A 101,048-nucleotide genomic window follows, 5' to 3' on the forward strand; every position below is an offset into this window, starting at 1 on the left:
CTGATCCACCCTAAAAGCCTTAAATCATTCAAATTTTGTCGATTGTCCACTTGCTCGCGCGCCTGAACATCCACTACGTCGTTGTGATCGCGTTTATTCATTGCAACTTACCCTCCAAATGGTTTGCGCTCTCTTGGGTTTGTTTTACTAAAAATGCTGCATTGCAGCAAATTCAATTATTGGAGCCATTGTGCCGCAATCCACAAACGAGATGTCCAGTCATGGTTTTGTTTACCATAAGCCGATCTGCATGCACAACACCACTCTTTCTAGCCGCCTCATGAAACAGCAAAGGCACATCCAACCCCATAGCTATCGCATACATATCCGATCACAGGCGCCCAGCAGCGCATGACGAAGTCGCTACAATACGCGGCTTAACTATTTGCTCTTTGTCATGACTCAAGCTACCTCTATCGCCCCTATTTCGCCAGTGGAAGAAATCATCGAAGAAATTCGAGCGGGCAGAATGGTGGTGCTGATTGATGAAGAAGACCGAGAAAACGAAGGCGATCTGGTGTTAGCGGCTGATCACGTCAGCCCCGAAGCCATCAATTTCATGGCCAAATATGCGCGAGGTCTTGTCTGTTTGACCTTGACACGCGAACGCTGCCAATTGCTGAACTTGCCCCCTATGGCCAAGAAAAACGGCACGCAGTTTGATACCGCGTTCACCGTCTCCATCGAAGCGGCCGAAGGAGTCACCACTGGCATTTCAGCAGCAGACCGTGCCCGCACCATTGCGGCAGCTGTTTCTGCACATGCAAAACCAACCGATCTGGTGCAGCCAGGCCACATTTTCCCCGTTCAAGCGGTAGATGGTGGCGTACTTATGCGCGCAGGCCACACTGAAGCGGGTTGCGACTTGACGCGCCTTGCGGGCTTGACACCGGCCAGCGTCATTTGCGAGATCATGAAGGACGACGGCACCATGGCTCGCCTGCCTGATTTGCAGATTTTCGCGGCTGAGCACGGGCTAAAAATCGGCACCATCGCCGATCTCATCCAATACCGCAGCAGCCATGAATCGCTGATTGAGCGTGTCAGCTCTCGAAAAATGGTCACGCACTGGGGAGAATTCACTGCGCATGCTTTTCAAGACAGCATGAGCAAAGCACTGCATTTGGCGCTAGTCAAAGGCCAGTGGAGCGACGACGAAGAAATTCCAGTGCGCGTGCACGAACCCCTCTCCGTGCTGGACGCGTTAGATGCCCAACGCGGCCTGCATTCGTGGAGCCTGCACGAAAGCCTCCAATACATCGACCGGACAGGCAAAGGAGCTGTTGTACTGCTCAATTGTGGAGAAACAGGCGAGCAACTGCTTGACCAATTGGAGGGCCGCGCACAACCGAGCCACGCCCCCACCCGTGGCCGCATGGATTTGCGCACATATGGCATTGGCGCACAAATTTTGCGTAATTTAGGCGTTGGCCGTATGCGTCTGTTAGGCCAACCACGTCGCTTGCCCAGCATGGCTGCGGGCTATAACCTCGAAGTCACCGGCTTCATTAACAAGGAATAACCATGTTTGGTGCAAACAAAGGTGCTGCCAATTTGCAAGATGGCAGCCCATTGCGCATTGCCGTTGTGCAAGCGCGCTTTAACGAAGACATTACAACCGCGCTTTGGCAGGCAACACACACAGAGCTACTCGCACTGGGTGTGCAGGAAGAACACATCACCCACGTCACCGTTCCGGGTGCGCTCGAAGTGGCCTCGGCCTTGCAGGTTTTGGCAGACACCGAGAACTTTGATGCCCTGATTGCTCTGGGCTGCATTATTCGCGGAGAAACCTACCATTTCGAACTGGTGGCCAATGAGTCTGGCGCAGGTGTCACGCGCATCAGCCTAGACTACGGCATTCCCATTGCCAACGCCATTCTCACTGTTGAAAACATGGAGCAAGCCGTTGCTCGCCAAACTGAAAAAGGCCGCGATGCCGCCCGCGTGGCCGTTGAAATGGCCAACCTGATTGAACAGATTGCATAAGCTGCCCATGAGTACCCCTGAAAACACCCCCGTTCCAAGCAGCAAAAAAAGTGCACGTAGCCGTGCGCGAGAGTTTGCACTGCAAGCGCTTTACCAGCGCCTGGTAGGCAAAAACGATCCTCGCGATATCGACATGTTTACGCGCAACCTCAGTGGTTTTCACAAAGCAGACTCTGCCCTGTATGACGCGCTACTGTACGGCTGCGCTGAAGAAGCGCAAACGTTGGACGAAGCCATTGCCCCCGTTCTGGATCGCCCGCTCGAAGAGCTCTCCCCTATCGAACATGCTGCGATGTGGATGGGTGTGTTCGAATTCAAACACGCGCTTGACGTGCCGTGGAAAGTCGTCATCAACGAGTACGTAGAATTGGCCAAATCGTTTGGCGGCACAGACGGCCATAAATACGTCAATGCGGTATTGAATGCACTAGCGCCGCAATTTCGCGCAGCCGAAGTGAACGCCAGCAAGGCTTAAAAAAATACAAGTGGCTCGTATGAGCCGCTTCACCGTTGAATGCGGCCACAACCCATTGCCATGTATTGGCAACATCAACCAATGTCTACACCATGCGCTTGCTAGCGCCCACCTGTTTGCCATGACCATTAAGCTCTCTGCTCGCGCCAGACGTACCGCTCCGTTTTATGTCATGGAGGTTGGCAAAGCAGCGGCGCAGCGTATGTCGGAGCGTGGTAATGATCCAGAAATGGTGTTCCTCAATATTGGTGAGCCTGATTTTGCAGCGCCAGAGCGGGTGCAACGCGCCGCCATGGCCGCCATTGAACAAGGTCAGACGCAATACACCGCAGCATTAGGCTTGGATGCACTGCGCCAATCCATCAGCCAATGGTATGCCAGCCGCTTTGGTGTGCAGATTGAAGCCGATCGCATCATCATTACCGCAGGCGCTTCGGCTGCGCTGCACTTGGCGTGCCTGGCCCTTCTGGATGCCGGCGATGAAGTGTTAATGCCTGACCCTGGCTACCCTTGCAACCAACAGTTTGTGCAAGTCGCTGGCGCAAGCGCCAAACGCATTGCAGTCGGAGCACAAAGCCGCTTTCAACTGACTGCCGAACATGTCTGCGCGCACTGGCAAGAGCACACTCGCGCAGTTTTGCTGGCCTCGCCCTCTAACCCGACCGGCACATCCACCTCAAGAGCAGAACTGCAGCGCATTCACGAAGCGGTACGCGCGCGAGGCGGAGTGACACTGGTAGACGAAATATATCTGGGTCTGTCGTATGACCAAGCCTATGGGCACACTGCTTTGGCGCTGGGTGATGACATCATCAGCATCAACAGCTTCAGTAAATACTTCAACATGACAGGCTGGCGCTTAGGCTGGTTAGTGGTGCCAACTGAGTTGGTAGCCCCAATTGAGCGGCTCGCGCAAAACCTGTTCATTTGTCCAAGCACCATTGCGCAACATGCAGCATTAGAGTGCTTTCATCCAGAAAGCCTGGCTGAATACGAACGCCGCCGCGACATCTTCCGCCAACGCAGAGATTTCTTTCTGCCGCAATTGGCCGAGCTGGGCCTGCACGTACCGGTTGAGCCCGATGGGGCCTTTTACATCTGGGCCGATTGCCGTGAAGCGGCCCAACGCTTACAAGTTGAAGGCAGCTGGGACTTCGCCTTCAGCCTACTGGACAAAGCCCATATTGCTGTTGCACCAGGTAAAGACTTTGGCAACCACGCCATGGAGCACTACATTCGCTTCTCAATCGCCAATTCAATGGACAACCTGCAAACAGCCCTCACGCGCATGCGTGCCTTGCTCACTTAAGGAGTTCTTAATGCCCTATTCGCCATGAACCGCTTCCGCGTCTTACGCGGCCATGAAGAAACCTTTCTGACCCACTGGCGCAATCGCGAAAGCCACCTCGACTCTGTTCCTGGCTTTGTGGCATTTCACCTTTTGCAAGGCACACAAACGCAAGAGTTCACGCTGTTTGCCTCACATACTGAATGGGAAAGCGAGCAGCACTTTATCGACTGGACGCATTCCGAAGCCTTCCGCAAAGCGCATGCCAATGCAGGCAAAGGCACACGCGAGATCTATGCGGGACCACCTCAACTGGAATTATTCAACAGCGTGTTGTGATCGCCGCGCCCAAACCGCCAGCGGCGCGTCGGTTGAAGCATGGCCTTCTGCTGCAGTATTCTGAGCACTGGCAACAGCAACCTGCGGTTTAGAGGCTAGCCCCACCGCAGCAGGCTCCCATGTTTGCAAAATGCTCCCACAGGCATTGGCCGCCTCTTCGCCTTTTTGGATGAAATGCGCCTCAAAAAACTGCTGGTGTGCTTCGTTCGCGTGGAAGTGGTGGGGCGTCAGCACTACCGAAAAAATGGGAACCGAGGTATCCAACTGCACCCGCATCAACCCGTCAATCACCGCAGCCGATACGAAGTCATGCCGGTAAATGCCGCCATCAACAACAAAGCCAAACGCCACGATGGCGTCATACTCCCCTGACTGGGCCAACAGCTTGGCCTGCAATGGAATTTCAAAAACACCAGGAACCTCCATCGACTGTATTTGACTCAATGGTTGCAATTGCGCAAACCGCTGGGCAAACGCCGTCGTGGCACGCTGCACAATATCGGCATGCCAAGCAGCAGCAACCATAGCCACGCGCGGGCCTTGATCGCTCAAAACGGCTCCATCACGGCAGGCCAATTGCGGTAATAACGAAATGGGAGACTGATTCATGATTTTCCTTATCAACATCATGGAAAGACAGAATCAGGGCTGAGCATGCACAAGCACAAGCGCAACCGGGCAAGCATCTGCACGATGCCCGTCAGAAATTGCACTGTTGCCGGCACGTTTCTCTTTCATCCGGACTATGACCGTCGGCTCTGGAATCACACCAGATCTGCTGACCTTGATGGGCATTGCACCCACCAAGCGCTCGCGGGCTCTCAGAAATCAATACACCAGTATTACCCCTGTTACCGCCGGTGGGGACTTGCACCCCGCCCTGAGAAACTAGCCTGCTCTTCAAGTTTGCTCAGTACTGTTCACACCAATCAACGCCCCAAGAGCAAAGCCGCTGCAATTATAAAGAGTGAGGCAGTGCCACGTTGACACAGCCTCAACGTGTTGAGGCCGTCAGGAGGACGTCACAGACGTCAACAGCGTTTGACGTGTGGGCTCAGGGACTGCGCAAAGAGGTGCCACATAGCCTCCTCGCGCTTAGCCATTTTGATGCGACCAGCATAAATCAACTCCACATACAAACTCTCGACGATCCCGGCATACGCAATAGCAAAACGCTCAGAAACTTGTGGCAGTAGAGGCGCCACTACGCATGCATCCAACTGAGTCGCAAAACAGTCCTGCAATTGACTCACAAAGCCCTCATAAGTAGGACCTACGGTTGCACGCAACTGCTCAGGAGGCAAAAATGCAGCGCGTAACAGAAAACGCAAATGCACAGAATCAGCATAGCGTTGGGCAATGGTGCTGACATACGCTTGACCAGGTAGTTCACCTTTACTCAAGGGCCCCAACACCTGGCGAACATAGCACTCCTCAACCTCAACGGCATCCTGCAGAATTTGCAAATACAAAGCTTCTTTGCTCGCCACATGGGAATACAGCGAGGCTTTCCTGATACCAACCAGCAGGGCAATCTCATTGAGTGAAGCGCCGTCATAACCGGCAACCGAAAAATGTGCCAATGCCGCGTCACACACGCGCTGAAATGCTTCTGTTCTATCGCCTCTGACCATCTCTACCTTTCATCAACCATGCTGCAGGTGCACTTGCACGCCCGATTTAGCAACTCTTCGCACACTCACCCAAGTCAAGCCTGAAGCGACAATACCAATCGCAACCAATGCGAGCAACCATTGCACAGCGCCGCGTTCGGCCACAATGGCCGCCAGAGGTGTCGCAGCAGCGCCCAGCAGCAGTGGAAAAGCCCCCAAGATAGCAGCACTGGCACCCAATGCGGTATTACGCGTTGCCAACGCAATGGCCATCAAGGTCGCCTCCCCAATGCCCAAGCCGCACAACGCAATAAACATACCTGCAGCAACACCTATTAAACCCACGCCAGTAAAAGCCGAAACCGTGCTAACTACAGCCCCAACAAGCAGGCCCAGCACACCAAGCAAAGCCAATTTTTCAATCTTGAACCGAGCGACCAGCTTTGCACTGCCCATAGCCCCTAACAGGACTGCTATACCTGTAGCACCAAAAATCAAGCCAAATGAACGTGGCGTAACACCATAATTGGCTTGGTAAGTGTATGAAGCCCCACCGATATAAAAAAACAAAAAGAAAAACACCAAAGACAATGACAGCGCGGGCAATACAAACGCCGCAGAAGAAAGAATGCTCACGTAAGTGCGTAGCACAGTGCCTAACTGAAGGTTGCTGCGTTTATGAACTGGCAATGTCTCGCGCATACGAAAAATTGTGTTCAACAACACAAGCAAGCCCAAAGCAGCCAACACATAAAAAACTGCACGCCAACCCCAAGCTGATCCAACCACTCCCCCGAAAGCTGGCGCCAACACAGGGCCAATCCCTTGAATGGTCATCAGTAGTGCAAACAACTGCGCAGCGATCACCCCTTCGGTCACATCACGCACACTGCTCATAGCCGTCACAATCGCCAAAGACGATGCGAGTCCTTGTATAAAGCGCGCGAAAATCAAACTCTCCACTGATGTAGCCATCGCCGCCCATGCAGAAGTCAATGCATAGACCACTAAAGCAATCAACAATGGCCAGCGCCGCCCGAATGCATCAATGACTGGGCCAAATAACAATTGCCCTGCTCCCATGGCCAGCAAAAAAACGGTCAATGTGAGTTGCATTGCCGAAAACTCTGTGCCGAATTGCTGTGCCATCTCTGGCATCGATGGCAAATACATATCGATGGATGCAGGGCCGAGCACCATGATCAATCCTAGAGATACGGCCAATCCTATTGGCACACGTTGTGAAGCATCCGTCATTTACGATCCATATCGATTTTTAACTACCTATCGGTAGCTAGTTGAAAATATGGGCGCCAATGTATAAAAAAAATTTCAGATCGTCAAACCTACGCACGGATTGCCGCATACAAAAAAAGGTTGTCCAGGCCAGCTAATGCATCTTCATGCAACCGCTGTCGCAACGCCTCTTTCCAAATAGTCAGAGATATCCATTTCATACGCAAAAAATTTATTATTCGATTTCCAATATATCAATATAGAAAAAATGAAGTTCACTCATTAATGGGACTAATTTAAGCTTCGTACCCTTGCAAACAGGCATAAAAAAATCGGAGTTCATAACCATGAGAAGAATTAAAACCTTTTTTTCTGCAGCATTGACTGCCTCGGTCTTCGCATTGGCACCAGCGATTAGCCATGCCGACAAGCTCGATGACATTCGCCAACGCGGTGAATTGGTAGTAGGGGTATTGGGCACAGACGAGCCTGCGACGTTTATTGATCCCAAAACACGTCAATTCATCGGATATGAAGTGGATTTGGCACAAGCCATTGCCGACAAAATCGGCGTCAAAGCCCGCTTCAAGCAAGTAGCCGTTGCTGCTCGCATCCCTGAGTTGCAGCAAAACCATGTGGATTTGATTGCCGCAGGTTTGACCCACAACAAGGAACGTGAAGAACAAATCGACTTTTCGCTGACCACTTTTGAAACGGGTCAGAAAGTGCTGGTGCGCAAAGACAGTGGCATCACCGACTTGAAGGGATTGGAAGGCAAAAAAGTGGTGACCTTACGCGGCGGTACCCAAGAGCCCAATGTTCGTAAAGCGGTGCCTGGCGTGGATGTTGTGACGTTTGATACCAGCCAGCAGGCCTTCCAAGCCTTGCAGCAAGGCAAAGGCGTTGGGTATGTAGATGACGAAGCCGCCCTTCTACGCGTATATGCCAAGCTTGGGCCTGCTCAAAAAGACTATGTGGTGCTGTCTGCGAACCTGAGTGTAGAACCCTTGGCGCTGGGTATCCGTAAAGGCGAGCCTGCATTCAAGAAAATTGTGGATGACACATTGCGTGGTCTGGAGTCCTCTGGCGAAGCAGAGAAAATCTTCTTCAAATGGTACGGACCAGAAACCAAATCAGGCTTTACCCAACGCAGTTTCAAGATTGAAACTGACCAAATCTGAAGCCCTTCTGCAGAGGTCTTGCACCCAAAAGTAAGGCATCTAGAAGCAGGCAAGAACGCACAGCGAAACATTGAACGCTGTGCGTTTTGCATTGGCAGCTTCTGCAAGGCTAAGACTCTCTGATAAAAACAATCGTTGATTGCAGCAACTCGCCAACACCGAGTATGCCTGCACACGCCCTCATTCTCATGACCAGCATGAACCCCATGAATTCACTACACAAATTCTTTTTGTCAACCATCACCACTTTGTCGCTTACAACCTTGGTGCAGCAGGTCCATGCCGACCAATTGGCAGACATCCAGCAAAAAGGCGAGATTGTCATTGGCGTACTTGGTACAGCAGAACCGTTTAGCTTCATCGACCCCAAAACACGCGAACTGGTCGGCTACGAGATAGATATTGGCAAAGACTTGGCCCAGGCTTTGGGCGTAAAGCCCGTATTCAAGCAACTGGCTGTAGCCGCACGGATCCCTGAATTGCAGCAAGGCCACGTCGACATTCTGGCTGCCGCATTGGCCATTACTCCTGATCGCCAAGAACAGATCGACTTTTCCATCCCAACGCTGATCACAGGCCAGAAAATACTGGTGTCTAAGCAGTCCGGCATCAGCGGCATTGCGCAACTGGAAGGAAAAAAACTTGTCACCATTAAAGGCGGCACACAAGAGGCCAACGCAAAAAAAGCTATTGCACAGGCTAATGTCGTGAGTTTCGACAATGCCCCCCAAGCCTTTCTCGCACTTCAGCAAGGCAAAGCAGAAGGCATGGTTGATGATGAATCCGGTTTAGTGGGCGTACTCAATAAAGCGGGTAGTAAAGCCGAGAATTTCACCATCCTGCCCGAACGCATCAGCACCACTCAAGTAGCCATCGGCATCAAAAAACATGAACCAGCACTATTGGCTGCAATCAATTCAGCCTTGCTGCAAGCAGAAACGCGCGGGGAGGCTGGCAAATGGTTTTTCCAATGGTATGGACCAACAACTCAGCACGGTTTTTCAGAACGCGACTTCACTTGGAGTGCACCAAACTGAGCGCAATGTACGCCACACGGGCAAGGCAAGCTGCACAATAGCGGGCCTCATTCCATGCACACCATAACAAGTGGCAGCATGGCAACCTATACCTTCTCATATGCCTGATTTCGATTGGTCCCTCCTTCTCACCGGCCCCTACCATGACATGCTCATGGCGGGCATGGTGCTGTCGCTGCAATTGCTGGCCATCTCTTTTGTGGGTGCGTTGGTGCTGGGCATTGTGATCGCCTTGGCACGCTTGTCCATCTGGCCCGCCTTGCGCTGGCTGGCGGCCAGTTATATCGAAGTGTTTCGCAATATTCCACTACTGGCGCACATGCTTTTTTGGTATTTTGGCGCGCCAGAATTGCTCCCGCAAAGCTGGAAACTCAAACTCTACGCAGGCAACATCGAAGCGACCTCTGCTGTGGTGGCACTGTCTTTGTACTTTGCCGCCTATATGGCCGAAGACATTCGCAGCGGAATCCGCGCTGTCAAAACCGTACAAGCAGAAGCCAGTCGCGCCTTGGGTTTCAGCTACCTGCAGACCATGCGCCTGGTTGTGCTGCCGCAAGCGTTGCGCATCACCATTCCGCCGCTGCTCTCGCAAACGCTCAACCTATGGAAAGGCACAAGTATCGCCACTGTGATTGGAGTTGCCGAACTGATGTACCAAGCCGGGCAAATCGAAAGCGCAACCTTTCGCAGCGCAGAAGCCTTTGCTTTTGCCTCCGTGGTGTATCTATCCATCTCGCTGTTGCTAACAGGCATCGCAACCCTTTACCAACGCATCTATCCAGCGAGGGCGCTATGAGTTTTTGGGAAGTCATCGACACCTACTGGGTGTATTTTCTGATTGGTCAATATCCCAATGGCCCATTGGGCGGTTTGGCCCTCACGGTGGTGCTGGCAAGTTTGGGTTTGCTACTGGCCATTCCATTGGGTTTTGTATTGGCACTGGCGCGCCTGAGCCCATGGCGCCTGCTGCGCTGGCCCGTCACGGCATTGATTTATGTGGTGCGCGGTACACCGCTATTAATGGTGGTTTTTTGGGCGTATTTCTTTCTTCCCAGCGTCACAGGCGTCAAAACAGACCAGTTCACCACCATGCTCATTGCATTAGTTGTCTTTGATGCGGCCTACCTGGCAGAGATCATCCGTGCAGGAATTCAAGCGTTACCCAAAGGGCAGATGGAAAGCGCGCGGGCGTTGGGTTTAGGCTACTTTCAAGCCATGCTGCTGGTGGTGCTGCCGCAGGCCATTTCCCACATGCTGCCGTCGCTGGTCAATCAGTTCGTTTCCACCATCAAAGAAACATCGCTGGGTTACATCATCGGACTCTCAGAAGTGTCATTCATCACCTCGCAAATCAACACCCAAGTGATGGTCTACCCCACTGAGGTTTACCTCATTTTGGGTCTGACCTATTTCATCATGTGCTTTAGCTTGTCGCGCTTTGCGTATGGGCTTGAAAAGCGCTTGAACCAAAAGAAGAACACTGCCGCCCATCGCGCGCAGGAGGCTGCTGCATGATTGAATTTAATGCTGTAAACAAGTGGTATGGCAATTACCATGCCCTCAATGACGTTACGGAAACCATTGCCACGGGAGAGGTCGTGGTCGTGTGCGGGCCATCCGGCTCTGGCAAATCCACTTTGATTCGCACCATCAATCGTCTAGAGCCCATTCAAAGCGGCACGATTCGCATCAATGGGCAAGACATATACGACAAAAAGCTCAACCTGAATGCTTTCCGCTCAGGCATTGGCTTCGTGTTTCAACAGTTCAACCTGTTCCCTCACCTGAGCGTTATAGGCAACATCATTCTGGCCCCGAAAAGACTGGCAGGTCTGAGTGATGCACAGGCACGCGCCAAAGCGATGCAGTTGCTTGAACGCGTCGGTTTGGCCCACAAAGCCGATGCCATGCCCGATGCACTTTCAGGAGGCCAACAGCAACGTGTGGCCATTGCCCGTGCCTTGGCGATGGAGCCCCCCATCATGCTGTTTGATGAACCCACCAGCGCGCTCGATCCCGAAATGATCAATGAAGTGCTGCTGGTCATTCGTGACTTAGCTAAAGATGGTATGACCATGGTCTGCGTCACCCATGAAATGGGTTTTGCGGCAGAAGCGGCAGACCGCATTCTCTTTATGGACCAAGGCCGTATTCTCGAACGCGCAACACCACAGGCATTCTTCAATAATCCACAACATCCGCGCACCATCCAGTTTCTTGCGGACATCAACACCCCATTTCGCCATCACCAGAAAGACCTTGCACCATGACCCATGCAGCCACATCTTTGCCCATCATTGATATTAGTGCGCTGGTGGCATCTGCCACTGCAAGCCAAGCCAACATCAACCATGACGCTGTAGCCAACGTCGCAAAGCAAATCAACCAAGCATGCCGTGAGCATGGTTTTTTCTATGTCTCCAACCATGGAATTGCGCAATCACTGATTGATGCCCTGGACAGCCAGAGTCGCGCTTTTTTTGCACTTGATGAAGCCACCAAAATGCAATGGCGCATGGAGCTGGCCGGCCGAGCCTGGCGGGGTTACTTTCCACTTGGAGGAGAGCTCACATCAGGCCGCCCCGACTGGAAAGAAGGCCTCTATCTGGGCACTGAACGGGCGGCCAACGACCCACTCGTGCTCGCCCACACCCCCGTGCATGGCGCCAATCTTTTCCCCAATATCGAAGGTTTCAAAACCACCATCCTTGATTACATGGCTGCCACCACTGCACTTGGGCACGCCATCATGAGCGGCATTGCCCTCAGCCTGGATTTGCCAGCCAACTATTTCGATGCGAGATACACCCATGATCCACTGATCCTCTTTCGCATCTTCAATTACCCATCCCAGCCCGTGCCGGATGGGCTGGATGTGCAATGGGGCGTCGGTGAGCACACCGATTACGGCTTACTGACGATCTTGCTGCAAGACCACATTGGCGGTTTGCAAGTGCGCACCCCACAAGGTTGGACAGAAGCGCCCCCTATTTCAGGCACATTCATCTGCAATATCGGTGACATGCTCGACCGGATGACTGGAGGCCTCTATCGCTCCACGCCGCACCGAGTTCGCCGCAACACCTCTGGGCATGATCGGCTGTCATTTCCTACTTTTTTTGATCCCAACTACTTTGCCCGCGTGCAACGTATTGAAGGCTTGCCCGAGGTCCCCGACTCAGACGACAGCGCCACACGCTGGGACCAAGCCAATGTGCACGCCTTTAATGGCATCTACGGTGACTACTTGCTCTCAAAAGTGGCAAAAGTATTTCCACAGCTTCGCAATGACGTTTTGGACCAATAACGGCACAGGTCCATCGTACCGTTAGCGTTCTTTTAAACCTCAACGCTTGTCGTGCAAACACACACAAGCTTTTGCCCACAAGCAGCACCAATGCGCAGTCTTCTTGCGCACTGGTGCTGCTTATTGCTTAATAGATGGAAAACATGCATGCCACGCACGATCTCCGTCTTTTAAAAATCGGCAGCATCCGCGATGGCAAGAGTTATTCCAAACGAAGAGAGGCCGATCATGACGAGCAAATCCATCAGTGCGTGGCTACTTACACTGACTGCTTGTGCAGGCACAGCCTTGTTTACCTTTTTCTTTGCCTTGACATTCAGCATACCGCACTGGGTGGAGGAATATGGAGCAGCCTATATCCAACAAGAGGCCAGCAAACGTATCAATCAACGCATTGATGGTATTGCATTGCCTCAGCCCACTGACGCCAATAACCCAGTGTCACGTGCCGCTGGTGCAATCTATGCTCGCAATGCAGAAAGCATCACACAATACAAAGAGATGTTGAAAGCGCGTGTTCACGCGAAAATGGCCGAATCCATCGCCCAAGTACGCAACCTAAACTGCGAATGCCGCAAGCGCTGGGAAGAATGGCTCAAAGACGGAGCAACAACGCAAATTACCCTGCTCGAACGCGCCAACCAAACCATTTCCACGGTCATTCACTCTACATACGCACAAGTGGTGGAAGGGCTTAAAAAAGATATCCGTATTTTTACTGGCGTGAATGCATGCATGTTTACATTGGTTCTGGCATTGTCGCTTTTCAAATCACGTGCAACACTGCAACTGATGATTCCCGCTGGCCTTTTGGTCGTTGCTACCCTAGTCTGCACCTACTTCTATATTTTTGAACAAAACTGGCTGCTGACCATCATTCACAACGATTATCTGGGCTTTGCCTATTTAGGTTACTTGTCTTTAGTGTTCGCTTTTCTTTGCGATATCGCACTCAACCGCGCCCGTATCACCACAGAAATCATCAACCAAATCCTCAGCGCGATTGGCTCAGCAGCTAACGCATTGCCTTGTTAGACACCGATGAAAAGTCACCCGTGAACCACTTGATAAGCCGCGCCATCCAAACAGGAAATCATCTGACAGACAAGCGCAACAAACCGCTTAAATCGTAAACGATTGGAAAAGGATCTTTTGCCGCATCTATAGATCAGATAAAAATACTCACATTAACGTGGCAAAGCCCTATGCACATACAACAGCCTATCTTCACCGCACCTTTAGCACAAAGTCTTATCGTCTTAAGTCTGACTCTTTTAGGTCTAGTGCCTCATAGTGCAGTCCATGCACAGGGGGCAAAAAGCACCATACCGACAGCAAGAGCAAACCAAGCCATTCAACCGCATAACGGCCTCTGGCACTGGAGCATGGGAACCATGCAGTCCAGCGCCACTTGCGTGCCCGGCATGGCCGAATCTCTGGCCCAACTGCTCCCTGCTCAACGCAGTGAGGACGTGCAGTTTTCCACCCCTTTTCACCCTGCCCAATTGGTGGATAACCCAGCCATTGCATGGGAACAACGCGGCCCCAATCATTTCGTGGCAACAGCCAACGGCTTGACCTTGCAAGGATTCCCACTGCCCATGAATGCACGCTATGAGCTGCATGTGCTCAGCCCTTCGCGCATGCGCGGTGAAGCAAAGGTGGAAATGAATGTTTGGCAGCCTTGCCAAGTCAGTGCTCCCTTTGAATTTAGCCATCAAGGCAAAGGGACATCAACTACGAAAGCAGCAACTACTTCGCGGTAAGCGTTTAACTGAGCAGGGCTAAAAATCAGCGAAAACCTGATGGGCCAGCAAACGGTTTTATAATCGTCATTTCCCACATCTTCTCGAGACATGACCAAATTTGTCTTCGTCACTGGCGGTGTTGTTTCCTCTTTAGGTAAAGGCATCGCCGCCGCATCACTGGCGGCACTTCTGGAATCACGCGGGCTTAAAGTTACGCTGATTAAGTTAGATCCCTATATCAACGTCGATCCGGGCACCATGAGCCCGTTTCAGCACGGTGAAGTTTTTGTGACCGATGACGGCGCAGAAACTGACTTGGATTTAGGCCACTATGAACGCTTCATTGAAACACGCATGAAGCAAGCCAATAACTTCACCACAGGCCGTATTTACCAGTCTGTGTTGGAGAAAGAGCGCCGTGGCGATTACTTGGGCAAGACCGTGCAGGTCATTCCCCACGTTACCAATGAAATCCAAGAATACATCAAACGCGGCGCAGGCATCGGCACGGCTGACGCGGTTGATGTGGCTATTGCTGAGGTTGGTGGCACGGTCGGTGATATTGAATCGCTGCCATTCCTAGAAGCCGTGCGCCAGTTCAGCCTGCGCGCAGGCCCGAACAACACGGCCTTTGTGCACCTAACTTATGTGCCATGGATTGGTGCTGCGGGCGAGTTGAAAACCAAGCCAACACAACACACAGTGCAGAAATTGCGCGAAATCGGTATTCAACCCGATGCGCTGCTTTGCCGTGCTGACCGCGACATTCCACAGGACGAACGCGAAAAAATCTCGCTATTCACCAATGTGGCTGAATGGGGCGTGATTTCCATGCCCGATGTCGACACGATTTACAAAGTACCACGCCTGCTTCACGAACAAGGCCTGGATGGACTAATCTGCGACAAGTTGCGCTTAAACACCCCGCCGGCGAACCTCAAACGCTGGGATGATCTAGTCTACAAAACCGCCCACCCAAAGGGTGAGGTCAAGATCGCCATGGTTGGCAAGTATGTGGATTTGTCCGACAGCTACAAGTCGGTCAACGAAGCATTACGCCACGCAGGTTTGGTCAACGACGTAAAAGTGGATATCACTTACGTTGACTCCGAAACACTCACCCCACAAACAGTAGCGGGATTAGCCATTTACGATGGCATTTTGGTGCCTGGTGGTTTTGGCTCGCGTGGTGTTGAAGGCAAGATCAGTGCCGCTCAATATGCCCGCGAACACCAAACGCCCTACCTCGGCATATGCCTTGGCATGCAAGTGGCAACCATTGAGTATGCCCGCCATAAGGCAGGCCTGACCAAAGCCAACAGCACCGAGTTTGACCCCAAAACGCCAGAGCCAGTGATCGCTCTCATTGATGAATGGGAAGACGCTGATGGCAGCATTCAAAAACGCGATGCCAATTCAGACTTAGGAGGCACCATGCGTTTGGGTGCGCAGACCTCTGACGTGCAACCTGGAACTTTGGCACACCAAATATACGGCGACACCGTCACCGAACGCCACCGCCACCGTTACGAAGCCAATACCAAATACCTCGACCAGTTGCGCCAATCAGGCCTGGTGATTTCGGCCCTCACGCAACGTGAACAGCTCACCGAGATTGTTGAGTTGCCGCAAAACGTGCACCCATGGTTCATTGGGGTGCAATTCCACCCGGAATTCAAGTCCACACCATGGGCAGGTCACCCGCTGTTCAATGCTTTTATTAAAGCGGCTATCAGCAACCATGCACAGCACACCAAGGGCAACACGAAGGAAAAAGCATGAAACTCTGCGGCTTTGAGGTTGGTCTGAATCAGCCCTTTTTCCTGATTGCAGGCCCGTGCGTGGTTGAGTCTGAGCAACTGCAGATGGATGTCGCCGGTCAGCTCAAAGAAATCACCAGTGCTTTGGGCATTCCCTTCATTTTCAAAAGCAGTTACGACAAGGCCAATCGCTCCTCAGGCAGCAGTTTTCGCGGCCCCGGTATGGCCAAAGGTCTCGAGATTCTGGCCAAAGTCAAACGCGAATTGCATGTTCCCATATTGACCGATGTTCACACTGAAAGTGAAATTACTGAAGTAGCCAACGTGGTCGATGTGCTGCAAACACCTGCGTTTTTGTGCCGTCAAACTGACTTCATTCGCGCGGTCGCCCAAAGCGGCAAACCAGCGAACATCAAAAAAGGCCAGTTCCTCGCCCCACATGACATGAAAAACGTCATTGATAAAGCGCGGGCAGCTGCCAAAGAAGTGGGTTTGCCTAAAGACAATTTCATGGCCTGCGAGCGTGGCGCCAGTTTTGGTTACAACAACTTGGTCAGCGATATGCGCAGTCTGGCCATCATGCGCGAAACCAACGCACCTGTAGTTTTTGATGCAACCCATTCTGTGCAATTACCCGGAGGGCAAGGCACCAGCAGCGGTGGGCAGCGTGAATTTGTCCCTGTGCTGGCTCGTGCAGCGATGGCAGTTGGTGTGGCTGGTGTGTTCATGGAAACCCACCCGGACCCAGCCAACGCCCTCTCAGATGGGCCAAATGCAGTACCGCTTAAACACATGAAAGCGCTACTGGAAACCATGCTCTCAATTGATCAGATCACGAAGAAAAACGGCTACTTAGAAGAGCACTTCAATCTTTAATACAGCCGCTGGCGGGCCAATACACACACTGTTCATATGTCCGCCATGCAGCCCCCCCTTCTTTACAGGAGACACCACCATGCCCAGCGCCTATGTCATTGCATCCGTCGATGTGACTCATCCAGATCAATACGACGAATACCGCAAGCTCAGCACCCACGCCATGCAAGTACATGGTGCAGAGGTTTGCATTCGCGGCGGTAACGTGGAGGTGCTTGAAGGCGACTGGAACCCAGGGCGTACGGTGGTACTTAAATTCAGTAGTGCAGAGGCTGCCAAAGCCTTCTACAGCTCCCCCGAATACACCAAAGCCCGCCATGCCCGTGAAGGTGCAGCCATCATGCGCATGGTGCTGGTTGAAGGCGTTTAACATTTTCGTATTCAACTATTCAAGGAACACAGCATGAGTGCAATCGTAGATATCGTTGGACGTGAAGTCCTGGACAGCCGCGGCAATCCCACCGTCGAGTGTGACGTGTTGCTCGAATCCGGCGTAATGGGTCGTGCAGCCGTGCCATCGGGCGCATCCACAGGTGCGCGCGAAGCCATTGAGCTGCGCGATGGCGATAAGAGCCGTTATTTGGGCAAAGGCGTGCTCAAAGCAGTCAACCACATCAACACCGAAATCTCCGAGGCTGTGCTGGGCCTGGACGCGGCAGAACAAGCCTTTCTCGACCGCACGATGATCGACCTGGACGGCACGGACAACAAATCCCGCCTGGGTGCAAACTCCTTGCTGGCCGTGTCCATGGCCGTAGCCCGCGCTGCAGCAGAAGAATCTGGCCTGCCGTTGTACCGCTACTTTGGCGGTATGGGCGGCGTGACTCTGCCTGTGCCCATGATGAACGTGATCAATGGCGGCGCCCACGCGAATAACAGCCTGGACCTGCAAGAATTCATGATCATCCCAAGCGGCGCACCCTCCTTCCGCGAAGCCATGCGTTGGGGTGCAGAAGTGTTCCACGCGCTGAAGAAAATCATCCACGACAAAGGCATGAGCACGGCCGTGGGCGATGAAGGCGGCTTTGCGCCTAGCGTGACCAACCACGAAGCAGCCATTGAGCTGATTTTGCAATCCATTGAAGCGGCCGGCTACAAACCAGGTGAGCAAATCGCTTTGGGCTTGGACTGCGCTTCCAGCGAATTCTTCAAAGATGGTATCTACACTTTGGAAGGCGAAGGCGGCTTGAAGCTGTCTGCAGGGGAATGGACTGACAAGCTCGCATCCTGGTGTGACAAGTACCCCATCATCAGCATTGAAGACGGCATGTCTGAAAACGACTGGGATGGCTGGAAGCTGCTGACAGATCGTCTGGGCAAAAAAGTGCAGTTGGTCGGTGATGACTTGTTTGTAACCAATCCAAAAATCTTCCGAGAAGGCATTGACAAAGGCATTGGCAATTCCATTCTGATCAAAATCAACCAGATTGGCACGTTGTCGGAAACCTTTGAAGCCATCGAAATGGCCAAACGTGCCCGCTACACCGCAGTGATTAGCCACCGCTCTGGCGAAACAGAGGACAGCACGATTGCCGATATTGCAGTGGGCACCAATGCAGGTCAAATCAAAACCGGCTCGCTCTCGCGTTCTGACCGCATGGCTAAGTACAACCAATTGTTGCGTATTGAAGAAGACTTGGGTGACATTGCAGTCTTCCCTGGTAAAGACGCGTTCTACAATCTGCGTTAATTTCCTTTAACCGCATAGCGGGGCTGGCGTCTTTTGGCGATTAATGCCCCGCACCACTTCTCACCAACAGCATGTTGCGTATTCGCTATCTCGCTACTTTGGGTCTGCTAGGACTGCTGGCTTGGTTCCAATGGCAAATCTGGACTGGGCGCGGCAGTTATCCCAATGTGGAGTTGATGCGAGAGGAAATTCGAGTACAAAAAACCTCGAACGAATTGATGCGCCAAGACAATGAGCGCTTGGCCAACGACATTGCCGACTTGCGCGATGGCCGTGAAAAAATGGAAGAAATTGCACGCCAAGAGTTGGGCATGATCAAGCCCAATGAGGTGTTTGTGCAATACACCAAACCCTAACACCTGCATTCAACGTGGCGTTGTGACTGGCATTTTCAAGCCCAAAGTCCATCCCGCATAACGCTCAAAGTGCATCTGGCCCTATAGCTTTGGCCATTTCTTGCTCAAACGCTTTGCCGTAAGCCAATCGCAATTGGCGTTCAACGGTCATTTGTACCTTGGTCAGCAGCGGGCTTTTCTGTAATGCTGGCTGGGCAATGCGTTCATGCTTGCGGATACTGCTTTCAACGCATTGCGCTTTCGCATAGTTTTGCAACAGTTGGTACAAGCGCAGGGCATGCAAACGCTCGCTTTCTTGTAGCTGGGTAACTACCATGCCACGGCGTGCTTGTGCCGTCAGTAAACCTTCTGAATGGAGCACTTTCAATGCTTCACGAATCGGTGTTCGACTCACACCGAAATGGCGCACCAACTCCATTTCATTGATGTCATGTCCGGGCTCTAACGTGTGGTCCAAAATCTGCTCCCGCAGACGGGCAGCAATCACATCGCACAAAGAATGGGGCTGTAACAGCGGGGCGTTTTCGGTTTCAAAGGCGTGCATATAGCTCCCCCGTATTGCTGCAGGGTTGAAGTGAAACGTTGAATGGGTCTGATGCGCTGCACTCAGGCGGTCAGGGCACACGGGCTAAGCCGCGCACGCATCACGGGCGCTCAGGCCGCGCTGTTATCGCTGTATTTCTGCTCCAGCGCATCCCAATAAGGCTTGTTGACCAGCCGTTGGCGCTCAGCAAATGGAGCGACCAAACCGCTGGATTCCAGAACTTGCTTTTCATCGCGCAGCAACGTTAAGGCCTTTTGCATGCCTGTCACCGCACCTTGCAGTGCGGCATTGGCGTACAACACGATGCCAAAGCCCAACTTCCCCAGTTCAGTGGCATTGAAAATAGGGGTTTTTCCGCCAATGACCATATTCATCAATTGCGGCGTTTGCAAGCGCTGGGGCAAAGCACGCACCTCTTCTTCTTTAGTCACTGCTTCAACAAACAAAATATCTGCACCTGCTTCCGAAAAACGCTGCGCCCGCTCAATTGCGGCTTCAAAACCGAACACGGCAGCCGCATCAGTGCGTGCCATGATCAGAAAATCTGGGTCGCGGCGCGCATCGACAGCAGCCTTGATTTTGTCCACCGCTTCTTGCGTAGAAATGACATCTTTGCCGTTGAAATGGCCACAGCGTTTAGGAGCCACCTGGTCTTCAAGCTGAATGCAGTCCGCCCCTGCCCTCTCCAACGTGCGCACCGTGTGGAACACATTGAGCGCATTGCCAAAGCCTGTATCGGCATCAACCAACAAAGGCACATCGACCGCATCGCGAATGCGCGCCGTATGGTCGGCAATTTCTGCCAAACCCATGAAACCTTGATCGGGCATTCCAAACCACATATTTGTGACGCCAGCGCCTGTAATGTAGATGGCCTCAAAGCCCAAATCAGCGACCACACGGGCCGACAAGGCATTGAATGCGCCGGGCACGATCACGCCGCGCTTGGCGTTGACGAGTTTTCTGAGTTGCTGACGCGTAGACAAGGTTGACATACTGGCTTTCTGTATTGTTAGGTATTGGTTTTCGGCAATGTACTGCGGCAAGCGTACTCAAATGGGCGTCTCTTCGGCAGGCACGTGCACCCAACCGCTCATCAAAATGCGGGCACTGCGGCTCATCACCGCCTTGGTCACTTGCCATTGCCCTTCTATGCATTGTGCTTGGGCGCCCACACGCAGAGTTCCCGAAGGATGGCCAAAGCGCACGGCATCGCGTGCCCCGCCACCGGCGGCAATGTTGACCAAGGTACCGGGAATGGCAGCGGCTGTTGCAATCGCCACCGAGGCCGTTCCCATCATGGCGTGGTGCAGCTTGCCCATTGACAGGGCACGCACACGCAAATCAATTGCATCAGCTTGCACGGTTTTCCCGCTGGAGGCTGTGTATGCAGCCGCTGGTGCAACAAACGCCACTTTTGGGGTGTGCTGGCGTTTAGCGGCCTCTTCAACGGTCTTGATCAGGCCCATTTTGACAGCGCCATGCGCACGAATAGCTTCGAACCGCATCAATGCTGCCGCATCGCCATTGATGGCTTCTTGCAACTCACTGCCGGTATAGCCAAGGTCTTGCGCATTCACAAAAATAGTAGGAATGCCCGAATTGATCATGGTGGCCTTCAACACCCCCACACCGGGCACGTCCAAATCATCGACTACATGGCCAGTGGGGAACAAGGCGCCGCCGTCCTCGCTCTCTTCTGCAGGATCAACAAACTCCAGCACGATCTCTGCGGCCGGGAAGGTCACGCCATCGAGCTCAAAGTCTCCCGTCTCCTGCACTTGGTAATGGGTGATGGGGACCCGTGCAATGATGGTTTTGCCAATATTGGCCTGCCAGATGCGTACCTCGCAAACACCGTGTTCAGGTATACGTTCTGGCGCCACATACCCGGCATGAATGGCAAAGGCTCCTGCCGCAGTGGTCAAATTACCGCAGTTGCCTGACCAGTCGACAAAATCGGTGTCGATGCTGACCTGCCCATACAAGTAATCCACATCATGATCGGCATGCTGACTCGCAGAACAAATGACACATTTGCTGGTACTAGAGGTGGCCCCGCCCATGCCATCGGTTTGTTTGCCATACGCATCCGGACTGCCGATTACGCGTTGAAGCAAGCGATCGCGGGCAGCACCCGGTTGCTGCGCCGAAAATGGTAAATCTTCCAAACGAAAGAATACGCCTTTGCTGGTGCCACCTCGCATATACATGGCGGGAACTTTGATCTGTGCGGCTTTAGTCATGGTGCTGTTCACTGGTGAATAGGTTGCCAATAGCATGGATGAATAAAACTAAAGAAGTCATGCCTGAGCGAGCTTATTGGACTCCAGAAAATCCTGAGCGAAGCGCTGCAGCACGCCGCCAGCTTCGTACACGCTCACCTCCTCATCGGAGTCGAGTCGGCATGTCACCGGCACGCGCAGCACTTGACCATTGCGACGATGAACCACCAAAATCAGCTCGGTACGGGGCTCGCGCGCACCTTCCACGTCGTAGGTTTCTGTGCCATCGAGTTGCAAACTCAAGCGTGTAGTGCCGGGTTTGAACTGTAGTGGCAACACCCCCATGCCAATCAAGTTGGTACGGTGGATTCGCTCAAAACCCTCAGCCACGATGGCTTGCACACCGGCCAAGCGCACGCCTTTGGCAGCCCAATCTCGGCTAGAACCTTGACCATAATCGGCCCCAGCAATGATGATGAGCGGCTGTGCTCGATCCATGTAAGTCTCAATGGCTTCCCACATACGCATGACCTTACCTTCAGGCTCCACCCGTGCCAAGGAGCCTTTCTGGACTTGGCCATTCACCACTGCCATTTCATTGACCAACTGCGGATTCGCAAACGTGGCACGCTGCGCGGTTAAATGGTCACCCCGATGGGTGGCGTAGGAGTTGAAGTCTTCCTCAGGCAATCCCATTTTGTGCAAATACTCACCAGCGGCAGAGTCCATCAAGATCGCATTCGATGGCGAGAGATGATCAGTGGTGATGTTGTCAGGCAAAATCGCCAGTGGGCGTAGCCCCTTGAGTGCGCGCTCTCCTGCCAAAGCGCCTTCCCAATATGGCGGGCGGCGAATATACGTCGATTGAGGACGCCAGTCATACAAGGGCGAATCGGCGCGCTCAGCCTCCTTTTTCTCGAACATCGGAATGTAGATGCGGTTGAACTGCTCAGGCTGCACCGCTTGCTTAACGATCGCATCTATCTCTGAATCCGAAGGCCAGAGGTCTTGCAAACGAATGGCCTCACCACCCACCACCCCCAGTACATCCTGCTCAATATCGAAACGGATGGTGCCCGCAATGGCATACGCAACGACCAAGGGTGGGCTAGCCAGAAAGGCCTGCTTGGCATAGGGATGGATGCGCCCGTCAAAGTTGCGGTTGCCCGAGAGCACGGCTGTCGCATACAAATCGCGCTCAATGATTTCCTGCTCAATGGCCGGATCCAACGCACCACTCATACCATTACAGGTCGTGCATGCAAAGGCAACAATACCAAAACCCAGCGCTTCCAAGTCTTCAAGCAAACCCGCTTCTTTCAGGTACAACTCCACGACTTTCGAGCCTGGCGCCAGCGATGTCTTGACCCATGGTTTGCGCACCAGGCCCAAACGACGTGCGTTGCGCGCCAACAAGCCCGCTGCGATCACATTGCGTGGATTGCTGGTATTGGTGCACGATGTAATGGCCGCAATAATGACGGCCCCGTCGGGGATCAAACCAATCGCCTCTTGCACTTTGGCCTGCGCCAACATGTCATCACCGGCAATGCCTCGCTCCTTCAAGGCAGACACCGGCAAACGCCGATGCGGGTTCGATGGCCCGGCCATATTGCGCACCACGGATGTCAAATCAAACCGCAGCACGCGCTCATATTCAGCCCCTTGCAAGCTGTCAGCCCACAACCCTGCCGTTTGCGCATAGGTTTGCACCAAATGCACTTGCTCTGCACTGCGGCCTGTCAAGCGCAAATAGTCCAAGGTTTGATCGTCGATGGCAAACATGGCGGCCGTCGCGCCATATTCAGGCGCCATGTTCGAGATGGTGGCGCGGTCTCCAATGGTCAAGCCCGCTACCCCTTGGCCATAAAACTCCAAATACGCACCCACCACTTTCTCTTTGCGCAAAAATTCGGTCAGCGCCAGCACCACGTCTGTAGCGGTGATGCCAGGTTGGCGTTTGCCAGTCAGCTCCACGCCCACCATTTCGGGTGTGCGCATCCACGAGGCACGGCCCAGCATGACGTTCTCAGCCTCCAGACCACCAACTCCCACAGAAATCACACCCAGTGCATCGACATGGGGTGTATGGCTGTCTGTACCCACACAAGTGTCAGGGTATGCGACGCCATTATCGTTATGGATGACAGGCGACATTTTTTCCAGATTGATCTGGTGCATGATGCCATTGCCCGCAGGGATCACATCAATGTTGTCAAACGCCGTTTTCGTCCAGTTGATAAAGTGAAAGCGATCCTCATTGCGGCGCTCTTCAATTGCACGGTTTTTCGCAAAGGCATCGGGATCAAACCCGCCACACTCGACTGCCAGCGAATGGTCCACAATCAGTTGCACCGGCACCACCGGGTTCACGGCGGCAGGGTCGCCGCCACCGTCTGCAATGGCATCGCGCAGCCCTGCTAAATCGACCAAGGCCGTTTGCCCCAGAATGTCATGGCAAACCACGCGGGCAGGAAACCATGGGAAATCGAGTTCGCGCTTGCGGGCAATCAATTGCCCCAGGTAATCGTTGGTATGCGCCACATCGGCTTTTCGCACAATGTTCTCAGCATGTATGCGAGCGGTATAAGGCAGCTTGGCCCAGGCGCCGGGCTCAATCGCTTCTACAGCGGCGCAGGCATCGTAATAGTCAAGCGCAGTGCCGGGCAGCGGCTTGCGAAAAGGGTTGCTCATCGTTGGGAATCCATGTTGTGGTGTACAGCCTGCGGTGCCAGCAAAGCCTTTAAGGCTTCGACCAGCGCCGCACGGCAAAGCAAAGCAAAGCACAGCCGACGCGCTGTGCCCAAGCCTTGGTTCAAGTGCGATCTGCCAAGGCGACAAAACGTTGGTTTTCCGGGCCGGTGTAGTGCGCACTGGGGCGAATGATCTTGCCGTCCAGACGCTGCTCAATCACATGGGCACTCCAACCAGCCGTACGTGCAATCACAAACAATGGCGTGAACTGCGCAGTTGGCACCCCCATCATGTGGTAACTCACCGCACTGAACCAGTCTAGGTTGGGGAACATCTTCTTGACCTCCCACATCACTGATTCCAAACGCTCAGCAATATCGTAGAGCTTGGTAGAGCCTGCCTCATCCGAGAGTTGTTTGGCTACTTTTTTAATCACCACGTTGCGCGGATCGCTGATGGTATAGACCGGGTGACCAAAACCAATCACGACCTCCTTGTTCTCCACACGACGGCGAATATCTGCTTCTGCTTCTTGCGGATTGGCGTAACGGCTTTGAATATCAAATGCCACCTCATTAGCGCCCCCATGTTTGGGGCCACGCAATGCACCAATGCCTCCGGCTATGGCCGAATAGATGTCAGATCCCGTTCCAGTGATCACACGGCTGGTGAAGGTGGACGCATTGAACTCATGCTCTGCATACAAAATCAAGCTGATGTGCATCGCACGCACCCAAGACTGGGGAGGCTTTTTGCCATGCAACAAATGCAGGTAGTGCCCGCCAATGGAGTCGTCATCGGTTTCCACCTCAACACGGCGGCCGTTGTTGGCAAAGTGGTACCAATACAGCAGCGCAGAGCCCAACGAAGCCATCAGCTTGTCGGCAATATCGCGTGCGCCAGCCAGGTTATGGTCTTCCTTTTCGGGTTGAACCGTGCCGAGGATGGATACATAGGTACGCATCACATCCATCGGATGCGCCGACGCAGGAATCGCCTCCAGCACAGCACGTGTTTGCAGTGGTAAGCCACGCAAATTCTTCAGCTTGTTCTTATACGCCTTGAGCTCAGCAGGTGTGGGAAGAGCGCCATGCACCAGCAAATAAGCGATTTCCTCAAACTCACATTGCTCAGCAATGTCCAGGATGTCATAGCCACGGTAGTGCAAATCGTTGCCCGACTTGCCCACTGTACACAACCCTGTATTGCCCGCAGCAACGCCGGATAGCGCCACGGATTTTTTGGGTTTGAATGCACTGGCTTGGTCTGTAGGTGCAGCGCTTGTCGCAATCGATGTCATGGGGTCTCCTCAATGGGTCAAGTGGGGCTAAGGCATACGCCTTCACAAATACAAACAGGTCGCATACGTGCTTAAGAAAGCAGAACCTCGACTCTTTTGCGTGATTGGCGTTGTCATAATTCGCAATTTACGCAAAAATAGATTCTTTATGAAGGCCTAAAAAAGCGAGGTTTTGCGAATGTTTTTCGGCGAATTTGCAAATTTTGCAAATAATTTTCCTTACCACATTGCCCTGCAAACCAAGTGGCCAGAGCACCACGATGAAGAAAACATTCATGGGCGTGCGGCTGCGCAAATTGCGCGCCGACCAAGGTTTGACACAGGTCGCCATGGCGCAAGCAATTGGCCTGTCACCGAGCTACCTCAACCAGCTGGAGCAAAACCAGCGGCCACTGACTGTCGGGGTACTACTCAAGATCAATCGCGCATTTGGCGTAGATATTCAGCAATTTTCTGAAGACGAAGAAATGCGCCTGATGGCCGCACTGCGCGATGCCCTCACCACAGCGCCAGAGCCTGTTGACACGACGGAGTTACAAGAAGTCGTCACCCAAATGCCCGGCATTGCCAAAGCATTGCTAAGCCTGCATCAACGCAACGCCACGCTGGAGCAGCAACTCGAACGCTTTGCAGCCAACGTTGACGACAGCCGCTCCGGCAGCGCCAGCGTATCGGTGGTCCGCGCAATGCCTTACGAAGTTGTACGTGACTTTTTCTTTCAACACCAAAATTACTTCGACACGCTGGATACCCAAGCAGAAGCACTGGCCAATGCCTCAGGCGTGCAAGCCGCCGCGCTGGTGCAATGGCTCACACAGCGCCTCCTCAGTCTGCACCACATCCATGTGTATTTCAGCCATGAAGCACAGCACGAGGCCAAGCGCCACTTTGACCCCAATACCCGCACACTGCGTATCTCTGCCACGCTGGAAGCAACGCAGCAAGTTTTTCAACTGGCCACGCAACTGGCGCTAGTGGAACAACGCGATGCGATTGACGCGCTGGTTGCGCATCCCTCGCTGCAAAACGACAGCAGCGCCGCACATTTGGCGCGTATTGGTTTAGCCAACTACTTTGCTGGTGCGGTCTTATTGCCCTACCGCAGTTTCTTGGAAGCAGCCGAACAACTGCACTATGACATTGACCTGCTGAGCCAACGATTCGGCGTGGGGTTTGAAACCGTCTGCCACCGCCTGAGCACCATGCAAAGGCCAGGAAGGCCCGGTGTGCCTTTCTTTTTTGTGCGGGTTGACCGCGCAGGCAACATCTCTAAACGCCAATCGGCCACGCATTTTCACTTCAGTAAAACTGGCGGCACCTGCCCGCTCTGGAATGTCTATGAAGCATTCAGCCAGCCAGGACGCATTCTGGCGCAGCGCGCAGCCATGCCAGACGGGCAGTCCTACCTGTGGATCGCCCGGACGGTCTCGCACGCCTCACATGGTTGGGGGGCCCCCATCAAAACGTTTTCGATTGGATTGGGTTGCGATATGCGCCACGCCCATCGTTTGGTCTATTCGCGCGGCCTGGACCTGCAAGACAAACACACAGCCACCCCCATTGGTATGGGCTGCAAAGTGTGCGAACGCCCTGCCTGCAACCAGCGCGCCTTTCCTTTCATGGGCAAGGCCTTAGTGGTGGACGAAAACCAAAGCAGCCGCACGCCTTACGGTTTTGGTGATTGAAGCGTAGACAGTTTTTGAATGAACGCAACAAGCGCCCTCAATCCCCATTTAATAGAGTACTGAGGATAAGCCAATCCATACCCGCACAGCGTTACCTGCACGTACTGGCTGCACCCACGGTAACGCTGGCATAGAATGCGCCGTTGCATCAAGCAATTGCTTCCGCAATAGGAGTTGGGCGAACGGCGACTGCGCCAGCAAAGCGAAACATCTTCTGCCTTGCCCCAAGGTAGGCCAAAGCATTGGTCTGCGCCCTACTCATTGTTGCGATCAACACACTGATGCCTACCGTATCGCAAGGCTGCGATACGGGCTCCATTTGTTGTCACCAGACTCTCTAGTTGCCCCGACATGACCCAACGCACGATTTTCGTCACCACCGCCCTGCCTTACGCCAATGGCACTTTCCACATTGGCCACATCATGGAATACATCCAAGCCGACACTTGGGTGCGTTTTCAACGCATGCAGGGCCACCGTGTCGATTTCGTTGGGGCTGATGATGCCCATGGTGCCCCCATCATGATTGCGGCTGAGAAAGCAGGAAAAACACCGGAACAGTTTGTGGCCGATATTGCTGCTGGCCGCAAACAATACCTCGATGGTTTCTACATCAGTCACGACAACTGGCATTCCACACACAGTCCAGAAAACACCGTTCTGGCGCAATCCATCTACAAAGACCTCAAAGCGGCTGGTTTGATTGAAACCCGCACAATTGAGCAATTCTTTGATCCAGAAAAAGGCATGTTCCTGCCTGATCGCTACATCAAAGGCGAATGCCCCAAGTGCCACGCCAAAGACCAGTATGGCGATAACTGCGAAGTCTGCGGATCCGTCTACGCGCCGACGGATTTAATTGACCCCTACTCTTCGCTGTCTGGAGCCAAGCCGGTATTGAAAGAATCTGAGCACTTCTTCTTCCAACTTTCAGATCCCCGCTGTGTGGAGTTTTTGCAAGAATGGACACAAAACGGCCTGCATGTACAACCAGAAGTGGCCAACAAAGTCAAAGAATGGTTCACGGTACGCACCAACCCCGATGGCAGCACCAGCGAAGGCTTGGGCGATTGGGACATCAGCCGCGATGCCCCCTACTTCGGCATTGAAATCCCCGATGCTCCGGGAAAATACTTCTACGTGTGGCTGGATGCGCCTGTGGGTTACTTGGCTTCATTGAAAAACCTGCTGGAGCGGCGTCAGGAAAATTACGATGCCTACATGGCCAATCCGAATCTGGAGCAATACCACTTCATTGGCAAAGACATCGTCACCTTCCACACGTTGTTTTGGCCAGCCATGCTCAAGTTCAGCGGGCGCAAAACACCAAACCAAATTTGTGTACACGGCTTCCTAACGGTCAACAACGGCGAGAAAATGAGCAAAAGCCGTGGCACCGGATTAGACCCACTCAAATATCTCAAACTCGACATGAACCCAGAGTGGCTGCGCTATTACCTCGCAGCCAAACTCAACGGTCGCAATGAAGACATCGACTTCAATGCAGAAGACTTCATGGCCCGCGTAAACTCTGATTTGGTCGGGAAATACGTCAACATTGCAAGCCGCGCTGTAGGCTTTATCACCAAACGGTTCGATAGCCGCTTGGGCCTGAGTTCAGGCGAAGGACACACACTGCTCGAAGCGATGCGTGAGCGTGCCGATGAGATCAAGGACGCATATGAACGCCGCGACACCTCGCGTGCCGTACGCGAAATCATGCAGCTGGCAGACCGTGTAAACGAATTTGTCGATGCCAATAAGCCTTGGGAATTGGCCAAGGATTCGGCACAAGGCGAGCGCCTACAAGATGTATGCACCACCTGCATTGAAGCGTTCCGCATCCTCACCATCTACCTCAAGCCCGTACTGCCACAATTGGCAGCACAAGTCGAAGGTTTCCTGCAAGTCAAACAGCCCTTTACATTCAACGATGTACACACCCCGCTGGGTGCTGGCCACCACATCGCAGGCTTCAAGCACTTGATTCAACGGGTGGAAGACAAGCAGCTTGACGCCTTGTTTGAAGCCCCTGCAAGCGCCGCAGCGCCAACGCCTGCCCCTGCAGCCCAAAAAGACAGCAAATCCAAGAAAGCCGAGCCAGTGATTGACCCCAACGCCCCTGGTGGAGAGCCTTTAGCGGACACCATCACCATTGATGACTTTGCCAAAATTGATCTGCGCATTGCCAAAATCGTGGCATGCAACAGTGTTGAAGGTTCAACCAAACTGCTGCAATTGACACTGGACGCTGGTGAGAAAAACGATGCAGGCGAGCCCAAATTGCGCAATGTTTTCAGCGGCATCTCCAGCATGTACCAACCAGAACAACTGGTTGGAAAGCTCACTGTCCTAGTAGCCAACCTGGCGCCACGCAAAATGAAATTTGGTATCAGTGAAGGCATGGTGCTTGCAGCCAGCCATGCCGATGAGAAAACGCACCCAGGCATTTATGTGCTCGAACCTTTCCCAGGCGCTCAACCGGGCATGCGCATCCATTAAATGGAGAGGTCGAAATACTGCAAAGCGGCTTCACTGCGCACATAGAGAACAGCGCCAGCAGTGCAGTACATCCACAGATGTAGTCGCCCACGAGCCAATTAAAAGCGTAAAAGCGCCCGCCAGCTGACATGGTTTGTCAACTGGCGAGCGCTTTTTTTATGGTGTTTGCTGTCATCCCATTGGCCGATTACTACACATCGACCAGTAAAAGCAAAAAATCACAAAGTTATAACAAAAATCATTATTTCACCGCTTTCCCTATCCAAAAAGCGCAATCAATTGATAACTAGCACACTACAGCAGCCGAATCAAACCGAGAATTTTTATAATCAAATACGGGTTGGCGTCATAGCACCATGCTGTTGGCACAACCAGCAAGCGTTCATCAACACCAAACTTGGAGGTATGTATGCGCCCAACGGTTATGAGCCCTCATCTACAGTACAGCGCCATGCCTTACCTGTAGGCCAACAGCATGCGCAACCGCCTCCTCACTTTCTTTGCCTCTTGCTTTGCAAGCATGGCAATCTGTGGCATTTCAAGCAGTGCTTTTGCACAAGCGCAGCACCCAGAAAAAACACACAAAGGGGTTGCTGCACAGCGCCCCAAAACTCAAATTGCCCCAAATATTCTAGGATTGCGCCGAATTCTTCAAGGGGTCATCGAATACTCGCAATGGCCTACACCTCTGCACACCATCAATCTTTGCGTTGCTGATCACCCTTTGCTGCTGGCGTCGTTACACCAGCACCCCATCCATTCACACCACAGCACAGTGGCCGTCAAATCTGTGCGGCATACCGACGATACCTTGGCCATTACTTGCTCTGTACTTTTTATCGGGCAGTCCACTCCAGAAGCTGTGGCGATTGCTTGGGTTACAAGCCTAGTCGAACAACCGGTCTTCACGATACGAGAAAATCCGCCTGAATGCAGTAGTGGCGTCATGATTTGTCTGCGCACTGCAAATACCAAGCAGCCCACTTTTGAAGTCAACTTGGATGCCGTCGCTCGCAGCGGCATCCAACTCAGCCCCTTGATATTGAGACTCACCAATCGCAAATATTTAGAATCAGTCAATCTATGACTGCAGTGGGTTGCCAGTGGGTTGCTTTTGGGTCGACATTCAAATGCCGCACATTCGAGATGAGCGAACCCATTCACCTTTGTGCTAACTGCCCACAAACCACTCTAAGCGACCTCCTCCATGCTGTTTCTATTGCGAGCTCTCATGGTCATAACCAGCGTCATCGCTGCATTGGTATGGTGGCAAAAAGGGCAAATCGCCGTGTGGGCACTGGTGCGCACAGATCCCATTCCAGAAGTGCAACAAATGGTCGATCGTGGACTGCTTGCTGATGCCGATCAGTACCTGGGTTTCTTCATGGACTACGACTATGTGCGCAACAATCCACAAGCACAGCAACTCCAAGAAACCATTGCAGAAAAACGCTCCAGCAGCCTCTACCAACTTCAAAAAATAGGGGAAGGATTGGCGCTGGGGCACAGCGATGAAAGCGCGGGCCAGATCGCCTCTGTCATCAGCGACCTGATGGTGATTGGCGACCTGCGCGATCTGGCCGTACAAGGGTGGCATTGGTCACAGGACGAGGCCACCGATCCCGTTCTGATTGCGCTAGCCAGCATCGGTGTGGCAGCGTCTGCCGCCCAGTTAGGAGCGGCCGCCGCAACAGTTCCAACCGCAGGGGCCTCCACCGCCGTGACGGTTTCTGCCACAACGGCCAAAACAGCCCTGACCACCCTCAAAACCATGCGCCGTCTCAATAAACTACCGGATTGGATCGGCTCCTCGCTCATCACCACAGCAAGGCAAATTCGCCAACAGCGATCATGGAATGGACTGGTGGACGCCCAAACCTTGCTAACGGATGTGACGACCCTCTCCCGCGTGCCCGGCGGGGCAAAGCTTTTAGAGCAAACACGTGATGCGGTCTCTCTCGCACAGGCGGCACGCTTTGCCCGTCTTCAAGGTTCCCGCACGCAAGCGCTGGTCCATATCAGCGCCGATGCACTGCCGCAAACCATGCGCATGACTGAGCGCTATGGTGCACAAGCAGTGGCATTGGCTGCCACTTTTGGCAAACAAGGGCTGCATGTGTTAGACAGCACGGGTGCTGTTGCCTTCGCCAAATACAGTGCCCGTGCAACCAAACTGGCATACAAAGGAGATGCATTTCGTGTACTGGCCCGCTGGTTGACGCAACTGTCCAGCACCGTGCTGGCACTACTCACCCTGCCAGGCTTGTTGGCCATATGGCCTCGCAAGCGCAGCAAAAGGCACAAAGCAATGCTCACGCCCCCATAAAAGACGCTATTTTAAAAATGGGCTATCACAAACCCCACAACAAGGATCATGCGATTAATTACAATTCTCAGTCATATTGTTGCGTGATCTCATGGCTCTCCCTTCTGTTTCCTCCTATGCACTGCCGTCGGCAGCTGACCTCCCCGCTGCACGCGCACCTTGGCAACTGGAACTGCACCGCGCAGCCCTGCTGGTGCATGACATGCAGGAGTACTTCCTGCGACCATTTCCTGCAAACGCGTCTCCAATTGCTCCGGTCAAAGCCCATATTGCGCAATTGGTCCATTTTTGTCGCAAACATGGTGTCCCGGTTTTCTATACCGCACAGCAAGGTGATCAACTACTGCACGACAGAGGCTTACAAGCAGCCTTATGGGGGCCGGGCATGCGCGCCCAACCTGAGCATGAAGCGATTGCAGCAGAAATCGCTCCGCACGCTGAGGATACTGTGCTCATCAAACACCGCTACAGCGCATTTCAGCGCAGTCCTTTAGAAGAGTTACTCAAGGCGCGCGGCCGCAACCAATTATTGATTTGCGGGGTATACGCCCATATTGGTTGCCAACTCACCGCTGCAGAAGCATTCCAACGCGACATTGAACCCTTCATGGTGGCTGACGCCCTGGCCGACTTCAGCTATGCGCACCACATTCAGGCTCTGCAATGGGCGGCTGTCACCTGCGCGCCGGCCATCTTGACCGATCAGATACTGACAACAGAAAGGCTTGCCGTATGCAATTAACCGGCTTCAATAACCGTATCGCTCTGGTTACGGGTGCTGGCGGTGGTATTGGCCAAGCCGTAACCGATGCGCTGCTGGCAGCTGGCAGCACCGTGGTGGCGTGTGATTTAACAGCGCCATCGCAACCCAACCATCACCACGACCATTTCCACGCACGCGCGCTGGATGTCCGCAATTCAGTTGCTGTGAACAATTTGGTTGCCGATGTTGAAGCACATATTGGCCCCATCGATCTTGGTGTGAATGTGGCAGGCGTGCTCTCCAACACCTTGGTCACCGAGACGAGCGATGACGCGTGGCGACAGGTCTTTGCGGTCAACTGCGATGGCGTTTTCCACGTCAGTCGTGCACTGGCACAACGTATGCAAGCACGTCAGCGCGGTGTCATGGTAACGGTCAGCTCCAATGCAGCCGGCGTGCCTCGCCATGCCATGGCTGCTTACGCGGCATCCAAAGCTGCTGCAACCATGTTCACCCGCTGCTTAGGGCTTGAACTGGCGCCTCATGGCATCCGTTGCAATATTGTTGCTCCCGGCTCTACGCTGACCCCCATGCAAACAGGCATGTGGGCTGATGATCGCGGCGCAGAACGCGTGATCGCAGGTTTACCAGAGCAGTACAAAGCAGGCATCCCGCTGCGCAAACTGGCCACACCTGAAGACATTGCCCATGCTGTCCTATTCATGCTCTCAGAGCAAGCAGGCCATATTGCCATGAGCGATCTGTACGTCGATGGCGGCGCCACACTGCGCGCCTGAATTTCTGCGCTGTTAAAGGGATTCAAACGCGCGACCTTCAGCACCTGCAGTCGCTGATTAAAAAGCCTCGCGACGATAGCGAGGCTTTTTTTATCAAGGCAGAGATTACTTGCGTTTGCTGGTGTTTTTAATGATTTTGGCGACCGAATTTTTCGAACGCGGGGCTTGACGCGGAGTCGGTTGCGCCGAGAAATAATGCGCCAACATCTGCTGCGCGCTGGCGCCCACTGTATCGCCCTCTAAACGCCGGTAAGTACCGTTCTCGAGCAGAACCCACGCATCCTGGTCGTCCATCAGATAAGAAACCAAGCACTCATCAAGAATGCGCTGGCGCAAAGCAGGATCGACGACTGGCCAACCCAGCTCTACGCGTCGGGCCATATTCCGGTTCATCCAGTCAGCACTGGAGAGGTACAAATGCTCTTGCTCACCGTACTGGAAAAAGAAAACACGGGTGTGTTCCAAGAAGCGCCCCACAATCGAGCGGATGCGAATGGCCCCTCCTTTTTCGGTCGCATTCAAGGCTGGTAAAACACAGGCTGCACGCACGATCAGATCAATTTGAACACCTTGCTGCGCCGCGTGATGCAGTGCCTCTGCCAACTTCCAGTCGGTCAAGGCATTCATCTTGACGACCACGCGCGCACTTTGCCCGGCCTGCGCGGCCTTTTGGGCTGCGGCAATATGCCCCATCAACGTCGAATGCAAAGAAAATGGTGCAACCAATAAACGGTTCAATTTAGGCAACGCCGCTTGGCTTGCCAGCAACGTGAAGACGGCATCCATGTCCGCAGTCAATGCGTCGTTGGCGGTCAGGTAGCTCAAGTCGGTATACAGCTTGGCGGTCTTGGGGTTGTAATTCCCGGTAGACAGGTGGCCATAGCGCTTGAGGCCGCGTGCCTCACGGCGGGTGACCAACAGCATCTTGCCGTGTGTTTTCAAGCCCACAATCCCGTACACCACCTGTACCCCAATGGACTCGAGCGTCTCCGCCCAATTGATGTTGGCTTCTTCATCAAAACGGGCTTTGAGCTCAACCACAGCGGTGACTTCCTTGCCCTTGCGCACCGCCTCTCGCAGCAACTCCATCATCACCGAGTCAGGCCCCGTGCGATAAACCGTTTGCTTAATAGCCAGCACATCCGGGTCTTTGACCGCTTGACGCAAGAACTCAACCACCGCATCAAAACTTTCAAAAGGCTGATGAATCAACACATCCTTCTGGCGAATACGGGCAAACAGGTTGTCACTGTTTTTCAACGAACGTGGCCATTGTGGAATCCATCGTGGAAACAACAACTGAGGGCGATCATCGTCCACCAAGTCCACCACCTGGTTCAAGCGCACCAGATTCACCGGCCCTTCAACACGGTACATAGCCTCAGGAGGCAAATTGAATTCGGCCAGCAGCAAATTGGCAATCGGCTCCGAACAGCTGCTTGAAACCTCGATGCGCGTGGCCTTGCCGAAATGTCGGTGTTGCAACCCCTTGCGCAAGGCCGTGCGCAGATTTTGTATTTCCCCTTCAGTCACAGCCAAGTCGGAGTGACGCGTAACCCTGAACTGCGCAAATTCCAGCACCTGACGGCCGGCAAACATTTCTGCCAAGTGCGCACGAATCATGCTGGAGAGACTCACTACGCCAATCTTGCCCTTACCTCCAGCCAACGAATCCGGCAAGCGGACAAAGCGCGGCAATACGCGCGGCACCTTCACAATCGCAATTTCATTGCGGTTGCCAAAAGCGTCCTCACCCTCCAAACGCACGATGAAGTTCAATGACTTGTTGGCCACTTGAGGGAAGGGATGCGCAGGATCTAACGCAACTGGCGTCAACAAGGGCCGCACTTCGCGGTCAAAGTATTCTTTCACCCAACGTCGCTGGCCTGCATTGCGCTTGCCATGCGAAAAGATCTGAATCCCCTGCTCAATCAAAGCAGGCAACAACCCCTTGTTGTACAACTCGTATTGGCGCTGCACCAATTTGTGCGCCTTATCGGCCAGACGGCGCAAACTCTGCACCGAGAACTCATCGTCCTCGACCCCATCGCGCGCTGCCTCCAAATGGTCTGCCACGCGCACCTCAAAAAACTCATCGAGGTTAGAAGACACGATGCATAGATATCGCAAACGCTCAAGCAGCGGCACCTCTGGTCGCAAAGCCCAATCAAACACCCGCTCATTGAAAGCCAAAATGCTGTGGTCACGGTCTAACCAGGCAATATCGTCAGGCCGAGCCAGATGCATGATCAATTCCGCCTCAGCCTCAATCTGCTTTCGATTGACCCCCCACATTGATCCAGTCGCGGCCTGTAGGGCTTTGGCCGTCTTCATCGCATTGGTCATACTTTCTGCATCCGCACGACTCAAAACCACCTCAGCACTAGCCAAAGACACAGGAACCATGGCCGTCGTGCTGCTGATGCTGCTAACCGCCTGCCCTGGCTGTTGGCGTGTCGCTTTTGTGGACGATTTTTCTGCTGTTTTGCGCGTCACGCGCGTTGATGTTGAACGAGTGGCTGCCGGCACTTTGCGCTTGGCAACCACCTCCCCTGCTGCTGCATCAACGCCCGCTTTGGGCTTTGCCATTTTGCTCGAAACAGCATTTGGCACAGGGGCTTTTTCCGTAGCACGTTTTCTGGACATTGGTAAAGTTTTGTCAATAACGGGAGGGCGGGACTGTAGCAGCCCTGATACCAGAATTTGACGACAACTTTATGACATTTTGATGACTTAACCAAGCCCCTTCGATGACTATTCAGCCCGATGGGCCTTACTCTTTTTAAATGAATGCCATCCGTGCGCATGTACCCATCAGGGTCATTGACTCACAGACCCGACTTCGCCTTGGTGGCGTCTTCATGCAATGACTCGTTGAGGGCATCAATGATTAAAGCCCATGGTGCATCTGCCTTCATTTGCTCGACAATGAACTGCCTTTGCGAAGCGTCCCAAAAAGGCGCGTCGCAAATCACGACATCAGTTGGCAATTGGTGCCCAACGATAAAGTCCGCAATCGCTTGGTCACTGTCATCCAGGCCCAATTGCTTGAACAAATTGCTCATCCGTGGTTCGGCGGTATTCATGGCAAATCCTTTTGTTGCGTTACCTACATGGCAGACAAACTGCCCACGAAACTCTGCTCACCTACACAGCATGCGCAACGCCTAACCGCGGCCTAAGGTGCAACCATAGGCTGTGGCTGGGCGCCACACATGGTGTGATGGCTAGCGTTTAATCAACCCACTTGCGCGCATTGCGCCAAATACGCATCCAAGGGCTCTTGACTGCCAAGCCGCCTGTAGCAGCCCAATCCGTCCAGCTCATCTGCGCATTACGGAAAACCCGCTCAGGGTGCGGCATCATTGCAGTAAAGCGGCCATCAGCCGTGGTCACACTGGTTAAGCCACCAGGGCTGCCGTTTGGATTGAAAGGATACTGTTCAGTGGCTTGCCCGGCATGGTCTACATAGCGCATGGCAGCAATCACCTCCTGCGGGTTGCCTTGACGGCTGAAGTTGGCATAGCCCTCACCATGCGCTACCACCACAGGCAAACGGCTACCTGCCATGCCTTGCAAGAACAGGCTTGGAGATTCAAGAATTTCAACCTGCGACAAACGCGCCTCAAACCGCTCACTGCGATTGGTCGTAAAGCGTGGCCATGCCTGCGCCCCCGGAATGATCGAGGCCAGCTCTGCAAACATTTGGCAGCCATTGCAAACGCCCAAACCGAAGGTATCGTTGCGCGCAAAAAATGCGGCAAACTGCTCTGCCACACGTGGATTGAACGTGATGGAGCGTGCCCAACCGACACCAGCGCCTAAGGTATCACCATAGCTGAAGCCGCCACAGGCCACCACGCCTTGGAAACCAGCCAGCTGCTCGCGCCCACTTTGCAAATCAGTCATGTGCACATCAACGGCATCAAAACCCGCTTCGCTGAATGCATAGGCCATTTCAATATGCGAATTCACGCCCTGCTCACGCAGGATTGCAACCTTGGGCTGTGCTTTACCAATATAAGGAGCCCCAATATCTTGCGCTGGATCGAATGTCAGATGCACAGAAAGCCCCGGATCACTCAATTGGCCTGCTGCAGCGTGCTCTTGGTCTGCACAATCGGCATTGTCACGCTCACGTGCAATTTTCCAGCTCACGCTATCCCAAACCTGGAACAGGTCATACAAATCCGCTGAGAATACATTTTTGGTATCGCGCCAAATTTGCAACTGACCTTTACCATCGTCCAGCGGCGCTTGGATGGGGCGCGTCTTTCCAATGAAATGGCTGTGCTTAGACAGACCAAACTCACGCAGCGTCTGCATCACGTCATTGCGATCAGCAGTGCGCACTTGCAACACCACACCCAACTCTTCATTGAACAGCGCCTTGAGTGTCAACTCCTCACGGCGCGCGCTGATTTGCTGTGCCCAGTTCTTGGCATCGCCGTATTCGGCCTTGCTGTCTGCAATGCCATCGCCTTCCGTGATGAGCATGTCCACATTCAACGCCACACCCACATGGCCAGCAAAGGCCATTTCAGCCACAGCAGCCAACAAGCCACCATCGCTGCGGTCGTGGTAAGCCAAAAGCTGGCCTTGCTTGCGCAGGGCATTGACAGCATCTACCAAGCGAATGAGGTCTTGCGGGTCATCAAGATCCGGGGTTTCGCCACCACTTTGCCCCAGCACCTGTGCCAGCATGCTGCCGCCCATGCGGTTGCGGCCCATGCCCAAATCCACCAGCACCAAGGTAGTGTCTGCCTCTTCGGTATTGAGTTGTGGTGTCAAGGTGCCAGAGACATCAGGCAAGGTGCAAAACGCACTGGCGATGAGTGTGACTGGCGAAGTCACTTTTTTCGATTCACCCTCGTGCTGCCAGACGGTGCGCATCGACAAGCTGTCTTTCCCCACTGGGATAGACACCCCTAATGCAGGACACAACTCCATCCCTACGGCTTTAACGGTTGCATAAAGATCGGCATCTTCGCCTGCCTCACCACAGGCGGCCATCCAGTTAGCTGACAACTTCACGCGCCCCAATTCAATGGGCGCTGCCAGCAAGTTGGTGATCGCTTCAGCAATCGCCAAACGCCCAGATGCTGGCGCATTGATAGCCGCGACCGGGCTGCGCTCGCCCATAGCCATGGCCTCACCAGCCAAGCTCTTGAAATCAGCCAACGTCACGGCCACATCAGCCACCGGCACTTGCCAAGGTCCCACCATCTGGTCGCGATGGGTCAAACCGCCCACGGCACGGTCCCCAATGGTGATCAAAAAACGTTTACTGGCCACAGTCGGATGGCTCAGAATTTGAATCACTGCCTCTTGCAACTGCACGCCATCGACATTCAACGGCTCAGCCTTTTTGTTGACGGTTTGCACATCACGGTGCATTTTTGGGGGTTTGCCCAACAACACGTTCATAGGCATATCCACGGGCTGTGGCACCTCTGGGTGCTCAGCATCAACCAATTCCAGTTGCCGCACCTCTGTGGCCACGCCGATCACCGCATAGGGGCTACGCTCGCGCTTGCACAAAGCATCGAAACGATCAATGGCTGCTGCATCAATGGCCAGCACATAGCGCTCCTGACTTTCATTGCTCCAGATTTCTTTGGGCGACAAACCAGACTCTTCCAGCTGCACTTTGCGCAAGTCAAAACGCGCACCACGACCAGCATCGTTGGTCAATTCAGGAAACGCGTTAGACAAGCCGCCTGCGCCCACATCATGAATAGCCAAAATGGGGTTCTCAGCGCCCAGTTGCCAGCATTGGTTAATCACTTCTTGCGCACGGCGTTCAATCTCCGGATTGCCGCGTTGCACGGAGTCGAAGTCCAAATCAGCAGCATTCGTGCCGGTAGCCAAAGACGAGGCAGCACCACCGCCCATGCCAATACGCATCCCCGGCCCACCCAACTGCACCAGCAAGGTACCGGCAGGAAACTCGATTTTTTTGGTCTGGGTCGCATCAATCTGCCCCAAACCACCAGCGATCATGATGGGTTTGTGAAAACCACGCTGCACGCCGCACACCTCTTGCTCGTACTCGCGGAAATATCCGGTCAAGTTGGGGCGGCCAAATTCATTATTAAATGCAGCACCTCCCAATGGCCCTTCAATCATGATCTGCAACGGGCTGGCAATGTGCTCAGGCTTGCCCCCGGGCTGGTCAGACAGACCATCCCACAGCTTCGACACGGTGAACCCCGTCATCCCGGCTTTGGGTTTCGAGCCACGCCCTGTGGCCCCTTCATCCCGAATTTCACCGCCCGCGCCGGTAGAAGCGCCAGGAAAAGGAGAAATGGCGGTGGGGTGGTTGTGCGTTTCCACCTTCATCAGAATATGGTGCACCGCCTCATCACGTGTGTACTGGCGCGGTTTGTCACCACTGTCGGCACGCGCGACAAAACGCTCAATGGCATTGCCTTCCATGATGGAAGCATTGTCTGAATAGGCCACCACCGTGAACTCAGGCCGTAACTGGTGCGTATTGCGAATCATCGCAAACAAGCTCTTGTCTTGCGCCTGACCATCAATCGTGAAATCAGCATTGAAAATTTTATGGCGACAGTGTTCGCTATTGGCCTGCGCAAACATCATCAACTCCACATCGGTGGGGTTGCGCCCTAACTGCGTAAAAGCTTGCAGCAGGTAGTCAATTTCATCATCTGCCAACGCCAAGCCCCAATTGCGGTTAGCCGCTTCTAGTGCTGCATGCCCGCCACCGAGCACATCCACCGTTTCCAAGGCTGCCGCAGGCAGGTTATCGAACAAAGTATTGGCCTGCTGGCGATCACGCAAGGCAGATTCGGTCATGCGATCATGCAGCAGTGCAGCCACTTGTTGCCACTGGGCTTCGCTGAGGGCGTCAACCTTGCCGAGCAAGCTTTTTTTCAACCCAATACGGTATTCAACCGCACGTTCAATACGCTTAACAGCCAAGCCACAATTGTGGGCAATGTCAGTTGCTTTTGACGCCCAAGGACTCACAGTCCCCACGCGAGGGGTGACCAAAACCACGGCCGCATGCTCTGGCAACAGCGCAGTTTGATCAAACGGCTCCCCATACTGAAGCAACTGTGCAGCTTGCGCCAACAGGCCGGCCTCTGCAGCACCATCGGTAACCACAAAGTGCAGATACCGTGCTTGAACTTGTTCAATCTTGGGGTGAATGGCCTGCAACAAAGGCAGGAGTTTCTGGATACGGAATGCACTCAAGGCATTGCCGCCCTCAAGCTGGGTGATGGACAAAGACACAAACTCGCCTAGTAGAAGTGGGGGAACACGCGCAATCTCAGCACCAGCAGCACTTGCGTGCAAAGGCCGTTGATTACCAAAGCCGCCATTTTACGAAAAGCCACCATCACATGGGCAAACAAAAAGCCCCTGCGTGCAAACAACAGGGGCTTTCTTGTTTTTAAAGCAGACTAACAAGCAGCAGCTGAAATGCCAATGTCACATTGGCGCGCTTACTCCGCGCTGGCTTGCATCATCAATGGGGCCACTTCAAACTTCAAACGCGTCGCTTCAGCCAAAGCGTCAAATCGTTGTTTGATCTCTTTAGCAATTGGAGCAGCTGCCGCACTTTCACGCGCAATGATTTGCGGATCCTTAAATTCGCCGTTCACGCGGAACTCGAAATGCAAGTGAGGGCCCGTAGACATCCCTGTAGAGCCCACCGCACCAATGAGTTGACCTTGAGAGATTTTTTCACCCGTAGCGACATCACGGCGGCTCATATGGGCATACACGGTCACTCGCCCTTGCCCGTGGTCGACGTAAACAACATTGCCGTAACTATTGCTCCACCCTGATTGCTGGACAACCCCATCACCAATGGAGCGAATCGGCGTCCCCGTGGTGGCGGCGTAGTCAATCCCATTGTGATTGCGCCATGTTTTCTTAATGGGGTGGAAACGGCTGCCAAACGTGCTGGATACACGAGAGAACTCCAACGGAGAAGCCAAAAACGCCCGCCGCAAGTTAGAGCCATCAAGCGCGTAGTAAGCACCTTTGGCGTTATCGCTTTCCTGGAACCACAGTGCTTGGTATGCCTTACCCTTGTTCACCACCTCAGCACTGAGCACTCGACCGCTGCGCAATGGCTCTCCATCGGCCTCAAGCGCTTCATACACCACAGTGAAGGTATCACCTTTACGTAAATCTTTATGGAAGTTCACGTTGGTGGAGAACATCTCGGCTAACTGAATGGCAACCGGATCAGGCAAGTTCGCAGCATCTGCAGCAGCGAACAAAGAGCTTTGAATCACTCCACTGGCCAAACGTGACGTTTTGGTCAATTCACCTTGATCCAATTGGGCCTCAAACCCATCAATCTTATCGCTTTGCTGAATCGTCAAGCGCTGAAAGTTGCCACTGTCATCCGTCACCCACCGCACGGTCAAACGTTGCAACTCAAAATTGTTATTCACCTCCGCAGTCACGAAACGACCGTGCCGTCCCCACACGTTTTGGTGTACCAAATTATTGCGACGCAAGAATGCAGCGGCAGCAGGATCGTTCACACCTAAGCGCTCGAGCAAGCTCTCTGCGGTGTCATTTGATCTTAGGCGGTCACTGCGATAAAGCAAAAAATCGTGCTGACCAACCAACGAGGAAAGATTCTTGCCAGCCATCAAAGATGGCACATCGTTGCTCACCAAGCGCTGGTAGACCACTTCGCCTTCATCAGCCTGTAAGTTTGCCACCGCAAAAGCGCCACCGCCACCCAACAAAAAGAGGCCACATAATGCAGCCATCAATTTTTGTGTAGTGGAAAAAATCGCAGGTCGCGCAACCTGCTCCGCTTGGATGGAAGCGATCAAATCAGCACGGCTTTGGGCTTGAGACTGTTCGGAATTCAAGGGATAGTTCCTGACACAAAGATCCTGTCAAACACACCTCAGAGCAAGACAACGTCAAGCAGCCACCGGACCCGGACTATCGGCGGTCAATACACCTCCCACAAAGTGCATGACCTGCTCGAACTAACGGTACTGCAGCTCCATTGGCATTAGGCGAAGAGCTGGCTTGGGCACTACCGCAAAACCAACATCCCCGCCATGACAGGCTGGAAAGAATTCAAAAAAAACGAGAGCAAAGCTCATCAGAAGCCTTAGCTTCCATACAATAAGCCCGCTAAAACATTGGCAGTATAGTCATATTTGGCTGTTCGCCAAATACTTCAGCATTTTGGAATACTTTATGCCAGAAACTCAAAATCAAGCCTCCACCATCAACCCAGCACTTGAAGAGGCCATGGCCATCAGCCTGCGCGGTGTGGACGAGCTGTTGCCCCGCGAAGACTGGCTCAAAAAACTGCAGCGCGCGCAATCGACAGGCATTCCCCTGCGGATCAAGCTGGGGCTGGACCCCACGGCCCCCGATATCCATTTGGGCCACACTGTCGTGCTCAATAAAATGCGCCAGTTGCAAAACCTGGGGCATCAGGTGATTTTCCTGATTGGTGACTTCACCAGTTTGATTGGTGATCCCTCTGGCCGTAATTCCACACGTCCGCCGCTGACAGAAGAGCAAATCAAACACAACGCCCAAACCTATTACCAGCAAGCCAGTTTGGTTCTGGACCCCGAAAAAACCGAAATTCGCTACAACAGCGAATGGTGCAATGGGCTCGGCTCTACCGGCATGATTCAACTGGCGGCCAAATACACGGTTGCCCGCATGATGGAACGTGACGACTTTCACAAACGGTTTCACAGTGGACAGTCCATCAGCATTCACGAATTCCTTTATCCATTGATGCAGGGCTACGACTCAGTCGCTCTGAAGTCTGACCTCGAACTCGGCGGCACCGACCAGAAATTCAATTTGTTGATGGGACGCCATCTCCAGCAAGAATACGGCCAAGAACCGCAATGCGTTTTGACCATGCCGCTACTGGTTGGGCTTGACGGCGTGGACAAAATGTCCAAATCCAAGAACAACTACATTGGAATCACCGAAGAGGCCAATGCCATGTTTGCGAAAACGCTGTCAATCTCTGATGACTTGATGTGGGATTGGTACACCTTGCTGTCGTTTCGCTCACTGGATGAGATTGCAGAGCTCAAAGCACAAGTGCAGCAAGGCCGCAATCCGAAGGATGCCAAAGTCTTGCTGGCCAAAGAAATCACTACGCGCTTTCACTCCGCAGCCGCAGCCGAAGCTGCTGAGCAAGACTTCATTAACCGCAGCAAAGGGGGCATCCCTGATGACATTCCTGAAGTCACGCTCAGCGGCGCGCCTTTGGGCATTGGCCAACTGCTCAAGTCTGCCGGTTTGACAGCATCCACTGGTGAAGGCAATCGGCTCATTGATGGCGGAGGTGTCCGCGTGGATGGCGCAGCCATCAGCGACCGAGGACTCAAACTGGAGTCAGGTACCTACGTCGTTCAGGTTGGCAAACGCAAGTTCGCCCGCGTTACGCTTGCAAACTAAGCACATGCACTGCAGGCCCATGTGCCCACTGGGTCTGCACTGAACAGCCTGAGCCCTCCCATTCAAGCTGTCCATCCCCCTAGGCTGACTACCAGCACTGCGTTATTGGTCTTCTACCTTGTGCTTGTGCCATGATGAATGCCATGACCTCCCTCCCCTCCATCCAAGGCTGGTGCCCCAGCAGTTGGCAGCCCATGCATGCTGCCGACGGTTGGATCGTGCGTGTTCGTCCGCCTATGGCTCGGCTTACTCTGGTGCAGGCCCAACAACTTGCCCAATGCGCATTGGCATTCGGTGATCCCATGCTAGAACTGTCCCGACGGGGCAACTGGCAACTGCGTGGAGTGCAAGAAAAACATCTTCCTGCGCTGTTGCACACGCTGGTTAAGGCCAATCTGGCCAGTGCAAATGCACAAACAGATGCACTACCTGCCGTGCTTTGCACACCGTGGTACAAACAAAATGATGTAACCCACCAACTGGCACAACGGTTAGAAGCTGCCATTGCGACCACCCCGACATTGGGTGCGCTGCCTTCTAAATTCGGCTTTGCTGTCGACGATCCCGAGTGCAGCTTGCACTATACCCCTGCCGACATTCGCCTATGGCATGACGGCCAGCGCTATTGGCTCCACCCTGATGGATTACGCCTAGGCACGGCCCCCGCATGCTTAACCGCCACATCGCCAGACACCATCGTGCAGCAGGCTTTGGCATTGGCCGCGTGGTTTATCAACATCACCCCATCGCACGCGGCTACACACACGCCCCAAACAAGCATTCAGCGTGCACGCCGCATGCGCCATGCCGCCACGCAGCTATTGCACGCCCCTCTTTGGCAAGGGCAATGGCAAAGCCCTTGTTTTGCGGGCACAGCAATGCCGCCCCACACCACCGAACAAGAAATGCGTGCGCGCCCCGGCTTCATTGCCAATTGGGGCCAATTGGTTGCAGCCCCACTAGGCAGGGTCAGCGCGCGAGCTTTGGCACAGTTAGCACAGTGGCTGCAGCAACACCGTCCAGACACCATGCTGCACACAACACCCTGGCGCATGTTGCTCATTACCTCACTGCAGCCCTTTCATTTGGCACAGTGGCGCTGCAGTGGGCTGCATCAATCCGATGATTGGATCACCCAAGCACAAGACCCCCGCCTGCGTGTGTTCGCATGCTCTGGCCAGCCTCACTGCCCCCAAGCCCTGGCCCCTACCCAGCCACTGGCACTGAAACTCGCAGATAATGTGCCGCCCGGTTGGCAGCTGCATGTCAGCGGCTGCGCTAAAGCCTGTGCACAGCCAACCAACGCGCAGCGTACCCTCACATTGACGGCCGTTACTCCGCCATCAACTGAAAGTAACGCCCAAGCATCCGCGTGGTTCTCCATCCAAAGACCTGCCACCGCTCCCATTCATTGGCCCACTGTGCATGCACAAGCCCTTTGCGAGCAGCCTGATTTATTGTTTGACTCTCCGCCATGAGCCATCTTTACGAAACCGACGGTGCAGCCATTTACCGCCAGTCTTTTGCCACCATCCGAAGCGAAGCAAACCTCTCGCGCTTCAATCCCATCGAAGAGCGTGTGGTGTGCCGCATGATCCATGCTGCCGGTTTTGTTCCGCTGGCAGATTCGGTGCATTTCTCACCCGATTTTGCAACCACTGCGCGGGCCGCTTTGCACGCAGGAGCGCCTATCTTGTGCGACGTCCGCATGGTCAGTGAAGGCATTACCCGCAAACGCCTGCCCGCCAACAACGCCATCATTTGCACCCTGCAAGACGAGCGCGTACCGGCATTGGCCGCGCAAATACACAACACCCGCAGCGCAGCAGCGATTGCGCTGTGGGAAGAACATCTGCCTGGGGCCATTGTGGCCATTGGCAATGCCCCCACGGCTTTGTTTCACTTGCTCAATTTGCTGCAAGACCCCAGCTTTCCCCGACCTGCGGCCATCATTGGTTGCCCGGTCGGTTTTGTTGGCGCTGCCGAGTCCAAGCAAGCCCTTTGGGAGACTGCTCCCGTACCTTGCATGGTTGTAGAAGGACGTTTAGGTGGCTCAGCCATGACCGTGGCAGCCATCAATGCCTTGGCCTGCGATATCGAATAACAACACAAAGAGACTGCGACTACAGAAAGCCAACATGACAGGTAGCATCATTTGCGTAGGCCTTGGGCCTGGCGACCCAGAACTCATCAGCGTCAAGGCCGATCGGCTCTTGCGCTCTGCGCTGCAAGTGGCCTATTTTCGCAAACGGGGGCACAAAGGCAAAGCGCGCGAGTTGGTGGAAGGCATTCTCAACACCAACGCAACGGAATACCCGATGGAATACCCGGTCACCACCGAGATTCCACACACCCACCCCGACTATGGCGTGATGCTGCACAACTTCTACGAAGAATGGCAGCAACGCTTGTCTGCACTCGCCCAACAGGGTGACGTTATTGTGCTGTGTGAAGGCGATCCGTTTCTATACGGGTCTTTCATGCACCTGTATATTCGCCTGCGCGAAGCAGCCCTGGTGACCGTTGAAGTGCTGCCGGGCATTCCTGGCATGGTGGGCTGTTGGCATGCGACGGGCCAACCCATGACATGGGGCGATGACATCCTCAGCGTCATCCCAGCCACATTGCCAGCACAAGCCTTGCAGCATCACGTACAGCAAGCAGATGCACTGGTCATCATGAAAGTTGGCAGACGCCTGCCACACGTCAAAGCTGCATTGCAAGCAGCAGGTAAATTAGAGCAGGCGTGGTTGGTGATCAATGGCACCATGGCCGGTGAGCAAGTCATGCCACTGACCGAGGCCCCCGCACACTGCCCTTACTTTTCCATCATCCTGGTACACGGCCATGGTCGCCGTCCCGGTTCTTTGGATTGAACGCGTTCCTATGAGCAGCACGCCTTCATCCCACGCCGGCTGGCTCCGCATCGTTGGGCTCGGCCCTGGTGACGGGACTCTCATCACACCTCAGGTGCATGCCTCTATTGCAGATGCCACCGACGCCTTGGGCTATTTCCCCTACGTTGAACGCCTGCAAGCAGAAGGGCACCTTAGCACCCACATTCGCCTGCATGCCAGCGACAACCGAGAGGAAATAGCCCGCGCACGCCACGCCTTACAGCTCGCCGCTAGCGGTGCCCGTGTATTAATGCTGTCCTCGGGTGATCCCGGCGTTTTTGCCATGGCTGCCGCTGTGTTTGAAGCACTGGATACTGCGGCAGAGGCAGACAAAAACACTTGGCTGCAAGTATCCATTGAAGTCCAACCTGGCATTACCGCCATGCTTGCTGCGGCTGCGCGCCTTGGCGCGCCATTAGGCCATGACTTTTGCGCTATCAATCTGTCCGATAACCTTAAGCCCTGGCCCATCATTGAGCAACGGCTGCGCTTGGCCGCGCAGGCCGATTTCGCGATGGCGTTTTACAACCCGCGCTCGCAGTCGCGTCCGACAGGTTTTATGCGCACACTGGACGTTCTACGTGAATGCTGCGAACCACAACGCTTGATCGCATTTGCACGCAACACCAGCCGCATTGATGAGCGCTTAGTCGTTTGCACGCTGGCTGAAGCTACGCCAGAGATGGCCGATATGCGCACGCTTGTCATTGTCGGCAGCAGCCAGACCCGGCGCATTGGCCCACACATCTACACCCCACGCAGCTATCCTGAGCTGCCACACTCAACACCATAACACTGCCACCTGTTGCTTCTGCAAAGCAGTGACCGCCCTGCTTCTTCACGGCATTCGCTATATCCAAACAAATATAATGAATACCTTCGTAGCTCAACGCCAACACCTCGCATCAATCCACATCTGATGCCCCGGCAAGTCACCCATTCCTTCAGGAAAACGCCCACATGTACAAATTCTCTACCAAGAAACAAACACAAATACCTGTAAAAAATAGCCATAGCTTCGGCAACATACCTCGTTTACTCAGCACCGCTGCACTGACTTTGCATGGCCTTTGCAGCATCTTGCTTATATCGCCAGCCCAGGCATCTGACAGCCTGACGATTGTGTCTATGGGGGGCTATCGCAAGCCTGTTCTTGAACTGGTAGACGCCTTCAAAAAAGACACAGGACTTTCAGTCGATGCTGCTTTTGGGCATATCAAACAGATTGAAACCCAAGCAGCGCAAAACCCTGACGTGACTTTTGTGATTGGCGACAAAAGCTTACTGGAGCCTACGCAATTGATCGCTCACTTCTATCCACTTGGTACAGGTCGCCTCACCTTGGTGACCAGCAAAGGCAAAGCCTTGAGTCAAGTAGAAGATCTGAGCACGCCGACTTTTAACCGGATTGCCATTCCCCACAGCACCCGCACCGTGTTTGGACGCGCTGCCAGCGCATGCCTAAAAGCCCTTGGGCTGACGACCACACTGGAGCCCAAGCTCGTGGAAGTCGAAGGCGTCCCCCAAGTAGGAAGCTACCTGGTAACCGGGGAAGTCGATGCTGGGTTCATCAACAAAACAGAAGCCATTGCCATTGCCGATCGGACTGGATCAGTAATTGAAGTACCAACTTCTTGCTACAGCCCCATTGAAATTTCTTTGGGCACCGTCAAAAACCGCTCCCTCAACACTACCGCCTCACAATTTCAAGGTTTTCTGCAAAGCGATACTGCGCGCCGCATTCTCGATGCCAACGGTTTGTAAGCAGACCTTGCTGGCAACATACACACTGACCCCTCTAAAGGCTCGCCTTGCTTGCTGAAACCTGTGCTTGGTCGTCGTTTCCTCTCACCCTGCGGGTCATGGGGTTGAGTGCTCTGGCGCAACTCAGCTTGGGACTATCTCTGGCATGGCTAATGGCTCGAAAAAACTTTGCAGGCAAAGCCGTCTTAGATGCCTTGGTCACATTGCCTTTGGTCTTTCCACCCATCGTGATCGGTTATGCCTTGTTGTTGCTTTTGGGTCGCGAAGGATGGGCATTCGGTTGGCTTCCACTGTCGTGGCGCCCCCATTTGGTGTTCAGCGAAACGGGGCTGGTCATTGCCGCTGTAGTTGCAGGACTGCCCTTGATGGTCAAACCGGCACAAGCGGCGTTCGCAAGCATTGATGCAGCGCAACGTGAAGCGGCCATGACCTTGGGGGCTCGCCCATGGCAAATCATCGCCCTTGTAGATTTACCCCAAGCACGCCTTGGTATCGCTGCAGGCCTCATTCTCTCTACAGGTCGCGCAATGGGCGAAGTCGGTATTTCATTGATGCTGGGAGGCAACATCAGCGGTCGCACCGAGACTTTATCGCTGGCTGTATACAACCATGTTCTTGGCTCAGAAACGGCCTGTGCCAACGCCATGTCCCTGCTGCTTGCAGCATTAGCAGGTTTGGCCTTTATTTTGCTCAGACAAATTGAAAAAAAATGAATTCTGTTTTTTTTGATGACGCAACGATTGACCGCTGGATTGCCGAAGATGCACCGCTGCTCGATCTCACCACCCATATTCTGGCCATTGGCAACCAGCCCGCGCAGATGCAATGGGTAATTCGGCATGCAGCAACTGTCGCATGCAGCGAAGAAGCCGCGCGCATTGCCACTCGTTGTGGCGCACAGGTACTCTCGATCATTCCATCAGGCCAACAAGTGCATGCCAACACGGCCATCCTATGCGTAAACGGCCCAACAGAATCACTGCTGCGCGCCTGGAAAGTCGCGCAAAACCTGCTGGAACACGCGTGTGGTATCGCAACAGCCACACAAACACTGGTTCACGCGGTTCACTCCGTTGCATCCAAAGTGGCTGTTCTCACCACTCGCAAACATCCGCCGGGTGTGAAGGCTATTGCGCTTAAGTCCACCCTTTCAGGAGGTGCTTTCCCACATCGCCTTGGTGTAGGCGAAACCATCCTCATCTTCAACCAACACCGTGCATTGCTAGGGGACTGGAATGCAGTGCACGAACGCCTGCAAGCCATTGGCCATGCCTTGACAGAAAAAAAAATCGTCATAGAAGCAGAAACGCTCGAACAAGCCCAAGCAGCTATTGCCACAGGCGCACATGTGGTGCAGTTTGACAAGGTCACCCCAACACAACTGCAAGCTTGGTGCCCTCAACTCAAATCCCAAGCGCCGCACATTCACTTGTTAGCCGCTGGCGGAATTCGCCTTGAAAACGCCAAGGCGTATGCAACCAGTGGCGTTGATGCATTGGTGACCAGTAGTCTGCATTACGCACCACCTGCTGACATAGGAGTCAAAGTAGAACGTTTGCCGCAGTAACCACTAAACTGCCACAGCGCAATAGTCACAGCTGCTATAGCGGATGCCTAAAGCGACATGATGAATACATTCAGTGTGCATCAAACAGCATGTGTTGCAAGCCACGCCATCACCTCTTCTACGCTGGCATACTCTTGGCGAGCAGGCAATGGAGGGCGCTGCACCATCACCACAGGCAAGCCCAATGCGCGTGCAGCTTCAAGCTTGGCGTAGCTCGCCTCTGCCCCTGCGTTCTTGCTTACCACCCATGTAATGCCATGCGCTTGCAAGAAACTGCGTTCAGCCTGCAGACTAAAAGGGCCACGCGCTACCACACAGGTGGTGTCAGGCAATGGCCAAGCAGCGTCGGGCGAATCGATCACTCGCAACACATAGTGGTGTTGCGGTGCGGCTGAAAACTCGGCCAAGGCTTTGCGCCCAATTCCAAGAAAAATCCGCTGAGGCTCGGCGGGCAAGGCTGCCACAGCTGCAGCCATATCTGGCACGCTGTGCCAGCGATCTCCTGCTTGCGCTTGCCATGCAGCTCGCTGCAAAGCAACAAGCGGTGTCCCTGTCTGCGCACAGGCGGCAATTGCGTGACGGCTCATCCGTTCGGCGAAGGGGTGCGTAGCATCCAGCACGCAGCCAATGCCTTGGTCGCGGATATACTGCGCCAGCCCTTCTACACCACCAAAGCCGCCCACCCGCGTGGGCAATGGTTGTAGTCTGGGCGACCGGGTCACGCCCGCATAAGAGTAGACAGCATCCCACTGGGCTGCATGCAACAGCACAGCAAGCTGATTGGCACCAGAAGTGCCACCTAACAACAGAATTCGTATCATCAGAAAGAACAGTTCATGGCGCGTGCTTGGCTCAGCATCATCGGCATTCAGGAAGACGGCTTGGCAGGATTATCACCTGCTGCACGCGCGGCACTCAACGCCGCCCAGGTGGTATTTGGCGCTCCCCGCCATCTGGCGCTTGCGGGCATTGAGCCACCCCGTAGGCAGCCTTGGCCTGTTCCTTTCAGCACAGTGTCTGTTATGGCTTTGCGCGGGCAAGTATGCGTCAACACTGGAGCCCCCAGCGTTGCCGTTCTCGTTTCTGGAGATCCGTTCTGGTTTGGCGCTGGCGCCAGCTTGGCTGCACAGCTGCAGCCCGGTGAATGGAAAAACTACGCGGCCCCCAGCACATTTTCACTGGTTGCGGCGCAATTGGGATGGCGGCTAGAGCACACCCATTGCATGGGCCTGCATGCAAGGCCATTTGAAACACTCACCCCTAGCCTGCACCATGGTCAACGCTTTATTTGTCTGTTGCGTGATGGCGCTGCTGCTGGTGCGTTGGCCTTATGGTTGGGCCAGCAAGGCTGGGGCGATAGCCCTTTGTGGATCATCAGCCAAGCCCACAGCCCAAACGCCTACACATGGCATGGCAGCGCCAAGGCAATGGCAAACACTTTGCACGGGCACGCCGTGCAAGCGCCGGTTGTCGCGGCATTCATTACCCAAGGAGCAGCGCACCACCAAGGCTTGAGTCAAACACCTGGCCGCCCTGAAACGGCTTTTGCACACGATGGGCAAATCAGCAAAAGTCCCGTACGCGCCATGACGTTGGCAGCCCTTGCTCCACGGCCAGGAGAGCACTTATGGGATATCGGTGCCGGTTCAGGCGCCATCTCCGTCGAATGGTGCCTGGCCTGCAACGGCAGTGCCACCGCGATTGAGCAGCACGCCAGTCGTGTGGAGAACATTCGCAGCAACGCACAACGCTACGCCGTCGCGGTGGATGTGCAGCACGGGCTGGCGCCCGAGGCATTACACAACCTCCCGCCTGCACAAGCCGTGTTTGTTGGGGGCGGCTTCAATGCGCAGGTATTTGATGCCTTGCGCCAACACCCTGCGCTGTGCAACCGATGGCGTCTGGTGGTCAATGCCGTCACACTGGAGACCCAAGCCTTGTTGATAGCGCTACACCAAGCACACGGTGGCGAATTGATGCAACTGCATGTGGCGCAAGCACAAGCATTGGGCAGCATGCGCAGTTGGCAACCGTCGCGCCCTGTCGTGCAATGGCAGTGGCAATCATCATGACTACAGGTATTGATACAAACATTTCCACAACGCAGCACCACGGCACCATTGCCATTGGCCTTGGGTTGCGCGAAGGCGCCTGCACAGCAGATTTGGCGGCATTGTGGCAACAAGCACAACCCTTATGGTGCCGAAATACGCCCCGTACCCCACTGTTGATTGCGGTGCTTGAGCGCAAGCGCGAACATCCAGCACTGCTCACGTTCCTGCGCGAGCACCTGCCATTTGCCAGGTGCATGGCCATCAGCGATGCCACATTGCAGGGCATCCTCACCCCCACACAATCAGCGACTAGCCTGCAACGTTTTGGCTGTGGCAGTGTGTGCGAAGCCTTGGCCTGGGCTGCAATTTCTTCCCTGCAGGGTATTCCACCCCGTGGACAATGGCTACTTTTGCGCCAAATATCCAGCAACCGCCTGGCCACACTGGCCATGGTGCAATCACCCGATTTAAGGATTTCATCGTGAGTATCCACTTCATTGGCGCTGGCCCTGGCGCCGCCGACCTGATCACTGTGCGTGGACGCGATCTGCTCGCCAAAAGCCCCGTGTGTTTGTACGCGGGCTCTCTTGTCCCTACAGAATTACTGGCCCACTGCCCCGCTGGCGCTGAACGCATTGACACTGCACCGCTATCGCTGGAAGAAATCATCGCGACCATGGTGCGCGCTCATGCAGAGGGCAAGGACGTGGCGCGCCTGCATTCTGGTGACCTGAGCATTTGGTCTGCGATGGGTGAGCAGCTTCGCGCCCTGAAATCATTGAGCATTCCGTACACAGTCACCCCTGGTGTTCCCGCGTTCAGTGCTACAGCAGCCGCATTAGAGGCCGAGTTGACGCTGCCTGGTTTATGCCAGTCCGTTGTTCTCACCCGCACCAGTGGCCGTGCCACGTCAATGCCAGCAGGTGAAGACTTGGCTGCATTTGCCGCAACGGGGGCCGTACTAGCCATTCACCTCTCGGTTCATGTGGCTCCTCAGGTTCAAGCAACGCTACTGCCCCACTACGGCGCAGATTGCCCTGCCGCCATCGTGTGGCGCGCCAGTTGGCCTGATGAGCACTTGGTGCGCACCACCGTTGGTGAACTGGCCCAAACTGCAGCACAAGGCCCGCTGCAGCGCAGTGCGCTCATCTTGGTAGGCCGCACCTTGGGCCAAGAAGACTTTGGCCATAGCCGTTTGTATGCAGACGATTACGATCGCCGTTACCGCCCACGCGGGTCAGCGCCACGTTTTCCTTTCGGACAGGAAGATACGCCTGTAGCACCGCCAGAGGGAACTGGCGTGTGAAGCAACGCAACATGTCCACCCCACTGGAGCTGGCCCTTATCGGCATTGGCACAGGCCATCCTGAGCATCTCACACGTGAAGCTGAGCGAACATTGCGCCAAGCCGATTTGATTTTGTTGCCGCATAAAGGTGAAGGCAAAGAAGAGCTGGCACAGGTGCGCTTGCAATTGCTGCAGCATCTGGATATTGATGCTGCGCGCATGGCGCACTTTGCCATTCCACTGCGCCGTGCACAAGACAACGACTACCTGCAACAGGTCGATGAATGGCACGCGGCCATTGCCCAGCGCTGGCAAGCCACCATTGCCGCACACTTGCAAGTGCAAAGCGGTGCAAAGCCAGCCAACACGCCACTCCAGGTAGCCCTGTTGGTATGGGGTGACCCTGCCTTGTACGACAGCAGTTTGCGCATTGCAGCGCGCCTACAACTTCACCCCGAACAGATTCGCGTAGTGCCCGGCATCAGTTCGCTACAAGTGCTCTGCAGTGAACACCGCATTGCCTTGAACAACATTGGCGAACCGTTCACGGTGACCACCGGCCGCAAACTATTAGAAAACGGTTGGCCCCATGGTATTGATACCATCGTGGTCATGCTCGATGGCCAATGCAGTTTCAACCAAATCGACGCTGAAGGCATTGAGATTTACTGGGGCGCCTATTTGGGCCTTCCCCAGCAAATCTTGCTGCACGGCCCCTTGCAAGAAGTCAAAGACACCATCGTGCGAACACGCCAACAAGCGCGTACGCAGCATGGCTGGATCATGGACATTTACTTACTGCGCAAGCGATGAAGGCCATGGCTTTGGTATTCAGGGCGTTGCTTACTCAGCTGTTTGACCACCGTCTGCTGCCTCCAGATGGTCTGCATAGCGCACAGCATTGCGCACATAGTGCGCAGCATTCGCATGCAAGCCATGGATGGCCTCTTCAGTGAGGACACGCTTGAGTTGTGCAGGAGCGCCCACAATCAAACTGTTGTCTGGGAAGACTTTCCCCTCCGTGACCACGGCGCCTGCAGCAACCAAACAGTTCCTCCCGATCTCAGCCCCATTCAAGACCACAGCACCAATCCCAATCAAAGCGCCATCACCAACCGAACAACCATGCAAGGTCGCCTGATGCCCAACGGTGACATTCTGGCCGATAGTAAGTGGGTAGCCTGGATCTGAATGCAGCACAGCAGCATCTTGAATATTGGTGTTGGCGCCAATATGCATAGGCTCATTGTCTGCCCGCACCACAGCGTTGAACCACACGCTCACACCCTGCCCCAGCGTCACCTTTCCCACCACCTGCGCGCCGGGTGCAACGAACACATCGGCAGCGCACACAGGCGTTGCGCCATTGAGTTTCCAAACAGGCATTGCAAGACCTTTCAGTGAGCGGCTGCTTTACGCAACCGAGCGGGCCGATTCCAGGCCTGCGCTGATAAAGCCACCATCAACACTCAAAATCTGGCCGGTAATATAGGACGCGGTGTGCGGGTTCAGGAAGAACTCAATAGCCTGCGCCACTTCTTCGGGCTTGCCATAGCGGCGCTGTGGCACGGCGTTTTTCCAGATGTTTTGCACGGCTTCGGAATGCACGCTCATCGCCAGCGGCGTCTCAATCGGGCCGGGGCAAATGCAGTTGACGCGAATGCCAAACTCGGCCAATTCATTGGACATGATTTGCGTCAGGTTCACCAAAGCCGCTTTGGACGGGCCATAGGCACTGCGGCCTTTGTTGCCAATCAGGCCAGAGACCGAAGCCACATGCACGATGGAGCCGCCGCCGCTGTCCTTCATACGGCGCGCCACTTCGCGACTGAGGTTGAATGCGCCCAGCACATTGACTTCAAAAATGGCGCGCACAATCGCAGAATCTGTATCCAAAAACGCGATATCGCGGCCAAAACCGGCCGAATTAACCAGGCCCACAATCGGCTCGGCGGCTGTGTGGTAGCGCGCCAGCAAGGGCTCGATCAGGGCTTCTTGCGTAATGTCCAGTTGCTCATAAGCAATCAGATCGGAATAAGCGGTCAAGGCTTTTTGCGTGGCAGCGATGTTGTCCGCCGAATGGTCGAGCACCAATACGCGGCGACCCAATTGCGCCAGCAGTTGCACCACGGCTAGGCCAATGCCCGATGCGCCGCCGGTCACGATGGTCAAGCCAGTTACAGGGTTTGTTGTGTTTGTTTGCATTGCGTTTGTCTTTCAGGGGGGCAGCAGCAAGCGCTGCACTCCAGTTGTTGTGTCAGGTTTGAGCATCAACGCGCTCAATCACCATTTCAAAAGTCACCAACACGGGGTTCGCTCCGGGCTTTAAACGGCCGCTGTGAATGCCGTGCAAGTAGTCGACCAGCGCCACATCCAGCTGCACACCCGTGCCGCCGGGGAGGCTGGTATCCACCGTACCTTGCTCAATCAAAACCTCGGTGACGAAAGCCTCGACTTCCCGTCCATCGGCAAAGCTCACGCCCACCAAGCTGCCGACACCGCCACGCACGACTGCGCGGCGAATGCCGTGTTCGCGGCAGATCGTCGCAATCGCTTCGCAGACATCTTCATTGGGCCGAATCGTCACCGCCAAGCCGCTGCTAGTGGAAACCGCCGTGGCAGCAGGTCTTGCTGCCGCAGGTGCGGGCTCTGCAACAGCCACATCGGGCACCGGCGTGAACAGGCTAAAACGGCTTTCGGTGCAGGGCAGTACATCAAAGTTTGCGCCTTGCAAGTACCAGATATGCATCTGCGGTGTCTCGGTGAACCAGGCTTCATCAGGCAAGATATGCCCGGCCTGGCGCAAGCCTTGCGCGTCAACCCAGACGGCATGGCAATGCAACCAGGGCTGGCCATCACGCAAGCCAATTGTGACTGTGGCCGACTCAATCTGCGCGGGCACCTGCGCTTCGTAGCGGTCGCTGTAATACACAGCGAACTCGGGCTTGGTCGACAGCGCAGGCATGACATACGCCAAAGGCCCAAAGCTGCCGCCCTCCAGACGGGCGACGGCGCTGGTCGCACCGCGCTGTGCGCAAACTGCAGCAAAGGCTTCGCGCAGGCTCAGGCCGGTGGGCAGTGCGTCAGCGTGGTAGTGCAACTGGCAAGGAACGACGTTGTGGCGCCGCAGCTCTGGCGTGCCGTAGTGGTGAATGCTGCGCATCGCGCTTCTCCTCACGCCGTTGCGGCCTGCTGCTCAGCCAGGGTAACAGCCACGCCGCGCTTGGCCAGTTCGTCCTTGACCATGCGTTTGGGCACTTTGCCGTAACCCGACTTGGGCAGCTCGTCCCAGAAGAAAATGTGCTTGGGCATTTTGTAGCGCGGCACTTTGCTGCTGAGCCAATCTTGCAGCGCTGCGGCTTCCATGTGCGCGCCCGGTTTGAGCACGCAGACGGCCACACCGACCTCGCCCCACTGCGCATCGGCAATGCCCAGCACGGCGACTTCGGTGATGTCATCGTGCATGAGGATTTTTTCTTCGATCTCGCGCGGGTAAATATTCGAGCCGCCAGAGATGTACATGTCCGAGGCGCGGCCGGTCAAAAACACATAGCCTTGCGCATCCATATGGCCAATATCGCCGGTGCGGAACCAGCCATTGCGAAACGCCTTGGCATTTGCCGTTGGATTGTCGTAGTAACCGGCAAACACCGCAGGGCCAATCACACAGACCTCGCCGGTTTCGCCATAGCCTAGCTCGCGGCCTTCCTCGTCCTGAATTGACACTTGCATGCCGGTGCGCTCAAAGCCGCAGGTTGCAGGGCGATCCACTTGGCCCTCGGCATTCAAATGTGCGTAGGCTGGCAATACGGTGATGTTGCCGGTGACCTCGCCCAGGCCGTAGTACTGCACCAGCACCGGGCCGAGCTTGGCCAAGGCGTATTTCTGGTCGGCCTCGTACATCGGCGCACCCGCGTAAATCACCTGGCGCAGGCTGGAGTGGTCGTAGCGGTCCACGCTGGCATCTTCGACCAGCATTTTGAGGATGGTCGGCACGGTGAACATATTGCTGAGGCGGTAGCGCTCAATCAGCGCAAACGCGTCGTCGGCCGAGAACTTCTCGGACGGCATCAACACGGTTTTCGCGCCACGGGCCACCATATTGAGCTGGTGCACGCCTGCGCCGTGCGACAGCGGCGCGACCACCAACGAGCCATCGTCGCTGGTGGTTCCCGGCAGCAAATCGGCCAGGTGGTTGGTGATCACGCAGGCCAGTTGGCCGTGGGTCAGCACCGCCGCCTTGGGCTTGCCGGTCGTGCCCGAGGTGAACAGGAACCAGCACGGCGTATCGGTTTGCACCGCTGTATTGGGGAAATTGACGCCGAGGTTTTGCGCAATCAAATCAGTGACTGTGGGCTGGCCACCAGCAGGCACGGGCGCACTGCCGCGCAACCACAGGACATCGGTTTGCGGATCGGCTTGGCAGACGGTGTCGGCGTAATCGGCGAAATCGGTCTGGCACAAAAACACCTTGCTTTTGGCGACCGAGGCCATGTAGACCAGATCGTCAGGCACCGAGCGGAAGTTGGTCGGCACCCAGATGGCGCCCAAACGGAAGGCCGCAAACATGGACTCGAACATCTCATTGCTGTTTTTCGAGTGCACCAAGAGCGTGCTGCCTTTGACCACGCCACGCGCAGCCAAAGCGGCGGACAAGGCGCTGACGCGGGCATCAAATTCTTGCCAGTTCCAGACCTCGTCGCCCCAGATCAGCGCAGGCAATTCGGGCAGGCGGCGCGCATTTTGCGTTAACCAATAGGCTAGGTTCATCGCCCGATTGGTCAAGGAAGTTGCATGGGTGGATGTCATTTGCGGCGCTCCAGAATCGACACGTAGTTGGCGACGGCTGCGCCGCCCATATTGAAAATACCGGCCAAAGAGGCATCGGGCAATTGCATGGCTCCGGCTTCACCGGCCAGTTGCATGGCGGCCATGACGTGCATGGACACCCCAGTCGCGCCCAGCGGATGGCCGCGCGCTTTCAAACCGCCCGAGACGTTCACTGGCAGGCGGCCGTTTTTGTAAGTAATGCCCTCTTTAATGACCGTCCAACCCTCACCGCGTGGGGCTAGGCCCATCGCTTCGTACTCCAGCATTTCGGCGGTGGTAAAGCAGTCATGGGTTTCGACCAGGTCCAGATCGTAAATGCCCACGCCTGCATTGGCCAAAGCGGTTTGCCAGGCGCGGTGCGCGCCTTCAAAAGCGATCGGGTCGCGGCGCGACAGTGGCATAAAGTCATTGACTTGCACGCGGGCGCGGAAGGCAATCGCGCGTGCCAAGGCTGCTGCGGTTTCCTCATCGGCCAGCACCAATGCGGCTGCGCCGTCAGAAACCATCGAGCAATCGGTGCGGCGCAGCGGGCCTGCAACGCGCGGGTTTTTCTCTGAGACCTGGTTGCAAAAATCAAAACCCATGTCCTTGTGCACGTGGGCGTAGGGGTTGTCCAAGGCATTCGCGTGGTTTTTGGCGGCAATCAGCGCCAGCGCTTCGCCCTGGTCGCCGTAGCGCTCAAAGTACGCGCTGGTGATCTGGCCAAAAATACCCGCAAAACCCAGCGGATTTTCTTCTTCACGGCGGTAGCAGCCGCTGAGCAAAATGCCTGGAATCGCGCTAGAAGGCACGCCGGTCATTTTCTCGGCACCAATGGCCAGCGCAATGCGGGCGCGGCCGGTTTCAATCGCATCCATCGCCGAATGCACGGCGGCCGAGCCAGTGGCGCAGGCGTTTTCCACGTGTACCGCCGGCGTAAAACGCAGGCCTTCGTTGCACAGCGCAGGCAGACCGGCTTCAAACCCTTGCGGCACTAAACCGTTGTTGTAGACGCCGACAGCAATGTGGCCAACGTCTTGCGCATCGACCTGGGCGTGCGCGAGGGCGTCGTTGACGACCAGGCCCATCAGGGCTTCAATATCCAGGGCGTCGAGCTTCCCAAACGGGGAATGGGCCCATCCGACGATGCAGGCTTTACGAGACATAGCGATCCTCTCTTGATAACTTTGAAAACTCATCCATGGCGCAGCAGGCTTGGGCTGCGCCAGCAATGTCAAACACCGCCCAATGCGGCTAGGTGCGCGCGGTTTAGTTGGCGCTGCTTAGCCAACGCGGCCCATACGGGCTTCGACAAAGGCTTTTTCTTCGTTGAGCATGGCCACCAGTTCTTCGTGGCGGTTGTCGGCAAAACGGCTTTCGACACCAGCAATCGCCAACGATGAAGGCAGGCCGCCACGCGGGTCAACCACGGCCACGGCAACGCCCCACGAGCCCTTGAACACCAAGCCCTTATTGAAGGCGTAACCGAGTTCGCGGGTTTGCTCAACCTGTTCCCAAATGATTGGTATCGATAAATGCGGATAGGTACTCAGCAAGGTGTCGCTGTTGACTTCCAGAATGCTGTGCACTTGCTCGTCCGGCAACGCCGCCAACAATGCAATACCGCTGCCGCCGCAGCCCAAGGGATGGCGGTCGCCCGGCTGCAAGACATGCGAGCGCAGCGGATAGTTGCCGTCTTCTCGCGCCAGGCAGACGGTTTCCGTACCACGCTGCACGCTCAGCAAGGCCGCATCGCCCGAGCGCTGGGCCAAGCGGCGCAGACTGTCAGTGGCCATGCGCAACACGCCAAAACGGTCGCCCGCCAGAATGCCCAACGCATAGGTTTCCGGGCCGCTGAAATACTTTCTGCTCACCGGGTCTTGCTCAATCAAGCCGTTTTCCATCAAGGCCAGCAACAAACGCCGCGCTGTGGGTTTGGTCAAGCCCACTTTCTCAACGATATCAGCCAAAGCCAGCCCGCTATTTCGCGTGGCAGTCACCACCTGGAGGATATGAATCGCCCGATCAAGGGTTTGGCTGGAAGGCAAAGATTCGGTTTCTTCGTTAATCCCGGTCATTTATAAAACCCAATTCCATTATTTGGAACAATTTAAATATTCCGTAATTTGGAATAATTAACCGTTAAAACTGATTTTTCGGCAGTATATACAGAGCAACTCATTCCATATATCTAGGGGAAATACCAGTATTGACATTCAATTCACCAACAACTCTAATGCGAAACTCGAATGCACTTCAAATATATTCCATATATTGGAACAAGGAGATACCTGTGGATCGTCGTTCATTTATCACCAAAAGCAGCGCCGCTGCATCGATGCTGTCATTGGGGGTTGGTATTCCCAAATTCGCCCATGCCGCTGAATTCACCTACAGGCTCTCGCACAGCGTTCCGGTTAATCACCCGCTGCATATTCGCGCCGAAGAAGCAGCTAAAAAAATCAAAGAAGAAACCAATGGCCGTTTTGAGTTGCTGGTTTTCCCATCCGATCAATTAGGCGCACAAACCGATGTGATGAGCCAGACTCGCTCTGGTGCAATTGACTTTTTCTGCCTGTCTGGAGTGGTGCTCTCCACGCTGGTACCTTCCAGCGCTATCAGTGGCCTGGGCTTTGCATTTAAGGACTACGACGCAGTCTGGAAAGCCATGGATGGCGGTCTGGGTGAGTTCATTCGCAGTGAAATCGCAAAGTCCCGTTCGCTGTTTGCATTTGAAAAAATCTGGGACAACGGCTACCGCCAAATCACCAGCGCAGCACGCCCCGTTGTATCCCCCAATGACATTGCAGGCATGAAAGTGCGGGTGCCACCATCTCCGATGTGGATTTCTCTGTTCAAGGCACTGGGAGGCTCCCCCACGACCATCACGGCCAATGAGCTGTACTCGTCACTGCAAACGCGCATCGTGGATGCTCAAGAGAACCCACTGGCCGTGATCTCCACACTCAAACTCTATGAGGTGCAAAAGTACTGCACCATGACTAACCACATGTGGGACGGTTTCTGGTTGTTGGCCAATAAGCGCAATTTCGACGCCCTGCCAGAGGACATTCAAGCGACCGTACAAAAGCACCTCAATGCAGGCGCGATGGCTGAACGCAGTGACTTGGTCGAGCTCAACACCAGCTTGCGCCAACAGCTAACCGACAAAGGCATGACGTTTGCAGAAGCCAATGTGGCCGAATACCAAGCCAAGCTACGTGATGCCGGGTTCTACGATGAATGGCGCAAAAAATTCCCAGCCGCAGGTTGGGAACAGCTCGAAAGCATCACAGGCAAGCTGTAAGGAACATCACCATGAGTTCACACAGCATGTCGCTCGACCCATCGGCCCGCATGGGCGGGCCATGGCGCTGGTTTGAAGACGGGCTCTACAAACTCACCGGTTTGTGCGCAGCCTTACTTCTGACCAGCGTCATTCTGCTCCTGTTTATTGGCGTCATTTCACGTTATGTATTTCATGCCCCATTAACGTGGTCAGACGAGCTCAGCAGTATCTTGTTTCTGTGGCTTTCCATGACTGGCGCGGCTTTGGCCACATACCGAGTTGCCCATATGCGCATGACGGCAGTGGCAACCCATATGGGCGAGCAATGGCAAGGCTTCTTCAGCGCCCTGTCCATTGGTGCCATGCTGCTGTTTTTCAGCCTCATCGTTTATCCCGCCTATCTTTTTGCCGAAGAAGAGCTGTATGTCACCACCTCAGCTTTGCAGATTTCGAATGTATGGCGTGCAGCGGCTTTGCCCGTAGGCTTTGCATTGATGGCCGTCTTCAGCCTGGGGCGCCTGCTCGATTTGCGCAAAGACTCGAAAACATACTTAGCCGTGGGCTTACTGCTCTTGGTAAGTGGTTTACTTTGGTTGATTGGGCCTCAGCTCAAGCCTTTGGGCAACTACAACCTGCTGATCTTCTTCGTCTTGATCGTTGGAGTTTGCGTTTTCGCCAGTGTCCCTATCGCTATGGCCTTTGCACTGGCGACCTTTGGTTACTTGGCCCTGACCACACGCATGCCCGTGATGACCTTGGTTGGGCGCATTGATGAAGGCATGTCACACCTGATGCTGCTGGCGATCCCTGCATTTGTGTTCTTGGGCGTACTGCTTGAGATGACTGGCATGGCGCGGGCCATGGTGCAATTTCTAGCCAGTTTGCTGGGGCATGTGCGAGGCGGGCTCTCCTACGTTCTGGTTGGAGCCATGTATTTGGTTTCAGGCATTTCTGGATCCAAAGCGGCAGACATGGCGGCAATCGCCCCAGCACTGTTTCCTGAAATGATCAAGCGAGGCTCAAAAAAGGGCGATCTGGTCGCCCTGCTTTCTGCCACTGGCGCGCAGACCGAGACCATCCCTCCCTCTATTGTGCTGATCACTGTTGGCTCAGTTGCCAGCGTCTCAATTTCTGCCCTCTTTATCGGAGGCCTGCTGCCTGCCTTGGTATTAGGCCTTGGCTTGTGCGCCGTCATCGCATACCGCTATCGCAATGAAGACCTCTCTGCCGTTGTGCGCACACCGTGGCGCACAGTAGGCAAGTATTTCATGATTGCGCTGCCAGCATTGGCCCTGCCTTTTGTCATCCGTGCTGCGGTTGTAGAAGGTGTGGCCACAGCAACGGAGGTTTCAACCATTGGAATTTTCTATGCGATCTTTGCGGGCTTGGTGATTTACCGTCAATTCGATTGGCGAAAAATCTACCCAATGCTGATCGATACTGCTGCACTCTCTGGCGCCATCTTGATCATCATTGGCGCTGCATCCGGCATGGCCTGGGCGCTGACGCAGTCGGGCTTCTCCAGAGAGCTGGCGCAATTTATGCACAGCCTACCCGGCGGCGCCAATACTTTCCTGATTGTCTCAATCATCGCCTTCATTATTTTGGGCAGCTTGCTCGAAGGCATTCCAGCGATTGTGTTGTTTGGTCCCTTGCTGTTCCCGATTGCGCGCTCCATGGGTATTCACGATGTGCATTACGCCATGGTGGTCATTCTCTCGATGGGGTTGGGCTTGTTTGCACCACCGTTTGGCGTGGGTTACTACACAGCCTGTGCCATTGCTCGGGTGGATCCCGACGAAGGCATGCGCCCGATCTGGGGTTACATGCTGGCGCTGTTGATTGGCTTGATCATCGTTGCGGCCGTGCCATGGATTTCCATTGGTTTTCTCTGACCCAGCCAAAGACAAAGTCATGACTGAACAACTCAAAGACCGCGTCGCACTGGTGTATGGCGCAGGAGGCCCCGGGCAAGAGCTAAGCAATGGCCGCGCCGCAGCGATTGCCTATGCCCGTGCCGGTGCAACCGTAGTGTGCATTGACCGCGAAGCCAGCACCGCAGAAGAAACCGCACGGCAAATCAGCGAAGAAGGCGGCAAGGCCTTGGCGATTGCTGCGGACGTGACCAACACCGAGCAGGTTAACCAGTCGGTCGAGCAAGCACTGCAAGCCTTTGGCCGACTTGATATCTTGCACAACAACGTCGGCATCGCCCCTGCCGGTGGCCCGCTAGAGATTGACGATGAAGCGTTTGCCCGCGTCATGAATATCAATGTCGGCTCGGTGCATCGCACGGCGCGGGCAGTATTGCCGCACTTTATCAAGCAAGGCAAAGGCGCGATTGTCAACATCTCGTCCCTGGCAGCTGTGCGCTGGAGTGGTTACTCCTACTTTGCTTACTACAGCTCCAAAGCGGCAATGAACCAGGCCACAGTGGCACTTGCGCTGCAATATGCCGCGCAAGGCATTCGTGCTAACGCAATCATGCCCGGCGTCATTGATACACCATTGGTGTACCAGCAAATCAGCACGCAATATGAGAGCGTTGAGGCTATGCGCCAAGCTCGTCAAAATGCCGTTCCCATGAAGCGCACGGGCTCACCTTGGGACATTGCTTACGCATCGGTATTTTTAGCATCAGACCGCGCAGGCTTCATCAACGGCGTATGTTTACCTGTCGATGGAGGTCACTCTTGCGCCATTCCCGGTTTGGTGTAGCGCAGCAATCAACCAGCAGAGCAGACCAACTGCGCCCAAACAACAAAGGCCATGAGGATACCAAGTCCCCATGGCCTTTGACTTATCTGTCTTGCCATGTATACAAACTCTTTGTGTGCTGAGCACAGTCCATGGGCAATCACCAACTCATAACGACAGATAAGCTATCTGCCGCATAATGCCGTCTTTCTGAGGCTAAGCTTTCATCAAGTAAGCGCATCACCAACGTGCAGCACTGACTGTGCGCCAGCTTGGTCGAAAACGCCATTCATCACCACCGCACAAAATCCCAGGCACGCCATCCATGGCGCCTGCGCCCCCACCACAATGAGCAAAAACGCCGTGAGTGGCCGCATACCGGGTCTGTGCCCATTATTTTTAAATGTATGACTGACGCGTTGTCAAAAGTCACCATCTACACCGATGGCGCCTGCAAAGGCAACCCCGGCGCAGGAGGCTGGGGAGCCTTGCTGCAAGCACAAGGCGCAACCAAGGAAATATGGGGGGGCGAGCGCAACACCACCAACAACCGCATGGAATTACGCGCCGTTATTGAAGCACTCAAACTGCTCAAGCGCCCCTGCCACATCACCTTGTATTTAGACAGCGAGTACGTGCGCAAAGGGATTACCGAGTGGATTCACGGTTGGAAAGCCAAGGGCTGGAAAACAGCCAGCAAACAACCGGTTAAAAATGCCGAACTGTGGCAAGAACTGGACGCATTGGTGCATGGCAGCCAACACACCATTGACTGGCGCTGGGTCAAAGGCCACGCCGGCATTCCCGGCAATGAAAAAGCCGATGAACTAGCCAACCGCGGGGTGGCTGAGCTGGGCACACGTTGATGCACAGCCTGCGCGCCAGTATTTAATCCCCCCCAACCTGCCACCCCAAAGAGGCATGCCATGCATGAAGCGCACCACACTCCAGTTCAAACCCATGCGCAAGTGATTGCAGGACACCCCAACAGCACGGAGTCCAGCCCCCCTGCAGCGGTAGTTTTTGAGCAGGTAGGAAAAACCTATCAATCGTCAGCAGGCCCTGTTGCCGCATTGCACGCAATTGATTTAAGCATCCCCAGCGGCTGCATTTACGGCATTATTGGCCGCAGTGGCGCGGGCAAATCAAGTTTGCTGCGCACCATCAATCGACTGGAAGAACCGAGCGAAGGCCGTGTCATGGTCGAGGGTGTTGATATTGGCACCCTCTCTCAGCAGGAACTGGTGCGCCAGCGCAGGCGCATTGGAATGATTTTTCAGCATTTCAATTTGCTGTCAGCCAAAACTGTTTGGGACAATGTGGCCCTGCCTCTACGCGTTGCAGGCGTTCCTGAGCCGCAAGTCAAAGAGCGCGTACAAGCCCTGCTGGAGTTGGTTGGACTGGCCGACAAACATAACACCTATCCGCGTCGCCTATCAGGAGGGCAAAAGCAACGCGTAGGCATTGCCAGGGCACTGGTGCACAACCCTCCTATTTTGCTGTGTGATGAAGCAACCTCAGCACTGGATCCTGAGACCACACAGGCTATCTTGCAACTGCTCAAGGACATCAACCAACGGCTCAATATCACGATCATTTTGATCACGCATGAGATGAGCGTCATCCGTGAGATTGCCGACGAAGTACTGGTATTAGAGCAAGGCCGTATTGCTGAGCATGGCCCTGTTTGGCAGGTATTTGGCGCGCCTGAGCACCCCGCCACCCAAGCGCTGCTGGCCCCATTGCAACACAGTTTGCCTGAAGATCTTGCCGCACGCCTGCAGCCCCAACCGCCCAATAATGGACAGCCCTTCCAGCAGGTGCTGCAGCTCTTTTACACTGGTCAGGCAGGACTAGTGCCAGATTTGCCCCATATTGCTGCACGTCTGCCTGGCCACCCCATGTTGTTGCACGGCGGGGTAGACCGTATCCAGGGCCATGCGCAGGGCAGCTTGTTGATTGGCCTTGACGGCCACGCCACGCTGCCTGATTTCAGTCTGTTAACGCAAGGCGAGCAAGCCATTGCGCATCGTATCGAGGTAATTGGCTATGTGGTTTGAATCGTTGACATCACAACTGTCTATTCCCGTTGAGCGTTATTGGCAAGCTCTGCTTGATACCTTGATGATGGTGGGCGTCTCCAGTGCAGTTGCTTTTTTTGCGGGCGTACCACTGGCGCTTCTGCTGATCGTCACTGCGCCGGGCGGTTTTTTGCAGTCCCCCACCACCAACCGGCTTGTCGGCTACGTCGTCAATGGTTTTCGCGCCGTGCCATTCATTGTGTTGCTGGTGGCGTTGATCCCCTTCACGCGCTGGTTGGTGGGCTCGTCCATTGGTGTCTGGGCTGCGATCGTGCCATTGGCCATCAGTGCGACACCATTTTTTGCTCGCATTGTCGAAGTCAGTTTGCGCGAAGTGGATGCCGGTTTGATCGAAGCCGCGCAAGCCATGGGCAGCCAAAAATGGCACATTGTGCGCCACGTCTATTTGCCCGAAGCCATGCCCGGCATCATTGGGGGGTTCACCATTACCTTGGTGGCTTTGATCAGCTCTTCAGCCATGGCAGGGGCCGTCGGCGCAGGAGGACTGGGGGACTTGGCCATCCGCTATGGCTACCAACGCTTTGACACCCAAGTCATGGTGATTGTGATTGTGCTGCTTGTGGCCTTGGTCACCATCGTGCAATACGCGGGTGATCGTTATGTGCAATGGCTCAAAAGCCGCTGAACGCGCATAGGCACGTATCTACATTCCCAAGCGTTGGCGCTTGCCTCAGCACGCATGGCCTGATTCGCCAATAGCAAAACCCAATCACACTATTAAATATTTTTGATTTTTCTAATCGCATCCAACTCCGTATCATGAACCTACGTTATCCCAAGCGCTAAACCAAGCGAGTATGGGTTGCGTTTTTGTTTCTCTCAACGCCGCTTGAAACGCCCCACGATAAAGGTGTGCAAGCGCTCCAGCATAGGAAGCACGCTCATGACGGACCAAGCCAAATGCCCTTTTCACCATGCCGCAGGCAGCGGCACCACCAATCGGGACTGGTGGCCCAAACAGTTGCGGGTGGACTTGCTCAATCAACATTCGGACAAGTCCAACCCACTCGGCGCCGATTTCGATTACGCCCAAGCGTTTAACAGCATTGACTTTCACGCACTCAAAAAAGACTTGCGTGACTTGATGACCGACTCCCAGCCTTGGTGGCCTGCCGACTTTGGCCACTATGGTCCCCAATTCATTCGCATGGCATGGCACTCTGCCGGAACCTACCGCATTGGCGATGGTCGTGGGGGAGCAGGCCGCGGCCAGCAACGGTTTGCGCCACTCAACAGCTGGCCAGACAACGTCAACATTGACAAGTCGCGTCGCCTGCTTTGGCCCATCAAACAAAAGTATGGTCAAAAAATTTCCTGGGCTGATTTGATTGTGCTCACAGGAAATGTGGCCCTTGAAACCATGGGTTTCAGAACATTTGGCTTTGCCGCAGGCCGTGTAGACACATGGGAGCCAGACAACGATGTGTATTGGGGCGATGAAAAAACTTGGCTGGCCCCAACCGACAACCCGCACAGCCGATACTCTGGCGAGCGCGATCTGGAAAACCCATTGGCGGCGGTACAGATGGGGCTTATTTATGTCAACCCAGAAGGCCCAGATGGCAACGGCGACCCGCTGGCCGCCGCGCGCGACATTCGCGATACATTTGCACGCATGGCCATGGATGACGAAGAAACCGTCGCCCTGATTGCTGGTGGCCATACATTCGGAAAAACGCATGGGGCGGGCCCAGCAGAGAGTTTAGGAGCCGAACCTGAAAGTGCAGGCATGGAGCAGCAAGGTTTGGGCTGGAAAAGCAGTTTTGGCTCAGGCAGTGCAGGAGATGCCATCACCAGCGGATTGGAAGTCACCTGGACCACCACACCAACGCTGTGGAGCAATAACTTTTTCGAGAACCTCTTCAAATACGAGTGGGTACAAGAAAAATCTCCGGCTGGTGCCTTGCAGTGGGTCGCCAAGGATGGGGGCGAAATCATCCCCGATGCGCACAATCCTGCCATCAAGCGCAAACCGACCATGCTGACCACAGACCTGTCGCTGCGGTTTGACCCTGCCTACGAGAAAATTTCACGCCGTTTTTATGAAAACCCGCAAGCCTTTGCAGAGGCGTTCGCGCGTGCATGGTTCAAACTCACACACCGTGATTTAGGCCCACGTGCACGCTACCTAGGCCCTGAAGTTCCAAAAGAAGAATTGATCTGGCAAGACCCAGTACCTGCTGTGGACCACGCCTTGATTGATACCACCGACGCCACTACGTTAAAGCAGCGCATTCTGGCTACAGGGTTGACTGTTTCAGAGTTGGTCAGCACCGCATGGGCCTCAGCCTCCACATTCCGTGGTGGTGACAAGCGTGGTGGGGCCAATGGGGCGCGAATTCGCCTTGCACCGCAAAAGGATTGGGCTGTCAATCGCCCTGAACAGCTGGCTAAAGTACTGAACGCGCTTGAAGCAGTGCAGTCAGACTTCAACCCAACTGCCACAGGAGGCAAAAAAGTATCCCTCGCCGACTTGATTGTTTTGGCTGGCAACGCAGGAGTAGAGGCCGCTGCACAAGCCGCAGGTGTCCCCATTGATATTCCCTTCAGGCCTGGCAGAACCGATGCCACGCAGGAACAGACCGATACGGCATCATTCGCACCGCTAGAGCCCGTTGCCGATGGTTTACGCAACTACCGCCAGCACAATTTCCGCGTCTCCACAGAAGAATTGCTGATTGACAAAGCGCAGCGGCTCACACTAACCCCACCTGAATTGACTGTACTCGTAGGCGGTATGCGTGTATTGGGCACCAACGCCGATGGCACTGCACATGGTGTATTCACCAATCGCATTGGCACCTTGAGCAACGACTTCTTCACCCACCTGCTGGATATGAGTGTGGAATGGAAGGCCACGGATGCACATGCAGAGCTCTTTCAAGGCTTTGACAGAGCCAACGGTGCTTTGAAATGGACAGCCACCCGCGCCGATCTGGTGTTTGGCTCCAACGCTGTGCTGCGTGCCGTTGCAGAGGTGTATGCCAGTGTTGATGCTAAAGAGCGTTTTGTGCATGACTTTGCTGCAGCATGGACCAAAGTCATGGAACTGGACCGCTTTGATCTGAAGCCATAAAACCTCCCGCAAACAGACACCGGCCCTGCCTATTGCAGGGCCGTTTTTTTCTAAATAAACACGTACTTTACGCATGTCACTTGGCACGGTATTCGGTCAAGCAAAACGCGACGGGCAACACCCTCTAAAATAGCGCCCCTTGGCACGCGGCTTTCTATGATTGGCCTGCCGATACGTTGATATTCACAATACAAGGCTATTGCGCAAAGCCTTGAGCTGTCGCCCCACGGCGCTTTCCACCATGTCACAAGAAAATACATCGCAACAGGCGAACTCGCCCTACCCCGACCATGCCCTGTCGATTGACTCAATGGATATGGAAGCCCAAGGAGTCGCCCATCGTGAAGATGGCAAAGTCGTCTTCGTGGAAGGTGCGCTTGCTGGCGAAGTGGTCACCGCCACTGTCAACCGCCGCAAAAGCAACTGGGAAAAAGCCACCTTGCAGAACGTGTTGCGTGAGTCGTCACAACGCGTGACTCCGCATTGCCCCCATTTTGGCTTACACCAAGAAGCCTGCGGCGGTTGCAAAATGCAGCACTTGAGCGTCAGCGGTCAACTGGCGGCAAAACAGCGCGTTCTGGAAGACAACCTGTGGCATTTAGGCAAGGTCAAAGCTGAACGGGTACTACGCCCCATTCAAGGGCCCGACTGGGGCTACCGCTGGCGTGCCCGTTTGTCAGTCCGCTATGTTCGCAAGAAAGAAACCGTGCTGGTTGGCTTTCACGAACGCAAAAGCCGCTACATCGCCGACATGCAAGTTTGCCGGATTTTGCCACCGCACATTGATAGCCTACTCTTGCCTTTGCGCAGATTGATAGCCAGTTTAGAAGCCAAGGAAACCTGTCCGCAAATTGAAGTCGCTTGCGGCGACCAAGTCACTGCATTGGTGTTGCGCCATCTTGAGCCACTCAGTACGCACGACCTGAGTTGTTTGCGCACTTTTGCTCAAGCGCATCCTTTCGTTCAGTGGTGGCTACAGCCCAAAGGGCCAGATACCGTTCATATGCTGGAAGATGGTGGCAACGCCGCTGAGCTGGCCTATACCTTGCCTGAATTTGGCATTCGCATGCCATTCAAGCCAACAGACTTCACACAAGTCAATCCGCACATCAACCGCGTGCTGGTCGCACGTGCACTGCAGCTGCTGCAAGTGCAAAGTGACGAGCGCGTGATCGATTGGTTCTGCGGCTTAGGCAATTTCAGTTTGCCGCTCGCCACGCAAGCCACAGAAGTGCTGGGCATTGAAGGCAGCGATACGCTTGTGGGCCGTGCAACCGACAATTGGCAAGCCAACCAAAGTGCACGCCAAACACAAGGGTTGCGCGGTTTGGCACCCACGCATTTTGTGGGACGCAACCTCTTTAACATGACGCCAGAATTGCTCCAGGCAGATGGCGTAGCCCAAAAATGGTTAGTCGATCCACCGCGTGAAGGGGCGTTTGCGCTCGCCAAAGCACTGGCAGAAATTCACCAGCAACGCCTAGGGAAAACACTGGAGTTACCTTTAGAGAGTGAAGAACAGAAAGAGCAGGCGAGCACCACCAGCGAGCCATTCGATGACAACCCGCAGTGGATGCCACCGCAGCGTATCGTATACGTCAGCTGCAACCCTGCCACATTGGCACGAGATGCCGGTTTGTTGGTTGATAAAGCAGGCTACCACTGCACAGCTGCGGGTGTAGTCAATATGTTTCCCCACACTGCTCACGTTGAAAGTATTGCAGTCTTCGAACGCAGCGCTGCTTGGACGGAATAAACGATATCGCGATATTGCAATGCATTTGCATAACAATCTCAGCACAACACAAGCGCATTGGTTCGTTTGCACCAACTAGGAAATAGTCCTGCTGCAAGAGTCACACCCTTGCGGCAGCTGGTTTCACAATTCTGGATGGTGACCGGCCTGGTCAATCAAATTCTTGAAAGCATCAAGATCACCCACACTGCGGTATACGCTGCCGTAGCGAATGAATGCGACCTTATCAAGCCCACGCAATTCTTTAAGGACAGCCTCGCCGATCAAGCGTGAATCCACCTCACGTCCGCCCAAGCCAAGCAAATAAACCTCAATGCGCGCTACGGCATCATCCACATCCTGCGTCTTCACAGGCCTTTTACGCAGCGAGAGATTGATTGACTCGCGCAGCTTGTGCTTTTGGTACTCCACGCGTCGCCCATCACTTTTGACCACTGCAGGCATTGTGACCTCAGCCCGCTCGTACGTAGTGAACCGCTTCTCACACGCGACACATTGGCGCCTGCGGCGGATACTGGTATTGTCTTCGGATAAGCGTGTCTCCACCACTTGGGAATCGTCGTGTCCACAAAAAGGGCATTTCATGATGGCAGAGCGTTTGCAGTAGAAGTTAAAGTCGATAAGTCCATACAACAACCGCGCCTGAAGAGGGGAGTCTCTTGGCGCGGTCAGTCGTGAAAGGGCGCTATTCGCCCATCATCTGGCAAGCATTAACCGTAAACAGGAAAACGGCTGGTCAACTCATGCACGCGTTCACGCACTTTGGCAATGTGGCCGGCATCATTCGGATTGTCAAGCACATCCGCAATCAGATTGGCGGTCAGAAAAGCTTCTTCATCCTTAAATCCGCGCGTAGTCATTGCAGGCGTACCTACACGAATACCGCTGGTCACCATTGGCTTTTCAGGATCGTTAGGAATGGCATTTTTGTTGACTGTCATATGGGCTTCACCCAAAACACGCTCAGCCTCTTTCCCTGTGATGTTCTTCGCACGCAGATCGACCAACGCCAAATGGCTTTGGGTTCGGCCACTCACGATACGCAAATCACGCTCAGCCAACACATTCGTCATGATGTTGGCATTGGTCAATACTTGCTGTTGGTATGTTTTGAACGCAGGCTGAGACGCCTCCAAAAATGCGACTGCCTTGGCTGCGATCACATGCATCAAAGGGCCACCTTGCAACCCAGGGAAAACTGCACTGTTGATGGCTTTCTCGTGCTCTTTCTTGCACAAAATAATGCCGCCACGGGGGCCACGCAAGCTTTTGTGGGTGGTCGATGTCACCACGTCAGCGTGCGGCACGGGGTTTGGATACAGACCAGCGGCAATCAAGCCAGCATAGTGGGCCATGTCAACCATGAAAATAGCCCCAACAGCTTTGGCCACTTTGGCAAAACGCTCAAAGTCAATGTGCAAACTATAGGCTGAGGCACCAGCAATAATCAGCTTAGGTTTGTGTTCATGGGCCAAGCGCTCCATGTTGTCGTAATCAATTTCCTCTTGCTCATTCAAGCCATAGGAAACGATATTGAACCACTTGCCGCTCATGTTCAATGGCATGCCATGGGTCAGGTGGCCGCCTTCTGCCAAGCTCAATCCCATTACTGTATCGCCAGGCTGCAAGAAGGCCAAGAACACAGCTTGGTTAGCCGATGCACCGCAATGCGGTTGCACGTTAGCTGCTTCAGCACCAAACAGTTTCTTCACTCGCGACAATGCCAACTCTTCAGCAATGTCCACGAATTCACAACCACCGTAATAGCGGCGACCTGGATAACCTTCTGCGTATTTGTTGGTCAGTTGTGTGCCCTGAGCCCACATCACAGCAGGAGATGCATAGTTTTCACTCGCAATCAGCTCAATGTGCTCTTCCTGACGTTTATTCTCAGACTGAATGGCTTTAAACAGCTCTGGATCGACTTGGTCAACCAGCAAATCGCGTTGGTACATGGTGGTAGCTATCCTTAACGAAACGGAAATTGATGAATCATGCCGCAACAGCAAACAAGACAACGCATAGTGATGCACTGCAAGTTTTGCCGCAGCTCAGATCCTCAAGCTCTCTGCGCATACAAGTCATATGATTGCTGCGCAGGGCGTTAGTGTAATGGAACATACTCTGGCAAGCTCCAGAGAACATCAAACTCACTACAGTAAACGTACTAATAAAGGCTTGAATGGATTCAGGCGCCTCATAGTGCCAGCTCTCTTTTAGATCAATGCAAAAAGATCAAGACAGAACACTCAAGGCGTTTTGCTGGTATCAGATGCATTCGCCTGCGCCAGAACATGCATATTCTGAGTCGGCTCAAGCAAGGCAGCCACATTATTCAATGCAAGGTCAAGGCCAGCAGGGCTGCTGTTTGCTCCATCCTGCGCCACAGCCACACCTAGCGTGACAGGAGCGGCGCTTTGCTCAGCAGTCAGAAGTACATCACGCTGCTCAGCCTGGCGTTTTGCCCAGGCAGCCTTGAACGCTGCAGGCAACATGGCCAGGGGTTTACTGGTCGCACTTTTGAGTTTAGCCTGCTCTGCCAAGACTTTACTGGCATACCCCCCATCGTTAGGAAGTTTCGCAGCGCCCACATAGCAAACCAAACCACGCTGAATTCCACCAAAGCGATCAATACAGTCTTTCAAAATCAGTGACCCCACTTGCATATTGCTTAGCGGATCAAAAGCTGCCAGAGAGCCGCCGAAATGCGCATATTTATCCTCATGCACATTGGTCATCACCTGCATCAATCCTTGCGCTCCAACAGAACTCTGTGCAAACGGGTTAAAGCGCGACTCAATCGCCACTACAGACAAGATAAGCTGCGGATCTAAACCTCGCTTCTCACCCAACTCATAAGCTTTTGCAACCAATGCGCCCATCGGTTCAGGCGCCACTCGGTATTTTTTACTCAACCAAAACGCAGTTGCAGCCTGCTCTTCAGACAGATCCAACAGGTCCACAGCCGTAACACGTTCAAGCGCCTCGGGCTCTACATCCAATTGCGCCTGTATCACTTTGCGCTCGTACAGATGTGCATACAACCATTGCTCGCCATCATCAAGCAGATCGGGATAGGTATAAACCACCAAGGCACAAAAAACCAGCAACGCGCCAAGCAAAGCAAAGCCATTGAGTACTACCGCTTTCAGTGCGGCGATGGATGATTTCATCAGGGTATTCATTTTTCTAGATAGAGACATGCGCTTCTCCAGCGGACGGCCAAATCAATCAAGCCGCCAACTCATGCACTGTGTAAAACGCTCAAGGAGCAACACACAGCGATGACTTACAAGACACACCCTGTTCTTGGGCGTGCCACACATCGATTGCCATTTGATGACATGTTGGCAATCAGCAGAATGGCGAGAGTTTTGATGAATCGTAAATAGCCGTCAAGACTATTGAATTGATTTTTTATAAAAAAAGAAGATAAAGAAAAGATCAAAAATTAGAAGTTTTGAAAAGACACTTATCTAACCAACTGTTTTTCAACATTTTTTATTTTCGGAAAAACGTTTAACAACTAATCAAGGAAAAAATTGCTTCTTTATGTAAACAACACAACATGGCGACGTTTAAAGACGACAACACGTCCCTTTAAGCATCGACGGCCCAAACACTCAAGGGAAAACCTGCTTCGCTATACTTTGCACATAATCAGAACAATGCATCGCCTGGCCCAAGTCAGCTATCCGCCACTTATTTCTGTTTTAAAAGCGGTTGGAGAGCGCTGACCTATAGACCAACCAAGTGGTCAGTGCGCAGATGCAATCATGATTGCATCCTGCAATGCACATTGTTTTGGATGCCCGTGGGGCACACTCTATGAATCTGCGCTTTGTCTCACGCGCACAATGCGCATCAACACACTCACTCTTTCATGACGATCACTTTAGCCAGCTGGAATGTCAATTCATTAAATGTCCGCTTACAACATGTCAGAAACTGGCTTGAAAGCAATCCAGTTGATGTACTGGGTATTCAAGAGCTAAAACTCATTGACGAAAAATTCCCCACCGCCGCCTTTGCCGAGGCCGGCTACCAAACAGCGGCTTTCGGCCAACCTACATACAACGGAGTGGCCATCGCCCATCGCCACGAAGCTCAGGATATTGAACGCAATATTCCAGGCTACCCAGATAGCCAATCTCGCGTCATCAGCGCGACACTGAACATGGCATCCACCCAAATCCGTCTGGTTAATGCATATTTTGTAAATGGGCAAGAACCAGGCAGCGAAAAATTTGCTTATAAATTAGAGTGGCTCGCGCATCTGGAACGCTATGTCGCTGAGCAGTTGGCACAACACCAACATGTTGTATTAATGGGGGACTTCAACATCACGGCTAGCGACCAAGACTCTTGGGACCCTAATGGACTAAAAGAAACCATTCACCATACAACTATTGAGCGCCAAGCATTGCTACGCCTGCTGGCGCTCGGCATGTTGGACTCGTTCCGCGCGTTTGAGCAAGCTGAGAAAAGCTTTTCTTGGTGGGATTACCGCATGCTCGGGTTTCAGAAAAACAGAGGCCTTCGCATTGACTACGTATTAATCAGTGAATCACTTCGTCCCGCGCTGACACGCAGCTGGATTGACCGAGCCCCCAGAAAATGGCCCAAACCAAGCGACCATGCTCCAGTGCTGGTGGAATTAGATATGGCGCGATTGGACTCAAGCACTTGAATCAAGAACCCGTACATCCCCTTGCGCATACATTCCTAGCAAACGCCTTCGGGTCATGGTTTGGCTGCTTCCATCAGGTGCGGTGAACATAAAGATGCTCTGATCAGGACTTACCCAGGTGAGCTGGGTTGGCGCAACGTCACCACCGCCCAAAAGTAACCAACAGCCCATTCGCAAATCAGGCAACTCAGCCTCATCAGCACCCGGCCTCGCCTTGGGCCTCTGGCTCGCCTCCGGCAATTCAGCAGCCTGAGTGCCAATTAATCCATGCTGCGGCTCTACACCCATGGTAACTCTAGTTAAAAGTGGCAATTGCATGCCTGCTGCCCCTTGTGGCTTGCCATCACCTGTGTCAGTGAGTGCTTTCTCTGGTGTTGCACCTATGTTAATAGCGGCCCCATTAGGAGATGCGTACAACAACTGCACCCCTCCTGTCTGAGCCTGCTCTGCGCTGGCTTCCTGCAGCGCCTGTCTATGCAGTTCCTTGAGCTTGGACACTGCTGCATCTACTTTTTCATGCTCAAGCCCAACGCTGAGTAAACCAGAGCGAAGCTCGTCATACATATTTTTAATAGCACGCAAGCTTTCAGGATTGGCAGTTCTAAATTGTCCTGCCTGGACACTACCCAAAAGGACTGGGACCAAGGAAAAGTACCCTTGAGGATCCACTCGAATCAACTCGGAAAACGAAAGCTGCACGGGGGCGGCACTGGCCTTGAGATAGCGTAACAATGACTTAGTGATCACCTTGGCCCACGGCCCAGTCGCAAATGCTTGCACCCTGGCGTGCGCGGTGGAATAAAGCTCGTGTGCACGAATTCCTGCAATAACTTGCTCAAGCACAGCATCTGTATTCCATTGCAACGTGCTGTCAATAACCTCTTGGTACTGATCTCCCCCCCCTGTCTGCAACGATATGAATGCCGCTTGAAAACGTTTGACCGAAGAGGCCTTAGTCAAATGTCCATCAGCAATCGCCGAGCGCAATGCTGTTGCAAAGGCAAGCAACGCCCCTTCATCGCCAACATTCAGCGCCCTTGAACGCTTTTGAATTTCAGTCAGAAAAAGCCGTGCGGGATGGTCAGCATCGCGCAAAAAAGCCGGATCAGTTTGTACCAATTTGCGCAGCGCAGGCTGCAGCAAGGCCACCTGCTCTTTGATAGGCTGAAGCGGTGCCACAGCCTTCACAACATCAAGCATGAGTGCTTGGTACGTCAATGCACCAGTAGCAGCATTTGTTTGAGAAGCCTCTTTCACCGAGGACGAGAGATGCTCTGTGTCAGACTTCGTCGCAACCTGATCTGAGACATGGCTGCCCCCTGCATTTGAACCACTCGCTGCCAATATGTACTGAGAGGACTGGTTGCCAAGAGCACTCAAAATCTCTTCTTTGGTGAGCAGGCGTTCAGTCTCTGTAGGCTGCTTTTTCTCCATAAAAGAGAGATTGCCGTAGCCCGTCGTCATAGCGCCAAACGCTGTATTGCGTTTTTGCACTTGCTCTACACCCGCTTCAGACAGCTGCGTCACGACCAGCGAATATGTACGCGAAAGGCTTGAGGTCACCGCAACGCCAAATTGTTTTACTAGGGCAATATTCGAAGCGTCATTACCTCCTTCAGTGCTGTAAACCATTTTCTGCATGGCCTGCAAATAGTTCTCTGGCCGCAACGGATTGCGATCACGACGCGCATACGTGTATCCCCTTGCTGCACTGACCAATCCATCCAGAGATTCCAAAATCGGCGCGACAGCTGCCTCCATAGTCCGGTTGGCATGCATTAACTCTGATTTAGCTTGAATAGAGAGGTTAGATACGGCATCAATACTACCTAAGCTGGAGATGATGTCATCGTCTTGCGCAACCAAATCAAAATCCACTACCTCAGAGAAAGCCTCCAGCAGATATGCCGGGTATTGCTTAACCCAAAGATCATGACTCTTCTCTAAAAAGTGCAACGTTTGCACTGCAGTGGCCTGCTGCGCCGCACTACCCAAGGAGGGACTACTGGCTTGGGCAATACGCGCAGCCATATCGCGCAACACGCGCCGCATCACCGCGTTGCTTTCATACAGAGCTGAGACAACGCCTTTTTTAAAAAGAGCCCAATGTTCTTCAGGTTGATGCATACCAATCTCCCTTTGTCTACCCGATTGCACGCGACCTTCCCGCCATTAGTCAAAGGGGAGTCTTGCCACTCTCTTCAATCTCCCCCTTCTCGCGCACAACCTGTACGGTCAATGTGCGGCCGTTTTTCCTCTCCAGCCGCGCACAGATATTACTTCAATGCTTTAAAACGTACGCGCTTGGGTTGCGCTGCCTCATCCCCCAAACGTTTGCGCTTATCTGCCTCATACTCTTGGTAGTTTCCATCAAAAAACACCCACTGACTGTCCCCTTCAGCAGCAAGAATATGGGTTGCAATACGGTCCAAAAACCAGCGATCATGGCTGATCACCAAAACCGTACCCGCATATTCCAACAATGCATCCTCCAGGGCGCGCAAGGTTTCCACATCCAAATCGTTTGAGGGCTCATCCAACAGCAAAACGTTGCCACCAGTCAGCAATGTCTTTGCAAGGTGCAAACGCCCGCGCTCACCACCGGAGAGATTGCCCACTTTCTTTTGCTGATCGCCTCCATTGAAATTGAAACGTCCTGCATAGGCACGGCTGGCCATCTGGAATTTGCCCACATTGATGATGTCCAAACCGCCAGAAATATCTTCCCAAACGGTTTTATCGTTAGCCAATTCATCACGTGTTTGGTCCACATAGGCCATTTGCACTGTTGGCCCAACATCAACCTCACCGCTATCGGGTTGCTCACGCCCAGCAATCAATTTGAACAGCGTTGATTTACCTGCACCGTTCGGACCAATGATACCGACGATAGCCCCTGCAGGAATATTGAAGCTCAGGTTATCGATGAGTACACGATCACCAAATGACTTGCTGACGTTTTTAAACTCAATCACCTTGGTGCCCAGACGTTCAGCCACAGGAATGAAAATTTCCTGCGTTTCATTGCGACGTTGGTACTCGTGATCAGACAACTCCTCAAAACGCGCAATACGAGCCTTGCTCTTGGCCTGACGGCCTTTGGCATTCTGACGCACCCATTCCAATTCTTTTCTCAGTGCCTTAGCGCGGGCTTCTTCACCCTTCTGCTCAGCCTCCAGGCGCGTTTGCTTTTGCGTCAACCAATCGCTGTAGTTGCCCTTGTAAGGAATGCCATGGCCACGATCAAGCTCCAAAATCCACTCAGCGGCGTTGTCCAGGAAGTAACGATCATGGGTAATAGCCACCACCGTGCCAGAAAATCGTTGCAGGAACTGTTCCAACCAATCCACGCTTTCTGCATCCAAGTGGTTGGTTGGCTCGTCCAGCAACAACATATCAGGTTTGGAGAGCAGCAAGCGGCACAACGCAACACGGCGTTTCTCACCACCGGAGAGATTGCCGATCTCAGCATCCCATGGCGGCAGGCGCAACGCATCTGCAGCAATTTCCAGTTGGTGCTCAGAATCAGTGCCAGCCGCAGCAATCACCGCCTCCAAACGCGCCTGCTCGGCGGCCAGAGCATCAAAATCAGCATCGGGCTCAGCATACGCAGCGTAGACCTCTTCCAACTTGGACTTGGCTGCCATCACCTCGCCCATCGCCTCCTCCACACTTTGGCGCACCGTTTGTGAAGGATCGAGTTGGGGCTCTTGCGGCAAATAGCCAATTTTCAGACCAGGCATTGGCAATGCCTCGCCATCAATCTCTTTATCGATACCAGCCATAATCTTGAGCAGACTGGACTTACCAGAACCATTCAGCCCTAGCACCCCAATTTTGGCGCCGGGAAAGAAGCTCAAAGAAATATCCTTCAGGATCTGACGCTTGGGGGGAACCGTTTTACTCACACGATTCATCGAATAGACGTACTGGGCCATTTTCTAAAAATTCCTAAAAACACGCTGCAAACAACTTCTATCTCGCAGCAAAAGACGCATTATCGGCGCAAAAGCGCCTTAACACACAACACCGTGATGAATGCCTTCATCAATAAGGATAAGAACGATCATTCCCTTGGTGCTCAAAAAAGCTGCACAAACCAATAACTTATGCGAGAATGAAGGCGTTTTGGGTTTCAGTCGCCCAAAAACATGGTGATTTCGTAGCGTTGACATGGGCCCCGAGCCGCACAATTCTAAATAACAGCGCATATCGCCCGGTACTGAACAGCCCTCTTTCATCCTTTGGGTTGCGGGTAATAACCAAGAAGTCAGCACCTCTGAGTGCCTAACAATACAGTGACATTTGAATCTTTAAACCTGTCTGCCGACATCGTTTCGGCTGTGGCAGAGCTGGGCTATGTCCAGCCAACTCCTATTCAAGCCCAATCTATTCCACTCATTCTTGCCGGCCACGATTTGCTCGCAGGCGCCCAAACAGGCACAGGAAAAACAGCAGCATTCACGCTGCCTTTACTGGAAATTCTCAGCCGCGAAGAATCCTCCACAGGGCACCGCCCAGTTCGCGCGTTGATTTTGACGCCGACCCGCGAATTGGCGGCTCAGATTGATGACAACATCAAAGCCTACAGCAAGAACTTGAAGGTGCATTCCACCGTCATTTTTGGTGGTGTGGGCATGACCCCGCAAATCAACCGAATCAAGAAAGGCGTGGATATTCTGGTGGCAACGCCAGGGCGCTTACTCGATCTGCACGGTCAAGGGCATGTGGATCTCAGCTCTGTGCGATTTTTGGTGCTCGATGAAGCAGACCGTATGCTAGACATGGGCTTCATCCACGATGTTCGCAAAGTATTGGCGCTACTGCCAACACAAAAACAATCGCTGCTGTTCTCCGCAACTTTCAGCGACGAAATCAAGCAACTAGCTAATGGCTTACTGCACAACCCGCAGCACATTCAGGTCACGCCACCGAATACCACCGTGCAACGCATCAGCCAAGTCATCTATCCAGTTGGGCGACAAAAGAAAAAGGCAGCGCTGCTCCACATCATTACCAGTAAGGAATGGAGCCAGGTGCTGGTTTTTACACGCACCAAATTCGGCGCCAACCATGTTGCAGAATTCCTCAATAAAAATGGGGTCTCCGCCATGGCACTGCACGGCAACAAGAGTCAGTCTGCCAGAACTCAGGCACTGTCAAGTTTCAAGTCTGGCGAGTTGCGCGTGTTGGTCGCAACCGACATTGCCGCGCGCGGGATCGACATTGATGAACTGCCGCATGTCGTGAACTATGAAATCCCTAACGTGTCCGAGGACTACGTTCATCGGATTGGTCGCACAGGCCGCGCAGGCAATGAAGGCCATGCAGTCAGCTTGGTGTGCCTAGATGAAGAAGGCTTCATGATGGAAATTGAGCGCTTCACCAAACAGGAAATTCCAGTTGAAATCATGCCGGAATTTGGCCCTGAAGCCGATGAAGTGCCCGAGCCGATTGCCATGGGCAGGCAAACACTGTGGGGCGGAGCAGGAAAACCGCCAAGCCGCGACGTTATGCAGGCAGCCGCCAAAGCGGCGCGCAAAGAAATGATGGAGCGCATTAACGCCAAAAAATCGACCAAACCCGCACGCAAAAAAACTGCCAATAACGCGACAGGAGCTCAGCACGACGCCACAGCAGAAGCAAACAATAGCGGCGAATCCATTGCCAATTCTGCCGAACAACGCAGACCGCTGGACGCTGATGGCAACCCCATCAAACGGCGCAATCGCTTCCGCGCAGGAAAAAATGGTCGCGGGCCCCGCACACAGAATTCAGATGGCACTGCAACAGCAGGCGATACACCGCATCGCAATACGGCTCCAGCAGGCGGGCAAAACACCCCTCGCACCAACAATACGCATAAACCTCCGCGCCAAAACAACAAGCCGCGCCAAGGGGGCAATGGCAACAGTCAACCCCAACAGCAACGCTCGCGTGAACCGATGCTACGCGCCGATGCGCATTTGGGCACGCAAACAGGTTTTTCTCTCGCGCCTGCACAGCGGGGAGACAGTGGTCGCCAGCCAGACCCCATGCGCACCAGTGTAGACAGCATGGCTGAGCGTGGCCGCCGGGGAGGCAATGGCGGCGGTGGCAACCGCAATCGCAACCGCTCTGGTGGTGGAAACAAAGGCAGTGGCGGTATTTCGCCGCTGCAGCATAGCGGTATGGCTATTGCTGGGCGCCGTCGCCCATAATGCACCTGTGAGGCAAATCGAGAGAAACGCCTCACAGACTCGATAGGCCATGGCCTTGTGGTGTTCATACATCCAGGCTCGGCCTTGAACAGATTTAATTAACTCTGCATGGCCTGATTTCACTGCCTATGTAACGTGTACTTGAAAACGACGCCCAAACGCAAGCGGTTCCAACAGTTTTTATACTGTTCACCGGAGCGCCTAAGCGCAACTCCCTATGCTGTCTGCCCCCCAAAGCCTGCTTTTAATCATCGCACTGATTGCAGCCAGTGCCTTTTTCTCTCTGGCAGAAATGTCGCTTGCTGCGTCACGGCGCATTCGCCTGCGACAGTTGGCTGCAGACGGGGACCCTCGTGCACCACGCGTAGTGCAAATGCAAGAACAACCAGGTGACTATTTCACGGTTGTGCAAATTGCACAAAACGGTGTAGCCATCATGGGGGGGATTGTGGGCGAGGGTGCATTCAGTCCATTCATCACCAACTTACTGAGCCACTGGTTTGCAGCTTCCACAGCGCAAACACTAGGGTTTCTTTGCTCGTTCTTATTGGTCACCTCACTGTTCATTCTTTTTGCCGATATCGTCCCCAAACGGATGGGAATGGCAGACCCTGAAAAACAAGCCATGCGCGTGTATGGACTGATGCAGTTTTTCATGACAGTGCTCAAGCCTTTGGTATGGCTCTACAGTAAAAGCAGTGACGCTATCTTTCGCTTACTTGGCATGAATGCGCTGCGAGACGAACGCATTACATCGGACGACATTCTGGCCATGGCTGAGGCCAGTACCCAAGCAGGCGGCTTGGCACAAAGCGAACAACGCGTGATCGCCAACTTGTTTGACCTCGACAGCCGACTGGTAACCAGCGCAATGACCTCGCGTGACCGCATTGCGTTTTTCCTGCAAAACGATACCGATGCGTTGATCCGTGCCCGCATTGCCGAAGAGCCCTACTCCACCTACCCGGTGTGCGATAGGGACATTGATCACGTAATTGGCTATGTCGATGCCAAAGACTTGTTCCAACGCGCACTCAACAACCAAGCTATCTCACTGAAAACTGACGACCTGATTCACAAAGTACTGGTGATTCCTGACCGTCTTTCCCTAACTGAAACTTTAGACCAGTTTCGCCAGGCGCAAGAAGACTTTGCCGTGGTAGTCAATGAATACAGCTTGGTCGTCGGTGTGGTCACACTCAACGACGTAATGAGTACGGTAATGGGCGACTTGATTGGTCCTGACGACGAAGAATTGATTGTCCAGCGCGACACCAATTCTTGGCTAATCGACGGTATCACCCCGATTGAAGACGTTGTGCATGCCTTGACCATCGACGAATTCCCCCATTTTGAAGACTACGACACGCTCGCGGGTTTTCTAATGGTGATGCTGCGGCGAATCCCTAGACGAACAGACTCCGTTAACTGGGGCGGTTATAAATTCGAAGTGATGGACGTGGACAGCTACCGCATCGACCAGGTCTTGGTCACCCGCATCCAGCCGCAAGGTGAAGACAAGACTAGCTCGCTCAGTGCACCGTCTGCACCTACACATTAACCACGGTGTCAACTCAGTAGCCCAGTCGAAACAGCGCGGCGATCAGCTAGCGATCAAACTTCAAGCAACCAGTCTGAACGATACGCTTGCCGCTCCTGCGGCTTGGGGTAGCCCACTGGATTGGCCATAACATGACAGCCGTTATGCACATAGTCCACATGGCAGTGCAAGTGCCCATGCAACCATGCATCAGCATTGCTGAGCAGACCATCCCACGCATTGCAAAAACCAGCCGTTCCGGGCACTACACCATACCGCGGGTCTGCACTGCGAAGTGAAGGAGCGAAGTGGCTCACCACCACGGTTTGGCCCTCAAAAGGTAAGGCCAGTTGCGCCTCTAACCAAGCATACGATTGCAAGGCCAAGCTGCGCATTTGCCGCGCCCAAAACGGTCTTCCATGGCGGCTAATTTGCATACGGGGCATATAAAAATTGGCCGCCCGCATGGCTTTGCTCCGCTGCAGTCTGCGCACCTGGGCATTGGCATTCGGTGGCACCAGAGCATCAAAATCCGCCCAAAGCGTAGCCCCTATCCATCGCACACCAGCATGTACCAAGACTTGATGCTCTAACCAAGTAATAGCCAACTCGTGACATAAACGCTTTAATTGCGCTTGCGTAGCATCAAAATCCCCATCGTCGTATTCGTGGTTGCCCGGAACATAGAGCACTGGGACAGGCCAACCATTCAAAGGTGAGAAATAGTCCAGTCCAAAAGATCCAGAACCAAAGTGACGCGACGCAATATCCCCAGCCAACACCAACAATTGGGCCCCTGGCAATGGCCTGGGAACAAAGCCTGGATCGCTGTCACAGTGCAAATCAGAAATTAGCTGAATATGCATACCGGTGACTGATCGCCCACATCAAGAATCGGCATTCTGTGCTGCGACAGCCGGCTGCTGTACTGGCGGTTTTCGTACGTCCTCTGCTGCTGATGGACTCACAGTCTGCAGCGCCTCCACCACCGGTGGGGCACCGGGGTCTTCAAACTCCCAAAACTTCTGAGCGGCCAGTACAGCATTGGGGTAAGTGGCACGCCCTCGGCTACCGTTATAACGCCCCAGGGCCATGAATACATCGCCTTTTTCAATATCCAAGTAATGTCGCAAAATCACATTGCCAAAACGCAAATTGGTTTGCATGTGAAACAGTTTTGACGCATCGCTATCGCCAATAACACGCGTCCAAAATGGCATGATCTGCATGAAACCGCGCGCGCCAGCGTAAGAAATTACATGCTTGCGAAAACCGCTCTCTACTTGAATCAACCCCAATACCATGGCCACATCCAAGCCCGCGCGCTTGCTCTCATACCACACGGTTTGTAAAAACTCATGCCGCATGGCAACATTGGGCATGCGTTTGGCTAACTTTTCGCTCGTGGCAGTCAACCAGCGCAAATAAGCCAAGCGACTCGCGGTATTGGTGAATATAGGTTCTGGTGGCGTCGCATTGGCAATAGCGGCCTGCAAGGCTGAGCGCACAGAGTCAACCAACGGCTCTTCCAACTGCTGAGCGTGGGCATTAGGAATGCCCACCAAACCGAGCCACAAGACGGATATGACCAAGCAGTTGCGCAGTGCAGACCTTCGTACCGATAGGATAGAGAGACCAAATGCATGCAGGCAAGCAACAGCAATGGTCTGGCCTATACCAGCCGTGTTGCATGCTTGTCTACTGTTTTGCACCATACAAACCCTACATCATCGTGCGCGTAACAAATACGCCCAACCAGCCATTAAAAGACACCCTGCTCTCGCAAGAAGGCATCCACATCCGTCAATGCTACCTTTTGTGACTCGGTTTGGCGACGATGTTGATACTCTAGTTGACCTTCATTGAGATTCCGTTCCGAAATGACGACACGGTGAGGCACGCCGATCAATTCCCAGTCAGCAAACATCGCCCCCGGACGTCCACCACGGTCATCCAAAATCACATCCACGCCAGCTGATTGCAATTGCGCATGCAACTGCTGCGCCGCCTCACGAACCGGCTCACTACGGTCCATGCCAATAGGACAAATGACCAACGTGAAGGGCGCAATCGCATCAGGCCAAATGATGCCGCGTTCATCATGGTTTTGCTCAACCGCCGCTGCCGGCAGGCGCGAAACACCAATGCCATAGCACCCCATCTCAAACAATGCCGGTTTGCCTGTTTCATCAAGAAACGTAGCATTCATGGCCTTGCTGTATTTGGTGCCCAAGTAAAAGATGTGCCCAACTTCAATGCCCCGCTCAATCGCCAACAACCCTTTGCCGTCTGGGGAGCGATCCCCCACCACCACATTGCGCACATCGGCGACGAAGTCAGGCTCAGGCAGATCTCGCCCCCAATTCACACCGGTGAAATGGAAGTCAGCCTCATTGGCGCCACAAATCCAGTCACTCATGACTGCCACTTCGCGATCAGCCACAATCTTGACAGGCAGCTTCAAACCGATAGGCCCCAAGTACCCGGGTCTAGCGCCAAAATGAGCCACAATTTCTGTTTCAGTCGCGAAGCGAAAACCGGCGTCGAGCCCTTGGATTTTGCTGACCTTCACTTCATTCATGTCATGGTCGCCGCGCAGCAGCACCAGCCAAACCTGAACGCCAGCAGGTTCACCTACCTCATCCACTGAATCAGTTGCCAACACCAACGACTTGACCGTCTTTTGCAGTGGCACCGACAAGAGTTGCGCCACGTCTGCACAAGTGCTCTTGCTTGGGGTTGGTGTCTTCGTTAAAGCAGCGCTGGCCTGGGCACGCGCTTGGGCAGGTGGCAATGCCTCTGCCTTTTCAATATTTGCGGCGTAATCACTCTCAGGGCAGTAGATGATCGCATCTTCACCGGTTGCCGCAATCACCTGAAACTCTTCACTCAAATCACCGCCAATGGCGCCGCTGTCCGCGGCCACAGCACGATAACGCAAACCAAAGCGATCAAAAATCTGGCGGTACGCCTGTCGCATCGTCTGATAGCTCACTTGAGCTGCGGCGGGATCTTTGTCAAAGCTGTATGCATCCTTCATGATGAATTCGCGTCCGCGCATCAGGCCAAAGCGAGGGCGGCGTTCATCACGGAATTTGGTTTGAATCTGATAGAAATTGACGGGCAACTGCTTGTAGCTGCGCAATTCATTGCGAGCTACATCCGTCACGACCTCTTCACTAGTGGGTTGAATCACAAAATCACGATCATGGCGGTCTTTGACGCGCAAAAGCTCTGCGCCCATTTTTTCAAAGCGGCCTGTTTCTTGCCACAGTTCACCTGGCTGCACCACGGGCATTGCCATCTCAACCGCACCAGCGCGGTTCATTTCCTCACGCACGATGCGCTCAACCTTGTGCAGAACACGCAGGCCCATAGGCATGTAGTTGTAAATTCCTGCACTAACCCGGCGAATCAAGCCGGCGCGCATCATCAACTGATGGCTGACCACTTCCGCATCGGCTGGGGCTTCTTTATACGTGGAGACGAAGAAATTCGAGGCTTTCATGGCGACGGTACCGCTCTATAAAAAACGGTAAATCAATAAGTTGGAACTACCCCTGGCGTATTCGCCCATTGGCTTGCTGTGCCTATCGCGGCATAATAAGGGCAGTTAAAAATGAAGGTGCAATTATGCTTGACAGGGAAGGCTTTAGACCAAATGTCGGCATCATATTGCTCAACCACAGAAATCAGGTTTTCTGGGGCAAACGAATCAGAACGCACAGTTGGCAGTTTCCGCAAGGCGGGATTGACCGCGGGGAAAGGCCTGAACAGGCCATGTTTCGCGAACTGCACGAGGAGGTGGGATTACACCCGCATCACGTTCGGATTATTGCCCGTACCCGCGACTGGTTGCGCTATGAGGTGCCGGACCGATTCATTCGACGCGATGCGCGCGGCCATTACAAAGGCCAAAAACAGATCTGGTATTTGCTGCAATTGATCGGCAATGACTGGGACTTGAATCTACGTGCAACCGATCACCCAGAATTCGATGCTTGGCGTTGGAACGATTACTGGGTACCGCTTGATGTGGTGGTTGAATTCAAGCGTGGCGTGTATGAAATGGCGCTGACTGAACTCTCGCGCTTCATCCCACGCAATGAATCACGCAATCGTTATCTCCGAGGAGGCGTGCGCTCTAACAAAAGCACGATGGCGAGCAGTCTTCCTGCAGACAACGTACATCAGACACAGCACGATCGCAATGACATGGAAATGCGTAGTTATTTTCCACGCACCAACAGCCTGCTGGTCAACCACCAAGTGGAATTGCCCCCTGGGGCGAGTTTCGATCCTGACCCGGGCAAAGGCACCCCGCAATAAATTGCTCGACACGGTGGAGTACACCCTAGCCAGCAACCCTCAAATAAAACGCCATGTACAACACTTTGTATTCATGGCGTTTTTTACGAATGCAGCTGACTTTCTCCCATCTATCAAACGCGATGTGAGACTGTCGGCCCCTCTATTGACTGCACAGGCCGACTAGCCGCATCACGCCGCAAGCGCATGCCATTGGCCACCACCAATAAGCTGATCCCGAGATCGGCCACCACCGCCATCCACATAGTGGCCATGCCTGCCACGGCCAGAGCCAGAAAAACCGCCTTCCCTGCTAAAGCCAGTGCAATGTTCTGCCATACCACTGCATGGGTTTTACGCGCCAGTCGGAACACTCCAGGCAAGCCTTGCAAATTACCACTCATCAGCACCACATCAGCCGTCTCTGTCGCAATATCGGTGCCTTCTGCTCCGCCCATCGCAATCCCTAAGCTGGCTTGCGCCAACGCAGGCGCATCGTTTATGCCATCTCCAATCATGGCTGTGGGTGTTTGCTGGTTGTATGCTGCAATCGCATTGAGCTTGTCTTGCGGCAACAGTCCCCCTTGCGCAAATGCAATGCCGATCCGCTCGCCCATGTGCTGAGCCGCTTCTGGGCTGTCGCCACTGAGCATGGCCGTTTGCATGCCTTCATTCTGCAGCATTTGCACCACAGCGCTGGCTTCTGAACGGACGGTATCTGTCACCGCAAACAGGGCTGCGATGCGCACATCTGAAGACAAGGCCGTTACAGAAAACCCTTTGGCGCGCCACGCCTGCACTTGTGCCATTGCCTCTGTAGACAACGTCTGCACCCCTTCTTGCAACAACCAGTGCAAACCTCCCAAACGCCACAGTTTCCCCTGCCAATGCGCTTGCACACCTGAGCCGGGCTTTTCCTCCATATCCATCTGTGTATAGGCATCAGCTTGCGCATACGCAACTGAAGGCGCATCTTCTTCTAACCCCTGCGCAATGGCCTTAGACACGGGGTGTTTGGAGCGGGTAGCCAAAGCCTGAGCTAGTGCCTGCACTTGCTTAGCCTCCCCATCATCTGTGCCAGGCAGTACTGACCACTCTTCCAACTGTGGTTTGCCTTCTGTCAATGTGCCGGTTTTATCAAATGCGATGGTGCGGATTTTTTGCGCTTTCTCAAGCGCTTGCCCACCTTTGAACAACACGCCTTGCTTAGCTGCATTACCCAACGCACTGACAATCGCCACCGGGGTCGCAATCACCAAAGCACAAGGGCATGCAATCACCAACAATGCCAATGCGCGGTAAATGGCATCCATCCATGTCCAGCCAAACAGCAAAGGCAACCCCAGCGCAACCAACAAGGCCAAGACCATCACAATAGGTGTGTAAATGGCTGCAAAGCGATCAACCGTACGCTGAATAAGAGCCTTGGCCTGCTGCGACCGCTCCACCATATCCACAATCCGATCTAACAGTGTGGTGCCCACTGCACCGGTGATACGCATCAACAAAACCCCTGTGGTGTTGATACTGCCTGCAAACAGCAACTCTCCTGGCTTTTTGTCCACCGGCGTACTCTCGCCTGTGATGGGCGCCTGGTTCACGGCACTTTGTCCGCTGATGACCTCGCCATCCAAAGCGACCCGCTCGCCCGGTGCCACACGGACCTGATCGCCAAGCTGAACAGCAGCCACAGCAACTTGCTCAGTCCGTCCATCGGTCAGCACACGCAAAACCGATTGCGGCATAGTCACCATCAAATCGCGCACTGCATTGCGAGCACGGTCCATAGCAGCGTCTTCTAGCTTTTCTGCTGCAACAAACAAAGCCATTACCATGGCCGCCTCAGCCCATTGCCCAATCAAAAAAGCACCAGTTACAGCCACTGCCATCAAAGCCAGAATATTCAGTTGCCCCCGCAACAAGGCCTTAATACCGCTCTGGTAAATACCAAAACCAGACAGCACAATAGCAACAGCGGCCAAGCCCATACCTGCAGCCTTAGCCGCTCCTGCATCGCCTAAAAACTGGTGCGTCAGCTCAGCCATCAGCCCCAGTGCTAATGCCAACGCCACACGCCACCAGGGCGCTAAACTGCCATGATCATGGTCAGCATGGTCACCTTCTTCATCCGCATGTTCATGATCGTGGTCGTTCCCATTGCTACGCCCGAACTGAACAATCGGTGCAGTGCAACATCCTCCACACGCAGATGGCTTTGAAGTCGCACTATGAATATCGTGCCCTTCTTTTGCCTCTGCGTGATGTGCACTCCCCGAATGATCATGCACTTCATGTTGATGTTTAGTCTGATTCATCCAATTGCTCTCCATCCTTGACTATGGCCTTCATACAAGGCCTTGCAGGCATTAAAAACATTGAAGTCGCTTCAAGGTCAAGCACTGCGAAAAAAGACACATCTTCGCCAAATCGGTTAACCTGACCCTTGAAGTTACTTTCTGTTGAATTGCGCTTCTTTCCTCAAAGCACAAGCCCTTGCCTGCATTCCCAATCATGAGCAACTATCCGCAAACGCCTCAATTTCGCATTGGCGAAGCCGCGCAAAAGAGCGGCGTATCCAGTGCCAATATCCGCCACTACGAACGCGAAGGTTTGCTGCCTGCTGCAATCAGGGCAGACAATGGCTACCGGTTTTACAGTGAGCAAGATATCCATCTATTGCGCTTGATTCGGTTGACCCGTTCGCTGGACATGTCCGCCGATGAGATACGGCAAATCATTCGCCTTGATGGCTCAACCCCGCAAGACTGCCAACAAGCGACCGATACCATTACGCAGCATTTAAGCCATGTGCGTGCTCGCATGGCCGAGCTTGGGCAGCTCGAGAGCCGACTCCAAGCCCTGCTGCACGCCTGCAATGGCAAGCAGCCCACCTGCCAGATCATCGAGACTTTGCACCAACAAGCGCAGACACTTGATGAAACGCATGAGCCCCTCTCAGCCAGCGCTAGGCCACGCCATGTGTAGCGCTATGCCCGCAGCAATGCCCCACCTGCTGCATCACATGCCAACAGCGCTGACACATTCATCTTTAGTGCCGTATACACCAACCCCATGCTTGTGCCAGTTTCGCGCATGAGAACGGCGATGTCTTACTATTGAACAGATGCATCCACCAGACGCTAGCCCGCCAAAAGCCACCTCCCTCATCGAGCCCGAGGTCGCAGCATTGAGCCTAAACCGAGCCCAACCACCCAACGCCACACACACATCCGGTAACACAGTCCGGCAACACCTGAGCGAATGGTGGTGGCTATGGTGGAACAATGCCTATCTGGGCAGTGCGGCCTTGGTCATGCTCTGCAGCCCCAACCGCTACTGGCTCAAAACGGCACACATTGTCACCATGCATGTCTATGCTCGCCTGCGTTGGCCGCTGGTTTTTTTTGTTGTCATTACCGGGCTTAGCAGCACGGTCATTACCCAAATCGTGGCGCAAACACTTTCTCGATATGGAATGGGCGCCTTGGCGTTGGCGCTACTCATTCGTGTCATGCTGGTTGAGGTCATTCCCATTGCTGCCGCGCTTGTCGTAGCGATCAAGCTCACCATTCCGCTTGGTGCAGAACTCTCCCGCCTACGACGCACCCAACATTTGAACCGTCTTAGAGAAGCTGGAGCTGATGCCCTTCGCCTGGAGTTTTTACCCAGGCTATTGATGGGCATTTATGGTGTGGTGATGTTTTCTATCATGGGCAGTGCCATTGTTACGCTCACCATGTACCAGGGCATCTATGGCTATACATGGGCAGGCCATGAAACCTTCACCCACGTTTTCGCGCGCGTGATGACGCCCTTCTTCACCTTCATTTTTGCAGGCAAAGCGATTGCCTTTGGCTATATCGTGGCGCTTATTCCGCTGACATCCGCCTTTTCCAGCACACGTTTCGGTTTGCGCCGCGATACAGAGCTGGCCACCTTAGCGCGTATGCTGCTGCTGCTGATGGCTGTCCAGGTGTTATCCTTGGTCATCAACTATTACTAAGTCACTGCACCTCAACCTTTAGCCTGATGAGTCAGCCTTCTCACCCCGCACCACAAGAAAGCCCGACACCGGCGGTCTCGTCACTGGGTATTCCTGCCCTCAAGCCAGTGGCAGCATTGCACATTAAATCCCTGCTGTTGATGGTGATCACCACCGTCCTGACTGTAGGTGCGTTTGCCTATGTGCTGTACGCCCGCGGCGTATTTGAAGAAAAGCAAACATTGGTGCTGACTGCCGACGACTCAGAAGGCGTTGCCATTGGAATGGACTTGACCTTTTCCGGCTTCCCAATTGGCAAAGTGCGACAAATTGAACTGGCAGATGATGGCACAGTGCGCTTTCTGGTTGATGTTCCTAAAAGCAACGCCCATCGTCTGCGCGAATCGAGCATCTTCACCATGGTGCGCAATATTCTGGGCACCACCAGCTTGAAGGCCTATACCAGTGACTGGGACGATCCCCCCTTGCAAGACAACGCCACTCGCTCGGTGCTGTTTGGCGATGCATCGGCAGAAATCCCGCAACTCATGGCCTCTGCACGGAGCTTGATCAACAACCTCAGCACCTTGACTGCCAGCGACTCTGAACTGGCCAAGAGTCTTGCCAGCGTCAGCACGTTGGGCAGTAACCTCAACAGCTCCATGCAAAACGGTGGCCTGCTCAAAGTGTTGGTTGGCGATGGGAAAACACTCGAACAACTTCAACACGCACTCTCGCAAGTGGACACACTAATGGGCTCACTCAATCGCTTGAGCAACAATGCCAACCATCAGGTTTTCGGGCAAAAAGGCCTGATGCAAGAGGTGCAGGCGGCCACCCAGCAATTAACCACGCTACTGACCAAAACCCAGCAGAGTCTGGCGCAAATCGACACCATCCTCAGCGACGTGAAAACCATCTCAGGCAATGTCAGTGAATCATCTGGTGAACTGGATGCCTTGCGCTCGAGTGTAGAGAGCAACTTGCGCCAAATCGATGACTTGATGGCGCAAATTCAAAGCACATGGCCTTTTGCCAAAGACCACCGCATCACCCTGCCATGACCACCTCAAACTTGATACTGCAATTGAAAACCTATTGCAGCGAATACTGCCATCACCATGCAACTACGGCAGGACTGCTGTTGATTGCAAGTGCATGGCTGGCAGGCTGCTCCAACACCCCTCCAACACCTGTTTGGCAAATTCAATCGAGCTCAGCACTGATGGCTGCACAATCAGCGTATCTCGACGGTGACCAACGGATCGCCACGCTTGAACTCAACAAAGCCAGAACGCAAATATCACGCACGGCCGACCCGCTTCAACTGGCCCGTCTGGAATTGCACCAGTGCGCCCTTCAGGTTGCCAGTCTTGATTGGCAAACGTGCGATGCCTTCACGCCATTGGCTGCCAGCGCCACTGCGGCAGAACGCAACTACGCCGCTTATTTACAAGGCTTATCCCTTACCGCAGAAGCGCAACAGCAGTTGCCACCGGCACAACAAGCGATAGCAGGATTGAACCGTATTGATGCACAAAGTCTGCAAACACTGCAAAGCATCAAAGACCCGCTTTCACGTTTGGTTGCCACTGCCACCCTATCGCGACGCGCACAAAATTCCACACCAGAATTAATGACTCTGGCCATTGATACCGCTAGCCAAGCTGGCTGGCGACGCCCTTTACTCGCATGGCTGTTGTTGCAACAACAGTGGGCACAAGCACAGCACATGCCTGCATTGGCTGAATCAACGCGCTTGCGCATTCAGATTCTGCAAAGCCAAGGCAACCCCCTTGCTGAACCAACGACTTCCCATCAACGGTCATCGGCAGCACCATAATCCACATTTCCCGCGCGAGAGGCTCGCCCACCAGCAAGCAATTTAGATTTTTTACCCGTGTTGGGTATTGCGTCGCGCCACACTGAAGCGGTTGTGCAAAACACGACCGCCATACCCCGTTTTAATTCCTCTCCTACCTACACACAGCTATGCAACTGGACATTCAAATTCTTGACGAACGCCTGCGTAACCAACTACCCGCCTACGCCACACCTGGCAGCGCAGGATTGGATTTACGCGCATGCCTAGATACGCCACTGGAGTTGCAACCAGGCGATGCCGCCACCTTGGTTCCCACTGGCATTGCCATGCATTTGGCCAACCCCAGCTATGCTGCATTAATCCTGCCGCGCTCTGGCCTGGGCCACAAGCAGGGTTTGGTGTTAGGCAATTTGGTCGGCTTGATCGACAGCGACTACCAAGGCCAATTGATGGTCAGTGCCTGGAACCGTGGCCAGCAAGTCATCCGAATCGACCCCATGGACCGCATCGCGCAATTGGTTATCGTGCCTGTCGTGCAGGTCCAATTCAACGTGGTCGAGCAATTCGGCGACTCTACACGTGGAACTGGCGGCTACGGCTCCACCGGACATGCCTGAAAAATTGAATAGCATAGACGGTTCTCACACCTTGCAACACTGCGGCCTAAAGTCATCAAGTAACCGGTCAACCCCACAGTCAAGTCGGCCGTTGAAATGATTCATCAAGCAGTGTGCAGTACAAACTGTGCATTCATTCATGGCAGTGTTGCGTAACTAAAACTGTCTCGGGTTTACCGCAGAGACACGCAAAAGACGCAAATATCCATTAGCATGAAACTGCTTTTCCGAAGGGTCGGAAATACAGCCCCACACAGTTGATGTGTCACGAACATCTTTCACAAGGAGAGCCTATGTCTAGCATTCGAGTCACCTTTATTGCAGCCATTGCAGCCGCCATGGGATTGGCAGGCTGCCAATCCACCACGCCGCTGTATCCCAATCAATCTGGTAGCGTGAATGCGCCCGTTTCCCGCGCGCCAGACAACGTGCTGGAGTATGGCTACGTCACCAATATCGAAACGCTGCAAAACACCCATCGTGGCAGCTCTGGCGCAGGTATTTTGTTGGGCGCCGTGGTGGGCGGCCTGCTTGGCAACCAAGTAGGTGGAGGTTCTGGCCGAACCGCAGCCACTATTGCTGGCGCAGTAGGTGGCGCTGTGGCAGGCAACACGGTAGAAGGTCGCATGGACAACGGTAGCCAGCAAGGTCAAGTGTACGGTTACCGTATCACCATCCGCGTCGACTCGGGTCAAAACCGTGTCTACGATGTCAGCAGTACCGGTGACCTGCGCACCAATGATCGTGTTCAAGTACGTAATGGCCAGATTGCACGCATCAACTAAATCCATTGCAGCACCCATTTAAAAAGCAAAAAGCGACTTCAACAGTCGCTTTTTTTAATGCTTAGCTGAGCAAAACAATTTTTCGATTTTTGCGTTTGTCCGAGCCATTGATCAATGCAAAGTAGGCGGCTTCAACTCCTCGTCAGGCGAGATTTTGAAAAAGCCAATTCCTGTAGAGCCGCGCCGCTGCTCATCAACTGTACTGGGGCGCACACTGTGAATATGAACCGTCAGCTGCAACGAAATTCCGGCCAATGGGTGGTTGCCATCAAGCACCACATGTTCTGGATACATTTCGGTCACGGTCAGCAACAAATCATTGTCCACCTCGGATTGGGCACCCTCAGGCAGAGAACGCCCCTCCAGCACCATACCCTCTTCCATTTCCTCAGGAAAAAGACTGCGGGCCTCAAGAAAAACCAGATTCTCGTCATAGTCGCCAAAGGCATGCTCTGGCTCCAAGTACAAAGCCACTTGCTCCCCTTCGCGCTTGCCAAGCAAGGCAGCCTCAATGCTAGGCAGCAAATCCTCGCCACCCACATAAAATTCCACTGGTTCTTCCAGCGTATCAAGCTCCTCACCTAAACTGTCTTTCATCGCCCAGGTCAGTGCCACTACGGTTTGTTTCATGATTTCCATAGTGGAATTGTCGCAGTTTTCCCGGTGCGCTGTATAGCTAGCACCTCATTTACCAATCTGAATATGTCCGAATCGCAAACACCATTGCCCCTATTAGGGGGCCTCACTCCCTCACAATTCATGCGCAGACATTGGCAACGAAAGCCTTTGCTGATCAAGCAAGCCATTAACAACTTCACAGCCCCAATTGATGGACCGGCACTCTTTGCACTAGCCCAGCAAGAAGAAGTGCAATCACGCCTGATTACCAGCAATCCCAATGGGCAATGGGAGCTTCAACATGGACCGTTTGCGAAAAAAAAACTTCCAGCTTTGACACAAAAAGCTTGGACTTTACTCGTCCAAGGCGTTGATCTACACCATCAGAAAGCCCATGCACTACTGCAGCAATTTGCCTTCATTCCGCAGGCCCGCCTGGACGACCTGATGATCAGCTACGCCACTGATGGTGGTGGCGTAGGCCCACACTTTGACAGTTACGACGTGTTTCTGCTGCAAGCCAAAGGCACACGTCTGTGGCGCATTGGCAAACAAAAAGATTTAACCTTGCAGCAAGGAGTGCCGCTTCGCATACTGGAAAATTTTGAAGCAGAAGAAGAGTGGCTACTCGAGCCCGGCGACATGCTCTACCTGCCCCCACTGTATGCGCATGACGGCATTGCGCAAGGCAATGATTGCATGACCTACTCCATTGGCTTTCGCTCCCCAAGCCAGACTGAATTGGCCAGCACATTACTTGAACGCTTGGCCGAACCCGACGACTGGGGCGACGATGAGGAGGACAGCGAAGAGCAGGCCTCCCCACACGCTGCCGTTCTATATAAAGACGCCAAGCAACCGGCCACCAATACCAGCGGAGCCATCCCCGAAGCCATGCAGCAATTTGCTCGCACCGCAGTGATGCGCAAGCTCCAACAACCACACGCCATTGAGCAGCTGCTCGGCGAATACCTCAGTGAGCCCAAGGCATCGGTGTATTTCAGCGAAGAGGACCACCCCAATGCAAACGGGAACAACACAGGAGCAGATCATGACCCCTCCGCCATCGTACTGAACCGAAAAACCCGCATGCTGTATGACAGCTACTTCCTCTACATCAACGGCGAAAGCTACCGCGTTGCGGGAAAAGACAGCACCCTATTGCGGCAACTTGCTGACCAACGCCAACTCTCGCAGCACCAGTTCGAGCAACTCACCTCAGGGGCACAATCTATTTTGCAAGAGTGGGTCAGCCAAGGCTGGCTGTTCTTCATATGAATAGCCCCTCCACAGTAGCAAGACAACCCATCAGCGGCATCGCGCAATGGCATACCTGCTTTCGCGCACTATTGCATGATGCATGCGCCCAAAGCAGCCAACGCTTGGTTCTATGCGCACAGGACTGGAGACACTGGCCACTGTCTGAAACCGATGTAATACAAACGCTTGAGCAATGGCTTCGTCCATCGGTATCGATGGTCATCCTGACCCACGATTTCGAAGCGCTTGAGCGCCTGCACCCTCGTTTCGTGGCATGGCGCCAACGATGGGACCAATACATCACAGGACGAAAAACCATCAAGCCCTACCAGAGCGAAACGCCCTGCTTTACACTCAGCGATCAATACGCAATCTGGTTGACCAACCCAGCCCTTTTTACAGGTATGGCTGGCAGCGACCGCGCCTTGTACAAACAAGTTGCAGAGCAGGCCGACGAATGGCTCACCCACCGCGCTGTCAACGCATTTGCAGCCAACACGTTAGGGTTGTAGTCAAGACATGTTGAACGATTTTGCGCCGCTTTGAATGACCTACGCAGCCAAATCATCACATGGTGCTTGTTTCTTCTCATTTGATTCAGATTTTCATAGAAAGGACTTCGACATGAAATTCCACTACGTAGCCACAGCTGTATGCGCAACTGCCTTGTTGGTGGCCTGCGGTAAAAAAGAAGAACCAGCAACGCCAACAACACCGGCTCCAACAGCCCCTGCACCTGCAACCGTTGGGCCTAGCGCAGCACAACAATCCCTCGATAATGCGGCAGAAAAAGCCAAAGAGGCAGCCAGCAAAGCTACTGAAGCTGCTCACGAAGCTGGCAATGCTGTGAAAGCCGCAACAAGCGAAATCGCAGCTGACACCAAAGAAGCCGTGAACAACGCTGCAGAAGCGACCAAAAACGCTACCAATGATGCTATTGCTGGTGCAAAATCAGCAGCCTCTTCTGCTGCTGCAACTGGCCATGAGCTGACTACTGACGCAGTCAACGCCACTAAAGATGCCGTGAATGCGGCAGGCAATGCCGCTTCTAAAGCAACTGAAAGCGCCAAAGAAGCCATCCACAACGCCACCGAAAACAAAGATCCAGCCCAAAGCCAAGAGGCAGCCCAAGCCGCACAAAAATCTGCACAAGAAGCCGATGAAGCCGCAGCCAAAGCGCGCCAAGAAGCTGAAGAGGCCATCAAAGCGGCTAGCCAAGGGAAATAATCGACCTTAGCAATAAAGCATGTCTCCCCAACATGACATGCCTTTCGAGAAACATAAAAAGCCTAGTCAGCCTCTGCAGGCTAAGACTGCTAACAAACCCTCCCGTAAAACGGAGGGTTTCTTCGTAATGGTAATCCCCCCCGCAAAACCATCATTTTGAGAAGTAGAGATATCCAAGGAGAACCTCTACTATGAAGAAGTCACGTTTTACAGGCAGCCAAATCATCAATGTCCTCATAGAGTAAGCCCGCTTAGGGCCTGTGGGCAAGTCTGTTTGCCAGTTGCGCTTCTTCCACTTGGCAACGGTCTTTGGATTGATGCTGTAGCGCTTAGCAAGCGCTCTTAGGCTCTCTTGACTATTTTGTATTGCTCGGCGAACTGCCTCTGTCGTCGTGGCGCTTGCGTGTAGAACTTGTCCCATAGTGCTTCCTTCCATTCATGCGTGAATAATGCACCATCAAATACCGGGACTAAAAACGCAGTCCAAATTGTTAAAAAAATTACTCCCTTTACTCCAAGAATAGTAGGAAGAAGTGCTTAGTGTTACAATTTTTTCCAATTGATTTATAAAGTAAATGCTGTGCATACAGGAGGAAGAATGAGTTTCAAAAATCGTTGGCTGGTTGGTGGCTTACTGGGGATAGCATTGCTTTTCTCGGGCGTAGTTCAGGCGCAAAACGTTATGATTTTGACGACTGGGGGACGCGATACCAATACGAGTGATCCTGAGAATCGTTACATGCCAGCTATCGTTGATGAGTATGCAGATCCTCTGTCTTTTGCAAATTTCGCTAACGGTGTGGACCAATGCGATAACGTAACACAACAGATTACAAACCCTGTTACTAACCAAACCAAATTTGTGACGTGCAATCAGTTGGAATTGGTGAATAGCACTCCAATGTCAGCCAATTTTTTTGATGCTGGTTACGATTTGTTGGTGGTGGCCTCTGCATACACCACTATCGACCCTGCTGATTGGGCGGTCATTGAAGATGCGGTTGCAACACGCAAGGTGCGAGGGGTCGTGCTCTATATCGATTCAGTCAATGCAACGAATCGCCTCCTCATCCCTAATTTAATCAGCGCTAGCATGGGAGTGACCGTTGGAGTAGGCTCTGCTTTTGGCAGTGGCAGTCATTACTTCCCACTCAATACTGATGCTGATGCGCAATCCTATTTTTCGGCATTACCGCGCATGGAGCTGAATACAGGTTTTAGTGTGTATTCAGGTGTGCCTTCTCACCTAGCCTTGTATGGCGGGGTTGCTGGCGCTGCTACTGATGGAACAGTTTCTTTGACTGATCCAACCACCAGCGCAGCGGCTGTGTTTGTGACGCATGCTGAGTCATTTTCTGGTGCTGGTGCGTGCGTTTTTGGTATTCCAGATATTGGCTGGGGAGCTTCACCCACTGGTCATAACACCGGCAAGTTGGGGGAGGCCTTTTTTAGTGTATTTAACGATGCAACTGGGCCTTGCGCAGCCGCTCTAGCCAGTCCGCCGGTTTTGAGAATTGAGAAAACAACCACGGCTAATCCAGCAATAGCTCCCGTTAACGGCAGTGTCGTGCCATATGCCGTGGCGGTGAGTAACACTGGTACATCAACAGCCCTCAACATAGTCGTGACCGACCCGGCCCCTGCCGGTATGACTTTTGGTACATGGCATTGCGTGGTTCAGACGCCCGGCAATCCGGCAGCTGTATGCCCTACGGGTTTGCCGACATCTGGTGACTTAAATGCTGTCATTAGTGCTCTGCCTGCTGGTGCGGAATTACTGTTCACGGTTGATGCCACGATTCTGGATAACACCCAAAACTTGACCAACACCGCTACCTTGACATTGCCAGCTGGCGCTACTTGCGATGGTGGGGCTTCGCCTTGTCTGTCACAAGTCATGTTGCCTTCTGCAGGTTCTGGGTCTGCAACAGGTACTGTCACGCCTGTCCCAACTCTCTCTCATGCGATGTTGGTGTTGTTGGCCGGTATGATGGCATATTTGGGCATGCGCAGGACTTTGTCGCGTGAATCAAATTTAGCGTGAACAACCCCTCAACCCAGACGCAGCTATCCCACGGTCACCGTGCTGGGTTTATCTAGCAATGCACCATGGGCGAGTCGCCCACATCGATGGTGGTCACTGCTAAAGCTCGAATCTGCAAGGTATCGGCATCTATGCCCAAATGCACTTTGCGCCATTGGCGCCTACGTTCAGCCCCATGCTTCTTGGCTTTCCATTCACCTTCGCCAAGGAACTTGATGCCCGTGGAGTCAATGAGCAGGTTCAATGCGTCCTTGCAGCACGTTGACCTGCAAGTCTTTCTGTGACAGTGACAGACGGGTCAAGCAGAACTGAATGGCAGCTTCTGAATATTGGTGATGACAGCCTCGCAGGAGCGAGCCACTGCATCTCTTTGTCCAGCCAGACCGTCAGGTTGCCTCTGGTTTTCAGTCAGGCGTTGTATTCTTTCTCGTTCGTGGTGCGGTAGGTTTTCTTACCCCAAGTCGATTCACTCATTCTGCAATCCTACCGCTTAGAACGTGTGTACGATCTTTGTAAGCGTATGCTCATGCTGTTTTG

87 protein-coding genes, 3 pseudogenes and 1 riboswitch (1 of these 91 only partly in view) are annotated in these 101,048 nt (G+C 53.8%); of the genes and pseudogenes, 58 read left to right on the plus strand and 32 right to left on the minus strand.

Features of this window, described 5'->3' with window-relative positions:
- Positions 1–101, minus strand: the 5' portion of a protein-coding gene (locus tag E9531_RS08255; RefSeq protein ID WP_136573289.1) for a DUF4870 family protein. It extends 316 nt beyond the left edge of the window; only the first 101 of its 417 coding nucleotides appear in the window; its start codon is at positions 99–101; its stop codon lies off the left edge, out of view.
- Positions 102–397: 296 nt separating this feature from the next.
- On the opposite strand from E9531_RS08255, the gene ribBA reads away from it, so the two are divergent.
- From ribBA to E9531_RS08280, 5 genes and pseudogenes are all read left to right on the plus strand, one after another.
- A complete protein-coding gene (ribBA, locus tag E9531_RS08260; RefSeq protein ID WP_136573290.1) occupies positions 398–1,522 on the plus strand; it encodes a bifunctional 3,4-dihydroxy-2-butanone-4-phosphate synthase/GTP cyclohydrolase II in 1,125 nt (374 codons plus the stop codon).
- A gap of 2 nt (positions 1,523–1,524) precedes the next feature.
- Positions 1,525–1,989 (plus strand): 6,7-dimethyl-8-ribityllumazine synthase, encoded by a 465-nt coding sequence (gene ribH, locus E9531_RS08265; RefSeq protein WP_136573291.1) that lies wholly within the window; start codon positions 1,525–1,527, stop codon positions 1,987–1,989.
- 37 nt (positions 1,990–2,026) lie between these two features.
- Positions 2,027–2,464, plus strand: a pseudogene (nusB, locus tag E9531_RS08270) (transcription antitermination factor NusB); the annotation flags it as partial.
- A gap of 127 nt (positions 2,465–2,591) precedes the next feature.
- Positions 2,592–3,773, plus strand: a complete 1,182-nt coding sequence (locus tag E9531_RS08275; protein WP_136573371.1) for a pyridoxal phosphate-dependent aminotransferase — start codon at positions 2,592–2,594, stop codon at positions 3,771–3,773.
- A 24-nt stretch (positions 3,774–3,797) separates the two neighbouring features.
- Positions 3,798–4,091 carry an antibiotic biosynthesis monooxygenase family protein gene (locus tag E9531_RS08280; RefSeq protein ID WP_136573293.1) on the plus strand — a complete coding sequence of 98 codons (294 nt, stop codon included), beginning with the start codon at positions 3,798–3,800 and terminating at the stop codon, positions 4,089–4,091.
- On the opposite strand, the gene E9531_RS17770 is transcribed toward E9531_RS08280, so the two are convergent.
- The 3 genes from E9531_RS17770 to E9531_RS08295 form a co-directional block, all read right to left on the minus strand.
- Entirely contained in the window at positions 4,071–4,700 is a 630-nt protein-coding gene (locus tag E9531_RS17770; protein WP_136573294.1) for a 6,7-dimethyl-8-ribityllumazine synthase, read from the minus strand. The genes E9531_RS08280 and E9531_RS17770 overlap by 21 nt on opposite strands.
- 113 nt (positions 4,701–4,813) lie before the next feature.
- A riboswitch (FMN riboswitch) is annotated at positions 4,814–4,983 on the minus strand.
- A 139-nt stretch (positions 4,984–5,122) separates the two neighbouring features.
- Positions 5,123–5,725: a TetR/AcrR family transcriptional regulator gene (locus E9531_RS08290; RefSeq protein ID WP_136573295.1), complete on the minus strand. Its 603-nt coding sequence runs from the start codon at positions 5,723–5,725 to the stop codon at positions 5,123–5,125.
- A 12-nt stretch (positions 5,726–5,737) separates the two neighbouring features.
- Entirely contained in the window at positions 5,738–6,961 is a 1,224-nt protein-coding gene (locus E9531_RS08295) for a Bcr/CflA family efflux MFS transporter (protein WP_136573296.1), read from the minus strand.
- A gap of 326 nt (positions 6,962–7,287) precedes the next feature.
- On the opposite strand from E9531_RS08295, the gene E9531_RS08300 reads away from it, so the two are divergent.
- The 13 genes from E9531_RS08300 (at position 7,288) to E9531_RS08360 (ending at position 18,895) form a co-directional block, all read left to right on the plus strand.
- Positions 7,288–8,121, plus strand: coding sequence for an ABC transporter substrate-binding protein (locus E9531_RS08300; RefSeq protein ID WP_136573297.1), 834 nt, complete (start codon positions 7,288–7,290; stop codon positions 8,119–8,121).
- Positions 8,122–8,309: 188 nt separating this feature from the next.
- Positions 8,310–9,158: an ABC transporter substrate-binding protein gene (locus E9531_RS08305; RefSeq protein WP_425293571.1), complete on the plus strand. Its 849-nt coding sequence runs from the start codon at positions 8,310–8,312 to the stop codon at positions 9,156–9,158.
- Positions 9,159–9,258: 100 nt separating this feature from the next.
- Positions 9,259–9,954 carry an amino acid ABC transporter permease gene (locus tag E9531_RS08310; protein ID WP_136573298.1) on the plus strand — a complete coding sequence of 232 codons (696 nt, stop codon included), beginning with the start codon at positions 9,259–9,261 and terminating at the stop codon, positions 9,952–9,954.
- Positions 9,951–10,673, plus strand: a complete 723-nt coding sequence (locus E9531_RS08315; protein WP_136573299.1) for an amino acid ABC transporter permease — start codon at positions 9,951–9,953, stop codon at positions 10,671–10,673. The genes E9531_RS08310 and E9531_RS08315 overlap by 4 nt, the downstream gene beginning before the upstream one ends.
- Complete coding sequence (locus E9531_RS08320; protein ID WP_136573300.1) at positions 10,670–11,428, plus strand: amino acid ABC transporter ATP-binding protein; 759 nt, start codon at positions 10,670–10,672, stop codon at positions 11,426–11,428. Before E9531_RS08315 ends, E9531_RS08320 begins: the two co-directional genes overlap by 4 nt.
- Complete coding sequence (locus E9531_RS08325; RefSeq protein ID WP_136573301.1) at positions 11,425–12,465, plus strand: isopenicillin N synthase family dioxygenase; 1,041 nt, start codon at positions 11,425–11,427, stop codon at positions 12,463–12,465. The genes E9531_RS08320 and E9531_RS08325 overlap by 4 nt, the downstream gene beginning before the upstream one ends.
- Positions 12,466–12,693: 228 nt before the next feature.
- The gene (locus E9531_RS08330) at positions 12,694–13,500 is read left to right on the plus strand and encodes a hypothetical protein (RefSeq protein WP_136573302.1); all 807 of its coding nucleotides are present in this window, start codon (positions 12,694–12,696) and stop codon (positions 13,498–13,500) included.
- Positions 13,501–13,859: 359 nt separating this feature from the next.
- Positions 13,860–14,231 carry a hypothetical protein gene (locus tag E9531_RS08335; protein WP_136573303.1) on the plus strand — a complete coding sequence of 124 codons (372 nt, stop codon included), beginning with the start codon at positions 13,860–13,862 and terminating at the stop codon, positions 14,229–14,231.
- 90 nt (positions 14,232–14,321) lie between these two features.
- Positions 14,322–15,995, plus strand: coding sequence for a CTP synthase (locus E9531_RS08340; RefSeq protein ID WP_136573304.1), 1,674 nt, complete (start codon positions 14,322–14,324; stop codon positions 15,993–15,995).
- Positions 15,992–16,849 (plus strand): 3-deoxy-8-phosphooctulonate synthase, encoded by an 858-nt coding sequence (kdsA, locus tag E9531_RS08345; protein ID WP_136573305.1) that lies wholly within the window; start codon positions 15,992–15,994, stop codon positions 16,847–16,849. The genes E9531_RS08340 and kdsA overlap by 4 nt, the downstream gene beginning before the upstream one ends.
- Positions 16,850–16,928: 79 nt before the next feature.
- Positions 16,929–17,219: a DUF1330 domain-containing protein gene (locus E9531_RS08350; protein WP_136573306.1), complete on the plus strand. Its 291-nt coding sequence runs from the start codon at positions 16,929–16,931 to the stop codon at positions 17,217–17,219.
- A gap of 33 nt (positions 17,220–17,252) precedes the next feature.
- The gene (eno, locus tag E9531_RS08355) at positions 17,253–18,539 is read left to right on the plus strand and encodes a phosphopyruvate hydratase (RefSeq protein WP_136573307.1); all 1,287 of its coding nucleotides are present in this window, start codon (positions 17,253–17,255) and stop codon (positions 18,537–18,539) included.
- Positions 18,540–18,610: 71 nt separating this feature from the next.
- The gene (locus E9531_RS08360; RefSeq protein ID WP_136573308.1) at positions 18,611–18,895 is read left to right on the plus strand and encodes a septum formation initiator family protein; all 285 of its coding nucleotides are present in this window, start codon (positions 18,611–18,613) and stop codon (positions 18,893–18,895) included.
- Between the two features lie 64 nt (positions 18,896–18,959).
- On the opposite strand, the gene E9531_RS08365 is transcribed toward E9531_RS08360, so the two are convergent.
- The 5 genes from E9531_RS08365 to prpC form a co-directional block, all read right to left on the minus strand.
- A complete protein-coding gene (locus tag E9531_RS08365) occupies positions 18,960–19,439 on the minus strand; it encodes a GntR family transcriptional regulator (RefSeq protein WP_136573309.1) in 480 nt (159 codons plus the stop codon).
- Positions 19,440–19,549: 110 nt separating this feature from the next.
- Positions 19,550–20,425, minus strand: a complete 876-nt coding sequence (locus E9531_RS08370) for an isocitrate lyase/PEP mutase family protein (RefSeq protein ID WP_136573373.1) — start codon at positions 20,423–20,425, stop codon at positions 19,550–19,552.
- Positions 20,426–20,491: 66 nt separating this feature from the next.
- Complete coding sequence (gene prpF, locus E9531_RS08375; RefSeq protein WP_136573310.1) at positions 20,492–21,685, minus strand: 2-methylaconitate cis-trans isomerase PrpF; 1,194 nt, start codon at positions 21,683–21,685, stop codon at positions 20,492–20,494.
- A 57-nt stretch (positions 21,686–21,742) separates the two neighbouring features.
- Positions 21,743–24,358: a Fe/S-dependent 2-methylisocitrate dehydratase AcnD gene (gene acnD / locus E9531_RS08380; protein WP_136573311.1), complete on the minus strand. Its 2,616-nt coding sequence runs from the start codon at positions 24,356–24,358 to the stop codon at positions 21,743–21,745.
- A 121-nt stretch (positions 24,359–24,479) separates the two neighbouring features.
- Complete coding sequence (prpC, locus tag E9531_RS08385) at positions 24,480–25,658, minus strand: bifunctional 2-methylcitrate synthase/citrate synthase (protein WP_136573312.1); 1,179 nt, start codon at positions 25,656–25,658, stop codon at positions 24,480–24,482.
- 260 nt (positions 25,659–25,918) lie between these two features.
- On the opposite strand from prpC, the gene E9531_RS08390 reads away from it, so the two are divergent.
- The 6 genes from E9531_RS08390 (at position 25,919) to E9531_RS08415 (ending at position 33,671) form a co-directional block, all read left to right on the plus strand.
- Positions 25,919–27,343, plus strand: a complete 1,425-nt coding sequence (locus E9531_RS08390) for a short-chain fatty acyl-CoA regulator family protein (RefSeq protein ID WP_136573313.1) — start codon at positions 25,919–25,921, stop codon at positions 27,341–27,343.
- 351 nt (positions 27,344–27,694) lie between these two features.
- Complete coding sequence (gene metG, locus E9531_RS08395; RefSeq protein ID WP_136573314.1) at positions 27,695–29,845, plus strand: methionine--tRNA ligase; 2,151 nt, start codon at positions 27,695–27,697, stop codon at positions 29,843–29,845.
- 475 nt (positions 29,846–30,320) lie between these two features.
- Entirely contained in the window at positions 30,321–30,932 is a 612-nt protein-coding gene (gene yfiR / locus E9531_RS08400; protein ID WP_136573315.1) for a regulatory sequestration protein YfiR, read from the plus strand.
- A 144-nt stretch (positions 30,933–31,076) separates the two neighbouring features.
- Complete coding sequence (locus tag E9531_RS08405) at positions 31,077–32,171, plus strand: hypothetical protein (protein WP_136573316.1); 1,095 nt, start codon at positions 31,077–31,079, stop codon at positions 32,169–32,171.
- A 91-nt stretch (positions 32,172–32,262) separates the two neighbouring features.
- Entirely contained in the window at positions 32,263–32,913 is a 651-nt protein-coding gene (locus E9531_RS08410; protein WP_136573317.1) for an isochorismatase family protein, read from the plus strand.
- Positions 32,904–33,671: a 2,3-dihydro-2,3-dihydroxybenzoate dehydrogenase gene (locus tag E9531_RS08415; RefSeq protein ID WP_136573318.1), complete on the plus strand. Its 768-nt coding sequence runs from the start codon at positions 32,904–32,906 to the stop codon at positions 33,669–33,671. Before E9531_RS08410 ends, E9531_RS08415 begins: the two co-directional genes overlap by 10 nt.
- Positions 33,672–33,776: 105 nt before the next feature.
- On the opposite strand, the gene ppk1 is transcribed toward E9531_RS08415, so the two are convergent.
- The 4 genes from ppk1 to E9531_RS08435 all read right to left on the minus strand — a co-directional run bounded on the left by ppk1 (position 33,777) and on the right by E9531_RS08435 (position 42,541).
- On the minus strand, positions 33,777–35,918 hold the full coding sequence (ppk1, locus tag E9531_RS08420) for a polyphosphate kinase 1 (RefSeq protein WP_244610048.1): 2,142 nt from the start codon (positions 35,916–35,918) through the stop codon (positions 33,777–33,779).
- Positions 35,919–36,499: 581 nt separating this feature from the next.
- Positions 36,500–36,757: a DUF2789 domain-containing protein gene (locus tag E9531_RS08425; RefSeq protein WP_136573319.1), complete on the minus strand. Its 258-nt coding sequence runs from the start codon at positions 36,755–36,757 to the stop codon at positions 36,500–36,502.
- A gap of 148 nt (positions 36,758–36,905) precedes the next feature.
- On the minus strand, positions 36,906–40,934 hold the full coding sequence (gene purL, locus E9531_RS08430) for a phosphoribosylformylglycinamidine synthase (RefSeq protein ID WP_136573320.1): 4,029 nt from the start codon (positions 40,932–40,934) through the stop codon (positions 36,906–36,908).
- A 212-nt stretch (positions 40,935–41,146) separates the two neighbouring features.
- A complete protein-coding gene (locus E9531_RS08435; RefSeq protein ID WP_244610043.1) occupies positions 41,147–42,541 on the minus strand; it encodes a M23 family metallopeptidase in 1,395 nt (464 codons plus the stop codon).
- Positions 42,542–42,881: 340 nt separating this feature from the next.
- Between E9531_RS08435 and tyrS the strand changes: the two genes are divergently transcribed.
- From tyrS to modD, 8 genes are all read left to right on the plus strand, one after another.
- Entirely contained in the window at positions 42,882–44,117 is a 1,236-nt protein-coding gene (tyrS, locus tag E9531_RS08440) for a tyrosine--tRNA ligase (RefSeq protein WP_136573321.1), read from the plus strand.
- 143 nt (positions 44,118–44,260) lie between these two features.
- Entirely contained in the window at positions 44,261–45,595 is a 1,335-nt protein-coding gene (locus E9531_RS08445) for a hypothetical protein (protein ID WP_158291743.1), read from the plus strand.
- Complete coding sequence (locus tag E9531_RS08450; RefSeq protein ID WP_136573323.1) at positions 45,592–46,221, plus strand: precorrin-8X methylmutase; 630 nt, start codon at positions 45,592–45,594, stop codon at positions 46,219–46,221. Before E9531_RS08445 ends, E9531_RS08450 begins: the two co-directional genes overlap by 4 nt.
- A gap of 34 nt (positions 46,222–46,255) precedes the next feature.
- The gene (gene cobI / locus E9531_RS08455; protein ID WP_136573324.1) at positions 46,256–46,993 is read left to right on the plus strand and encodes a precorrin-2 C(20)-methyltransferase; all 738 of its coding nucleotides are present in this window, start codon (positions 46,256–46,258) and stop codon (positions 46,991–46,993) included.
- A gap of 10 nt (positions 46,994–47,003) precedes the next feature.
- Entirely contained in the window at positions 47,004–47,807 is an 804-nt protein-coding gene (gene cobJ / locus E9531_RS08460; RefSeq protein ID WP_136573325.1) for a precorrin-3B C(17)-methyltransferase, read from the plus strand.
- 167 nt (positions 47,808–47,974) lie between these two features.
- Positions 47,975–48,778 (plus strand): molybdate ABC transporter substrate-binding protein, encoded by an 804-nt coding sequence (gene modA, locus E9531_RS08465; protein ID WP_136573326.1) that lies wholly within the window; start codon positions 47,975–47,977, stop codon positions 48,776–48,778.
- Positions 48,779–48,876: 98 nt separating this feature from the next.
- Positions 48,877–49,491 carry a molybdate ABC transporter permease subunit gene (locus E9531_RS08470; protein WP_136573376.1) on the plus strand — a complete coding sequence of 205 codons (615 nt, stop codon included), beginning with the start codon at positions 48,877–48,879 and terminating at the stop codon, positions 49,489–49,491.
- The gene (gene modD / locus E9531_RS08475) at positions 49,488–50,345 is read left to right on the plus strand and encodes a ModD protein (RefSeq protein WP_136573327.1); all 858 of its coding nucleotides are present in this window, start codon (positions 49,488–49,490) and stop codon (positions 50,343–50,345) included. Before E9531_RS08470 ends, modD begins: the two co-directional genes overlap by 4 nt.
- A gap of 80 nt (positions 50,346–50,425) precedes the next feature.
- Here modD and E9531_RS08480 read toward each other — a convergent pair whose 3' ends face one another.
- Positions 50,426–51,166, minus strand: a complete 741-nt coding sequence (locus tag E9531_RS08480) for a cobalt-precorrin-6A reductase (protein ID WP_136573328.1) — start codon at positions 51,164–51,166, stop codon at positions 50,426–50,428.
- Positions 51,167–51,181: 15 nt separating this feature from the next.
- On the opposite strand from E9531_RS08480, the gene cbiT reads away from it, so the two are divergent.
- From cbiT to cobF, 4 genes are read left to right on the plus strand one after another with little or no spacing between them, the layout of a single operon-like run.
- Entirely contained in the window at positions 51,182–52,417 is a 1,236-nt protein-coding gene (cbiT, locus tag E9531_RS08485) for a precorrin-6Y C5,15-methyltransferase (decarboxylating) subunit CbiT (protein ID WP_136573329.1), read from the plus strand.
- Complete coding sequence (locus E9531_RS08490; protein WP_158291744.1) at positions 52,414–52,884, plus strand: cobalamin biosynthesis protein; 471 nt, start codon at positions 52,414–52,416, stop codon at positions 52,882–52,884. Before cbiT ends, E9531_RS08490 begins: the two co-directional genes overlap by 4 nt.
- Positions 52,881–53,705: a precorrin-4 C(11)-methyltransferase gene (gene cobM / locus E9531_RS08495; protein WP_136573331.1), complete on the plus strand. Its 825-nt coding sequence runs from the start codon at positions 52,881–52,883 to the stop codon at positions 53,703–53,705. The genes E9531_RS08490 and cobM overlap by 4 nt, the downstream gene beginning before the upstream one ends.
- 11 nt (positions 53,706–53,716) lie before the next feature.
- Positions 53,717–54,499 (plus strand): precorrin-6A synthase (deacetylating), encoded by a 783-nt coding sequence (cobF, locus tag E9531_RS08500; RefSeq protein WP_136573332.1) that lies wholly within the window; start codon positions 53,717–53,719, stop codon positions 54,497–54,499.
- Between the two features lie 30 nt (positions 54,500–54,529).
- Here cobF and E9531_RS08505 read toward each other — a convergent pair whose 3' ends face one another.
- From E9531_RS08505 to E9531_RS08530, 6 genes are all read right to left on the minus strand, one after another.
- A complete protein-coding gene (locus E9531_RS08505) occupies positions 54,530–55,072 on the minus strand; it encodes a gamma carbonic anhydrase family protein (RefSeq protein WP_136573333.1) in 543 nt (180 codons plus the stop codon).
- Between the two features lie 27 nt (positions 55,073–55,099).
- Positions 55,100–55,891, minus strand: coding sequence for an SDR family NAD(P)-dependent oxidoreductase (locus E9531_RS08510; RefSeq protein ID WP_136573334.1), 792 nt, complete (start codon positions 55,889–55,891; stop codon positions 55,100–55,102).
- Between the two features lie 52 nt (positions 55,892–55,943).
- Positions 55,944–56,849, minus strand: a complete 906-nt coding sequence (locus E9531_RS08515; protein ID WP_136573335.1) for a PCC domain-containing protein — start codon at positions 56,847–56,849, stop codon at positions 55,944–55,946.
- 11 nt (positions 56,850–56,860) lie between these two features.
- Entirely contained in the window at positions 56,861–58,495 is a 1,635-nt protein-coding gene (locus E9531_RS08520) for an acyl-CoA synthetase (RefSeq protein WP_136573336.1), read from the minus strand.
- Complete coding sequence (locus E9531_RS08525; protein ID WP_136573337.1) at positions 58,492–59,661, minus strand: acetyl-CoA acetyltransferase; 1,170 nt, start codon at positions 59,659–59,661, stop codon at positions 58,492–58,494. Before E9531_RS08525 ends, E9531_RS08520 begins: the two co-directional genes overlap by 4 nt.
- Positions 59,662–59,778: 117 nt before the next feature.
- On the minus strand, positions 59,779–60,573 hold the full coding sequence (locus E9531_RS08530) for an IclR family transcriptional regulator (RefSeq protein WP_136573338.1): 795 nt from the start codon (positions 60,571–60,573) through the stop codon (positions 59,779–59,781).
- Between the two features lie 215 nt (positions 60,574–60,788).
- Between E9531_RS08530 and E9531_RS08535 the strand changes: the two genes are divergently transcribed.
- From E9531_RS08535 to rlmD, 8 genes are all read left to right on the plus strand, one after another.
- Entirely contained in the window at positions 60,789–61,802 is a 1,014-nt protein-coding gene (locus E9531_RS08535; protein ID WP_342210853.1) for a TRAP transporter substrate-binding protein, read from the plus strand.
- 11 nt (positions 61,803–61,813) lie between these two features.
- On the plus strand, positions 61,814–63,679 hold the full coding sequence (locus E9531_RS08540; RefSeq protein ID WP_136573340.1) for a TRAP transporter large permease: 1,866 nt from the start codon (positions 61,814–61,816) through the stop codon (positions 63,677–63,679).
- 19 nt (positions 63,680–63,698) lie between these two features.
- On the plus strand, positions 63,699–64,502 hold the full coding sequence (locus E9531_RS08545) for an SDR family NAD(P)-dependent oxidoreductase (RefSeq protein WP_136573341.1): 804 nt from the start codon (positions 63,699–63,701) through the stop codon (positions 64,500–64,502).
- 398 nt (positions 64,503–64,900) lie between these two features.
- Positions 64,901–65,347, plus strand: a complete 447-nt coding sequence (gene rnhA, locus E9531_RS08550) for a ribonuclease HI (protein ID WP_136573377.1) — start codon at positions 64,901–64,903, stop codon at positions 65,345–65,347.
- Between the two features lie 60 nt (positions 65,348–65,407).
- Positions 65,408–66,541: a methionine ABC transporter ATP-binding protein gene (locus E9531_RS08555; RefSeq protein ID WP_136573342.1), complete on the plus strand. Its 1,134-nt coding sequence runs from the start codon at positions 65,408–65,410 to the stop codon at positions 66,539–66,541.
- Positions 66,531–67,208 (plus strand): methionine ABC transporter permease, encoded by a 678-nt coding sequence (locus E9531_RS08560; RefSeq protein WP_211343400.1) that lies wholly within the window; start codon positions 66,531–66,533, stop codon positions 67,206–67,208. Before E9531_RS08555 ends, E9531_RS08560 begins: the two co-directional genes overlap by 11 nt.
- Before the next feature lie 258 nt (positions 67,209–67,466).
- Positions 67,467–69,659 carry a catalase/peroxidase HPI gene (gene katG / locus E9531_RS08565; RefSeq protein WP_136573343.1) on the plus strand — a complete coding sequence of 731 codons (2,193 nt, stop codon included), beginning with the start codon at positions 67,467–67,469 and terminating at the stop codon, positions 69,657–69,659.
- 241 nt (positions 69,660–69,900) lie between these two features.
- A complete protein-coding gene (gene rlmD / locus E9531_RS08570) occupies positions 69,901–71,415 on the plus strand; it encodes a 23S rRNA (uracil(1939)-C(5))-methyltransferase RlmD (RefSeq protein WP_136573344.1) in 1,515 nt (504 codons plus the stop codon).
- A 123-nt stretch (positions 71,416–71,538) separates the two neighbouring features.
- Here the strand turns inward: rlmD and nrdR are convergent, their stop codons facing one another.
- From nrdR to E9531_RS08585, 3 genes are all read right to left on the minus strand, one after another.
- The gene (gene nrdR / locus E9531_RS08575; RefSeq protein WP_136573345.1) at positions 71,539–72,000 is read right to left on the minus strand and encodes a transcriptional regulator NrdR; all 462 of its coding nucleotides are present in this window, start codon (positions 71,998–72,000) and stop codon (positions 71,539–71,541) included.
- Positions 72,001–72,125: 125 nt separating this feature from the next.
- A complete protein-coding gene (gene glyA / locus E9531_RS08580; RefSeq protein WP_136573346.1) occupies positions 72,126–73,370 on the minus strand; it encodes a serine hydroxymethyltransferase in 1,245 nt (414 codons plus the stop codon).
- Between the two features lie 294 nt (positions 73,371–73,664).
- Entirely contained in the window at positions 73,665–74,588 is a 924-nt protein-coding gene (locus E9531_RS08585) for a lytic transglycosylase domain-containing protein (RefSeq protein WP_244610045.1), read from the minus strand.
- Positions 74,589–75,304: 716 nt separating this feature from the next.
- Here E9531_RS08585 and xth point away from each other — a divergent pair.
- Positions 75,305–76,105, plus strand: coding sequence for an exodeoxyribonuclease III (gene xth / locus E9531_RS08590; RefSeq protein WP_136573379.1), 801 nt, complete (start codon positions 75,305–75,307; stop codon positions 76,103–76,105).
- On the opposite strand, the gene E9531_RS08595 is transcribed toward xth, so the two are convergent.
- Positions 76,094–78,232 carry a DUF1631 family protein gene (locus E9531_RS08595; protein ID WP_136573348.1) on the minus strand — a complete coding sequence of 713 codons (2,139 nt, stop codon included), beginning with the start codon at positions 78,230–78,232 and terminating at the stop codon, positions 76,094–76,096. The two genes, xth and E9531_RS08595, sit on opposite strands and share 12 nt — an antisense overlap.
- A gap of 149 nt (positions 78,233–78,381) precedes the next feature.
- The gene (gene ettA / locus E9531_RS08600; protein WP_136573349.1) at positions 78,382–80,043 is read right to left on the minus strand and encodes an energy-dependent translational throttle protein EttA; all 1,662 of its coding nucleotides are present in this window, start codon (positions 80,041–80,043) and stop codon (positions 78,382–78,384) included.
- A gap of 360 nt (positions 80,044–80,403) precedes the next feature.
- Here ettA and E9531_RS08605 point away from each other — a divergent pair, with 360 nt between their 5' ends.
- Together E9531_RS08605 and paeA are read left to right on the plus strand one after the other, a co-directional pair.
- Positions 80,404–82,305, plus strand: a complete 1,902-nt coding sequence (locus tag E9531_RS08605; protein WP_136573350.1) for a DEAD/DEAH box helicase — start codon at positions 80,404–80,406, stop codon at positions 82,303–82,305.
- Between the two features lie 220 nt (positions 82,306–82,525).
- On the plus strand, positions 82,526–83,866 hold the full coding sequence (gene paeA / locus E9531_RS08610) for a polyamine export protein PaeA (protein ID WP_136573380.1): 1,341 nt from the start codon (positions 82,526–82,528) through the stop codon (positions 83,864–83,866).
- Positions 83,867–83,919: 53 nt separating this feature from the next.
- Here paeA and E9531_RS08615 read toward each other — a convergent pair whose 3' ends face one another.
- From E9531_RS08615 to E9531_RS08625, 3 genes are all read right to left on the minus strand, one after another.
- Positions 83,920–84,711: a metallophosphoesterase gene (locus E9531_RS08615; protein WP_136573351.1), complete on the minus strand. Its 792-nt coding sequence runs from the start codon at positions 84,709–84,711 to the stop codon at positions 83,920–83,922.
- Positions 84,712–84,732: 21 nt separating this feature from the next.
- Entirely contained in the window at positions 84,733–85,449 is a 717-nt protein-coding gene (locus tag E9531_RS08620; protein ID WP_425293573.1) for a lytic transglycosylase domain-containing protein, read from the minus strand.
- A 158-nt stretch (positions 85,450–85,607) separates the two neighbouring features.
- Positions 85,608–87,353, minus strand: coding sequence for a proline--tRNA ligase (locus E9531_RS08625; protein WP_136573353.1), 1,746 nt, complete (start codon positions 87,351–87,353; stop codon positions 85,608–85,610).
- Positions 87,354–87,478: 125 nt separating this feature from the next.
- On the opposite strand from E9531_RS08625, the gene E9531_RS08630 reads away from it, so the two are divergent.
- On the plus strand, positions 87,479–88,174 hold the full coding sequence (locus E9531_RS08630) for an RNA pyrophosphohydrolase (RefSeq protein ID WP_136573354.1): 696 nt from the start codon (positions 87,479–87,481) through the stop codon (positions 88,172–88,174).
- A gap of 113 nt (positions 88,175–88,287) precedes the next feature.
- Here the strand turns inward: E9531_RS08630 and E9531_RS08635 are convergent, their stop codons facing one another.
- The gene (locus tag E9531_RS08635) at positions 88,288–90,468 is read right to left on the minus strand and encodes a heavy metal translocating P-type ATPase (RefSeq protein WP_158291746.1); all 2,181 of its coding nucleotides are present in this window, start codon (positions 90,466–90,468) and stop codon (positions 88,288–88,290) included.
- 196 nt (positions 90,469–90,664) lie between these two features.
- Between E9531_RS08635 and E9531_RS08640 the strand changes: the two genes are divergently transcribed.
- The 6 genes from E9531_RS08640 to E9531_RS08665 all read left to right on the plus strand — a co-directional run bounded on the left by E9531_RS08640 (position 90,665) and on the right by E9531_RS08665 (position 95,362).
- Positions 90,665–91,138 carry a MerR family transcriptional regulator gene (locus E9531_RS08640; RefSeq protein WP_136573356.1) on the plus strand — a complete coding sequence of 158 codons (474 nt, stop codon included), beginning with the start codon at positions 90,665–90,667 and terminating at the stop codon, positions 91,136–91,138.
- Positions 91,139–91,277: 139 nt separating this feature from the next.
- Positions 91,278–92,156 (plus strand): ABC transporter permease, encoded by an 879-nt coding sequence (locus E9531_RS08645; protein WP_136573357.1) that lies wholly within the window; start codon positions 91,278–91,280, stop codon positions 92,154–92,156.
- Between the two features lie 26 nt (positions 92,157–92,182).
- Positions 92,183–93,199 (plus strand): MlaD family protein, encoded by a 1,017-nt coding sequence (locus E9531_RS08650; RefSeq protein WP_136573358.1) that lies wholly within the window; start codon positions 92,183–92,185, stop codon positions 93,197–93,199.
- Positions 93,196–93,978: a hypothetical protein gene (locus tag E9531_RS08655; RefSeq protein WP_136573359.1), complete on the plus strand. Its 783-nt coding sequence runs from the start codon at positions 93,196–93,198 to the stop codon at positions 93,976–93,978. The genes E9531_RS08650 and E9531_RS08655 overlap by 4 nt, the downstream gene beginning before the upstream one ends.
- Before the next feature lie 149 nt (positions 93,979–94,127).
- On the plus strand, positions 94,128–94,577 hold the full coding sequence (dut, locus tag E9531_RS08660; RefSeq protein ID WP_136573360.1) for a dUTP diphosphatase: 450 nt from the start codon (positions 94,128–94,130) through the stop codon (positions 94,575–94,577).
- Positions 94,578–94,870: 293 nt separating this feature from the next.
- The gene (locus tag E9531_RS08665) at positions 94,871–95,362 is read left to right on the plus strand and encodes an outer membrane lipoprotein (RefSeq protein WP_136573361.1); all 492 of its coding nucleotides are present in this window, start codon (positions 94,871–94,873) and stop codon (positions 95,360–95,362) included.
- Between the two features lie 111 nt (positions 95,363–95,473).
- Here E9531_RS08665 and E9531_RS08670 read toward each other — a convergent pair whose 3' ends face one another.
- On the minus strand, positions 95,474–96,001 hold the full coding sequence (locus E9531_RS08670; protein ID WP_136573362.1) for an FKBP-type peptidyl-prolyl cis-trans isomerase: 528 nt from the start codon (positions 95,999–96,001) through the stop codon (positions 95,474–95,476).
- A 63-nt stretch (positions 96,002–96,064) separates the two neighbouring features.
- On the opposite strand from E9531_RS08670, the gene E9531_RS08675 reads away from it, so the two are divergent.
- From E9531_RS08675 to E9531_RS08685, 3 genes are all read left to right on the plus strand, one after another.
- Positions 96,065–97,258 carry a cupin domain-containing protein gene (locus tag E9531_RS08675; protein WP_136573363.1) on the plus strand — a complete coding sequence of 398 codons (1,194 nt, stop codon included), beginning with the start codon at positions 96,065–96,067 and terminating at the stop codon, positions 97,256–97,258.
- A complete protein-coding gene (locus E9531_RS08680) occupies positions 97,255–97,752 on the plus strand; it encodes a hypothetical protein (protein WP_136573364.1) in 498 nt (165 codons plus the stop codon). The genes E9531_RS08675 and E9531_RS08680 overlap by 4 nt, the downstream gene beginning before the upstream one ends.
- A 112-nt stretch (positions 97,753–97,864) precedes the next feature.
- Positions 97,865–98,467, plus strand: coding sequence for a hypothetical protein (locus E9531_RS08685; RefSeq protein WP_136573365.1), 603 nt, complete (start codon positions 97,865–97,867; stop codon positions 98,465–98,467).
- A gap of 238 nt (positions 98,468–98,705) precedes the next feature.
- Here E9531_RS08685 and E9531_RS08690 read toward each other — a convergent pair.
- A pseudogene (locus tag E9531_RS08690) lies at positions 98,706–98,888 on the minus strand (IS481 family transposase); the annotation flags it as partial.
- A 480-nt stretch (positions 98,889–99,368) separates the two neighbouring features.
- On the opposite strand from E9531_RS08690, the gene E9531_RS08695 reads away from it, so the two are divergent.
- Positions 99,369–100,511 (plus strand): IPTL-CTERM sorting domain-containing protein, encoded by a 1,143-nt coding sequence (locus E9531_RS08695; protein ID WP_211343401.1) that lies wholly within the window; start codon positions 99,369–99,371, stop codon positions 100,509–100,511.
- A gap of 61 nt (positions 100,512–100,572) precedes the next feature.
- Here the strand turns inward: E9531_RS08695 and E9531_RS08700 are convergent.
- Positions 100,573–100,919 (minus strand): annotated as a pseudogene (locus E9531_RS08700) (transposase); the annotation flags it as partial.
- Positions 100,920–101,048 lie beyond the last annotated feature (129 nt).

It is taken from the genome of Lampropedia puyangensis (genome assembly GCF_004833285.1).
In the GTDB taxonomy this organism is placed as follows: domain Bacteria; phylum Pseudomonadota; class Gammaproteobacteria; order Burkholderiales; family Burkholderiaceae_C; genus Lampropedia; species Lampropedia puyangensis.

Bases quoted from the DNA above. Each gene is read 5' to 3' on its own strand.
- E9531_RS08505 (WP_136573333.1), bottom strand. From the start codon at position 55,072: ATGCCTGTTTGGAAACTCAATGGCGCAACGCCTGTGTGCGCTGCCGAT.
- E9531_RS08540 (WP_136573340.1), top strand. From the start codon at position 61,814: ATGAGTTCACACAGCATGTCGCTCGACCCATCGGCCCGCATGGGCGGG.
- E9531_RS08470 (WP_136573376.1), top strand. From the start codon at position 48,877: ATGGGGTTGAGTGCTCTGGCGCAACTCAGCTTGGGACTATCTCTGGCA.
- prpC (WP_136573312.1), bottom strand. From the start codon at position 25,658: ATGACATCGATTGCGACAAGCGCTGCACCTACAGACCAAGCCAGTGCA.
- E9531_RS08665 (WP_136573361.1), top strand. From the start codon at position 94,871: ATGTCTAGCATTCGAGTCACCTTTATTGCAGCCATTGCAGCCGCCATG.
- E9531_RS08320 (WP_136573300.1), top strand. From the start codon at position 10,670: ATGATTGAATTTAATGCTGTAAACAAGTGGTATGGCAATTACCATGCC.
- E9531_RS08595 (WP_136573348.1), bottom strand. From the start codon at position 78,232: ATGCATCAACCTGAAGAACATTGGGCTCTTTTTAAAAAAGGCGTTGTC.
- katG (WP_136573343.1), top strand. From the start codon at position 67,467: ATGACGGACCAAGCCAAATGCCCTTTTCACCATGCCGCAGGCAGCGGC.
- kdsA (WP_136573305.1), top strand. From the start codon at position 15,992: ATGAAACTCTGCGGCTTTGAGGTTGGTCTGAATCAGCCCTTTTTCCTG.
- E9531_RS08635 (WP_158291746.1), bottom strand. From the start codon at position 90,468: ATGAATCAGACTAAACATCAACATGAAGTGCATGATCATTCGGGGAGT.
- E9531_RS08515 (WP_136573335.1), bottom strand. From the start codon at position 56,849: ATGCGCAGCATTCACCACTACGGCACGCCAGAGCTGCGGCGCCACAAC.
- E9531_RS08325 (WP_136573301.1), top strand. From the start codon at position 11,425: ATGACCCATGCAGCCACATCTTTGCCCATCATTGATATTAGTGCGCTG.
- cobJ (WP_136573325.1), top strand. From the start codon at position 47,004: ATGAGCAGCACGCCTTCATCCCACGCCGGCTGGCTCCGCATCGTTGGG.
- E9531_RS08415 (WP_136573318.1), top strand. From the start codon at position 32,904: ATGCAATTAACCGGCTTCAATAACCGTATCGCTCTGGTTACGGGTGCT.
- E9531_RS08640 (WP_136573356.1), top strand. From the start codon at position 90,665: ATGAGCAACTATCCGCAAACGCCTCAATTTCGCATTGGCGAAGCCGCG.
- nrdR (WP_136573345.1), bottom strand. From the start codon at position 72,000: ATGAAATGCCCTTTTTGTGGACACGACGATTCCCAAGTGGTGGAGACA.
- ppk1 (WP_244610048.1), bottom strand. From the start codon at position 35,918: ATGCATCTGGCTCGGCCTGACGATATTGCCTGGTTAGACCGTGACCAC.
- E9531_RS08290 (WP_136573295.1), bottom strand. From the start codon at position 5,725: ATGGTCAGAGGCGATAGAACAGAAGCATTTCAGCGCGTGTGTGACGCG.
- E9531_RS08545 (WP_136573341.1), top strand. From the start codon at position 63,699: ATGACTGAACAACTCAAAGACCGCGTCGCACTGGTGTATGGCGCAGGA.
- E9531_RS08310 (WP_136573298.1), top strand. From the start codon at position 9,259: ATGCCTGATTTCGATTGGTCCCTCCTTCTCACCGGCCCCTACCATGAC.
- E9531_RS08530 (WP_136573338.1), bottom strand. From the start codon at position 60,573: ATGACCGGGATTAACGAAGAAACCGAATCTTTGCCTTCCAGCCAAACC.
- ribH (WP_136573291.1), top strand. From the start codon at position 1,525: ATGTTTGGTGCAAACAAAGGTGCTGCCAATTTGCAAGATGGCAGCCCA.
- cbiT (WP_136573329.1), top strand. From the start codon at position 51,182: ATGGCGCGTGCTTGGCTCAGCATCATCGGCATTCAGGAAGACGGCTTG.
- E9531_RS08300 (WP_136573297.1), top strand. From the start codon at position 7,288: ATGAGAAGAATTAAAACCTTTTTTTCTGCAGCATTGACTGCCTCGGTC.
- ribBA (WP_136573290.1), top strand. From the start codon at position 398: ATGACTCAAGCTACCTCTATCGCCCCTATTTCGCCAGTGGAAGAAATC.
- E9531_RS08695 (WP_211343401.1), top strand. From the start codon at position 99,369: ATGTCAGCCAATTTTTTTGATGCTGGTTACGATTTGTTGGTGGTGGCC.
- E9531_RS08315 (WP_136573299.1), top strand. From the start codon at position 9,951: ATGAGTTTTTGGGAAGTCATCGACACCTACTGGGTGTATTTTCTGATT.
- E9531_RS08405 (WP_136573316.1), top strand. From the start codon at position 31,077: ATGGTCATAACCAGCGTCATCGCTGCATTGGTATGGTGGCAAAAAGGG.
- glyA (WP_136573346.1), bottom strand. From the start codon at position 73,370: ATGTACCAACGCGATTTGCTGGTTGACCAAGTCGATCCAGAGCTGTTT.
- ettA (WP_136573349.1), bottom strand. From the start codon at position 80,043: ATGGCCCAGTACGTCTATTCGATGAATCGTGTGAGTAAAACGGTTCCC.
- prpF (WP_136573310.1), bottom strand. From the start codon at position 21,685: ATGACTAAAGCCGCACAGATCAAAGTTCCCGCCATGTATATGCGAGGT.
- E9531_RS08645 (WP_136573357.1), top strand. From the start codon at position 91,278: ATGCATCCACCAGACGCTAGCCCGCCAAAAGCCACCTCCCTCATCGAG.
- E9531_RS08410 (WP_136573317.1), top strand. From the start codon at position 32,263: ATGGCTCTCCCTTCTGTTTCCTCCTATGCACTGCCGTCGGCAGCTGAC.
- E9531_RS08335 (WP_136573303.1), top strand. From the start codon at position 13,860: ATGCAGTCCAGCGCCACTTGCGTGCCCGGCATGGCCGAATCTCTGGCC.
- E9531_RS08425 (WP_136573319.1), bottom strand. From the start codon at position 36,757: ATGAATACCGCCGAACCACGGATGAGCAATTTGTTCAAGCAATTGGGC.
- cobF (WP_136573332.1), top strand. From the start codon at position 53,717: ATGTCCACCCCACTGGAGCTGGCCCTTATCGGCATTGGCACAGGCCAT.
- E9531_RS08295 (WP_136573296.1), bottom strand. From the start codon at position 6,961: ATGACGGATGCTTCACAACGTGTGCCAATAGGATTGGCCGTATCTCTA.
- E9531_RS08675 (WP_136573363.1), top strand. From the start codon at position 96,065: ATGTCCGAATCGCAAACACCATTGCCCCTATTAGGGGGCCTCACTCCC.
- E9531_RS08585 (WP_244610045.1), bottom strand. From the start codon at position 74,588: ATGAAATCATCCATCGCCGCACTGAAAGCGGTAGTACTCAATGGCTTT.
- tyrS (WP_136573321.1), top strand. From the start codon at position 42,882: ATGCCAGAAACTCAAAATCAAGCCTCCACCATCAACCCAGCACTTGAA.
- E9531_RS08280 (WP_136573293.1), top strand. From the start codon at position 3,798: ATGAACCGCTTCCGCGTCTTACGCGGCCATGAAGAAACCTTTCTGACC.
- E9531_RS08655 (WP_136573359.1), top strand. From the start codon at position 93,196: ATGACCACCTCAAACTTGATACTGCAATTGAAAACCTATTGCAGCGAA.
- E9531_RS08630 (WP_136573354.1), top strand. From the start codon at position 87,479: ATGCTTGACAGGGAAGGCTTTAGACCAAATGTCGGCATCATATTGCTC.
- E9531_RS08560 (WP_211343400.1), top strand. From the start codon at position 66,531: ATGTGGTTTGAATCGTTGACATCACAACTGTCTATTCCCGTTGAGCGT.
- E9531_RS08480 (WP_136573328.1), bottom strand. From the start codon at position 51,166: ATGATACGAATTCTGTTGTTAGGTGGCACTTCTGGTGCCAATCAGCTT.
- E9531_RS08625 (WP_136573353.1), bottom strand. From the start codon at position 87,353: ATGAAAGCCTCGAATTTCTTCGTCTCCACGTATAAAGAAGCCCCAGCC.
- dut (WP_136573360.1), top strand. From the start codon at position 94,128: ATGCAACTGGACATTCAAATTCTTGACGAACGCCTGCGTAACCAACTA.
- E9531_RS08450 (WP_136573323.1), top strand. From the start codon at position 45,592: ATGAGCCATCTTTACGAAACCGACGGTGCAGCCATTTACCGCCAGTCT.
- modD (WP_136573327.1), top strand. From the start codon at position 49,488: ATGAATTCTGTTTTTTTTGATGACGCAACGATTGACCGCTGGATTGCC.
- E9531_RS08670 (WP_136573362.1), bottom strand. From the start codon at position 96,001: ATGGAAATCATGAAACAAACCGTAGTGGCACTGACCTGGGCGATGAAA.
- E9531_RS08490 (WP_158291744.1), top strand. From the start codon at position 52,414: ATGACTACAGGTATTGATACAAACATTTCCACAACGCAGCACCACGGC.
- E9531_RS08340 (WP_136573304.1), top strand. From the start codon at position 14,322: ATGACCAAATTTGTCTTCGTCACTGGCGGTGTTGTTTCCTCTTTAGGT.
- E9531_RS08360 (WP_136573308.1), top strand. From the start codon at position 18,611: ATGTTGCGTATTCGCTATCTCGCTACTTTGGGTCTGCTAGGACTGCTG.
- metG (WP_136573314.1), top strand. From the start codon at position 27,695: ATGACCCAACGCACGATTTTCGTCACCACCGCCCTGCCTTACGCCAAT.
- E9531_RS08525 (WP_136573337.1), bottom strand. From the start codon at position 59,661: ATGTCTCGTAAAGCCTGCATCGTCGGATGGGCCCATTCCCCGTTTGGG.
- eno (WP_136573307.1), top strand. From the start codon at position 17,253: ATGAGTGCAATCGTAGATATCGTTGGACGTGAAGTCCTGGACAGCCGC.
- E9531_RS08350 (WP_136573306.1), top strand. From the start codon at position 16,929: ATGCCCAGCGCCTATGTCATTGCATCCGTCGATGTGACTCATCCAGAT.
- E9531_RS08510 (WP_136573334.1), bottom strand. From the start codon at position 55,891: ATGCAAACAAACACAACAAACCCTGTAACTGGCTTGACCATCGTGACC.
- E9531_RS08680 (WP_136573364.1), top strand. From the start codon at position 97,255: ATGAATAGCCCCTCCACAGTAGCAAGACAACCCATCAGCGGCATCGCG.
- modA (WP_136573326.1), top strand. From the start codon at position 47,975: ATGTACAAATTCTCTACCAAGAAACAAACACAAATACCTGTAAAAAAT.
- E9531_RS08650 (WP_136573358.1), top strand. From the start codon at position 92,183: ATGAGTCAGCCTTCTCACCCCGCACCACAAGAAAGCCCGACACCGGCG.
- yfiR (WP_136573315.1), top strand. From the start codon at position 30,321: ATGCGCAACCGCCTCCTCACTTTCTTTGCCTCTTGCTTTGCAAGCATG.
- E9531_RS17770 (WP_136573294.1), bottom strand. From the start codon at position 4,700: ATGAATCAGTCTCCCATTTCGTTATTACCGCAATTGGCCTGCCGTGAT.
- rlmD (WP_136573344.1), top strand. From the start codon at position 69,901: ATGTCACAAGAAAATACATCGCAACAGGCGAACTCGCCCTACCCCGAC.
- E9531_RS08305 (WP_425293571.1), top strand. From the start codon at position 8,310: ATGACCAGCATGAACCCCATGAATTCACTACACAAATTCTTTTTGTCA.
- E9531_RS08555 (WP_136573342.1), top strand. From the start codon at position 65,408: ATGCATGAAGCGCACCACACTCCAGTTCAAACCCATGCGCAAGTGATT.
- E9531_RS08390 (WP_136573313.1), top strand. From the start codon at position 25,919: ATGAAGAAAACATTCATGGGCGTGCGGCTGCGCAAATTGCGCGCCGAC.
- E9531_RS08615 (WP_136573351.1), bottom strand. From the start codon at position 84,711: ATGCATATTCAGCTAATTTCTGATTTGCACTGTGACAGCGATCCAGGC.
- cobI (WP_136573324.1), top strand. From the start codon at position 46,256: ATGACAGGTAGCATCATTTGCGTAGGCCTTGGGCCTGGCGACCCAGAA.
- E9531_RS08365 (WP_136573309.1), bottom strand. From the start codon at position 19,439: ATGCACGCCTTTGAAACCGAAAACGCCCCGCTGTTACAGCCCCATTCT.
- E9531_RS08445 (WP_158291743.1), top strand. From the start codon at position 44,261: ATGACCTCCCTCCCCTCCATCCAAGGCTGGTGCCCCAGCAGTTGGCAG.
- E9531_RS08520 (WP_136573336.1), bottom strand. From the start codon at position 58,495: ATGACATCCACCCATGCAACTTCCTTGACCAATCGGGCGATGAACCTA.
- acnD (WP_136573311.1), bottom strand. From the start codon at position 24,358: ATGAGCAACCCTTTTCGCAAGCCGCTGCCCGGCACTGCGCTTGACTAT.
- E9531_RS08330 (WP_136573302.1), top strand. From the start codon at position 12,694: ATGACGAGCAAATCCATCAGTGCGTGGCTACTTACACTGACTGCTTGT.
- E9531_RS08685 (WP_136573365.1), top strand. From the start codon at position 97,865: ATGAAATTCCACTACGTAGCCACAGCTGTATGCGCAACTGCCTTGTTG.